103 protein-coding genes and 2 riboswitches (2 of these 105 only partly in view) are annotated in these 115,343 nt (G+C 42.0%); of the genes, 56 read left to right on the top strand and 47 right to left on the bottom strand.

The genetic code is table 11. From position 1 onward, the window contains the following. On the bottom strand, positions 1-692 hold the 5' portion of the coding sequence (locus BFG52_RS04390; RefSeq protein ID WP_067553054.1) for an MFS transporter. The gene continues 601 nt to the left of window position 1, outside the view; the window shows 692 of its 1,293 coding nt (coding positions 1-692); it begins with the start codon at positions 690-692; its stop codon lies beyond the left edge, outside the window. Positions 693-1,293: 601 nt separating this feature from the next. Continuing rightward, on the bottom strand, positions 1,294-5,130 hold the full coding sequence (gene purL / locus BFG52_RS04385) for a phosphoribosylformylglycinamidine synthase (RefSeq protein WP_067553052.1): 3,837 nt from the start codon (positions 5,128-5,130) through the stop codon (positions 1,294-1,296). A 317-nt stretch (positions 5,131-5,447) separates the two neighbouring features. Here purL and BFG52_RS04380 point away from each other — a divergent pair, with 317 nt between their 5' ends. From BFG52_RS04380 to pal, 9 genes are all read left to right on the top strand, one after another. Next, positions 5,448-6,794 carry a deoxyguanosinetriphosphate triphosphohydrolase gene (locus BFG52_RS04380; RefSeq protein WP_067553050.1) on the top strand — a complete coding sequence of 449 codons (1,347 nt, stop codon included), beginning with the start codon at positions 5,448-5,450 and terminating at the stop codon, positions 6,792-6,794. A gap of 429 nt (positions 6,795-7,223) precedes the next feature. Beyond that, positions 7,224-7,823, top strand: coding sequence for a Holliday junction branch migration protein RuvA (gene ruvA / locus BFG52_RS04375; RefSeq protein WP_067553048.1), 600 nt, complete (start codon positions 7,224-7,226; stop codon positions 7,821-7,823). Positions 7,824-7,834: 11 nt separating this feature from the next. Then, the gene (gene ruvB, locus BFG52_RS04370; RefSeq protein ID WP_067553046.1) at positions 7,835-8,848 is read left to right on the top strand and encodes a Holliday junction branch migration DNA helicase RuvB; all 1,014 of its coding nucleotides are present in this window, start codon (positions 7,835-7,837) and stop codon (positions 8,846-8,848) included. 325 nt (positions 8,849-9,173) lie between these two features. After that, on the top strand, positions 9,174-9,581 hold the full coding sequence (gene ybgC / locus BFG52_RS04365) for a tol-pal system-associated acyl-CoA thioesterase (protein ID WP_067559126.1): 408 nt from the start codon (positions 9,174-9,176) through the stop codon (positions 9,579-9,581). A gap of 25 nt (positions 9,582-9,606) precedes the next feature. Beyond that, positions 9,607-10,305, top strand: a complete 699-nt coding sequence (gene tolQ, locus BFG52_RS04360) for a protein TolQ (protein ID WP_067553044.1) — start codon at positions 9,607-9,609, stop codon at positions 10,303-10,305. Continuing rightward, positions 10,305-10,757 (top strand): protein TolR, encoded by a 453-nt coding sequence (tolR, locus tag BFG52_RS04355; RefSeq protein WP_067553042.1) that lies wholly within the window; start codon positions 10,305-10,307, stop codon positions 10,755-10,757. The genes tolQ and tolR overlap by 1 nt, the downstream gene beginning before the upstream one ends. Then, positions 10,758-12,137: a cell envelope integrity protein TolA gene (gene tolA / locus BFG52_RS04350; RefSeq protein WP_067553040.1), complete on the top strand. Its 1,380-nt coding sequence runs from the start codon at positions 10,758-10,760 to the stop codon at positions 12,135-12,137. A gap of 243 nt (positions 12,138-12,380) precedes the next feature. Continuing rightward, the gene (tolB, locus tag BFG52_RS04345; RefSeq protein ID WP_067553038.1) at positions 12,381-13,664 is read left to right on the top strand and encodes a Tol-Pal system beta propeller repeat protein TolB; all 1,284 of its coding nucleotides are present in this window, start codon (positions 12,381-12,383) and stop codon (positions 13,662-13,664) included. A gap of 26 nt (positions 13,665-13,690) precedes the next feature. Continuing rightward, the gene (gene pal / locus BFG52_RS04340) at positions 13,691-14,263 is read left to right on the top strand and encodes a peptidoglycan-associated lipoprotein Pal (RefSeq protein WP_067553036.1); all 573 of its coding nucleotides are present in this window, start codon (positions 13,691-13,693) and stop codon (positions 14,261-14,263) included. A 122-nt stretch (positions 14,264-14,385) separates the two neighbouring features. Here pal and BFG52_RS04335 read toward each other — a convergent pair whose 3' ends face one another. Next, positions 14,386-14,589 (bottom strand): NF038105 family protein, encoded by a 204-nt coding sequence (locus BFG52_RS04335; RefSeq protein ID WP_067553034.1) that lies wholly within the window; start codon positions 14,587-14,589, stop codon positions 14,386-14,388. A gap of 183 nt (positions 14,590-14,772) precedes the next feature. Between BFG52_RS04335 and BFG52_RS04330 the strand changes: the two genes are divergently transcribed. From BFG52_RS04330 to BFG52_RS04310, 5 genes are all read left to right on the top strand, one after another. After that, entirely contained in the window at positions 14,773-15,744 is a 972-nt protein-coding gene (locus tag BFG52_RS04330) for a class 1 fructose-bisphosphatase (protein WP_067553032.1), read from the top strand. Between the two features lie 71 nt (positions 15,745-15,815). Further along, a complete protein-coding gene (locus BFG52_RS04325) occupies positions 15,816-16,592 on the top strand; it encodes a TrmH family RNA methyltransferase (protein ID WP_067553030.1) in 777 nt (258 codons plus the stop codon). 160 nt (positions 16,593-16,752) lie between these two features. Further along, positions 16,753-17,376: an RNA polymerase sigma factor gene (locus tag BFG52_RS04320; RefSeq protein ID WP_067553029.1), complete on the top strand. Its 624-nt coding sequence runs from the start codon at positions 16,753-16,755 to the stop codon at positions 17,374-17,376. Beyond that, positions 17,366-17,689: a hypothetical protein gene (locus BFG52_RS04315; RefSeq protein ID WP_067553027.1), complete on the top strand. Its 324-nt coding sequence runs from the start codon at positions 17,366-17,368 to the stop codon at positions 17,687-17,689. Before BFG52_RS04320 ends, BFG52_RS04315 begins: the two co-directional genes overlap by 11 nt. Continuing rightward, complete coding sequence (locus BFG52_RS04310; protein WP_067553025.1) at positions 17,679-18,074, top strand: DUF3106 domain-containing protein; 396 nt, start codon at positions 17,679-17,681, stop codon at positions 18,072-18,074. The genes BFG52_RS04315 and BFG52_RS04310 overlap by 11 nt, the downstream gene beginning before the upstream one ends. A gap of 150 nt (positions 18,075-18,224) precedes the next feature. Here the strand turns inward: BFG52_RS04310 and rnk are convergent, their stop codons facing one another. Together rnk and glyA are read right to left on the bottom strand one after the other, a co-directional pair. Then, positions 18,225-18,629, bottom strand: a complete 405-nt coding sequence (gene rnk / locus BFG52_RS04305) for a nucleoside diphosphate kinase regulator (RefSeq protein ID WP_067553023.1) — start codon at positions 18,627-18,629, stop codon at positions 18,225-18,227. A gap of 334 nt (positions 18,630-18,963) precedes the next feature. Then, a complete protein-coding gene (gene glyA / locus BFG52_RS04300) occupies positions 18,964-20,217 on the bottom strand; it encodes a serine hydroxymethyltransferase (RefSeq protein ID WP_067553021.1) in 1,254 nt (417 codons plus the stop codon). A 264-nt stretch (positions 20,218-20,481) separates the two neighbouring features. Here glyA and BFG52_RS04295 point away from each other — a divergent pair, with 264 nt between their 5' ends. Then, a complete protein-coding gene (locus BFG52_RS04295; protein WP_067553019.1) occupies positions 20,482-21,183 on the top strand; it encodes a putative quorum-sensing-regulated virulence factor in 702 nt (233 codons plus the stop codon). 198 nt (positions 21,184-21,381) lie between these two features. Here BFG52_RS04295 and cuyB read toward each other — a convergent pair whose 3' ends face one another. The 5 genes from cuyB to BFG52_RS04270 form a co-directional block, all read right to left on the bottom strand. Then, positions 21,382-22,107 (bottom strand): cysteate racemase, encoded by a 726-nt coding sequence (gene cuyB / locus BFG52_RS04290; protein WP_067553017.1) that lies wholly within the window; start codon positions 22,105-22,107, stop codon positions 21,382-21,384. Next, positions 22,107-23,126: a D-cysteate sulfo-lyase gene (gene cuyA, locus BFG52_RS04285; protein ID WP_067553015.1), complete on the bottom strand. Its 1,020-nt coding sequence runs from the start codon at positions 23,124-23,126 to the stop codon at positions 22,107-22,109. The genes cuyB and cuyA overlap by 1 nt, the downstream gene beginning before the upstream one ends. Positions 23,127-23,249: 123 nt before the next feature. Beyond that, positions 23,250-24,041, bottom strand: coding sequence for an ABC transporter ATP-binding protein (locus BFG52_RS04280; protein ID WP_067553013.1), 792 nt, complete (start codon positions 24,039-24,041; stop codon positions 23,250-23,252). Positions 24,042-24,163: 122 nt separating this feature from the next. Continuing rightward, the gene (locus BFG52_RS04275) at positions 24,164-24,943 is read right to left on the bottom strand and encodes an ABC transporter permease (protein ID WP_067553012.1); all 780 of its coding nucleotides are present in this window, start codon (positions 24,941-24,943) and stop codon (positions 24,164-24,166) included. A gap of 9 nt (positions 24,944-24,952) precedes the next feature. Further along, entirely contained in the window at positions 24,953-26,023 is a 1,071-nt protein-coding gene (locus BFG52_RS04270) for a taurine ABC transporter substrate-binding protein (protein WP_067553010.1), read from the bottom strand. Positions 26,024-26,329: 306 nt separating this feature from the next. Then, positions 26,330-26,556, top strand: a riboswitch (FMN riboswitch). A gap of 109 nt (positions 26,557-26,665) precedes the next feature. On the opposite strand from BFG52_RS04270, the gene ribB reads away from it, so the two are divergent. Continuing rightward, on the top strand, positions 26,666-27,328 hold the full coding sequence (gene ribB / locus BFG52_RS04265; RefSeq protein ID WP_067553008.1) for a 3,4-dihydroxy-2-butanone-4-phosphate synthase: 663 nt from the start codon (positions 26,666-26,668) through the stop codon (positions 27,326-27,328). A gap of 72 nt (positions 27,329-27,400) precedes the next feature. Here the strand turns inward: ribB and BFG52_RS04260 are convergent, their stop codons facing one another. After that, positions 27,401-27,946 carry an HPP family protein gene (locus tag BFG52_RS04260; protein WP_067553006.1) on the bottom strand — a complete coding sequence of 182 codons (546 nt, stop codon included), beginning with the start codon at positions 27,944-27,946 and terminating at the stop codon, positions 27,401-27,403. A 170-nt stretch (positions 27,947-28,116) separates the two neighbouring features. Between BFG52_RS04260 and BFG52_RS04255 the strand changes: the two genes are divergently transcribed. After that, complete coding sequence (locus BFG52_RS04255; protein ID WP_067553004.1) at positions 28,117-28,671, top strand: TetR/AcrR family transcriptional regulator; 555 nt, start codon at positions 28,117-28,119, stop codon at positions 28,669-28,671. Between the two features lie 92 nt (positions 28,672-28,763). Here the strand turns inward: BFG52_RS04255 and BFG52_RS04250 are convergent, their stop codons facing one another. Beyond that, positions 28,764-29,381: a LysE family translocator gene (locus BFG52_RS04250; RefSeq protein WP_067553002.1), complete on the bottom strand. Its 618-nt coding sequence runs from the start codon at positions 29,379-29,381 to the stop codon at positions 28,764-28,766. A gap of 410 nt (positions 29,382-29,791) precedes the next feature. Beyond that, positions 29,792-30,289 carry a DUF1289 domain-containing protein gene (locus BFG52_RS04240; RefSeq protein ID WP_067559124.1) on the bottom strand — a complete coding sequence of 166 codons (498 nt, stop codon included), beginning with the start codon at positions 30,287-30,289 and terminating at the stop codon, positions 29,792-29,794. A gap of 121 nt (positions 30,290-30,410) precedes the next feature. Here BFG52_RS04240 and trhO point away from each other — a divergent pair, with 121 nt between their 5' ends. Both trhO and tmpT read left to right on the top strand, forming a co-directional pair. Then, the gene (gene trhO, locus BFG52_RS04235) at positions 30,411-31,343 is read left to right on the top strand and encodes an oxygen-dependent tRNA uridine(34) hydroxylase TrhO (RefSeq protein ID WP_067552998.1); all 933 of its coding nucleotides are present in this window, start codon (positions 30,411-30,413) and stop codon (positions 31,341-31,343) included. Positions 31,344-31,800: 457 nt separating this feature from the next. After that, positions 31,801-32,454, top strand: a complete 654-nt coding sequence (tmpT, locus tag BFG52_RS04230; protein ID WP_067552996.1) for a thiopurine S-methyltransferase — start codon at positions 31,801-31,803, stop codon at positions 32,452-32,454. 132 nt (positions 32,455-32,586) lie between these two features. Here tmpT and BFG52_RS04225 read toward each other — a convergent pair whose 3' ends face one another. Next, positions 32,587-33,114, bottom strand: coding sequence for a YecA/YgfB family protein (locus BFG52_RS04225; protein WP_067552994.1), 528 nt, complete (start codon positions 33,112-33,114; stop codon positions 32,587-32,589). Positions 33,115-33,184: 70 nt separating this feature from the next. Continuing rightward, positions 33,185-33,391, bottom strand: a complete 207-nt coding sequence (locus tag BFG52_RS04220) for a PA3496 family putative envelope integrity protein (protein ID WP_067552992.1) — start codon at positions 33,389-33,391, stop codon at positions 33,185-33,187. A gap of 351 nt (positions 33,392-33,742) precedes the next feature. On the opposite strand from BFG52_RS04220, the gene rpoD reads away from it, so the two are divergent. The 6 genes from rpoD to BFG52_RS04190 all read left to right on the top strand — a co-directional run bounded on the left by rpoD (position 33,743) and on the right by BFG52_RS04190 (position 40,545). Further along, a complete protein-coding gene (rpoD, locus tag BFG52_RS04215) occupies positions 33,743-35,638 on the top strand; it encodes an RNA polymerase sigma factor RpoD (protein ID WP_067552990.1) in 1,896 nt (631 codons plus the stop codon). Positions 35,639-35,848: 210 nt separating this feature from the next. Beyond that, a complete protein-coding gene (locus tag BFG52_RS04210; RefSeq protein WP_067552988.1) occupies positions 35,849-36,139 on the top strand; it encodes a YbeD family protein in 291 nt (96 codons plus the stop codon). 298 nt (positions 36,140-36,437) lie between these two features. Beyond that, positions 36,438-37,097 (top strand): lipoyl(octanoyl) transferase LipB, encoded by a 660-nt coding sequence (gene lipB, locus BFG52_RS04205; protein WP_067552986.1) that lies wholly within the window; start codon positions 36,438-36,440, stop codon positions 37,095-37,097. An 80-nt stretch (positions 37,098-37,177) separates the two neighbouring features. Continuing rightward, a complete protein-coding gene (locus BFG52_RS04200) occupies positions 37,178-37,708 on the top strand; it encodes a hypothetical protein (RefSeq protein WP_407639241.1) in 531 nt (176 codons plus the stop codon). 3 nt (positions 37,709-37,711) lie between these two features. Then, entirely contained in the window at positions 37,712-38,896 is a 1,185-nt protein-coding gene (locus tag BFG52_RS04195) for an iron-containing alcohol dehydrogenase (RefSeq protein WP_067552984.1), read from the top strand. Between the two features lie 248 nt (positions 38,897-39,144). Then, a complete protein-coding gene (locus tag BFG52_RS04190; protein ID WP_067552982.1) occupies positions 39,145-40,545 on the top strand; it encodes an APC family permease in 1,401 nt (466 codons plus the stop codon). Between the two features lie 71 nt (positions 40,546-40,616). Here the strand turns inward: BFG52_RS04190 and BFG52_RS04185 are convergent, their stop codons facing one another. From BFG52_RS04185 to rplU, 7 genes are all read right to left on the bottom strand, one after another. Further along, entirely contained in the window at positions 40,617-41,099 is a 483-nt protein-coding gene (locus BFG52_RS04185; RefSeq protein WP_067552980.1) for a tRNA (cytidine(34)-2'-O)-methyltransferase, read from the bottom strand. A 100-nt stretch (positions 41,100-41,199) separates the two neighbouring features. After that, positions 41,200-42,597: a siroheme synthase CysG gene (gene cysG, locus BFG52_RS04180; RefSeq protein ID WP_067552978.1), complete on the bottom strand. Its 1,398-nt coding sequence runs from the start codon at positions 42,595-42,597 to the stop codon at positions 41,200-41,202. A 97-nt stretch (positions 42,598-42,694) separates the two neighbouring features. Next, positions 42,695-43,966: a serine--tRNA ligase gene (gene serS, locus BFG52_RS04175; RefSeq protein WP_067552976.1), complete on the bottom strand. Its 1,272-nt coding sequence runs from the start codon at positions 43,964-43,966 to the stop codon at positions 42,695-42,697. Positions 43,967-44,067: 101 nt separating this feature from the next. Next, positions 44,068-44,910: an RsiV family protein gene (locus tag BFG52_RS04170; RefSeq protein WP_081408615.1), complete on the bottom strand. Its 843-nt coding sequence runs from the start codon at positions 44,908-44,910 to the stop codon at positions 44,068-44,070. A gap of 236 nt (positions 44,911-45,146) precedes the next feature. Continuing rightward, a complete protein-coding gene (gene lolA / locus BFG52_RS04165; RefSeq protein WP_067552973.1) occupies positions 45,147-45,839 on the bottom strand; it encodes an outer membrane lipoprotein chaperone LolA in 693 nt (230 codons plus the stop codon). Positions 45,840-46,130: 291 nt separating this feature from the next. Further along, positions 46,131-46,388 carry a 50S ribosomal protein L27 gene (gene rpmA / locus BFG52_RS04160; RefSeq protein WP_067552971.1) on the bottom strand — a complete coding sequence of 86 codons (258 nt, stop codon included), beginning with the start codon at positions 46,386-46,388 and terminating at the stop codon, positions 46,131-46,133. Between the two features lie 18 nt (positions 46,389-46,406). Then, positions 46,407-46,718, bottom strand: a complete 312-nt coding sequence (rplU, locus tag BFG52_RS04155) for a 50S ribosomal protein L21 (protein ID WP_067552970.1) — start codon at positions 46,716-46,718, stop codon at positions 46,407-46,409. A 426-nt stretch (positions 46,719-47,144) separates the two neighbouring features. Between rplU and sdsA the strand changes: the two genes are divergently transcribed. From sdsA to BFG52_RS04120, 7 genes are all read left to right on the top strand, one after another. Then, complete coding sequence (gene sdsA / locus BFG52_RS04150; RefSeq protein ID WP_067552968.1) at positions 47,145-48,122, top strand: All-trans-nonaprenyl-diphosphate synthase; 978 nt, start codon at positions 47,145-47,147, stop codon at positions 48,120-48,122. Between the two features lie 6 nt (positions 48,123-48,128). Continuing rightward, positions 48,129-50,177: a site-specific recombinase gene (locus BFG52_RS04145; RefSeq protein WP_067552966.1), complete on the top strand. Its 2,049-nt coding sequence runs from the start codon at positions 48,129-48,131 to the stop codon at positions 50,175-50,177. Positions 50,178-51,029: 852 nt separating this feature from the next. After that, positions 51,030-52,292, top strand: a complete 1,263-nt coding sequence (locus BFG52_RS04140; RefSeq protein WP_067552964.1) for an efflux RND transporter periplasmic adaptor subunit — start codon at positions 51,030-51,032, stop codon at positions 52,290-52,292. 12 nt (positions 52,293-52,304) lie between these two features. Then, complete coding sequence (locus tag BFG52_RS04135) at positions 52,305-55,487, top strand: efflux RND transporter permease subunit (protein ID WP_067552962.1); 3,183 nt, start codon at positions 52,305-52,307, stop codon at positions 55,485-55,487. Continuing rightward, on the top strand, positions 55,487-56,950 hold the full coding sequence (gene adeK, locus BFG52_RS04130) for a multidrug efflux RND transporter AdeIJK outer membrane channel subunit AdeK (RefSeq protein WP_067552960.1): 1,464 nt from the start codon (positions 55,487-55,489) through the stop codon (positions 56,948-56,950). Before BFG52_RS04135 ends, adeK begins: the two co-directional genes overlap by 1 nt. A gap of 210 nt (positions 56,951-57,160) precedes the next feature. Continuing rightward, the gene (locus BFG52_RS04125; RefSeq protein ID WP_067559118.1) at positions 57,161-57,517 is read left to right on the top strand and encodes a YbjQ family protein; all 357 of its coding nucleotides are present in this window, start codon (positions 57,161-57,163) and stop codon (positions 57,515-57,517) included. A gap of 9 nt (positions 57,518-57,526) precedes the next feature. Beyond that, on the top strand, positions 57,527-58,009 hold the full coding sequence (locus BFG52_RS04120) for a YbjQ family protein (RefSeq protein ID WP_067552959.1): 483 nt from the start codon (positions 57,527-57,529) through the stop codon (positions 58,007-58,009). Positions 58,010-58,106: 97 nt separating this feature from the next. Here the strand turns inward: BFG52_RS04120 and BFG52_RS04115 are convergent, their stop codons facing one another. After that, complete coding sequence (locus tag BFG52_RS04115; RefSeq protein ID WP_067552957.1) at positions 58,107-58,910, bottom strand: SDR family oxidoreductase; 804 nt, start codon at positions 58,908-58,910, stop codon at positions 58,107-58,109. Positions 58,911-58,946: 36 nt separating this feature from the next. Beyond that, a complete protein-coding gene (locus tag BFG52_RS04110) occupies positions 58,947-59,678 on the bottom strand; it encodes a hypothetical protein (protein ID WP_067552955.1) in 732 nt (243 codons plus the stop codon). Between the two features lie 275 nt (positions 59,679-59,953). Between BFG52_RS04110 and BFG52_RS04105 the strand changes: the two genes are divergently transcribed. Next, positions 59,954-62,851: a valine--tRNA ligase gene (locus BFG52_RS04105; protein ID WP_157758067.1), complete on the top strand. Its 2,898-nt coding sequence runs from the start codon at positions 59,954-59,956 to the stop codon at positions 62,849-62,851. Between the two features lie 157 nt (positions 62,852-63,008). Here BFG52_RS04105 and BFG52_RS04100 read toward each other — a convergent pair whose 3' ends face one another. Then, positions 63,009-63,857 carry an SDR family NAD(P)-dependent oxidoreductase gene (locus BFG52_RS04100; RefSeq protein WP_081408614.1) on the bottom strand — a complete coding sequence of 283 codons (849 nt, stop codon included), beginning with the start codon at positions 63,855-63,857 and terminating at the stop codon, positions 63,009-63,011. Positions 63,858-64,094: 237 nt separating this feature from the next. Here BFG52_RS04100 and BFG52_RS04095 point away from each other — a divergent pair, with 237 nt between their 5' ends. From BFG52_RS04095 to proP, 3 genes are all read left to right on the top strand, one after another. Further along, a complete protein-coding gene (locus tag BFG52_RS04095) occupies positions 64,095-64,715 on the top strand; it encodes a hypothetical protein (protein WP_067552951.1) in 621 nt (206 codons plus the stop codon). Between the two features lie 106 nt (positions 64,716-64,821). Next, a complete protein-coding gene (locus BFG52_RS04090; protein ID WP_067552949.1) occupies positions 64,822-65,031 on the top strand; it encodes a DUF6500 family protein in 210 nt (69 codons plus the stop codon). 335 nt (positions 65,032-65,366) lie between these two features. Beyond that, positions 65,367-66,878 carry a glycine betaine/L-proline transporter ProP gene (proP, locus tag BFG52_RS04085; protein ID WP_067552947.1) on the top strand — a complete coding sequence of 504 codons (1,512 nt, stop codon included), beginning with the start codon at positions 65,367-65,369 and terminating at the stop codon, positions 66,876-66,878. Positions 66,879-67,033: 155 nt separating this feature from the next. Here proP and tsf read toward each other — a convergent pair whose 3' ends face one another. After that, positions 67,034-67,909, bottom strand: a complete 876-nt coding sequence (tsf, locus tag BFG52_RS04080; protein ID WP_067552945.1) for a translation elongation factor Ts — start codon at positions 67,907-67,909, stop codon at positions 67,034-67,036. 140 nt (positions 67,910-68,049) lie between these two features. Next, on the bottom strand, positions 68,050-68,802 hold the full coding sequence (gene rpsB, locus BFG52_RS04075) for a 30S ribosomal protein S2 (protein ID WP_067552943.1): 753 nt from the start codon (positions 68,800-68,802) through the stop codon (positions 68,050-68,052). A 211-nt stretch (positions 68,803-69,013) separates the two neighbouring features. Here rpsB and map point away from each other — a divergent pair, with 211 nt between their 5' ends. Both map and BFG52_RS04065 read left to right on the top strand, forming a co-directional pair. After that, positions 69,014-69,838 (top strand): type I methionyl aminopeptidase, encoded by an 825-nt coding sequence (map, locus tag BFG52_RS04070; protein ID WP_067552941.1) that lies wholly within the window; start codon positions 69,014-69,016, stop codon positions 69,836-69,838. 378 nt (positions 69,839-70,216) lie between these two features. Then, complete coding sequence (locus BFG52_RS04065; protein WP_067552939.1) at positions 70,217-71,353, top strand: OmpW/AlkL family protein; 1,137 nt, start codon at positions 70,217-70,219, stop codon at positions 71,351-71,353. 163 nt (positions 71,354-71,516) lie between these two features. On the opposite strand, the gene sthA is transcribed toward BFG52_RS04065, so the two are convergent. Then, positions 71,517-72,932: a Si-specific NAD(P)(+) transhydrogenase gene (gene sthA / locus BFG52_RS04060; protein WP_067552937.1), complete on the bottom strand. Its 1,416-nt coding sequence runs from the start codon at positions 72,930-72,932 to the stop codon at positions 71,517-71,519. A gap of 194 nt (positions 72,933-73,126) precedes the next feature. Here sthA and lipA point away from each other — a divergent pair, with 194 nt between their 5' ends. The 8 genes from lipA to BFG52_RS04020 all read left to right on the top strand — a co-directional run bounded on the left by lipA (position 73,127) and on the right by BFG52_RS04020 (position 81,631). Next, on the top strand, positions 73,127-74,140 hold the full coding sequence (gene lipA / locus BFG52_RS04055) for a lipoyl synthase (RefSeq protein ID WP_067552935.1): 1,014 nt from the start codon (positions 73,127-73,129) through the stop codon (positions 74,138-74,140). A gap of 225 nt (positions 74,141-74,365) precedes the next feature. Further along, complete coding sequence (locus BFG52_RS04050) at positions 74,366-74,755, top strand: carboxymuconolactone decarboxylase family protein (protein ID WP_067552933.1); 390 nt, start codon at positions 74,366-74,368, stop codon at positions 74,753-74,755. Between the two features lie 177 nt (positions 74,756-74,932). Continuing rightward, the gene (locus BFG52_RS04045) at positions 74,933-75,298 is read left to right on the top strand and encodes a hypothetical protein (protein WP_099092615.1); all 366 of its coding nucleotides are present in this window, start codon (positions 74,933-74,935) and stop codon (positions 75,296-75,298) included. Positions 75,299-75,300: 2 nt separating this feature from the next. Next, complete coding sequence (locus BFG52_RS04040) at positions 75,301-76,971, top strand: PepSY-associated TM helix domain-containing protein (RefSeq protein ID WP_067552931.1); 1,671 nt, start codon at positions 75,301-75,303, stop codon at positions 76,969-76,971. After that, positions 76,968-77,309: a DUF3325 domain-containing protein gene (locus BFG52_RS04035; protein ID WP_067552929.1), complete on the top strand. Its 342-nt coding sequence runs from the start codon at positions 76,968-76,970 to the stop codon at positions 77,307-77,309. Before BFG52_RS04040 ends, BFG52_RS04035 begins: the two co-directional genes overlap by 4 nt. Positions 77,310-77,787: 478 nt before the next feature. Then, the gene (locus tag BFG52_RS04030; protein WP_067552927.1) at positions 77,788-79,131 is read left to right on the top strand and encodes an OmpP1/FadL family transporter; all 1,344 of its coding nucleotides are present in this window, start codon (positions 77,788-77,790) and stop codon (positions 79,129-79,131) included. Between the two features lie 179 nt (positions 79,132-79,310). Beyond that, complete coding sequence (locus tag BFG52_RS04025) at positions 79,311-80,051, top strand: phosphoadenylyl-sulfate reductase (RefSeq protein WP_067552925.1); 741 nt, start codon at positions 79,311-79,313, stop codon at positions 80,049-80,051. A 173-nt stretch (positions 80,052-80,224) separates the two neighbouring features. Next, positions 80,225-81,631, top strand: coding sequence for a WS/DGAT/MGAT family O-acyltransferase (locus BFG52_RS04020; protein ID WP_067552923.1), 1,407 nt, complete (start codon positions 80,225-80,227; stop codon positions 81,629-81,631). A gap of 284 nt (positions 81,632-81,915) precedes the next feature. Here the strand turns inward: BFG52_RS04020 and BFG52_RS17470 are convergent, their stop codons facing one another. The 6 genes from BFG52_RS17470 to BFG52_RS03995 form a co-directional block, all read right to left on the bottom strand. Beyond that, on the bottom strand, positions 81,916-82,092 hold the full coding sequence (locus BFG52_RS17470; protein WP_407639235.1) for a PA1571 family protein: 177 nt from the start codon (positions 82,090-82,092) through the stop codon (positions 81,916-81,918). 131 nt (positions 82,093-82,223) lie between these two features. Beyond that, positions 82,224-83,678 (bottom strand): ribonuclease G, encoded by a 1,455-nt coding sequence (gene rng / locus BFG52_RS04015; protein WP_067552921.1) that lies wholly within the window; start codon positions 83,676-83,678, stop codon positions 82,224-82,226. A gap of 58 nt (positions 83,679-83,736) precedes the next feature. Next, entirely contained in the window at positions 83,737-84,297 is a 561-nt protein-coding gene (locus BFG52_RS04010; protein WP_067552919.1) for a Maf family nucleotide pyrophosphatase, read from the bottom strand. Then, on the bottom strand, positions 84,285-84,782 hold the full coding sequence (gene mreD, locus BFG52_RS04005; protein ID WP_067552917.1) for a rod shape-determining protein MreD: 498 nt from the start codon (positions 84,780-84,782) through the stop codon (positions 84,285-84,287). The genes BFG52_RS04010 and mreD overlap by 13 nt, the downstream gene beginning before the upstream one ends. Next, positions 84,769-85,626, bottom strand: a complete 858-nt coding sequence (gene mreC / locus BFG52_RS04000) for a rod shape-determining protein MreC (RefSeq protein WP_067552915.1) — start codon at positions 85,624-85,626, stop codon at positions 84,769-84,771. Before mreC ends, mreD begins: the two co-directional genes overlap by 14 nt. A gap of 15 nt (positions 85,627-85,641) precedes the next feature. Beyond that, on the bottom strand, positions 85,642-86,682 hold the full coding sequence (locus BFG52_RS03995) for a rod shape-determining protein (protein WP_067552913.1): 1,041 nt from the start codon (positions 86,680-86,682) through the stop codon (positions 85,642-85,644). A 134-nt stretch (positions 86,683-86,816) separates the two neighbouring features. Here BFG52_RS03995 and gatC point away from each other — a divergent pair, with 134 nt between their 5' ends. The 7 genes from gatC to BFG52_RS03960 all read left to right on the top strand — a co-directional run bounded on the left by gatC (position 86,817) and on the right by BFG52_RS03960 (position 95,690). Next, entirely contained in the window at positions 86,817-87,131 is a 315-nt protein-coding gene (gene gatC / locus BFG52_RS03990) for an Asp-tRNA(Asn)/Glu-tRNA(Gln) amidotransferase subunit GatC (RefSeq protein ID WP_067552911.1), read from the top strand. A 51-nt stretch (positions 87,132-87,182) separates the two neighbouring features. After that, positions 87,183-88,661, top strand: coding sequence for an Asp-tRNA(Asn)/Glu-tRNA(Gln) amidotransferase subunit GatA (gatA, locus tag BFG52_RS03985; protein ID WP_067552909.1), 1,479 nt, complete (start codon positions 87,183-87,185; stop codon positions 88,659-88,661). Beyond that, on the top strand, positions 88,661-90,127 hold the full coding sequence (gene gatB, locus BFG52_RS03980) for an Asp-tRNA(Asn)/Glu-tRNA(Gln) amidotransferase subunit GatB (RefSeq protein WP_067552907.1): 1,467 nt from the start codon (positions 88,661-88,663) through the stop codon (positions 90,125-90,127). Before gatA ends, gatB begins: the two co-directional genes overlap by 1 nt. Before the next feature lie 179 nt (positions 90,128-90,306). After that, positions 90,307-90,373, top strand: a riboswitch (Fluoride riboswitch). 135 nt (positions 90,374-90,508) lie between these two features. Continuing rightward, positions 90,509-90,889, top strand: coding sequence for a fluoride efflux transporter CrcB (gene crcB / locus BFG52_RS03975; RefSeq protein ID WP_067552905.1), 381 nt, complete (start codon positions 90,509-90,511; stop codon positions 90,887-90,889). Positions 90,890-91,023: 134 nt separating this feature from the next. Next, a complete protein-coding gene (gene xseA, locus BFG52_RS03970) occupies positions 91,024-92,298 on the top strand; it encodes an exodeoxyribonuclease VII large subunit (protein ID WP_067552903.1) in 1,275 nt (424 codons plus the stop codon). Next, positions 92,295-92,504 carry an exodeoxyribonuclease VII small subunit gene (gene xseB / locus BFG52_RS03965; RefSeq protein WP_067552901.1) on the top strand — a complete coding sequence of 70 codons (210 nt, stop codon included), beginning with the start codon at positions 92,295-92,297 and terminating at the stop codon, positions 92,502-92,504. The genes xseA and xseB overlap by 4 nt, the downstream gene beginning before the upstream one ends. Positions 92,505-92,822: 318 nt before the next feature. Further along, positions 92,823-95,690: a TonB-dependent receptor domain-containing protein gene (locus BFG52_RS03960; protein ID WP_081408612.1), complete on the top strand. Its 2,868-nt coding sequence runs from the start codon at positions 92,823-92,825 to the stop codon at positions 95,688-95,690. Positions 95,691-95,743: 53 nt separating this feature from the next. Here the strand turns inward: BFG52_RS03960 and BFG52_RS03955 are convergent, their stop codons facing one another. Together BFG52_RS03955 and BFG52_RS03950 are read right to left on the bottom strand one after the other, a co-directional pair. Beyond that, complete coding sequence (locus BFG52_RS03955; RefSeq protein ID WP_067552899.1) at positions 95,744-97,135, bottom strand: methylenetetrahydrofolate reductase C-terminal domain-containing protein; 1,392 nt, start codon at positions 97,133-97,135, stop codon at positions 95,744-95,746. A gap of 190 nt (positions 97,136-97,325) precedes the next feature. Further along, positions 97,326-97,826, bottom strand: a complete 501-nt coding sequence (locus BFG52_RS03950; RefSeq protein WP_067552897.1) for a hypothetical protein — start codon at positions 97,824-97,826, stop codon at positions 97,326-97,328. A 445-nt stretch (positions 97,827-98,271) separates the two neighbouring features. On the opposite strand from BFG52_RS03950, the gene BFG52_RS03945 reads away from it, so the two are divergent. Together BFG52_RS03945 and BFG52_RS16760 are read left to right on the top strand one after the other, a co-directional pair. Beyond that, positions 98,272-98,820: a hypothetical protein gene (locus BFG52_RS03945; RefSeq protein WP_067552895.1), complete on the top strand. Its 549-nt coding sequence runs from the start codon at positions 98,272-98,274 to the stop codon at positions 98,818-98,820. Positions 98,821-98,869: 49 nt separating this feature from the next. Then, positions 98,870-100,002, top strand: a protein-coding gene (locus BFG52_RS16760) for an IS3 family transposase (RefSeq protein ID WP_407639234.1) whose coding sequence is annotated in 2 segments (ribosomal slippage) — positions 98,870-99,167 and positions 99,167-100,002 — 1,134 coding nt in all. Because the reading frame shifts where the segments join, the coding sequence is not laid out codon by codon here. A gap of 39 nt (positions 100,003-100,041) precedes the next feature. On the opposite strand, the gene BFG52_RS03930 is transcribed toward BFG52_RS16760, so the two are convergent. Next, positions 100,042-100,458, bottom strand: coding sequence for an integrase arm-type DNA-binding domain-containing protein (locus BFG52_RS03930; protein WP_067552893.1), 417 nt, complete (start codon positions 100,456-100,458; stop codon positions 100,042-100,044). 352 nt (positions 100,459-100,810) lie between these two features. Here BFG52_RS03930 and BFG52_RS03925 point away from each other — a divergent pair, with 352 nt between their 5' ends. After that, positions 100,811-101,797: a tyrosine-type recombinase/integrase gene (locus tag BFG52_RS03925; RefSeq protein WP_067552891.1), complete on the top strand. Its 987-nt coding sequence runs from the start codon at positions 100,811-100,813 to the stop codon at positions 101,795-101,797. A gap of 106 nt (positions 101,798-101,903) precedes the next feature. Here the strand turns inward: BFG52_RS03925 and BFG52_RS03920 are convergent, their stop codons facing one another. The 10 genes from BFG52_RS03920 to BFG52_RS03875 form a co-directional block, all read right to left on the bottom strand. Continuing rightward, positions 101,904-102,419, bottom strand: coding sequence for a hypothetical protein (locus tag BFG52_RS03920; RefSeq protein WP_067552889.1), 516 nt, complete (start codon positions 102,417-102,419; stop codon positions 101,904-101,906). Next, complete coding sequence (locus BFG52_RS03915) at positions 102,416-102,922, bottom strand: lysozyme (protein ID WP_067552887.1); 507 nt, start codon at positions 102,920-102,922, stop codon at positions 102,416-102,418. The genes BFG52_RS03920 and BFG52_RS03915 overlap by 4 nt, the downstream gene beginning before the upstream one ends. Then, positions 102,909-103,187: a phage holin family protein gene (locus tag BFG52_RS03910; protein ID WP_067552884.1), complete on the bottom strand. Its 279-nt coding sequence runs from the start codon at positions 103,185-103,187 to the stop codon at positions 102,909-102,911. The genes BFG52_RS03915 and BFG52_RS03910 overlap by 14 nt, the downstream gene beginning before the upstream one ends. Positions 103,188-103,255: 68 nt before the next feature. Beyond that, positions 103,256-106,213: an SGNH/GDSL hydrolase family protein gene (locus BFG52_RS16970; protein WP_067552882.1), complete on the bottom strand. Its 2,958-nt coding sequence runs from the start codon at positions 106,211-106,213 to the stop codon at positions 103,256-103,258. A gap of 9 nt (positions 106,214-106,222) precedes the next feature. After that, complete coding sequence (gene terL, locus BFG52_RS03900; RefSeq protein WP_067552880.1) at positions 106,223-107,872, bottom strand: phage terminase large subunit; 1,650 nt, start codon at positions 107,870-107,872, stop codon at positions 106,223-106,225. Beyond that, positions 107,872-108,207: a hypothetical protein gene (locus tag BFG52_RS03895; protein ID WP_067552878.1), complete on the bottom strand. Its 336-nt coding sequence runs from the start codon at positions 108,205-108,207 to the stop codon at positions 107,872-107,874. Before BFG52_RS03895 ends, terL begins: the two co-directional genes overlap by 1 nt. A 59-nt stretch (positions 108,208-108,266) precedes the next feature. Beyond that, positions 108,267-108,674 carry a hypothetical protein gene (locus BFG52_RS03890; RefSeq protein WP_157758066.1) on the bottom strand — a complete coding sequence of 136 codons (408 nt, stop codon included), beginning with the start codon at positions 108,672-108,674 and terminating at the stop codon, positions 108,267-108,269. Between the two features lie 23 nt (positions 108,675-108,697). After that, positions 108,698-111,208, bottom strand: coding sequence for a hypothetical protein (locus BFG52_RS03885; protein ID WP_067552874.1), 2,511 nt, complete (start codon positions 111,206-111,208; stop codon positions 108,698-108,700). A 4-nt stretch (positions 111,209-111,212) separates the two neighbouring features. Then, positions 111,213-114,137 carry a transglycosylase gene (locus BFG52_RS03880; RefSeq protein WP_067552871.1) on the bottom strand — a complete coding sequence of 975 codons (2,925 nt, stop codon included), beginning with the start codon at positions 114,135-114,137 and terminating at the stop codon, positions 111,213-111,215. After that, positions 114,137-115,343: the 3' portion of a hypothetical protein gene (locus BFG52_RS03875; RefSeq protein WP_067552869.1), read on the bottom strand. 824 nt of this gene lie beyond the right edge of the window; 1,207 of the gene's 2,031 nt are visible here — the last part of the coding sequence; its start codon lies beyond the right edge, outside the window; the stop codon is at positions 114,137-114,139. Before BFG52_RS03875 ends, BFG52_RS03880 begins: the two co-directional genes overlap by 1 nt.

Raw genomic sequence — 115,343 nt, 5'->3', positions numbered from 1 at the left:
TCGATTAATGAGCCTGACTCTTTGCGTTCGCTATCTTCCTCAGATAAAGTTTCTTCCAAACGGCTTCGTGCCAATAAAGACAGAATTGCTGCAGCACCACCAATCACAAAAGGAATACGCCAGCCACCATCATACAGCTGTTGTTCGGTGAGGAAGAATAAAATAATCACGCTGAGCAAACTTGCTAATAGTTGACCACCAGATAAGGTCACATATTGAAAAGATGCAAAAAAGCCACGCTGACCTTTTAATCCCAATTCACTCATATAGGTTGCAACGGCGCCGTATTCTCCTCCGACGGATAAACCCTGTAGTAAACGCACCAATAATAAAAGTAATGGTGCAATTAAACCTGCCTGTTGATAGGTTGGTAAAGCAGCAAATAGAAAAGAGCTAAATGCCATTAAACAGATTGAGATAATCATCGATTTTTTTCGACCATGTTTATCTGCAATCCGACCAAAAATCCAACTGCCTAATGGACGCATAAAAAAGCTTGCTGCAAATACGCCCCAGACATAAATATCTTGTGTGGTTGAATTCATATCAGAAGGTGTCATTGCCTTGGTAAAATACATGGCAAACACAGCATAAATATAAAAATCGAACCACTCGACTAAATTACCAGATGCCGCTCCTATAATCCCTCGGATACGGCTTCTGCGTTCTTCTTTACTATAAACTTGGCTCATTTATATTTCCTTAAATGGTCATGCATAGGTTGATATCGCGTGTTGTTATATGAACTGGACATTCCTGTGATGTTCTATTGTTGAACATTATTCCAGCATCTATTGTCGTTTTAAGATGCTTTGCTATTTAACTATTTTATATCCGAGCGTACTGTAGTTAATTTTTTTCATCACAGCCACAAGTAGCCCAGAACCACAACATCAAGCTTTGGCAATTTAATTGATCAATAAATTATTATCAATAAAAAATTAACAATCAATAAAAGCAAATGCTGGCAAAAGCAGCAAGTGATGATTAAATTTAGATATAATAGGATTAAAAATGCGCAAAACCGATATATTGAGCAGCGCTATTGAGCTTATGCCGATCAGAAAAATAATGATTGTTTAAAATAATTAATCTTATGCAACTTTAAATATGTTAGATATTTCAGGATTTTTAAATAACATTTCGCACACAATTTATGCAACACATACTCAGTCCAATCAACAAAAAAAGCGGTTTTATCCAGAAGATAAAACCGCTTTGTAAACGTTGCTATACAGAAAGTTCCTTGCGCTATAACAACGTTAGAAACATTAAACTATTAAACTAATGTTATTAAGCGATAAACTTACGTGCATTACGGAACATTCTGAGCCAAGCACCATCTTCTTGCCAGCTATCTGGTTTCCAAGAATGTTGAACCGCTCGGAAATTACGCTCAGGATGCGGCATCATAATGGTGACACGACCATCGAGTGAGCTTAATCCTGCAATTGCCTGAGGTGAACCATTTGGATTCAATGGATAATGCTGTGTTGCTTGCCCCTGACTGTCGACATAACGTAATGCAACTTGCTGATTGGCATTCAAGCTCGCCAAATCTGCCTCCGTAGCAACAGCACGCCCTTCACCATGCGCGATGGCAATCGGTAAAATAGAGCCTTGCATATCTTGTAGTAATACAGAAGTCGACTGTTCTAAGCGTACATTGGCAACCCTTGCTTCAAATACTTCAGAGCGGTTGCGATGAAAACGCGGCCAAGCATCAGCACCAGGAATCAACGGTGCCAACTGTGACAACATTTGACAACCATTACACACCCCTAAGCTAAAGGTTTGATCATTTTGGAAGAATTGTTCAAATTGATCACGGAGTTTGTTGTTAAACAATACCGACTTAGCCCAACCACCGCCAGCACCCAATACATCCCCATAAGAGAAACCACCACAAGCAACTAAGCCTTGGAAATCTGCTAAATCGCTACGACCTGCCAATAAGTCACTCATATGCACATCAACGGTACTAAAACCAACTTTATCGAAAGCAGCGGCCATTTCGATATGACCATTGACCCCTTGCTCACGCAAGATCGCAACTTGTGGGCGACCATTGTTAATATAAGGTGCTTCAATCGGTTCATTGAGGTCAAAAGTTGCTTCAGCAATAATGCCACGATAATTTGCATCAGCAATCAAGCTAAACTCTTGATCTGCCGTTTCGCTATTATCTCGTAAACGTTGGATTTGATGCGACACTTCCGCCCAGGCCTGTTGTAAAGCAACACGGCTTAAAGTTAAACCATTAACTTGTAGCTCATCACGCTCAGTCACTACACCAACAGCGGTGATGGCCGTGCGCAATGGCGAAGCCTCTAATTCTGCTTGTAATGCGTCCCAATCTGCACGGCTAAGCTGTACGACAGCGCCAATTTCTTCGGCAAATAGGCTTGCTAAGCTTTGTGAATTGAGTTGCACCCCTAAACGTGAAGCAAACATCATTTCAGCAACTGCCGCAAGCAGACCGCCATCACCAATATCATGATAGGCTTGGATTAGACCACGGTTATTCCAGTCTTGCACCAAGTTAAACATGGCTTTGAAATCATCAAAACTATCTACATCTGGTGCGACCTGTCCAATGGCTTGATAGACCTGTGTTAGGATTGATGCACCGATGCGGTGTTGACCTTTGGATAAATCAATACGTACCAATACGCTATCAAAATCAGCTTTTAACTGTGGCGTCAAGGTCTTACGTACATCGACAACGGGTGCAAATGCGGTAATCACCACTGACATCGGTGAGGTGACGGCTTTGTCTTCAGCTTGATCTTGCCAAGTGGTCCGCATGGACAATGAGTCTTTCCCCACAGGAATAGCAATGCCTAAAGCTGGGCACATTTCCATACCAATGGCTTTAACACCTTCAAACAAGGCTTGGTCTTCACCATTTTGCCCTGCTGCTGCCATCCAGTTTGCCGAAAGTTTAATATCGCTGATCTGTTCGATATTGGCACACATGATATTGCTAATTGACTCGGCCACAGCCAAACGCGCTGACGCGGCTGGATTGAGCAATGCAACAGGTGGACGTTCACCCATCGCCATGGCCTCACCGGTATAACCTTGTAGACTGGTCGTGGTGACTGCGGCATCGGCAACAGGAACTTGCCAAGGACCTACCATTTGATCGCGTGCAACCATGCCGGTAATACTACGGTCACCGATGGTAATTAAGAATGATTTTGACGCAACAGTAGGATGCTTAAGCACACGGAAAATTGCATCTTCTAAGTCAACCTGTGCAAGATCGAAGTCATCACCTTGACGTTGAATACTGTCATAGCGACGGCTCATGCGCGGTGTGCCGCCCAACAAGACTTGCATAGGCATATCTACGGCATTGTTTTCAAACAATGGATCTTCTACACGTAATTGGCGTGCTTCTGTTGCTTCACCCAATACTGCAAATGGGCAACGTTCACGGGCACAAATTTCTTCAAATAAAGGCAAAGAACTTGGGCGAATAGCCAAGACATAACGTTCTTGTGCTTCATTCGACCAGATTTCCATCGGTGACATACCAGGTTCTAAAGATGGAATTTTACGTAAATTGAGTACGGCGCCCAACTCATGGTCATTGACCAGCTCAGGCATGGCATTGGAAATCCCCCCTGCGCCCACATCATGAATAGAAACCACAGGGTTTTCATCTTCATAACGCCAGCAGGTATCGATGACTTCTTGGCAACGACGCTCCATTTCTGGGTTTTCACGCTGTACTGAGGCAAAGTCTAGGTTCTCCCCCATGGTGCCGCTATCGACTGAAGAAGCTGCACCGCCACCTAAACCAATTAACATGGCAGGACCGCCCAATACGATCAGTAGGTCACCCGGTTGAATGGCATCTTTTTCTACATGGTCAGGACGAATATTGCCATAACCACCCGCTATCATAATCGGCTTATGGAAACCGCGTACTTCACCCTGCACCTTTTGCTCAAAAGTACGGAAATAACCAGTTAAAGCCGGACGACCAAATTCGTTATTAAACGCAGCGCCACCCAATGGACCTTCAATCATGATTTGCAAAGGCGATGCAATACGAGACGGTTTACCATAAGGTTGTTCCCAAGGCTGTTCAAAACCGGGGATATTGAGGTTAGATGTGGTAAACCCCGTTAAACCTGCTTTGGGCTTACCGCCACGTCCCGTTGCGCCTTCATCACGAATTTCACCACCTGAACCTGTTGCTGCACCCGCAAATGGCGCAATTGCAGTGGGGTGGTTATGGGTTTCCACCTTCATCAGTATATGCGCGGCTTGGCTTTTGTATTTATAAAGGTATTGCCCTGTTGTGGCATCTTTTTTCGGATAAAAGCGTTGCGTATCGAAGCCGACAATCACTGAAGCATTGTCTTTATAAGCAGACAAGACATCTGTTGGCGATTCTTTATAGGTATTTTTAATCATTTGGAATAAAGACAGCGGTTGTACTTCACCATCAATAGTCCATTCAGAGCCAAAAATTTTGTGCCGACAGTGTTCTGAGTTGGCTTGTGCAAACATCATCAACTCAATGTCATGCGGATTACGCCCCAACTGGGTAAAGGCATCGGTTAAATAATCAATTTCTTCATCGGAGAGTGCAAAACCAAATTCTTGATTGGCTTGCACCAGTGCTGCTGCGCCTTGCGTTAGAATATCCACAGTCGCCAAAGGCTTGGCTGCAGTTTCACTAAACAATACAGCAGCATCTGCCAAGTGTGCAAAAGTACTTTCTGTCATCCGATCATGCAATAACTGTTGTAATGCAGCATCGACTGAATTTATGCCCTTTAAAGTAAACAAAACACCGCGTTCTAGGCGGTGTACGGGCAAATTACAATTGGCAAAAATATCCGTTGCCTTGGATGACCACGGAGAGATGGTTCCAACCCGTGGTGTGACGATCAGTTGGACTTCATCAGCGGCCGCTTGGCGTAATGTATAATGCTGTCCGTCATTCAGCAACTGCTTGGCATGCTGTTGCTGTTGCTCGTCGAGCTCTTGGTCAAACAAATAAACCCACTGGCTGTCAAAAGACTGAACAGAACTCATTGCTGCTAAACGATTTAAGAGTTGAGTTTTCTTAAATGAAGAATGTGCTGGTGCACCGGCCACGATAAACATGTTGATTTTGGCTCCACGGGCAGGGCTTGTGAACCGTGCCGCAATGTGACTTGAAGAGAGCGCATATTCTACTGCGAAAGCGCCTGTTCAGCTAGTCATATCCGCAGGATAAAATCGAGTTTTCGGGCTAGATCTCCTATTTCTGTGTGATCCTGCACATTTTTTTACAATCCACGCTATTTGATCGGCAAAACAGCCATGGGCTTCAAACGCTGTAACTACAGACTGTAGCAATAGCACATGGAAAATTGCTTGGCACTAGTGCTTTGCGCAGATTTTTGGCATGATGCTGAAAAATACAGAGCGAAAAATGATAAATGACTCAAATGCGTTGGTTAGAACTCCTCTCAACGGTACGAATGGGGAGTAAAAAAGGTGCCACAGAACAAGCGCGCAGCCCCTTTCACAAAGATTATGACCGTATTATTTTCTCCCAAAGCTTTCGGCAGCTTAACCGTAAAACCCAAGTCCACCCGCTGACCCAACACGATGGTATTCACACACGACTGACCCATTCTCTAGAGGTCTCCTGTATTGGTCGTTCCTTGGGCATGCTGGCAGCAGAAAAAATTAGCCAACATTTGCCGATGTGGATCTCCGCTGCCGATGTCGGGGCGATTATTCAAGCGGCTTGCTTGGCACATGATATTGGCAATCCTCCCTTTGGCCATGCCGGTGAATATGCCATTCGTGAATGGTTTGATGATGCCTCACATACTGATTTCCTCAAAGACCTCAGCCCTGAACAAGAAGCCGATGTACGCCAATTCGAAGGCAATGCGCAAGGCTTACGCTTACTGACAAAAATTGATTATCACCCTCATGCAGGCGGAATGCGCCTTACCTATGCAACCTTAGGTGCTTATTTAAAGTATCCGTGGTTATCTAAAACCATTGCCTCACAAGGAAATACGCCAGCAAGTCAACGGGCAAAGTTTGGTTGCTATCAATCAGAAAAAGACGTTCTGCGTGACATTGCAGAGCAACTTGGTTTAATTCAATTGGGTGACTATCACTATTGCCGCCACCCCCTGACCTATTTACTCGAAGCCGCCGATGACATTTGTTATGCACTGATTGATCTTGAGGACGGGATTACCCTCAATATGCTCAGTTATGCCGAAGTGGAACCAGTTTTTTTAGATTTAATTGGTGAATATGCGCAACCAGAAGAACTGCATATGCCGCATAGTACTTGGCAACAAAAAATTGCGGCTTTACGTGGACGAGTCATGAAGCGTCTGGTTGAGGAAGTCAGCACAGCCTTTGCCAAACATCATTATGAAATTATGCATGGTCAGCTACAAGGTAGCCTCTTGCAATATTGTGCCCCCGATATTGAGATAGGCATCAATCGTGCCAAAAACCTAGCCCGCGATAAAATTTTTCAACATCCACAGAAGTCAGGCTTAGAAATCGTGGCGCATCAAAGTTTACAGCATTTACTCGATGCCTTTATTCCACTGACTACACCCAATAAAAACCTAAGTTTTAAAGAAACTCGACTCTTGACCACTATCCAACGCTTTGGCGCACAGTTCAGTGATGACCATTATGATAATATTATGCAAGTGCTAGATATCATTAGTAAATTATCTGACCATCAGGCTTATCAAATGGCGCAAGAACTGCAAGGCAATAAAGTCAGTATGTTATCTATTTGAGTTGAGCCTCAAACTGAAGTCTAAATCTTAAGCTTCAAACTGAAGCTTAAGATTGGCTCTAAAACCTCAGCGCCTAGATGAGTCGATGCATCATCTAGGCTTAAGATGCAGTCATGCGCATGCTTTCGCCCGCTAAAGCGGTCATACTTTAACGGCTTAAAACGTCGCATGCTTTGCGTTTCAAAGCACAGCGCTCTAATATGCATGCTGAAATCAATATAAAATCAATATATATGCTGAAACTATGCATGCTAAAACTAGGTATGCTTGCTGAGATAACGCGATCTTTCAACGCATTTCGCCATGCTTGATGCTCACAACGATTGATATTGACGAAGCTTTATATTGATGAAGCTTTATATTGAATAAACTGCTGGTCATTCTTATCTCACCGACTAGCAATGATTTAACTTAACAGTGGAACACACCATGATCGGATGTCTTATCGGTGAAGTACTGGCTTTAGAAGCCCCAACCGTCTTATTGAATGTTAACGGGGTCGGCTATGAAGTTGATACACCGCTCTCAACTTTTTGCCAATTGCAAAAAGCGCAAACAGTGACATTGTGGACACACATGGTGGTGCGTGAAGATGCGCAACAACTTTATGGTTTCCTCGATGCACAAGAAAAAAATATCTTTAAAACCTTATTAAAAGTCAATGGTGTCGGTCCTAAAATGGCATTGGGTATTCTCTCGACACTTAGCGTTGAGTTGCTGATACACAGTATTGAAACGGAAGACCTCAATAGCTTGGTCAAAGTCCCTGGTGTCGGCAAAAAAACTGCCGAACGCCTATTAATAGAATTAAGAGATCGCTTCAAAGCCATGAGCACAACCAGTGCCAATCCCAATAATCCTGGGCAAATTCAATTTAATGCGCATTCTGCTGTTGCCGAGGCTGAAGCTGCACTACAATCTCTAGGCTATAAACCTGCTGAAGCACAAAAAGCTGTCGCAGCATTTAAAAACGACTATCAAGAAGCCGCCGACTTAATTCGTGCCGCGCTTAAATCAATGATGAAGTAAAGACATTCGCCATGACGCAAGATCGCATTATTAGTGCAACTGAACGCCCAGAAGATCAATTTGATCGAGCCATTCGTCCGACATCACTTGCCGATTACATTGGTCAGCCCATTGTGCGTGAACAAATGGAGATTTTTATCGGTGCAGCACGTGGTCGAGGCGAGGCTTTAGACCATACTTTAATTTTTGGTCCGCCCGGTTTAGGTAAAACCACGCTGGCCAATATCATTGCCCGTGAAATGGGTGGCAGCCTAAAATCGACTTCTGGCCCAGTGCTGGAGCGCGCCGGTGATCTTGCTGCACTACTCACCAATTTAGAAGAAGGTGACGTCCTCTTTATTGATGAAATCCATCGTTTATCTCCTGTCATTGAAGAAATTTTATATCCAGCCATGGAGGACTACCAACTGGATATTATGATTGGTGAAGGACCTGCAGCACGTTCTATCAAGCTTGATCTGCCGCCATTTACCTTAGTCGCTGCCACCACGCGCGCAGGCTTATTGACCTCCCCCTTGCGGGATCGTTTTGGTATCGTACAACGCTTAGAGTTTTATTCTGTCGAAGATCTCACGCATATTGTCGGTCGTTCGGCGGGCTTAATGGATGTGCCAATGACGGCTGATGGCGCCGCAGAAATCGCGCGACGGGCACGCGGTACACCACGCATCGCTAACCGATTATTGCGTCGTGTACGAGACTATGCCCAAGTCAAAGGCACAGGTGAAGTCACTCAAGATATGGCACAACGCGCTTTAGATATGTTGAATGTTGACAAATCTGGGCTAGATACGCTGGATCGCCGTTATTTAACTCTGTTGTTAGAACGTTTTGAGGGCGGACCTGCGGGCGTTGAAGCTTTGGCAGCAGCGATGGCAGAAGATGCGGGTACTTTGGAAGATGTGATTGAGCCCTATCTGATTCAGCAAGGCTATGCTATGCGGACTGCACGTGGACGTATTGCCACCAGCCAAGCCTATATACAGTTTGGTTTAACGCCGCCTGAGAGCAAACAAGTCAAGTAAATTGGACAGCACGAGCGCGCTTCTTACTGGGGCGCCCTTAGGTGCTAAAAACAATATCATTCATCAAAATAAAATATCACTCATCAAAACAAATAGTTAAAAATATAAAACCGCAGCGGTTTGGGATGGATTTTATTTTACGGAGATTATCTGAACTTGATCAGATACGCCATTTGACTCAGGCATGATTATGCTAAACTTCCTGCGCTTAGCGCCCGCACAGGCTTTTTTTTCACGTGCTATTCCTTTGAATGACGTGACCAATTTAATATTTTGTTTGCTACACAACGATTTCGTTGCAGCAGCCCCTTATGGATCAATGATTATGGCCAATAAATTCGAATTCCAAATCCGTGTTTATATTGAAGATACTGACGCCGGCGGCATCGTTTATCATGCCAACCATATCCGCTTTATGGAACGTGCGCGTACAGAATGGCTGCGTGCTTCAGGGATTTCTCATTATTGGCATCAACAAGATTACAACTTCGTTGTTCATAAAATAGCTGTTAAATATCATCGTCCTATACTCATGGATGATTTAATTACTGTAACGACAAGTGTAGTTTCGTGTAAATCTACATCTTTTGTATTGCAACAAAATATTTATCGTGGTGAAATCATGCTTGCTTCTGGTGAGGTCGAGTTGGCATGTATTAGTGCAGAAATGAGACCTTGCAGAATTCCAAACGAAATCAGTGACCTAATCCACAAAGAATTAGCTCACGCCTAAAAGAAAATCATTGGCAGCGGTAGCTATGGCAACACAACTTCAATCATCATTACATATTTCTGATCTTATTTTGCAAGCAAGCCCGATTGTTCAACTGGTGATGCTGATCTTAGTCCTCGCATCACTCTTCAGTTGGTATATCATTGCCAAACTACACCTCAGTTATAAAAAAGCCCGTCAAGGCGATGAACATTTTCAAAAAATATTTTGGTCTGGTGCAGCGTTATCTACCCTATATAACAATGCACAGCTCAACTCTAAACGTGATGGTTTAGAAGATATTTTCTACCAAGGCATGGCGGAGTATTACAAACTCGACAATGCCCATGCCACAGCAAGCGCTAAAATCAACGGTACCGAACGTCTGTTAGGGGTAGGTTTAAGTCGTGATCAAGGTCGTTTAGAGCAAGGTCTCAGCGCCTTGGCCAGCATTGGTTCTGTCGCACCATATATCGGCTTATTCGGTACAGTCTGGGGCATCATGAATGCCTTTATTGGACTTGCTCAAGTTGAGCAAGTGACTTTGGCAACCGTTGCACCAGGCATTGCCGAAGCATTGATTGCGACAGCAATTGGTTTATTCGCCGCAATTCCAGCGGTCTTAGCATTTAACCACTACACCGCCAAGGGTGAACAAATCTATGCTGGACGTGCTTTATTTGCTGAAGAAATGACAGCGTTATTACAAGCACAAACTGTGAGTCAAACACAGGATGTCAAATAATGGCCATACATCGTTCTGGGCGTTTTGCACGCATTAAAAAGCCATTAAAAAGCGACATGAATGTCGTGCCTTATATTGATGTCATGCTGGTATTGCTGGTCATTTTCATGGTCACTGCGCCGATGATCACCACTGGCATTAAAGTTGACTTACCCCAAGCCAACAGCAGCAACTTTGAGTCCAAAGAATCTCCTGCGATTGTCTCTTTAAGCCAATCGGGCGAAATTTATCTCAATTATAAAGATTACCCGACCGACAAAGCGCTCAGTCAAGATGAGCTGCAACAGTTGCTGACACAAGCACAAAAAGATGCTGCTGCGAAACAACAACAGTTGATGGTCTTGGTCAATGGGGATAAAGCACGTCCTTATGGCGATGTGGTCGCGTTGATGTCCAGCCTACAAGATGCGGGTCTCAGCCAAGTTGGACTCCTCACGGAGCCGATCAAATAAATGAAGAAAGATTTCAAGTCGCCACAGCAAAAAGAAAAAGCCATCGCCATTGGCTTTACTGTGGCGGTACATATTGTGGCGATTAGCGGCTTATTATTACTCGGTCTGAGTCGCCCTCCCGTACCGCCCAAACAGATCAAAGCGATTTTGGTCAATCCAGAAGATCTGCCTCCCCCTGAAGCCATTCCCTTAGATGAAGGCGCAGAGAATACTGCACCAGAAATGACTGAGATAACGGAAGTCGCACAAAGCCCTGAACCGCAACAGCCGAGTGCGGCAGATCTTGCCGCAATACAGCAATTGGCACAGCAAAAAGCGCAAGCTGAAGCACAAGCATTGCAACAAAAACAGCATGCTGCGGAACAAGCCAAAGCACAAGCCGAAGCACAACGTAAACAAGCTGAGGCTGAACAGGCACGACAACAAGCTTTGGCTAAAGCCAAACAAGCTAAAAATGAAGCTGAGCGTCAAAAAGCCCAAGCCGAGGCCAAACGCCAAGCGGAAGCAGCGCAAAAAGCCAAATTAGAAGCAGCAGCGGCTGAGCAAAAACGTAAAGCGGCGGCTTTAGAGCAACAACGTAAAACTGCTGAAAGGGCAAAACTTGAGGCGGCTGAGAAAGCCAAACGCGAAGCGGCTGAAAAAGCCAAACGCGAGGCGGCAGACAAAGCTAAACGCGAAGCGGCGGACAAAGCTAAACGTGATGCAGCTGAGAAAGCCAAACGTGACGCAGCGGACAAAGCCAAACGTGACGCAGCTGAGAAAGCCAAACGCGAGGCGGCGGACAAAGCTAAACGTGATGCAGCGGACAAAGCCAAACAAGATGCCGCAGACAAAGCCAAACGTGACGCGGCGGACAAAGCCAAACGTGACGCGGCGGACAAGGCCAAACGCGAGGCGGCGGACAAAGCCAAACGTGACGCCGCAGACAAAGCCAAGCGTGAGGCCGCGGACAAAGCCAAACAAGATGCGGCAGAGAAAGCTAAACGCGATGCCGCTGAGAAAGCTAAACGCGAGGCGGCGGAGAAAGCTAAACGCGATGCCGCTGAGAAAAAACGTCTGGCAGAGATTGAAAAAGAAGCCAGTGCAGCCAACAAAGCCGCAGAAGCTAAGCAAATCGCCAATACCGCCAAACGTGATTTTACCAATAAAATCTATGCAGCATGGCGTATGCCTTCTGGTGCAAGTGGTAAAAAAGCCAGTGCATCGATTACCTTATCTGACAGTGGTCAAGTCCTTAGTGTGGTGGTGAATTCATCTGATCCAGATGTAAAAGCCAGTGTTGAACAAGCTGTTCGATCGGCGGCACCCTTCCCGATGCCCAAAGACCCAACAGCACGGAGCCAATCACGGCGTTTTACCGCTAACTTTACTGCAAAATAATCTGGTATATGCAATGCCGCGTTGCGCAATCATGCTAAACGCGGCATAAAAGATAAAATTTAAGCACAATTCATGTTACAAACAACGCTTTGTCATGATTTTTGATTATGATAGATAGGCTGAAATTAAAACGATATTTCACTTTTTAATCAGAATTACATGCGGTATATAGATTAGAGCGATATCTATATGCTACAAAGCATAAATGATCGAACAATCAATATTTTGGGTGTATAGTCTCCAATGAAAATGATGTCTAAACATATACTCGCACTAGCACTCCTGGTCAGTGTTAGCCCACTCATTACCACGCAAACGCATGCGCAACTGCATTTAGAAATCGTTAAAGCTGCCGAACAAGCACCAAAAATTGCGATTCTCCCTTTTAGTAATGATCAGACAATTTACCCCATTGTCGAAAATGATCTAAATCGTTCGGGGCGTTTTAGCAGTGCTTCGCGTAATCTTCCTGCAACAGCAAGTATTAATCAATTTAATCCTGAAGCATGGCAAGCTGCTGGCGTTCCTTATGTAGTGGTCGGTGATATCAAACCGAATCCCGATGGTAGTTATGCAGTACATTACCAACTTTATGATGTCGCAAAACAAAAAGTTTTACTCAATGAGTTACTCAATGTGCCACAGACACGCGTACGTGCTGCAGCACATATGATCAGTGACACCATTTATCAAGCACTGACTGGCATTCAAGGTGACTTTAGTGGACGGATTGCTTATGTATTGCGTAACCCCAATACCCCACAACAACGTTATACCCTGCAAATTGCCGATACAGATGGTGAACAACCAAAAACTATTTTAAGTTCACGTGATCCAATCTTATCACCAGCATGGACACCAGATGCGAAGAAAATCGCGTATGTATCTTTTGAAACCAAACGCCCTGCTATTTATTTACAAGATTTAGCCACTGGACAACGTGAAGTTCTGGCTAAATTTGTAGGACTCAATGGTGCGCCAAGCTTTTCACCAGATGGCAAAAGCATGCTCTTTACTGCCTCAATGCATGGCAACCCTGAAGTCTATAAAATGGACTTGGCAACGCGTCAATTACAACGCATGACCAATAACAGTGCAATCGACACCGAAGCACGTTATGCACCAGATGGAAAATCATTTATTTTCACCTCTGACCGTGGCGGCTCAGTACAGATTTATCGTTATGCCTTTGCCGATGGCTCAGTTAAGCGTCTAACATTTAAAGGTTCATTCAATGCCCGCGGTACGCTCAGTGCCGATGGTAAATATGTCGCATTGGTACACCGCCCAACCGGAAGTAACTATAAAGTGGCTATCCAAGAAATCAACAGTGGTGTGACCAATATTCTTACCCCAACCAGTTTAGATGAATCACCAAGTTTCTCACCGAATGGGCAAATGGTTGTCTATGCAACACGTGAAGGAAATCGAGGATTATTATCCATCATGTCCACAGATGGTCGTTTCCGCATGAACTTGCCAAGTGAACAAGGTGAAGTTCGCGAACCTGCATGGGCGCCTAAATAACTACAATCAGTGTTCTGGAGATCACGATGCAAATGTTAAAATACCTTACTCTACCCTTACTTGCAGTTAGCCTGGTCATGACCGGTTGTGCAAGTCGTAAACCTGCAGCAGAAATTAGCACTGGGGTAACTGGGGGCAATCCGGGTACCACGGTCAGTACTGATGGCTTAAGCGAAGATGCAGCACTAAATGCGCAAAACCTCGCTGGTGCCTCAGCAAAAGGGGTGACTGAAGCCAATAAAGCGTTTTTGGCTAAACGAGTCGTACACTTTGGTTTCGATAGTAGTGAGTTATCAAACGAAGACTATCAAACACTACAAGCGCATGCACAGTTCTTGTTGGCAAACTTTAACTCTAAACTGGCATTGACAGGACATACCGATGAACGTGGTACTCGTGAATACAACATGGCGTTGGGTGAACGTCGTGCCAAAGCAGTACAAAGTTTCTTGATTAGTAATGGCGTTAGTCCAAATCAATTAGAAGCAGTCAGCTATGGTAAAGAAATGCCTGTCAACCCAGGTCATAATGAAGCAGCATGGAAAGAAAACCGCCGTGTAGAGCTTAACTATGAAGCAGTACCCCCGCTATTAAAATAATGCTTTGATCAAGACAACAAAAAACGCCGAATTGATTTGGCGTTTTTTGTTTGGACAGCTCAGTGTTGAGATCTTGCGATCAGCTCTTTAGAGATCACCTTTTCAGAGCATGGTCACAAGCATTAAGACTTTTGAGTTTGCTCTGAAACACCATCTTCAGACGCTGGTGCTTGTAAAGACTCAATCAAATCATGCTTGTTAAACTTTTTGTATTCAGGCTTCGCCTCATAATCTTTCCATGCTGCCTTGATATGCTCTTCATCAATATCACGCATATCAATTTCTTCATTTGCACTTGGCATTGGTTCAAATTTTTTAATTGTCATTACCGGACTCCTTGTAACCGTAATACACCACCTCTCTTTGCAAGATAGCAGCTTAATATAAGATTGCAACGTTAAAAGTAGCATTAATCGTCAGGGATTATTTCTATTTTCTGCACAACTCCACTAGAATAGCCACATATTTAAATTTTCATGATATTAAAGCTGATTTGGAGCATTTTGTTTATGTCATATCGCACCCTTTCCCAGTTTCTAGAACAACACGGGAACAGCACCCCCCAACTCAACAATGTTCTACTCGGCATTGCAGCAACCTGTCAAAAAATTGACCTTGCCTTACAGCAAGGTGCCTTGGCTGGCGTATTGGGAAGTGCTGAGCACGAAAATGTGCAAGGTGAAACGCAAAAGAAATTAGATGTTATTTCCAATGACTATCTCATTGAGGCATTACAAAATAATCCACATGTTGCAGGTTTAGCATCAGAAGAACTCGATGAATTTACCCCAGCACAGCATGGTGGTGAATATCTGGTATTGTTTGATCCACTAGATGGGTCAAGCAACATCGACATCAATATGTGTGTCGGTACAATTTTTTCGATTTTACCTAGCATCCATGCAGATGCGCAGGCAGAAGACTTTTTACAAGCAGGCCATGCCCAAGTTGCAGCGGGTTACGTGCTCTATGGTCCATCCACCATGCTGGTATTGACCCTAGGACAAGGTGTTTTTGCATTTACCTATGACCTAAAAAGCCAACAATTTTTGTTAACCAGCGAAAATATTCAAGTGGCTGCTGACACCAAAGAATTTGCCATCAATGCATCCAATCAACGTCATTGGGAAGCCCCTGTACAACGCTATATCGCTGAATTACAGGCAGGTAAAACCGGAGCACGCGGCAAAGACTTTAATATGCGTTGGGTTGCTTGTATGGTCGGTGATATCCATCGTATTTTATGTCGTAGTGGTATATTTTTATATCCTTATGACAGCAAAGACCCCAATAAAGCCGGTCGTCTACGCTTAATGTATGAAGCAAACCCGATGAGCTTACTCATTGAACAAGCCGGTGGTGCTGCCAATACAGGTCGTGTTCGTATTTTAGATATTCAACCGACAGAATTACACCAACGTGTTCCTGTGGTGATTGGTTCTAAAAATGAAGTGGACTTAGTACAAAGCTATCATCAATAATTTTTAGTTGTTTCATATCTACATGTCTACATGCATTGGTGAGCTCGACCCAATGCATGTGCTGAGGTTTTATGTCTGTCCAATTTATCGCATCCAAAGATAATCCTAAAATTAAACATTTACGTGCGCTTATTCAACAAGCAGCCTATCGTAAAAAACAGCAGCAAACCGTACTCGAAGGCACCCATCTTTGCCTTGCTTGGCTCGAACAGCATTCTCATCTGCATGCTTTATATACTACCGAGCATGCTCTAACACATGCCGATTTTGAAAAAATACAACAACACTATAACGGTCATATCTTTGTTATCAGTGAAGCACTCTATAAAGAACTCAGTACCTTGGGCACCAGTATTGCCTGTATGGCAGTCATTGACATACCACGCCATCAACATGCTTTTGATCCCCAAGCAGACACCCTGATTTTAGAAAACATACAAGATCCCGGCAATGTCGGTACCTTGTTGCGTTCAGCAGCGGCAGCTGGCATTCAGCAAATTCTAACCACTACAGGCTCTGCAGCACTCTGGTCACCTCGGGTATTACGTGCGGGAATGGGTGCTCATTTTGCTTTACAGTGCTACGAGCATATCGCGCTTGAGGTCGCTTTGGCACAATTTAAAATCCCAGTCTATGTCACCAGTTTAGAGCAAGCCCAAAGTCTATATAGCCTAGATCTAAGCCGTGCCTGTGTTTGGATTTTGGGCAATGAAGGTCAAGGCGTTTCAGATTATGCTCTCGCCCATGCACAAGCAGTGACTATTCCACAACCTGGTGGTCAAGAATCACTAAACGTTGCCATAGCTGGCTCTGTTTGCATGTTTGAAATGGTCAGACAGCGCCTGTGATTGGTTAAATTACTTTAAAACAGCATCGCAGCCGCGATAAAATCATATACACTATTAAAAATACTTGATTTACTTGTCAACCGAACCCACCATTTGAGCGTTTTATAGATAACGATTAAAAACAATTGGTGGGTACCCAATGTCGGGATTTTCCATCGCTATGGATTTAGCACCGAAACATGCACAGTCTGAAACAGACACTGCTCATTCGAGCAATGTCGAACAACGCCTGAAGTTTTTCATGCAGGATGTGACGGGTCGTGCCTTGGTGATGATGGAAAGTGCTACATCTGGACAGCAAGGCATTGCCATGGATCTGGTGCAAGAAGCTTTTATTTCGCTGCATCGCTCTTATGCAGATAAAAGTACTGAAGAATGGTATCCCCTGTTTTACACCATACTCAATAACAAACTACAAGATTGGCGGCGTAAAGAAGCACGCCGTGCTTCGCCTTTTTCTTTTTTTCGTAAAGTAAGCCTCGATGATGACGAAGAAGATGCCATCATTGATGTGGTCGATGACAGCACCCCGAACCCGCTAGCCTTTTTAGATCAGGCGGTGACTGTAGAAGAAATCCGCGAAGCGATTGCACAGCTGCCAACACGTCAACAACAAGCTTTTATGCTGCGCGCTTGGGAAGGTTTTGACACGCAAACCACAGCACAAATTATGAATTGTTCTGAAGGCAGTGTAAAAACGCATTACCACCGCGCAATACAAGGTTTAAGAAAAACCTTATCTCATTTAAATCCGTATTTGAGAGGATCATCTGATGAAGAATGATGATTTTAATAAACAAATTACGTCCAAATTGGATGAGCTCGCCAATAATCATCAACACAAAAATTTGCTGATTCAGCAAGTGATGCATCGTGTTCATGGTGAAAACAAAGCCAGCTATAGCAGCTGGAAGCTCACCGGTTTCGCTGTTGCCGCTGCCATCATGGGCATTGCCATCCTGCCGAGTGCCATTGATATGAACAGTACCGGCTATGATCAACAAGTTGCCGTTGCGCCAAAACTTTCACCACAAATGGTTGAAGATTTAGAAATGTTGGCAGTCTTTGGTGAGGAAAAACCAAACCATGGCAGCTAAAAAAATTGTTTTTGCATTGTGTTTCTGCAGTTTCCTCCAAACCAGCTTTGCTGGTTTGGAGCGCTTCTGGACGCTTTCCGACAGTACTGACAGCCAAATCAACGATAACTGGAATAAACTGTCTGAACAAGAACAGTATCTTCTGATCAAGCGTTATCAAGATTTAAAAGAAATTAAGGTCGATCAAAGCCAAGATTTACAACAAAAAATGGATTGGTTCAATCAGCTGCCTGAGCAAGAAAAACAAAATATGCGCGAAGCATGGCAAAAAATGAGCACCACTGAACGCAATACACTCAAACAAAAACTTCAGCAAGCCACCACAGCAGAACAACGTGCTGAAATTCGTGCTTATTATTTAAAGAAATATAACGTCCAAAACTAGACTAAGATGAAGGTAATTGTTTCTGTGGGTCCGATGGATCTATAGATCAAACTATTTTGATCCAACAACATATCAATTAAGGGGGCAAATCCTCCGACTTGGTATAGGCATTGCATCAAGGTGCAATGCCTATACAGTCGATGTGATTTATTATAAAAAATTACCTTCACGTTCAGGCTGATAAGTCACTTTTTCAATTTTTATTTTCATCAAATGACCATCTGGTTGTGGCCATTCAATTTGTTGTCCTTCTGCCAAACCTAAAATTGCTGCCCCGACAGGTGCCAATACGTTGACTTGACCTTTCTCACCTTTAAAGTCATGTGGATAGACCAAAGTAATTTCTGTAGGTTCTACAGCCGGTGCAATGGTAATCAATACCCGTGCATTCATAGTGACCACATTACTTGGAACATCTTGTGGCTCAACCACATCCGCACGCGCCAACTCATCTTCTAAATGTTCCATCGTTACGGAGAGTTGTGCTTGATGGTCAAGCATACTTTGTAAACGATTTAAATCCTGCGATGAAATAACAATATTTGGTTTACTCATAGATCTAGTTCCTAAAAATTATGCTTTGAGTCATAACATATGGTTGAAAAGCAATCTGTTCAGAAGCAATCCAATATATTTGAATCTAAGCAACAACTCAGTTTGTCAGCAGTAGCCTAGATATCCACCGTGCAAACGCTGGCATCTTAAAGTATTGCGACAAAGCATGCATATATGAATCATCAAAAACACGATTCCGCCAGTCCTGTAGCGCATTACAATTGATTAAAAGCTAAAACCTGCAAATCTTGCAAGTATGGATTAGCCCCCTACAGCCCTATTTCAGGTCTCATAAAAAAAGCCTCCCTTGAGGAGGCTTTCTCAAGTTCAGTGTTTATTTTGCATAAACAGGAAATTTCGCACACAGTGCAGTTACTTTTTCTTTCACCGCCTCAATGCTGGCTTGATCACCTTTGCTATCGAGAATGTCAGCAATCCAACCTGCCAATTCAATCACTTCAGCTTCAGCAAAACCACGTGTTGTCACTGCTGGTGTACCAATACGAATACCAGAAGTCACAAATGGCGAACGTGGATCATTTGGAACTGAGTTTTTGTTCACTGTAATATGTGCTGCACCTAACCAAGCATCCGCATCTTTACCAGTAATATCTTGTTTGATCAATGACAAGAGGAAAAGATGGTTTTCTGTTCCACCAGATACCACATCGTAGCCACGTTCAATCAAAACTTTAGCCATCGCCTGCGCATTTTTGACTACTTGTTGTTGGTAGGCTTTGTATTCTGGTGACATCGCTTCTTTAAAACAAATCGCTTTTGCCGCAACAGCATGTACCAATGGACCACCTTGGTTACCAGGGAATACCGCTGATTGTAGTTTTTTCTCAATCTCTTCATTGGCTTTAGCCAAGATTAGACCAGAACGTGGACCACGTAAAGTTTTATGCGTTGTTGTCGTGGTGACATCAGCAATTTGTACCGGGCTAGGATAAACACCAGCAGCGACAAGACCAGCAACATGTGCCATATCTACAAATAAATAAGCACCAACTTTGTCTGCAATGTCACGGAAACGTTGCCAATCCACAATTTGACTATATGCAGAGAAACCAGCAACAATCATACGGGGTTTGTGCTCAAGTGCTAAGCGCTCGACTTCTTCGTAATCGATTTCGCCAGTTTCTGGGTTTAGACCATACTGAACCGCATTGTAAGTTTTACCGGAAAAGCTTACTTTGGCACCATGGGTTAAGTGACCACCATGCGCCAAGCTCATGCCTAATACGGTATCACCAGGATTTAATAATGCAAGATAGACCGCAGAGTTCGCTTGTGAACCAGCATGCGGCTGTACGTTGGCATAGTCTGCGCCAAACAATGCTTTCGCACGATCAATCGCCAATTGTTCAATCACGTCGACATATTCACAACCGCCATAATAGCGTTTGCCAGGATAACCTTCTGCATATTTATTGGTGAGCTTAGACCCTTGAGCCTCCATCACTGCTGGTGAACAATAGTTTTCAGAGGCAATTAACTCGATATGTGCTTCTTGACGCACATCTTCGGCAGCAATTGCTTTCGCTAATTCTGGATCAAATTCAGAAATGGAGATATTGGCAAACATTGGCGAAATCCTATTAATTGGGCATTAGTAGCCTTGCTCAAACTGGAGCACATTGTAGCATGAACTTGATCATTTAACAGAATGAACTTGAATCCCTTTTCAATAAAATTGCGTTAAATTTGATTTAAAATCAAACAAGCATTGAATTTAAATTGTTCTATCATTTTCTCTCTTACACAAATATTTGTCGCGCTGGATTGCATCAGGTAAATTAGGCAGTTTGATACTTTATTTTTTAGCTTGATTGACGATAGGCATCATATTATGCAAGCCATTATTTTGGACACAGAAACAAATTGTTTAAACGGTTTACCCATTGAAATCGCCTATGCTCCCATCGAGATTCAGCACGGTCGCTTAAGCCTAGATCGAAGTAAAATCTTTGATCAACTTTATGCAATTGGTGATCAAAAAATTTCTTATGCAGCAATGGCGGTACACCATATTTTAGCCTCGGATCTGGTCGGACAACCGTCATATAATAGTTTCCGTCTGCCTAGCGAAACACAGTATATTATTGGTCACAATGTAGATTATGATATCCGTGCTATTGAGCGTTGTGGCGTCAATACCCAACCCTTAAAAGCCATTTGTACCTTAGCCTTAGCCCGCAAAGTTTGGCCAGATGCTGAAGCACATAATATTTCGGCTTTAATCTATCAAATTAGCCAAGGCAGTGAACAAGCCAGACATATGCTGCGCGGCGCACACCGTGCAGATGCGGATATTATTTTAACCGCCAATATCTTAATGCATATTGTGCATGAACTTGGTATTGAAGATATCGAACAGCTCTACCAAGCATCTGAACAAGCACGTATTCCAAGCACCATGAGTTTTGGTAAACACCGTGGCACGGCAATTGCAGAACTTCCAGCAGATTATATTCAATGGTTACTGAAACAAGATGAGCTTGATCCATACTTGCGTAAGGCATTAGAAGCCAGTTTGGTTAAAACCCTTTAGCATGATTATACTGTGATCACACTACGACTAAACGCTATAGGTCTAAAGTCTAATATTCGACGAGCAGACAATATTGTTTAATAAGACTTCATTTGAATACCTTTAACGAATGAGCTTACACCCACCTCGGTGGGTGTTTTTTATTGCCTTTTTATTGCCTATGCCTATCAATAATTATGTTTTTGGTTTTGAAATATTTTAACAGTTGTAATAATCATCCGACCATGCCACACACGCTTCAGCTAAAATCTGTGTTGTATCAAAACATTGTGCCAAGATTGATGACTCCACTGCCGCCAAAGCAATCGGCAATTCTGTACAGGCTAAAATAATCGAATCTGCACCACGCGCCAATAAACGCTGCCCTAAATCATGTAGTTGTTCGCCTGCTTGCTGTAACTGATTGGCTTTTACTGCATAGACTGCAGGCATGAGGATGTCTTCAATCTCAGCAGCATCATTACAGATAAAGTCGATTCCTTGCTGCTGTAATGCATGCTGATACAACCCCGTTTGCAATGCACCACAGGTCGCCAATACGGCAACTTTTTGGCTAGTACCGTGTTGTTGTTTAACCTGTTGTACGGTCAAATCGATCATATTAAAAATATCGACTGTACTCTGTTGTTGCAAGGTGGCATGCCAATAATGCACAGTATTACAAGGCATGGCGATTTTATCGGCACCAGCTTGAATTAATTGCTGAATACCATGCTGCAATGCGGCGACAGGACTAGCGCCTAGCCCCTGAATCGCCAACTGTCGGTCTGGAACCCCGGCATGGTTCCACGTCACCACAGCCAAATGATCTTGGTCTTTTTCTGCTGCACGAATATTCAATAAACGTTGTTGAAAATCTACCGTAGCCGCAGGTCCCATCCCCCCCAATACCCCGAGGATGGGATAATCAAAATAATCACGCATTAGAGTTTATACGCTGCATGTGTAGAGAAGTCATCGCGATAGGCACTTAAAGCCGCAGCCCCACCGGTATGCAAGAACACCACCTCATCATCCGCAGTAAAATAACCTTGCCGAATTAAATCGACCAGTCCTGCAAAACCTTTGCCACTATAGACCGGATCTAGCAAAATTCCTTCGGTACGTGCCAGAAGCTGCACTGCTTCAATCATCCCTGCTGTCGCGATACCATAGCCCTCTCCCACATAATCACTATTGGCTTGTACTTTTTCTGCTGGCAAAATGGCAGGATCAAGCCCCAAATGCGTTAGAGTTTGCTGTGCTAACTGATAGACATTGTGTTCTTGCTTGGTCTTCTCTGCACGCACACTGATACCCAGCACCGGTAAATTGGAATGTGTTGCCGCAATACCAGCCAATAAACCCGCCTGCGTACCACTACTTCCTGTAGCATGAACCAAGGCGCTAGGTTGTAATTGTAAGGTATTCAGCTGCGTAATCAGTTCAAATGCACAGGCAACATAGCCCAAAGCACCGATGACATTCGAGCCACCGCCAGGGATAATATAAGCCTGTTCACCTTGAGCCGCCAATTGCTCTGCTTTGGCCTGTAAAGCCGCGTTGATATCGCTACCACCGGGCACTAGCTCAATATGAGTACCTAAAATCTCATCCAATAAAATATTGCCATTTTGATAATAATCCACACTGCCATCATTGACACGCTGCTCTAAAATTACCGTACTTTTTAAGCCAAATTTATTCGCAGCAGCAATGGTTTGACGGACGTGATTGGATTGTGTCGCGCCCTGTGTAATCACATGCTGAGCACCTTGCGCCAAAGCATCGGCAATGAGAAACTCAAGTTTGCGGGTTTTATTGCCCCCCGTTGCCAAACCGGTTGCATCATCACGTTTAATATAAATTTTGGGTCCATTTAACTGACGGGTTAAATTGGGTAAAAACTCCAGAGGCGTGACCCCATGCAAAAGCTGCACCCGTGGAAAATGACTGATTAACATATTTAAAATCCTGTAGTTTAAAATTCTATATCTTTCAAAACCATACAACTAAGTTATTGGGTAGGCAGCGCTTTTATCACTGGATTGTGAGCGCTCAATGCTGCTGTGTTACATCGCGACAGCTTATTCAGCCAGTGCAATCATGCGACTAACTTCTTTACGCATAATGTCTAGAATATGTTTTTTAGCCTGATGATATGCTGCTAAGCCACTGACATTTTCAATACTGCGCGGTCTGGCTAAATCTACCGTGATATCCTCTTGGATACGCCCTGGATGACCTGACATCAGTAAAATCCGATCTGCCAATAACAAGGATTCATCGATATCATGGGTAACAAACAAAACCGTGGTTTGGTTGTCTTGCCAGAGTTTGATGAGCATTTCTTGCATCAAAATACGCGTCTGCGCATCTAATGCCGCAAAAGGCTCATCCATCAACAGAATTTTCGGCTTCATAATCCAAGCCCGTGCCAAGGCAACCCGCTGTTTCATGCCACCAGAAATTTGCCAAATACGATGCTGTGCAAATTTTTTTAATCCGGTTTTTTCCAAATAGTAATCTGTTTGCGCTGCGATATATGCTGCACTATGATCACCTTGCAACAAGGGAAATTGAATATTTTCTCTGACATTGAGCCATGGAAATAACTGTGGTTGTTGGAATACCACGGCACGGTCGATGCCTGGTTGCTGAATCACTTGCCCATCGACCACAACCTGCCCGCTGCTGGCTTGCTCAAAGCCCGCGAGTAAATTCATAATGGTCGACTTACCACAACCCGATGGTCCCAATAAACAAACAAATTGACCTTCTGCAATCTCTAAATCAATCTGATCCAGTACAGTATTGTGCTCACCGTGTTGTACAAACTGCTTGGTTAACTGTTGAAGCTGGATAAAGTTCTGTTTCATTCGGATTGTCCTCTTGAGCTTGCACTGCCATGTTTTGGTCACCATGCCCTTTCATCACGCCTGCTGTGACGCCTTGCTATCGTGCCTTCTGCCATTGTTTTCTGTCATGGTTTTACGTCATGTCATAACTTGCCAGTCCAAGGCACCCATTTCTGCTGCGCTTTCACCAAAAGCCAGTCCAACAAGAAACCAATGATTCCCAATAAAACAATGCCAACAATCACCACATCTGTCCGTAAATATCCGCCAGCATTCATGATCATCCAGCCCAAGCCCGAGGTCGCAGCAACCATTTCTGCGGCAATCAATGCCGTCCACCCTATCCCGATCGACAACCGAATGGTGGTCATAATTTCAGGTAAGGCTGAAGGTAAAATCACTTTAAATAAAATTTTACTTTTGCTGAGCCCCATCGACTCAGCCGCCTGAATCAAGCCTTGAGAAATATTTTGACTCGCTGCCGTTGCCCCCACAATGATGCTCATAATGGTGGCAATGAAGATCAAGAAAAATTTTGATTGTTCACCAATGCCTAACCATACGATCACCAAAGGTACCAAGGCAATTTTGGGTATCGGTCGTAGAAACTGTACAAAGGGATCTAAAATTGCATTCAGAATTGGGGAACGTCCCATCATTAACCCTAATGGCACACCAACAACAATAGCCACGGCGAAAGCCACCAAGGCACGCCCTGTACTGACTAACACATTGATATACAATGGAACATCTCGATAACCGCTGTGCAGTAAATCGATTACCGTTTCGATCAGTTGTAAGGGTGAGGGTAAAAATATTGGCGCAATCCAATTTAGATGACTACTTAATTGCCAAAATAAGATAAAGACGACCAGTGCCAATGCACTGATTGCCTTATATTGGCACTGACTCAATTGACGCATTAAACTGCCTTACTGTGCTGCCGCTTCACGAAGATATTGGGTATTGATATAGGGTGCATAACTTGCTTTCACATCGGATTGTTTTAACTCCCCGATATTGACCAGAAATTTTGCAATATCATCACTGGCTTTCGCCAAACCAGAACCAGTATCGTTGGCTTTGCTGCCTAAATACTTTTCAGTGGCTTGCTCTTTTAAAGGTATATATTGAATACCCGCCAATGTGGTCTCAACCTGCTCATAGGGTAAATTGAGGTATTTAGAGATTTTCTCAGCTGCTTGTTTCGGGTCTTTCTGATATTCATCGACTTGTTCTTGATAGGTCTTCAAGAACTGCACCACCAATGCTGGATATTTTTCTGCAAACTCCTTACGCACCGCAAAGTTGTTATAGACCAAAATACCCTGTTCATTGAGCTGTGTGGTTTGGAAAATAGAATGCCCACCTTGTTTTTCAAGCTGTTGGGTAAAAGGCCCCCAAACATAAGCAGCATCGATATCACCACGCGTCCAAGCAGAAACAATTTCGGCAGGTTTGAGTGGTAATAATTTCACTTGCGATTTATCCACTTTTTCCAAAGCCAACAATTGCTCTAAGGCATATTGCGCTGTGGAGTTGGCAGGAAAGGCTACTTTTTTACCCAGCAAATCATGCACATTCTGAATATTTGACTTTACCGTTAAACGCTCGGCACTACCGACCAGCCCCTCTAAACCAATAACTTCAATCGGTAAACCTCGGCTAATGGCCGCAATCGCAGGATTCGAACCAAAGCGTGCAATATCAATTTCATTGGCTGCAAAATAGTTCAGTACATCAGCACCGGAAGCGAATTCGACCCATTTTATTTTGGTACCCAAAGCTTTTTCAAAATCACCATCTGCTTTGCCTAGAACCCAGACACGAGGCCCCCCGCCCCATGCCAAACGAACTTCTTTAGGTTTGTCGGCAGATACCGTTGTATTTTCTTGTTGTGATTGTTGCTGAGTCGAATCGCTACACCCCGCTGTGCCAAGCACACTGACCAAACCGATTGATAAAAACAAACTACTCAAACCGAACTTTATGTTGACACGCATACCGATACCCTTTTGCTATATGGCTGATATTATTAAAAGTTCATTATTAAAAAAAATAATAAAAATTGATTTTTATATATAAAAAAAGAAATAATTTATCTGCTAAGTGAATGACTTTATCTTTTTAAAATATAAATAAAAAATACTGTTAGCTCGCAGCAAAGTCTGCCCAAGACAATTTCAGCATAGCTTAATGTCATCACTACTTCGTCATGCCAAAGGTCTATTGTTGCCATAGCACTGAATTGACTAATGAAATCACTTAAAACGTAAACACAGCAATTTTTTTGCGCTATACTCATGCCACATCGCTTCAGGGCGGGGTGTAATTCCCCACCGGTGGTCATTCAATGTTCATCTGCATCATGCACTTTCATGCTGCACAAACAATGATCAGCCCACGAGCGACCTAAGCACTGTTCAAATGATGCGTATATGTGGTACATGCACTAATGATTTGCACAGACACGAAGGTTGCAGATTTGGTGAAACTCCAAAGCCGACGGTTAAAGTCCGGATGAAAGAAGACGACGTTAAATGCCTGTATTACACATGTTTTGTGTAAAGGCAGGTATGATTACGAGCCGATTTCACATTGTCCTGAAATGTTCCTCTTATTATCTGATTAGGCGAGCGTTTCAAATGTCTACTGTACTACACACTCCTACCAATCTTTTCTCTGATCTCGCTCCTGCTGAGCAACGGATCCAACAAGCACTGATTGATCTTCGTCAAGGTAAACCGATTATCGTCATGGACGATTTCGACCGTGAAAATGAAGCAGATCTCATCATTGCCGCTGAAACACTAGACGTTCCCACCATGGCACGCATGATCCGTGATGGTTCAGGTATTGTCTGTCTATGTCTCACTGAACAAGTGGCTGACCAACTCGCCCTGTACCCCATGGTACAAGACAATAGCAGCCAATTTAAAACCGCTTTTACCATTACCATTGAAGCTGCCAAAGGTGTCACAACTGGGGTTTCTGCCCAAGATCGCTATACCACCATTCATGCAGCAATTGCCGATGGTGCTGTTGCCAGCGATCTCAACCGTCCGGGTCATGTATTTCCACTACGTGCACGTGATGGTGGCGTGTTAAGCCGTCGTGGTCATACGGAAGCCAGTGTTGACCTTTCCCGTATGGCGGGCTTAAAACCAGCTGGTGTGCTGTGCGAACTCACCAATCCAGATGGCACCATGTCTGCCGGTCAAGAGGTATTAGATTATGCCGTTCAGCATCAATTGACCTTGATTAATATCGAAGAAATTGTGCAATACCGTATAACACATCAGCTATAAGCCATTCGCTATAGTAGCAAAAAGCTCCCGTCGGGAGCTTTTTGGCATTTAAGACGATACACTTTAAATCTGTTAATGATTTGGAGATGGCGGATTTGGAGATGGCGGATTCGGCCATGCCGCATCGCTGCCCACATTATTGACCACATAAGCAATCAGCAACAAAGTCAGCGCACCGGTCAAAACGGGAAATAATAAAAAATCCCAACCATAGTCGACTTGTGATGCTGTCATTAAAATCAATAAAGGATTGGCACCTGCAGGCGGATGCACACAATGCAACAGTTGCATAGCCACGATAGAAAGCCCCACAGCCAAGGCAATACACCAAGCATCACTGCCGAAAAGCTTGAGCAGGCATAAGCCAATAAAGGTTGTGAGCAAATGCCCGAGCAACACATTGCGTGGTTGCGCCAAAGGCGATTGTGAAACCGCAAACAGTAATACACAACTGGCACCAAATGGCGCCATGATCCAAATATGTTGTGACCATTTACCCAGCAATAACAAAATCAAAATACTACAACTCCCCCCCAGTAAGGCTCGCAATAAAGCAGCGCGGCTTAAGGGCTTCGCTCCAACGGGCTTGGCAGCAATGGCTTGAAATAATGTACGCATAACAAACTCCACGACAAGGTCTAATTGCTGCCACTCAATATCAGTCTTAAATAAAACAATAATGCCAACACCACATTACGGCTCATGCCTGCAACTGGACAGATCTGTACAGATTTAACTGTGCTAAGATAGTACAGATCTGTACAGATGACAAGTATGTGAATTCAATCATGCAAAAATCTACTGAAAAAATCTTAAGCACAGCCGAGCAGTTGTTTAATCAGCACAGCTTTTCATCGGTTGGTGTCGATCTCATACGCGATCAATCGGGCTGCTCTAAAACAACGCTGTACAAACATTTTAAAAATAAACATTACTTGATTCAGACCGTGCTTAAACAACGTCATCAACGTTGGCAAGCGGCTATATTAGCCAGCATCGCAGGACAACATGGCTTGGCCGCACTAAAAGCGCTCTATGACTGGCATATCTCTTGGTTTCAACAAGCAGATTTTAAAGGTTGTTTATTTGTGCGTGCAGTCGCCGAATCTATGCCCCAAGATCGAGAAATTACTGCGATTGCGCAAGCGCATAAGCAATGGATACAACAACAAATTATATTATATTGCCAGCAGTTAGGCGCCGATCTAAACGTCGCGCAATGCTATTATCTGTTATTAGAAGGCATGATTAATGAGGCGCTGATGAATGGAATTTCGCCCCAGGTCGCCACACAGCAATGGCAAATGTTGGAATATCTGTTACAAGCGAAATCGACATCCTAAGCAAGCCCATATCATATAAAGTGAAAAATCTGAGCAAAGCTCAAATCATCTCCCTCTAACATCAGGCTGGCGCTGTGATATCAAAATTGAGATTAAAATAAAGCACTGGCAACGCCATAACCCGCCACCAAGAACAGCACGAGACCACAGCAAATTAAAATATGATGGTAATAACGAGAATTCGCCAAACGCTGAAAGACGAAGTAAATCACGCTTAAAATACTAAAGTCTAAAACAATCCAAGTCACCGTAATCAGACTTAAACTACTATTGATGTCTGGGAGGACACGTATAAATTGCGGAAAAAAAGAGGCAAAAAAGATAATGTCTTTGGGATTGGAAATTGCCACCAAAAAGCCTTGTTTGAAGCCACCAATGTTTTGTGCACGGATACTTTGCGGTGCAATGGCATTATAGCGGTGCTCCAAGCCCTCAATCAAAATTTGTATACCAATAAAGGCAATATAAGCACTTCCCAACAACTGGATAATACTCAGCCATTGTGCATTGATATTCAACAGCCCTTTAATTACCAAAATAGATAGAAAAATCAAAAGCAAAGAAGCTAAATTGGTTCCAACAATGGTACGAAATGCTTTGGGGTATCCACCACGCATACCCGCGCTGGCAACCAACATTATCACAGGTCCTGGGGTAAGCAAAAAAATCATTACCGCAGCAATGAACAGCAAATACGCTATCCAATCCATGTATTTACTCCATTCAAGCGATGTTTCTTTATCTGATCCATGTCTATGTTGCCTCGATCCATTGCTTCATCAATCTACTGTGTCTTTATCCATTCAATATGGCTGAGCATGCTAGCATTTATACATCGCAGAATATGTGTACAGCTTGTCACAATATACAGTTTTATGCCAACAAATTGATAGTCTCTCCTGCTATCAGCTCGGCATTAAAATACAGTAAAAATGCCATGTTGTTCATGATTATTTTTAAAAAGTATTGCATCAATCCTGCTGAGCATGCGCAGGTCCAACAGTGTGCTTTAAAAACTAAAAACATGCACATGCCATTGCGGCTTAAAACATAAATTTTCAAGCTAAATCTTAAACTTAGACTCAAATTTCAAAAACCGTAGCGAGTGCTCTAGCACAGTTTAAACTATATCATCACAAGTCTGTTGCGACGGTGTTAAATGCTGACGCATAGCATCTGCACGTAGCCAAGCAAAATCATAACTGGCATTCGCCAAGGCAATGACCCGACGCTCAAACTCATCCCACAAGGCTTTGACTTGTTTACGATCCAAGCCCAAACCGCTATCAACCGTTGCTTCACGGCGTTTTTCACAATATTTTAATGCCAAATAAAACTTGCGACCGACACTAGCAGTCTCCAAACAGCGGATTCGCTTATTTTCTAAAAAGACTTCAACCAAGGGCAACTGCGCCAAAGGCAACATAGGGACTAAAATTTGATCCAGCTGGGCATCTAAGCGTTTCCAAACAGCATAACGTTGTGCTGCATCATAGCCATTCCATTGAATGACTTCGTGGTTAAAACGTCGACAACCACGACACACAGCGTCTCCAAATACTGTGGAGCAACGCCCTGCACAAGGGGTTAATGTGGCAATACGCCGCGAATGAGTCAATTTATTCACCTCTAAAACCCATATTTTAATTATGGAATTCTCGCTTATTTTGAAAATTCACGTTAAAATATGCGCCATAAATTTTTTACCGTTCTTATCTTAAACTATTTTGGAGTTTTCCATGAACGCTACTGTAGAACAGCTTGCACCTGTAGAACAGCAAGCGACCGAGCTTTGGGTTGTTGCAGCACTCTATCAATTTAAAGAAGTCACAGATCCTGCTGATCTTCAACAACGCCTTTTAGATCTCGTTCAAACCATCAAGCTTTGTGGAACGCTTATTGTTGCAGGTGAGGGTATTAACGGTACAGTGGCTGGCGATCGCCATGCCATCGATACGGTTCATCAATTTCTTCTCGATGAAGGCTTTAATGACATGGAATATAAAGAATCTCAAAGCCATGATAAGCCTTTTCGTAAGATGAAAATCAAACTTAAAAAAGAAATTGTTACCCTAGGTGTTGAGGTTAAACCACGCGATCTCGTAGGTCATTACCTCGACCCTAAACAGTGGAACGAATTGATCCAACAAGATGATGTGATCCTCATCGACACCCGTAATGATTATGAATATAAAGCGGGAACTTTTAAAGGTGCGATTGATCCAAAAACTGAAACTTTCCGCGAATTCCCTGAATACGTTCAGAAAAATCTTGCGAATAACAAAGACAAGAAAATCGCGATGTTCTGTACTGGCGGTATCCGTTGTGAAAAATCTACCTCTTTACTCTTACAAGAAGGCTTTAAAGAAGTTTATCACCTCAAAGGTGGGGTACTGAAGTATCTCGAAGAAACACCTGCCGAAGAAAGCCTATGGGAAGGTGAATGCTTTGTCTTTGATGGTCGTACCGCCGTCACCCATGGTGTAGAAGAAGGTGTTAACGTTAAATGTCATGCGTGTGGCTGGCCACTCACACCTGCTGAAGTTGCGCAACCCAGTTATGAACATGGCGTGTCCTGTGTTTATTGCATCGATAAAACCACAGAAAAACAAAAACAAGGCTTCCGTATGCGTCAATCGCAAATTGCAGCAGCTAAGAAAAAACGTCTGTAATGTAAAAATTCTCTGATCATGTAGACAGGCATGATCAGAGCTCGCCACTCACAGCACAGCACAATGCCCGACCAATGTTCGGGCATTGTGAATCACCTTAACACCAACAATGCCGATCAAACACACAACAGCACCAGTCCAGCTCAATACGCAGTACAGTATATCGCTCAACTGTATCGATCAAAGCGATTTACCACTGTATTCACTGTATTCACTGTATTCACTGTATTCACTGTATTCACTGTATTCACTGTATTCACTGTATTCACTGTATTCAGCAAATGTACCGATCGACTGTATCCAGTCAATTGCTCTCTAATCTACTGACAGGTTGGCTAAATCCTTGGCTGCTCGCAATCTTGTCAAGCACACTAAAAATCGTCATGATGCAGATGCAGCAACATCACTCTGCTGTACCCCGTACCCCCTTTCCTGCTTTGAAAACGAGACCTTGACTATGCAAGCAGATTTTTGGTTACAACGTTGGCAAAACAATAATATTGGCTTTCATTTAACGCAACCTAATCCACTATTATGTGAACATCTCCCACAGCTTAAACTCAGTCGCAATGCCCGTATTGTTATGCCACTGTGTGGAAAAAGTGTTGATATCGACTACTTACTACAACAAGGCTATCGCGTTGCAGCCATTGAATTATGTGAAATAGCAATAGCTGCACTCCAACAACGTCTGGGGTTAAACTTTACATATCGGGAACAAAACGGTATAGGACATTATCATCATCCACAAATTGATCTCTATGTGGGTGATATTTTTCAACTCACAGCCGCACAGCTGGGTGCTGTCGACGCGGTTTATGATCGTGCGGCAATCATTGCATTGCCCTTTGAGATGCGCCAAAACTATAGTCAACATCTTTTACAGCTAAGCCAAGTCGCACCACAACTGCTGATTAGTCTTGAATATCCACAGCAAGATTTTGCAGGACCACCGTTTTCAGTCACAGCCAGTGAGTTGGCACAACACTATGCACAGCACTACACGCTCAACGTAATCAAAGATCAAAGTACTGAACGCTTATTTGGCAGCCATCCTGGTCGTGAAAAAGCTTGGTTACTTCAACCCTTAGCGCAGCCTAAAAAGCTTTAGTACAGCCTAGAATAGACAAACACCCTCTATAAGGTGCTGATTTTATAAATTAAAAATCTATTTATACAAACAAAAACCCCCATCACCAGATGAGGGTTTATTTAAACAAACAATAGTCACTGTAATTGATGCTTAGTGTTCTGGCGTATGATACATCAAGTACAGTTCATTTAAGTTATCTGGAATTTCTTCAGCAAGTTCATCCATTAATTGACCATTACGTCTAAAAGATTCCATTTGAGGATCTTCTTCATCGATACCGCTAAAGACCATAATCGGTAAGGTTAAATCAACCAACTGTTCCTCATATTCGGGGCTAAACCAAGCTTCTTCATTCAGGAACATTGCATCAACAAAACCAACACACCAATCACCGAGGCTGGATTCGACAGATGCCTCTTCAATTTCAAAAGGCATGCTAATGCCATCTTCATTGGCTAGACTCTGGCGAATATCTTCAAGCCAAAGTTTAATCTGCTGAATGATGGTCTGATCTACTTTGCTTTGGTTGCCCTCAAACAGTTCGTCTAACCAACGATCAAATTTTGGTCCCACTGCAATGGCACTTAAAAAGCCGTGAGTTGCGGCAAAATCTAGACCATATTCATTGTGGTCGCCGTCTAGGTATTCGCTTAAAAGGTCTAAATCTAAGGCACTCATGCTTATTCCAATGTGTTTAATCTACATAACCAGCAGCATAACATTTTAGCTGCGTATACCCAATGTGATTTTAATCTTCGTCAAAATCGTCATCATCTTCATCAAAATCATATTCAAAGTCTTTGAGTTCACGGTCTAAACGACGTTGCGCCAACAAATCATCGATTAAACGGCGTTTCTCTAAGGACTCTTTGGCACTAATTTTACTAGATACTTCATCGAAACCAGCGTCGTCATCGCCGAAATTATCATCTAGTTCAAAGTCTGTGGAAGACACTCGCACTACCTCGTTATAAATTAAAATTAATTCGCTCTAGGCGCTATTTATCTGTGTTCATTTTAGTTGTCAAGCTTTATTTTCTTTTTTCACCAATTGACTGATTCTAGGCTTTTGTTTTCACTCAAAAGTATGGCATTATCACTACCGAGTCAATTTTCTATAAAATCATTCAAGAAAAATACAGCTAGACTTGAAATCTTCGTATCAAACCCAATATTGAAAACAATTGTTTAAACAAAAAATATTTGATTGAAAGCCATGTCTTAAATCAAATCTGATATTTTTTTAAGGATTGTGCTAATATGCACGGTTTTTCACCGCCACAGATTCAATAAAGAGTAAGCAAAGATGAGCGATATGCATTCCCCTACTTCTCAGGTAGCGGCTCTGATTAGCCGAGGCAAAGAACAAGGTTACTTAACCTACGCTGAGGTTAACGATCATCTTCCAGACTCCATCACTGAAAGCGAACAGATTGAAGACATTATTCAAATGCTTCAAGACGTTGGTATTCCTGTTCATGAACGCGCGCCAGAATCTGACGATGCAATGTTTGAGGACAATGCTGAAACAGCTGATGAAGTCGCCGAAGAAGAAGCTGCTGCGGTATTGGCCTCTGTTGAAAACGAACCAGGTCGTACCACAGACCCAGTTCGCATGTATATGCGTGAAATGGGTACTGTTGAACTGCTCACGCGTGAAGGCGAAATTAGCATCGCTAAGCGGATCGAGGAAGGTATTCGTGATGTACTCAATGCAATCGCTTACTGGCCGAATGCTGTTGAGGTGGTTCTGAATGAATATAATGATTATGTCAATGGCGAACGCCGTTTGGCCGATATTTTATCTGGTTATTTAGACCCAGAAAACAACGATGTCATTCCAGAAGTGATTGACGATGAAGCAGAGTTAGAAAACAAAGCAGCCAGTAGCAAGGCAGCCAGCAAGAAAGACGTCAAATTAGACGATGACGAAGAAGAGGAAGAAGAGGAAGCCGAAACTGATGATGATTCAGAAGCGGATTCTGGTCCCGATCCTGAAGTCGCTAAAATGCGTTTTGATGAACTAACTGCTGCATGGCAAAATACCAAAACAGCAATTGCCGCACATGGTCGTAATAGCCCTGAAGCGCAAACAGCAATGGAAGGTTTAGCGACCATCTTTATGATGTTCAAATTTACTCCCCGTTTATTTGACCTGATTGCAGAGATGATTCGTGGTACCCATGAGCAAATCCGTCGTTCTGAACGTGAAGTCATGCGTTATGCGGTACGTCGTGGTCGTATGGACCGTACACAATTCCGAACCACCTTCCCTGGTCAAGAATCTAACCCAGCATGGCTGGATGAACAAATTGCCAAAACACCTGCTGAAACGCAAAGTTACCTGCAAAAGGTTCGTCCAGATATTTTGGCTTTCCAACAAAATATTGCTGACATTGAAAAAGAACTTAATCTAAGCGTTAAAGATATCAAAGACATTTCCAAACGGATGGCCATTGGTGAAGCCAAAGCTCGCCGTGCCAAGAAAGAAATGATCGAAGCCAACTTACGTTTGGTGATTTCTATTGCGAAAAAATATACCAACCGTGGTCTACAATTCTTGGATCTAATCCAAGAAGGCAACATTGGCTTGATGAAAGCGGTTGATAAATTTGAATACCGCCGCGGATATAAGTTCTCAACCTATGCAACGTGGTGGATTCGTCAAGCGATTACACGTTCGATTGCCGACCAAGCGCGTACCATTCGTATTCCAGTACACATGATTGAAACTATTAACAAAATCAACCGTGTGTCACGTCAGCTTTTACAGGAAATGGGTCGTGAACCAACTCCTGAAGAGTTAGGTGAGCGTTTGGAAATGGATGAGATCAAAGTCCGTAAAGTGCTAAAAATCGCCAAAGAGCCTATTTCCATGGAAACACCGATTGGTGATGATGAAGATTCGCACTTGGGTGATTTCATTGAGGACAGCAACATTACCTCACCCGTTGATGCTGCAACCTCAGAAGGTCTCAAAGAAGCAACACGTGAAGTTCTAGAAAACTTGACTGAACGTGAAGCCAAAGTATTGAAAATGCGTTTTGGTATTGATATGCCAACAGACCATACCTTGGAAGAAGTCGGTAAGCAGTTTGATGTGACACGTGAACGTATTCGTCAGATTGAAGCCAAAGCCTTGCGTAAACTACGTCACCCTTCTCGCTCTGAGCATCTACGCTCATTCCTTGAAAATGACTAAGTAACCACAGCGCTTGCTCCACTTCAAAACGCCTGCCCTATGCAGGCGTTTTTAACACTTACCTACACAAGCTACAGATAGTGTCACAATGAATCGGTTAAACTGTTTTTGAATAAATCAGTTTAACCGATTCATTACACGGATAAGACCAGCAAATTTTGTCAAGCTTCTATAAAATTAAGCTTCTATAAAACAACTTTGAGGTAATTTATGACTGAAGATCGCACCCCCTCTCGTGAACTCCGTGAAGATCTCTGGGTCTTCCCGATGGACTACCCAATCAAACTGATTGGTGATGCAGGTGATGATTTGCGCCTCGCTGTACTTGAGATTTTAACCAAACATTTTCCTGAATTTGATGAAAACAGCTTGAAAGTGCAACCATCACGTACAGGAAAATACCACTCCCTTACCGCACAGCTCCGTTTTGATGAACTGGAACAGGTCCATGCACTCTATGCTGATCTGGCCAAATGCCCACATATCAAAACTGCACTTTAATTACTGCAATTACAGCCTCAACATCTCTCTCTGGGCAACAGTTGTTTTATGCTCTGTTTTCATTTATTTACGACTGTTGCAGCAGACATGATTTCGATCACACGAGGCTGCTAATCCTTGCATCTATATTCGATCTTGGCAAGACCTTTAACCCACCCTTCCCGCTTACAGTAACCCCATGCTGGTCTTGGCTTTATTTTCCCAAGATTTACCCAAGCGACAACTTTAAGCAATGCTTTGCATTATAATGCTGACAGAGCAAATGCTTTGATACTGCACCATAGGGGACTCAATCAATATGCAACCGTGTACTGGCCAAGCGCAACTTCATATCCGCCGTTACCAACACCCGACTGACTATGCTGAACGCTTCACTGAAATGAAGCAGTACACCGAGCAACGCGATGCCGATAGCCCTGATCAAATTTGGTTATTACAACACCACGATGTACTCACCCAAGGTCAAGCCGGTAAGCCTGAACATATTATTGTGCCATCCGACATTCCTGTTGTACAAAGTGACCGTGGTGGTCAAGTGACTTGGCATGGACCAGGACAACTGGTGATCTACTTTATGCTCGATTTAAACCGATTGGGCTGGAATGTGCGAGGCTTGGTCAGCTTTGCTGAACAACTGATGATTGATCTTGCCGCCAAATACCATATTCAAGCCTATGCCAAAAAAGATGCACCTGGGGTTTATGTCAATGAAGCCAAAATTGGCTCTTTGGGTTTTAAGATTCGCCGTGGGCGCAGCTATCACGGTCTGGCCCTAAACATTGACTGTGATTTACGTGGTTTTCATACCATCAACCCTTGTGGTTATCAAGGTTTGGAAATGGTGCGCTTTTGTGATCTATGCAGTGATTACCCACATTTTGAGCAACTTTGTGATGATGCGATTGCTTATTTCCAGCAGCATCCACAATTTACTGAATGCCGAGTCACAAATGTATAAAAGACTTTATTTTTAATGCAAAACAAATTAGAGTAAAAACTCTAGAATAATCAATAACGATTGTAAGGAATATGCATGTGATGTCTACTCCAGTGGTTAAACCCTCACTTGAATTGGCTTATGTCAAACTCATGATGGATGTAATAGGCAGAGGGCTTGCAATGGCGAGCCAAGTCGATGCTGAAATTCAAAAAGAATTGGCAGGCTTTGCTGTCGGTTTTCGCTTCGCGATGAAAGTGTTCCCCAACGGTCCAGCCTTTGTCGCAGAAGTGACTGAAAATCACCAGCTTAAACTGCTCAAAAATTTTGAGCAAAAGCCAGATTTAAGTATAGTCTTCAAACATTTACATCATGCTTTTTTGGTGTTTTCTTTTCAAGAAGGTACGGCACAAGCCTTCGCCAATGACCGTATGGTCGCAGATGGCGATGTCAGTAGTGCCATTCGTTTAGTACGCTGCCTAAATCGTATGGAAGCGCTCATTTTACCCAAAGTGATTGCACAACTTGCTGTCAAAGAATATCCACAACAACTTTCGCTTAAACAAAAACTCGCCCAGGCCAGTCAGATTTATTTAAAAGTTGCTCAGTCTTATTTCAAAGGAAGTGTTTAAATCATGACCAAGTCATATTATGAATTTTTCTGCCCAGTTAAGATTATTGCAGGTCATGCTGCCTTAGAACATATTCCATTTGAATTGGCAACCTTAGGTGCAAAACGCGCCATGCTGATTACCGATAAAGGCGTGCGCAGCAATCAATTACTTGCCCCCATTGAAGCCGCTTTTGCTGCCTCTGACATCGAAATTGCCTATATTTTTGATGATGTGCCGCCAGATTCTAGCTTAGAAACCGTACGTGCTGCAGCAGATCATTATCGGGAACACCAATGTGATGCCATCATCGCTGTTGGCGGTGGGTCAGTCATCGACACCTCCAAAGCCACCAATATTTTGGTGAGCGAAGGCGGCGATGATTTACTGCGTTATTCTGGATCACACAACTTACCCAAGCCTTTGAAGCCCTTATTTGTCATTCCGACCACGTCGGGCACTGGTTCAGAAGTCACCATGGTTGCAGTGGTATCAGACAATCAGAAAAATGTAAAATTACCTTTTGCCTCATACTATCTGATGCCCAATGCGGCAATCTTAGATCCGCGCATGACTCAGACCTTGCCACCGCATCTCACCGCCATGACTGCGATGGATGCGCTGACCCATAGTATTGAATCTTATACCGGATTAGCTGCCAATCCGATGAGTGATGCTTATGCGACAGCGGCAATCGAAAAAATTGCCAACAACTTATTTAAAGTGCTGGACAATCCCAAAGATAGCGATGGGCGCTTAGCACTGGCACAGGCATCAACCATGGCAGGCATCGCCTTTTCAAATTCTATGGTTGCTTTAGTACACTCTCTTGGGCATGCGCTTGGTGCTGTTGCACACTTACCACATGGTTTGTGCATGAACTTATTTTTACCTTATGTGTTGGAATATAACAAAGCAGTACGCCAAGAACGTTTAGCCAATTTGTTGCTCCCACTGGCTGGACCTGATATCTATGCGCAAACCCCAGCAGATGCCCGTGCCGATAAATTTATTGAAATGATCTTGGCGATTCGCGATCAGCTATACCATCTGACCAAGCTGCCAAGAACACTCAGTGAAACGGGTAAAGTCAATCAAACCCAGCTCGATGAAATCGCCGAAAAAGCATTAAATGATGGTTCTATTATTTATAATCCCAAAGAAACACGACTGGAGGATCTAAAATTAATCTTAGAAAAGGCTTGGTAAATTAAATTAGATCATTCATTATAAGACCTATCGAAAGCCTGATGCCAATAACGCATCGGGCTTTTATATTGCGCTATAGATCTGCATTGCAGCCAAGGAATTCACATAATTTCTGCTAAAAAATTTAAAATTGGCTAGTAATGACCCGCAAATTAGAGTAGATTGGCGCACTTTTGTTTTATACCGTAGGGGGGATCGTTCGTCTCAAACGATCCTACATAAATATGACTGATCCTTGATCAAAGAATATGAGGATTCCGCCGTTGAACATGAATTCTGGGACTCAATCGGCAGCTAAACTGCAAAAAAATCTTGTGCTCTGGCATATTATTATTATTGGTTTAGCCTATATTCAACCTATGACTGTGTTTGATACTTTTGGTTTAGTATCACAATATAGTAATCAACACGTTCCAACATCTTATATTTTCGCACTCGCCGCAATCCTTTTAACGTCAATCAGTTATGGTCACATGATTCGACGCTATCCATCTGCGGGTTCGGCTTATACTTATGCTCAAAAATCGATACACCCCAATGTCGGATTTATGGTGGGCTGGTCATCGTGGTTAGATTATTTACTTTCACCACTGGTCAATATCATCCTCGCCGATATTTATTTAAGAGCGTTATATCCAGAAGTTAATAACTGGATCTGGATCGTTGGTCTGACCTTAATTATGACCATCGTGAATTTATTTGGTGCTCGTTTTGTCGCCCGTTTAAACAGTATTATCGTCTTTACCCAAGTTGCAGTGATTATCTACTTTAGCTATAAAGTCTATTTATTCCTCAGCCAAGGATTAAATGCCGATGGCACCATTAACGCAGCGCAATATCAGCTCTGGAGTCTAGCGCCATTCTGGAATGAGATGACCTCTGTCGGGGCACTGATTACTGGTGCAACGATTTTATGTTTCTCTTTTACCGGTTTTGATGCCTTATCATCACTCGCAGAAGAAACCAAAGATAGCCAGAAAGTCTTGCCGCGTGCGATTTTCTTAACCGCACTGATTGCTGGGGTTATCTTTATTATTAGCACCTATTTCATGCAGATTTACTTCTCTGGTGATCCAGCGACTTACTTTAGTAAAATTGATGAAACACAGCCTGATATCATGAAAGCCATTGGTGGTATTGCATTCCAGACCATCATTCTATACTTCGCGATTGTGACGGTCATGGCATCTGGAATCTCAGCCCATGCTGGGGTGTCACGCTTGATGTATGTGATGGGGCGTGACGGCGTGATTAACCGTAAAATTTTTGGTCATATTAGCCCAAAACTATTTACCCCAACCTATAACATCCTGATCGTTGGTGCTGTTGCATTAACAGCAGGTTTGCTCGACTTTGAGCATATTGCTAACCTGATTAGCTTTGGTGCATTGACAGCGTTTAGCTTTGTCAATTTCTCAGTGATTTCGCGTTATGCACTACGTGATGGTCGTAATAAGAGCCCGATGGACATCATTAACTATATCGTGATTCCTTTGCTTGGTTTTGCCAGCGTGTTCTTGATGTGGCTTGAAATCGATGAGACTGCCTTAAAGATTGGTCTCATCTGGGCAACCTTGGGGGTGGGTTATCTGGCCTATAAAACACGAGGTTTCCGTTACCCTGCTCCACAGCATAATGAACATGAATAAACCCATGCTCATAGGGCAATAAAAAAACAGGCGCTTTGAGCGCCTGTTTTTTTATGCTGCACCCTTGCAGCTTAAATCAAGGCTTTAAAATCTTGTTGTCGCCAAGCTTCATATAAAATCACTGCGGTGGCATTAGAAAGATTCAAACTACGAGAGTGTTCAGCCATGGGTAAACAAATCCAATGTGCTGCAGGAAAACGTAAACGTACTGCTTCGGGCAAACCACGCGTCTCAGGTCCCATCAATAAAGCAACAGGGCGATTTAACTGACTTTGATGTGGTGGCGTCGCTGTCCCCTTAGTGGTTAAAGGATAAATTGCATTATTATCTACCCCTTGCTCTGCCAAGTACGCCAGACAGTCATCAAGCTGTTCCCAGATTTGCATTCGCGCCCATTCATGATAGTCCAGACCTGCACGTTTCAGTTTTTTGTCCTCTAACTCAAAGCCCAAGGGCTTGATGAGATGTAATTGTGCCCCCGTATTGGCACAAAGCCGAATGATATTACCCGTATTACTTGGAATTTCAGGCTCGTATAAAACAATATGGATCACAATTTTTCTCAACTTACAGACAGATGAAGCCTAAAACACCTTGCCATCACACGCGCACCGTACTGAAGCGGTCGTGATTTGCAATTAAGCTTAGGCTATTTTAGCAACCACGTGGTTGCCATTGCAGTTTTTCATGTAGACGTACCACTTCACCAATAATGGTTAAGGTTGGTGCTTGTATTTGATGTTCAGCAACTTTTTCTACAATGTTATGCAGATTACCAATCACTACTTTTTGCTCTGGCGTGGTGCCTTTAGAGATCAAAGCCACAGGCATATCTGCACGTTGCCCATGTGCGATCAACTGCTGGCAAATTTTTTCTAAACCCACCAAGCCCATATACAGCACCAAGGTTTGATGCTCATAGACCAGCTCATGCCAAGGTAGTTCGGGCGATCCAGCTTTTAAATGTCCAGTCAGAAAACGTACACTTTGGGCATAATCGCGATGCGTTAAAGGAATACCCGCATAGGCAGCACAACCAGATGCCGCAGTGATACCCGGTACAACCTGAAAGCGTACCCCCGCAGCAAAGAGTTCTTCAATTTCTTCGCCACCACGCCCAAAGATAAAGGGGTCCCCGCCTTTGAGGCGACAGACTCTTTTTCCAGCCTGAGCATAGTGAACCAGTAGATCGTTAATACTTTCTTGTGGTAGCGTATGATTGGCGCGCGCCTTGCCCACATAAATTTTTTCTGCATCACGGCGACACAAATCTAAAATCGGGTCCGACACCAAGCGATCATAAATCACCACATCGGCTTGCTGCATAAGGCGTAGAGCTTTGATGGTCAAAAGTTCGGGATCACCGGGACCCGCCCCAACCAAATAAACTTCACCTTGTGGCTGTTGCCAAGCAGCCAAAGCCTGTTGCATGGTCTGTTCAGCAGCCTGTAGATTGTCATGTAGCAGCAACTCTGGCAGTACGCCAGCATAGAGCTCTTCCCAAAAAATACGACGTTGCTCCGGCGCTGCAATGGCTTGTTTCACCCGCGCACGCCATTGACCTGAAAACTGTGCTAATTTCCCCATCGCGTGAGGAATAATTGTTTCGATTTTGGTGCGAATTTGCCGAGATAATACCGGCGAGCTGCCATTACTGGCAATAGAAATCACCAAGGGGGAACGGTCGACAATGGCTGGAACCATAAAACGACAATGTGGCGGATCATCCACGCTATTGACCAATATCTTGTGTTGCTCGCACACGTGAAACACCTGTTGGTTTACATGTGCTTGATTGGTCGCCGCAATCACCAAACGATAGTCTTTTAGCACCGCATCTGTATGCTGATATGTCGCAAAATCAGTTGCCCAATATCGACCTGCTGTTGCATGAACAATCGCCTCTAAGTCAGCTTCTATGCTTGGCGCAACAACATCAATGATGGCACCCGCACGTTGTAACAGCTGGGCTTTACGATAAGCAATACGACCACCGCCGACCAACAAACAGCGTTGTTGTTGCAGTTTTAAAGAAATGGGAAAGATATCCACGCTGTGTTTCGACCTAATCAGACATGCTAGAAAACAGTATAAAAGCTAAAACCGCTATGCTTTAAGTGCTTAAAGCATAGCGCTGCAAAATGACAAATTAGTCAATAAAGCTTGCACCACCCAAATATGGGCGCAGTACTTCAGGGACTTCGATTGATCCATCCGCACGTTGGTAATTTTCCATCACCGCCAATAAGGTACGTCCTACCGCTAAACCTGAGCCATTCAGCGTATGTACAAATTCCGTTTTCTTTTGATCCACGCGATAACGCGCCTTCATACGACGTGCTTGGAAGTCGCCCATATTTGAGCAAGAAGAAATCTCACGATAGGTATTTTGACTTGGCACCCACACTTCTAAGTCATAGGTCTTAATGGCAGAGAAGCCCATATCGCCACCACACAACACGATCTTACGATAAGGCAGCCCAAGTGCTTGTAAAATCGCTTCAGCATGCCCTACCAACTCTTCTAACGCTTGCATAGAGTGTTCTGGTTTAACGATCTGTACCATTTCAACTTTTTCAAATTGATGCTGACGAATCAAACCACGTGTATCACGACCATAGGAACCGGCTTCACTTCTAAAACACGGCGTATGTGCCGTATATTTGAGTGGTAAACGATCGGCATCAATGATTTCATCACGTACAAAGTTAGTCACGGGGACTTCTGCTGTTGGAATGAGATAGTATTCTTTCTCACCCTGCAACTTAAAGAGATCTTCTTCAAATTTAGGCAGTTGACCTGTGCCACGCAAAGAGTCCGCATTGACCAAATACGGCACATAGGCTTCGGTATAACCATGCTTTAAGCTATGCGTATCTAACATAAACTGCGTTAAAGCACGTTGTAAACGTGCCAAAGGTCCTTTGAGTACGCTAAACCGTGAACCGGTCAATTTACTCGCAGTATCAAACTCTAAGCCACCCATCCACTCACCGAGATCGGTATGGTCTTTGATTGCAAAATCGAACTGTCTTGGTGTTCCCCATGTCAACACTTCGACATTATCATTTTCATCTTTACCCGCAGGTACAGACTCGTCTGGTAGATTGGGAATACTTAAAGATAAGGCTTCAATTTCTGCTTGTAATTGATTTAATTCTGCTTCAATGGCTTTAATTTCATCACCAATCGCCCCCATGCGCGCCATCAGTTCAGATGCATCACCACCAGATTTTTTAATTTGACCAACTTGTTTAGCGCCCGCATTACGCTCTGCCTGTAAAGCTTCAGTTTTAAACTGAATATCTTTACGGCGTGCTTCTAAAGCTGCCCATTGTTCGACATCAAGTTGAACACCACGTTTTGCCAAGGCTAAATTGACAGCCTCAATATTATTTCTGAGTAACTTTGGATCAATCATAATCAAGCTATTTCGATATTAAAACTCGCTATAGTGTAAGCGCTTCACCATAAAAAATACAGTGATCTGCATTGCGCCTACACCAGCACATCGTCTAGAGACTATTTTTCAACCACAGCTGTCGATGCGCTCACTGCACTGGCTGCTGTTGGCGATTCTGCTGCAGCACTGATCAATTGCTCATCACTTAAATATGTCGGTAATGTCGGTAAATACTGCTTCTTCATCAAAGCTTGTGCTTGACTATAGGGCAAGGTTAATTCACTCATCCCTTCAGCATAAGATGCCAACTCATATAATGGATAAACAAAAACGATGCCATTGGCGCCATAGTAAAAATTATCACTGAGTTCAAGTTTTTCCGGACTAATCTGATGCGCTTGCAACCAGATGCTATTGGCATCGTACAATTGTTTTAACAATTGCTGGCTACGCCCTGGCAGAATAATGTCATCCAAACTTAAGCGCTGCTGACTGCTTAAATCAAAATTTACATACTCTTGATGAGACATTCCATGTGCCGCACCTGCGCCATAGAGATAGGTTTGAATCACAAAGGTTGCCAATTTTTGATTTTGCCCAACATAACGCACCCACATCCGACTTTGGCTTAACGCAGCCGATGCTTTCTGCTGTCCTGTTTTTACTGTATTGGCTTCAGTAAAGGCATCGGGCAAATCTTTATGAAAACGTTGTTTAAAGTAGTCATTCAGCCACGGCAGATTGGTTTTTACCGTTTGTAAATCATAGAGGGTACACCCATCTTCATCGCAAAATTGTGCTTTGGCATCTGCTATTTTTTCATTTTGACTTTGAATCAACTGTACATCTTGCGACTGGGTAGCCTGTTGTTGATTCACTTGCGTTTCGGGTTTTTCCTGACATGCCCCCAGCATCAGCGTTGCCACACAAAGACTAAGAACCCAAGGAGCGGACCGTTTCATTCGTTGTATCATCTCTTTTACCTGAGTGCTTTCAATTGATCTTGTTCACTATACAAAGCTCAATACCCAATTAAAACATCAATATGTATCTGATAACCCTATAGAACGCGCTAAAATTAAACATCCAACCCTGACAACGCTCAAGAAGTGGTTTTGCCCTGTCTATCCGCTGACACCGTTTTGCTCAATAATAAAAAAGCAACCCGTAGGTTGCTGCAATAAGTTAAGCAATTGTGCTATTGATCAATTACATCTGTGCCTTTAGGCGGCGTAAAGTCAAATACACTGCTGGCAATACTGGGGTTCAGTTTGACTTGGCTAAAACGAATATAAGTCGTTTGACCTAAGGAGTCTTGTAAAATCATTAAACTGGGTGATTTATTGGCAAAGCTAATGGTCAAGCTCTGGAAAGCACCTTCTTTATTACGTGGCAGTAACGTGTAATACAATTTCGATTGATCTGGCTGTGTCACACGATAAGCTTGCATAATCTGACTGGTATTGCCAGACAATAGCAATGCTGGGGTATTGGAGACCTGCTCATCCAAACTCTGACGGACTGCTTGTTGTAAGTCTGGATCATAAATCCATACTGTTTTACCAGAGGTCACAATGGTTTGTTTCGATGGGCTATGGGTTTGCCAATAGAACTTTCCGGGGCGTTCAACTTTCATCTCTCCCTTAAAAGTTTGATTCATATGTTGTGCCGATAAACCTTTGTTGCCTTGTACTACTTTGGGATTGGTAATCTTGGTTGTTTGTTCAAACTGAGCCGTTAAACTTTTAATGCCACTCAATTGTTGCACCAAACTTTGCGTGGCTTGTTGCTCCGATGCCGCTGTGGCAGCAAAGGCTGTCGTTGCAACCACAGGTGCCAACACAGCACCACTCATCATCAGCACAGCGAACATAGTTTGAAGTTTTTTCATGATGGATCACCTTAAATATTAAAAAATATCGCCCTAACCTCTGCGACACATCCGTAAGCTTAAAAGTAATATAACGGCTAATCATTGAGAAAATAAGCAGATTTGTCTTGTTATAGCTAAATTATGTTGTCATTGCTCCATTATCATGGCACATCTTGCATTTTTTTGCTCACGAAACACACAACTTAAGCGCCCCACACTGTAAAGCCTTCATCCATGCGGCTTTGCAACGCAAATAGCCATAAAAAAAACCCACACAAAATTGGTGGGTTTTTCTGAGACAGTCTAAACTTATGCAGTTTCTACAGTCACATAGCGACGGCCAAACTGACCCTTCACTTCAAATTTCACAACGCCATCAGCCGTTGCAAATAAAGTATGGTCACGGCCCATACCTACGTTTGCACCAGCATGGAATTCTGTACCGCGTTGACGAACAATGATGTTACCTGCAGTAACAGCTTGACCGCCATAGATTTTAACGCCTAGCATTTTTGGGTTTGAATCACGACCGTTACGTGTCGAACCACCGGCTTTCTTGTGAGCCATGTCTCTTACTCCTCGTGATTAACCTGAAATACCAGTAATTTTCAACTCGGTAAACCATTGACGGTGACCTTGTTGTTTACGGTAGTGCTTACGACGACGCATTTTGATAATGCGGATTTTGTCGTGACGACCATGGCTAACCACTTCTGCAGTTACTTTCGCGCCAGCTACAACTGGAGCACCGATTTGAACGTTGTCACCGTTTACAAGCATCAATACATCATCAAATGTAATGGTTGAACCGGTTTCAGCTTTCAATAATTCAACTTTAAGGGTTTCACCCTCTACTACACGGTGCTGTTTACCACCGCTTTGGATTACTGCGTACATAATGTACTCCAACTTGCCCGTGTCGTCGTGCCAGTAAAGGAAGATACTGATCTTAAAACGTACGCCACTGGGGTTATACAAGGGCAAGGATTTTAAGGGATAATTGCTCAAAGGACAAGCTTTTTCCATCAAATCCCTTGTAATAACACCCGTACATTTCACAGTTATAATTTTTTTCGTATATTTTACAGCGAACTGATCAAATAAACAGCATTGCGAAATAGATATTTTTATTTAAGGCGCTACTATATAGCCCGATTATGCGGTGATTATGCCAATACGCAGTTGCCTATTTGCATCGACTTGTTTATTTTTCTATCATTTTATATTTACTTTTCGCGTATATCCATCACTACTTTCATATTGCAAAGAACGGTTGATCTAGCCTGAGCTGACCGACTGATTCAATAAGAGGATGCTCTACACATGGCCATCGATTTTCAGCAAGATATTCTTGCGCCTGTTGCTACAGACTTTACGGAGATGGACAAACTCATCAATGAGGGGATCAATTCTAAAGTTGCCTTGGTGATGGCCGTGAGCAAACATGTGGTCGAGGCAGGCGGTAAACGCATGCGTCCCATCATGTGTTTATTGGCTGCACGTGCTTGCGGTTTAGCAGACATGCAACAAGCGCAAAAATTAGCAGCCATTATTGAGATGCTACATACAGCAACTTTGGTTCATGATGATGTGGTTGATGAGTCTGGCTTACGCCGTGGCAAGCCTACTGCCAATGCCACCTGGAATAACCAGACCGCGGTTTTGGTCGGTGACTTTCTCATATCACGTGCCTTTGATCTATTGGTTGATCTCAATAGCATGACGTTATTGAAAGACTTTTCTACCGGTACCTGTGAAATTGCGGAAGGTGAAGTCCTGCAACTGCAAGCGCAGCATCAACCCGATACCAGTGAAGCCACTTATCTAGATATTATTCATGGCAAAACCTCACGGTTATTTGAGTTAGCCACTGAAGGTGCTGCAATTTTGGCAGGTCAGGAACAATATCGCCTGCCACTTCGTCAGTTTGCAGGACACTTTGGTAATGCATTTCAAATTATTGATGATATTTTAGATTACACCTCGAATGCCGAAACATTAGGTAAAAATATTGGTGATGATTTAATGGAAGGCAAACCCACTTTACCTTTAATCTCAGCATTACAACTTACGCAAGGTAGTCAGCATGACATCATTCGCCGTAGCATTGCCACTGGTGGTGTGAGTGAACTCAATCAGGTGATTGACATTGTGCAAAACTCAGGTGCTCTTGACTATTGTCGTCAACGCGCACATGAAGAAACCCACCTAGCTTTAAATGCCTTAGAACAACTACCTTTTAGTCAGTATCGAGAATCATTAAAACAACTTGCGCAAATGGCGCTACACCGTATTCAATAAAGGCTTATGCATATTTACTTACAAGATATTTTTGTCCAAATGCAAGCGCAGCTTGATCACCAAGCTGCGCCCGATGCCAGTATTTTGATTGATCTGGTGCAACGGATACGCCCCAAAGATACCCAAAACACTTCAGAAATTAACGAAACTTTTCAAGACTTTATTCAATCTCTCATCAGCACACCCAACGCAATATACACCTTACAACACTATATTCTTCGACTACTGAATAGCTATAAGCAAAGTGGTTTATATGCAGATAGCGGTATTTTATCTCTCGATGGTTTTTGGAATCAGCTCAGTCAACGTATAGGCGCTCACTTTCTACCACCATTACGGAATAACACCGAACTTTCCGATCTCATTAGCCAAGTATTTCATTTACGCAGTGACCGTTATTGGTTGGAAAATATTCAAGATCAAAACTGGATACAACTCTTTCAATTATTTGGTCACTTACCGCACAACTTGGCAGATATTGAACGCATTGAAGCGGAAATGATTAAAGCCATTACCGTATTGTCTTATCGGATTAGCGGTATTGGCTTATATCCTGAGTTTATCAATGCGCAACCCGAACTTAGCGAATATGAATCGCCTTTCTTGGTACAAAACCGTGAAATCGTAGAATTTATTGAACAATACAAACAACAACACTCGATTGCAGACCAAGATACTGTCGTTCCTATTCCCGATGCCTCTCAAGCACTGGTTATGATCGAGCAGTGTCGTGATGTGCTACTCAAAATACGCCGTGCCACCAAACGTATTGGGGTCAGCATTAGTCTGACTTATTTGCTCTCTGTGCTTGAGCAATGTTTAGATCGCATTGAGTTATTGCTCAATATCTTGGTCGCAACCGATGAGCTACGCTATACCAGCATGGGTGAGCTATTGACCGACTTGGTCGCCGCACATCAAAGCGAAAATAGTGTACGTTCTTTGCTGGTTACCAATAGTGAATTAATCGCCTTACAAGTCACAGAAAATGCAAGTAAAACTGGCGAGCATTATGTCAGTAGTGACAAAAAAGGCTTTTTAGGCATGTATAAAGCTGCCGCCGGTGCTGGTGGCATTATTGCCACCATGGCAACCTTAAAAATATTAGCTGCGCGCTTAACACTCGCCCCCTTAATGCAAGCCTTTATTTTTAGCATGAACTATTCATTCGGTTTTATGCTAATCCATGTACTGCATTTTACTGTGGCCACCAAGCAGCCCGCCATGACGGCCGCCGCATTGGCAGCCACGGTCCAACAGCGTAAAGGCTCTAAAACCGCACAGATTGCCGAACTAGCAAGTCTAATTATCAATATTATCCGCACCCAGTTTGTCGCTATTTTAGGCAATATATCTATTGCGATTCCAACCGCCGCACTGATTACATGGTTATGGCAATACGCAATGGGTGAAGCCTTGCTCAACCATCATAAGGCAGACAGCCTACTCGACAGCCTGAATCCCTTTACCTCTTTGGCTGTACCGCACGCTGCCATTGCCGGTGTCTGTTTATTTCTGTCAGGATTAATCGCAGGTTATTTTGATAACTTAGCCATTTACCGCAAGATTGGCCCACGTCTCAGAGCGCATCCCAAGCTGCAAGGTATAATGAAAACTGAACGTTTAGAAAAGTTCTCACATTATATTGAGCGCAATTTAGGTGCACTCGCGGGTAATTTCTTGTTTGGTATCATGCTTGGCAGTATGGGTACTATTGGGTTTATCTTCGGTTTGCCGCTGGATATTCGCCATATTGCCTTTGCCTCAGCCAACTTAATACAAGGGCTGTTATGCACCAGCTCAGCTGATATCGGTCTGATCTTTGTTTCTATTCTTGGTGTGATTTTAATCGGGATAACCAACTTATTTGTCAGCTTTTCTTTGACCATTGTGGTGGCTTTAAGAGCACGTCGTGTGCGTTTTGAACAATGGAAGCCTCTGGCCAAATTGGTCATGACCCATTTCTTCACACGCCCTTTAGATTTTTTCTGGCCGCCTAAAGCCCCTATAGATTTACAAGAGGTCGAGCAAAACCACAGTAAAACACATCAATAACGCAGATGCAGCGCTCTTATAAACTGCTGCTCAGATCATGACAATATTGTCAATTTTTTCTAGAATTTTTTGAGAAAAAATTGCATATCTTTCTCAAAAAACATGCAATTCTTAGACTTGAAAAAAAGTGTACTGCCAAGTACACTTTAGCGCTGATAGGAGTAAACAGCTTAAGGAATCGGCTATATATATTTCAATTCAACGCATTCTTATCAGAATGCAGAGAATTAAATGATAGGCTTTGATAACTTATGCCTTATATACTCCACACGAAGTTTTATCCGTCGGAATGCAGCAAATACTAGCGCGACTGGAGGCAAACGCTGCCAATCAAGCATGATTTTTTTGAAGAAAAGCAGACTTCATAATTTCTTCATCATCAGCGCATGATTTTTATCTAGTATGTATAGATTCGTTTCAAACCGATGAAGTAAGCGTCATTGGGACATTTGCTAATAATTTTTAAAATAATGATTTATTTTTTTAATTTTTTTAGCAATATTAGGGAGTGTTCTGTTTTTGGACAGATTTTATGCTTAAGTTCGCCATCTGGCGCTATAGGCTAAAATAGCAATACCCCTTTTGACGATGAACACAATCGAGATGCTACAAGCTGAAATCCTGTAGTGGTATCGATGCGCCTGAGACAATCTCCCATTGAGCCCTACAATAGCATAACAATTTTGTAGTTAATTAAGGCTTTTATATCAGTAGCTTACATAAACACACTTGGTCCTGCAAAGATAAGGGATGGTGTATAGGGTGTATATGGATTGTTATGCTGTGGATTGCATAGCCACAATTTATATTGCTTAAAAATTACTTTAGATTAAATCTAAATGAGGTGGAATAATGATGTCGGCAAAGCTTTGGGCCCCTGCCCTCACCGCTTGTGCTCTAGCAACAAGTATTGCGCTTGTAGGATGTAGTAAAGATCCCAAAGATGCACAACAAGCAGCCGCTGCCCAGAAAATGCCGCCGACAGAAGTTGGTGTTTTGGTGGCTCAACCACAAAGTGTTGAACAAGTGGTCGAGTTATCCGGCAGAACTGCGGCATATCAAGTTTCAGAAGTACGTCCACAAACCAGTGGTGTCGTGCTTAAACGGTTGTTTAATGAAGGGAGCTTTGTCCGTGCTGGTCAACCCCTCTATGAAATAGACTCAAGTATTAATCGTGCCAATTTAGACAATGCACGTGCAACGCTAACGCGTCAGCAAGCCAACCTGAATGCCATGCGTGTCAAGGCCAATCGCTATAGTCAATTGGTTGGTATGAATGCTGTTTCTAAACAAGAATATGATGATCTTATCTCGCAAGTAAAACTTGCTGAGGCAGATGTTGCAGCGTCACAAGCGGTATTAAAAAATGCTCAAATTGATTTGGGCTATTCGACCGTTCGTGCGCCGATTTCAGGTATCACAGGAATCTCAACCGTTACAGCGGGTGCCTTGGTCACTGCAAATCAAGCTGAGGCCTTGGTAAAAATTCAACAACTAGACCCAATCTATGTTCTGATTAATCAATCTAGTGCGGAATTACTAAGACTAAAAAAACAAATTAGTCAAGGAAATCTCACGGCGAACTTAAATACCAAAGTGCGTTTAAGACTTGAAGATGGCAGCATCTATCCAATTGAAGGCAATATGCAATTCTCGGATGCCAGCGTCAATCAAGAAACTGGCTCTGTAACGATTCGTGCCTTATTTGACAATCCAAATCAATTGTTACTCCCTGGCATGTATGCAACTGCAGAAATTGTTCGAGCAGTTATTCCAAATGCTTATCTAGTGCCACAAGCTGCATTGACCCGTACACCAACAGGTCAAGCCACAGTCATGCTAGTCAATGCCAAAGGACAGGTTGAACCACGTCCCGTCACAACAGCAGGCTCAAAAGGCACAGAGTGGATTATTACCGATGGCTTAAAAACCGGTGACAAAATCATTGTTGATGGTATAGCCAAAGTAAAACCTGAGCAGAAGGTCAATGCCAAACCATACCAAGCCAAACCGGCCCCACAAGCTGGTAAAGCTGCTGGTGCACCACCAGCAAGTGCTGCACAACCTGCGCAACCGGCAAAACCAGTTGAGCAAAAAGCAGCTTCTCAAGCTTAAGGGGAAGTTTTAATGGCTCGTTTTTTTATACACCGCCCCATCTTTGCATGGGTCATTGCCTTGGTCATTATGTTGGCAGGGATCATTACCCTGACACAAATGCCCGTTTCACAGTACCCCACCATTGCACCTCCCAAAATTTCCATTTCTGCTGTTTATCCTGGTGCTTCTGCTGATACAGTCGAAAATACCGTGACACAGGTCATTGAACAGCAAATGAATGGTCTGGATGGATTGCGTTACATTAGTTCGCAAAGCTCATCCAACGGGATGGTGCAAATTGATGTCAACTTTAAACAAGGCGTCAATGCAGATACAGCCCAAGTGCAGGTGCAAAACAAATTGCAAACTGCGATGGCATCTTTACCTCAAGACGTACAACGTCAAGGGGTAACCGTCAAGAAATCTGGCGCAAGTTTCTTACAAGTTGTAGCCTTTTCCTCTCCGCAAGGGAATCTTACGCGTGGCGACATCGCTGACTATGTCAATGCCAACATTAAAGATCCACTCAGTCGTGTGGAAGGTGTGGGTGAAATTCAAGTGTTTGGTGGTCAATACGCGATGCGTATTTGGTTAGATCCAGCCAAACTCAATACATTTAACTTAACACCTGCAGATGTTAGTGCAGCAATTCAAGCACAAAATGCGCAAATTGCAGTAGGTCAATTAGGCGGCGCACCATCGGTGCAAGGTCAAGTCATCAATGCCACGGTCAATGCACAAAGCTTGTTGCAAACGCCACAAGAGTTTGAAAATATCTTCCTGAAAAATGCCAGTGATGGTGCACAAGTCCGTATCAAAGACGTCGCACGGGTAGAACTGGGTTCAGAAGATTACCAATTTGACTCGAAGTACAACAACAAGACAGCGACGGGTATTGCAATTCGTCTTTCTACCGGTGCCAATGCTTTGGATACCGCACAAAATGTAGAAAATGCTTTGGCGAAAATGCGCCCAAGTTATCCTGCTGGTTTAGAAGACAAAATTGCTTTTGATAGTACCCCCTTCGTAAAACTATCCATCAATAACGTGGTACACACTTTACTGGAAGCTATTCTATTGGTTTTCTTGGTCATGTTCTTGTTCTTACAGAACTGGCGCGCCACGATTATTCCAACCTTAGCTGTACCCGTTGTGGTATTGGGAACCTTTGCGGTTATTAATGTCTTTGGTTTTACCATCAACACACTCACCATGTTTGCCATGGTATTGGCAATTGGTCTATTGGTCGATGACGCCATTGTGGTGGTAGAAAACGTCGAACGGATCATGGTCGATGAACACAAAGATCCTGTGACAGCAACCGAACAATCCATGGAGCAGATCTCAGGTGCACTGGTCGGGATTACCAGCGTACTGGCTGCAGTATTTATTCCAATGGCATTTATGAGTGGTACCACCGGGGTAATCTATCGACAATTCTCGATTACTTTGGTAACCGCAATGGTCCTGTCATTGATTATTGCGCTCACCTTTACCCCTGCGCTGTGCGCCACGATTTTAAAACAACACGATCCCAACAGACCGCTCAGTGACAATATCTTTGCACGCTTCTTCCGCTGGTTTAACAACATGTTTGACCGTACTTCGCAACGTTATCAAAACGGCGTAAACCATATGACCCACAATAAAGTGGCGTCAGGTATTGGTTATGTTGTGGTAACGGCGATGTTGATTGGTGTGCTCAAAATCATGCCGACGTCATTCTTACCCGAAGAAGACCAAGGGGTGTTATTTACACTGGTGCAATTGCCGCCTAATGCAACACTAGAGCGGACCGAACAAACCTTAGCCAACATTACCGACTACTTCCACGGTAAAGAAGGCAAATACGTTGAATCCGTATTTACTGTCGCAGGCTTCTCTTTTGCCGGTATGGGACAAAACCAAGGGGTGGCATTTATTCAGTTGAAAGACTGGAAAGAACGTACCACACCTGAGTCCAAAATCAGTGAGATTGTCAAACGTGCGATGGCACTTAACGTGATTGATCGCAACTCCACACTGATTTACCCATTACAACTGCCAGCGATGCCAGAACTGGGTGTAAGTTCAGGTTTTGACTTGCAATTAAAAGATCTTGATGGTCAAGGTCATGAAAAACTCTTGGCTGCACGTAATGCCGTGCTCGGTATGGCTGCTCAAGATAAACGTCTGGTGGGTGTACGTCCAAATGGTATGGAAGATACGCCACAGTATAAAATCAAAATTGACCAAGCTTCGGCAGGTGCGATGGGTGTTAACTTAAGTGACATTAACAGCACCATGGGAATCGCTTGGGGCGGCTCTTATGTTAATGACTTTGTCGACCGTGGTCGTGTTAAAAAAGTATATTTACAAGGTGAAGCCAATACTCGCATGATGCCTGAAGATCTAGACAAGTGGTATGTGCGTAACAAACAAAATGCCATGGTGCCCTTCTCTGCTTTTGCAACAGGTGAATGGGGTTATGGTTCGCCTCGTCTAGAGCGTTATAACGGTGTTTCATCAATGAACATCCAAGGAAGTCCAGCACCGGGTAAAAGTTCTGGTGATGCCTTGCGTGCCATGGAAGAAATCATTGGCAAACTGCCAGAAATGGGGCTAGACAATTTTAGCTTTGAATGGACCGGTTTATCACTAGACGAAAAAGAAGCAGGTCAACAAAACTTGGTGATCTATGCCATGTCTATGCTGATCGTATTCTTATGTTTGGCTGCATTATATGAAAGCTGGTCGATTCCAGTATCAGTAATGCTGGTGGTACCATTGGGCTTGGTGGGTGCAGTCTTACTTACCCAAGGCGTTATGATGTTAACCAAAAATCCAAACCTTTCAGACAACATCTACTTCCAAGTTGCCATGATTGCGGTGATTGGTCTTTCTGCCAAGAATGCCATCTTGATTATTGAGTTCGCCAAAGAACTACAAGAAAAAGGTGAAGAACTGTTCGAAGCCACCATGCATGCTGCAAAATTACGTTTACGTCCGATTATCATGACCACCCTAGCCTTTGGTTTAGGGGTCTTGCCAATGGCCATATCTTCAGGTGCGGGTGCGGGTAGCCAAAACTCTGTTGGTATTGGTGTAATCGGTGGTGTACTTACGTCGACTTTCCTTGGTATTTTCTTTATCCCTGTGTTCTTTGTTTGGATTCGTAGTATCTTTAAGTACAAACCTAAGCAAAAACCAACTCAACAGGAGCTCTCATCGTGATGCCAGCTTTATGGACGCTTACTGGTCGTAGTATCGCGGTATCTGCACTCGCACTTGCTTTGGCGGCATGCCAAAGCATGCGTGGCCCAGAACCCGTCGTTCAGGCAAATATTCCTACGGGTTATTTAGCCAATGCGAATGGCCCTTCAATTGCTGAACAAGGGTATAAAGAGTTCTTTAGTGATGCTCGACTTGTACAAGTAATCGACTTAGCGCTTAACAATAACCGCGATTTACGTACCGCTGCACTGAATATTCAAAAAGCCCAGCAACAATTACGAATTGCAGAAAATAATCAATTACCAACGATTGGCGCAAGTGGCAGCATTTTACGTCAAGATACGACAAGTGCCCCCAAACCCTTTACCACGTATGACGTTAGTCTGGGTGTTACAGCCTATGAGCTGGATTTCTGGGGTCGTGTACGCAGCTTAAAAGATAGTGCCTTAGATGATTATCTCGCCACAGCGTCTGCACGTGATTCAACGCAAATCTCCTTGATTGGACAAGTTTCTCAAGCGTGGCTGAACTATGCTTTTGCCAATGCACAATTAAAATTGGCACAGCAAACCTTAGTTGCGCAAGAGAATTCCTATAAGCTCAACAAAAAACGTTTTGATGTGGGAATTGACAGTGAATTGCCAGTACGTCAAGCGCAAATTTCTGTTGAAACAGCACGTAATGACGTCGCCAACTTTAAAACACAAGTTGAACAAGCTAAAAACTTACTCAACTTATTGGTTGGTCAAAGCATTCCTGAAAACTTGCTCCCACAACAAGCCGTGATACAGATCACTAATAATCAAGCCTTTAGCACAGGTATTCCAAGTGATTTGCTTTATAACCGTCCTGATATCCGCACAGCAGAATATCAACTGTCTGCAGCGGGTGCCAATATCGGTGCTGCACGGGCGCGTTTATTCCCAACCATCAGCCTAACAGGCAGAGCGGGTAGCGCATCGACTGACCTCAGTGACTTGTTTAAATCGGGTTCATTTGTTTGGTCTTTGGGGCCAAGTCTTGATCTACCAATTTTCGATTGGGGCACACGTAAAGCCAATATCAAGATTTCAGAAACTGATCAAGAAATCGCTTTATCAAACTATGAAAAATCGATTCAATCTGCTTTCCGTGAAGTCAATGATGCACTGGCAACACGTATGCATATCGGTGAACGTTTAACCGCTCAAAAACGTTTGGTACAAGCGACCAATACCAGTTACAAACTTTCAGATGCACGTTTTAAATCGGGTATTGATAGTTTCTTAACCGTATTAGATGCACAGCGTTCTTCATATACCGCTGAACAAAACTTGTTGTTACTCCAACAAGCTGATCTCAACAACCAAATTGAGCTCTATAAAACCCTCGGTGGTGGTCTAAAAACCAATAGCAGCGATCCAGTACAATATCCTGCATCGAGTTCCCAGCAGAAATATCATAAAGAAGACGTCGTCAAATAGTATTTTCTATGCGATGACTGCGTAGCAAAGCCCACCTCGGTGGGCTTTGCTATATCTAAATCTAAGATTTGTTATATTGGGGCTTTGTTATCTCTACGCTTTGATATATGTGGGCTTTCTAAGCCTATAAATAGCAAAAAACAACTGAGCAATAGAAAAAATTAATTTATACTCAATATCATTTTTTAAACACAATAAGCTAAACACATGATACAACTCAGCAACTTAGAAAGCATACCTGGGCATCAAAGCATTCGCCAAATTGATGTCGTCTATGGCAGTACCGTACGTAGTAAACATGTTGGTCGCGATCTCATGGCCAGTCTAAAAAATATTGTCGGCGGTGAGCTCAAAGGCTATACCGAACTCCTCGAAGAATCGCGTCAAGAAGCCATGCAACGTATGATTGACAAAGCACAGGCTTTAGGGGCAAATGCAATTGTCGCCATTCGTTTCTCGACCTCCAATATTGCTAAAGGGGCTTCCGAATTGTTCGTATATGGTACAGCCGTCATCGTCGAAGCAACGACAAATACTCTACCCGACCCATTCTCCAATCAGCACTGAGCATAGATCATGAATGCCTTCATTTTTAAAATTGTACTGTTTGTTGTGCTATTCAGCATCGGCTGGTTGGTAGGTCGCCGTGTTGAACAGCAACATTTACAACAGCTTGAGCAGCAAGAAGCGCAACTTGCAGCAATAAGTCTATGTAATGAAAGAAAGATCACTTCCTCTGGGCAAGGACAGTTGATCATGAGCAATGTGGTGATCTCACATGATTATTTTAAATATGTTTTAGCTGTGATTCGTAATCTACTCGGTGGACGTATTCAAAGTTATGAATCCGTCGTGGAGCGAGCGCGACGTGAAGCAATTGTACGTTTAAAACGTCAGGCATCGCGGTTAGGTGCAGATCAAATCGCAGGCTTAAGGCTCAGTACAGCGCAGCTGAAACGGCGCGGTGGTATGATAGAGGTTTTTGCCTACGGTACCGCACTGATCCCACCGGTAGTGGTCAATAACACTGAGCCATATCACAACACTGACCCGTCCTAGTCTAAAGCCGGCAACGTTCCAGCATCACATCAGCATGAATGCAGGCGCGCTATATATTAAAAGTTTATATATTAAAAGTTATGGTGTTAAAAAGATTTTACTTCACTTTAACTTTACGAATCATTTTATAAAGCAGCGGTGGTGATAAACGCGATAGCCACACGCCTAATTTTTCTTTTATACCCGCGACCACTATATATTCACGACCTTTCATCAGGGCGGATAACATTTCTTTGGCAAAATCATCTGCATTCAGACCGCTTTCAATCGCATCATCCTGATGATTTTGTGCCAAACCCTCACCATTTAGGGCATTAAAAGATACGTTGGTCTGCACAAAACCTGGAAATACCACCGATACCTGAATGCCCAATGGCTGCACTTCTGCACGCAAACTATTGGCCCACATATGAATCGCTGCTTTCGCCGCGGAATAACTGGCGCGATATTGTGTTCCCACCAAGCCCGCCACACTGGATATAAAAACAATATGTCCTGACTGCTGCGCGATCAGCATGGGCAATACGGTTTTGGTTAAATGAATATGGGAAAAATAATCAACTTCCATGATTTTGCGCTCAGTTTGCATACTGGTTTCTGAAATCAAAGCACGTTGACTCAAGCCAGCGTTATTGATCAACCAATCAATCCGCCCTTTTGACGCTTGTACTTGGGTAAATGCTTGCTGTAATTGTTGTTCATTCTGCATATCAAAAGGAATAACAAGATGCCGATCTGGATTGGGCAAGCTTTGCCGCACCTGCTCTAACACATCTTGTCGACGGGCAGATAAAATTAATTCAGCGCCCGCGGCAGCACACAGACGCGCACATGCCAAACCAATCCCTGACGAAGCGCCAGTAATCCAAACTACTTTGTCTTGTAAATGATATACCGCCATGGTGCGCTCCAATGCATTTAAAAAAGAGGCTGTTCATCAATACGATTGTATTGTTGATGCATCGAGAAACTGTAAAAAGTGTTGAAATACCACAGCTGCCCGATGTGGATCAAGTTCTGTTGCTAAATGAGACAAGCGTTTATATCCCATTTGGCAACACATCTGGATCACAGCATTTAAACTTTTATCTAAAATAAAATTTAAATGCAATTGTTCCTTAGGCTTATACAACAGAGCATCTACCCCGACATCAACAATTTCAATCAATTGCTGGATTGCTGCGACGATTGCTGGAGCATCATTGGCTTGCACTGCCTGAAGCTGAAGCAGGTAGTTTTGCCGCTGTGCGAAAGAAATTGCATAATGCAGATAATGTTGCACACCACGCTGCTCAATACAATGTGTTTGTAAATAATCAACCAAGGGCAATAAGCGCTGATTGCGAAATAAAGCCACGGCATAAGGCATATATTTTTCAATATGCTGTTTAATCTCAGTGATGACCTGCGCTGAAGCATGCAAAGAGTGCAGCAATTGCTCAGCTTCAAGCGCTCCCTGCCCTTCGGTCACGTGTTGTTGGCATTGTGTTATTTGCGCCGTCAATAACGCTAAAAACACGGCATCGAATACCTCGCATGCTAGTGTAGCCAACACCTGCCCCAAAGCTTTTGCTTGGGCTGGTTTTTCTCCTGCGCGTAATGCCCGATCAATCTGTTGTAATTGCACTACACTTTCAGGGCTGATAGGCAAATATACCTGAGACTGCATCGCTTAAACCCTCTATTCAATCTATTAATCCAGATAAGATGATGCGCATGCTTTCCCACCGTCACACAGTAAAGCCAGAATGACAGACATGCTGTAGGACAAACAAAGACGTTACAGATCTACATCGCTGTAAGAGGATTACAAGATAGCATCCCCTCATAATAGAACCTCAGCAAAAACAAGCATAAGTTTAGCGCAGACCCAATCGGCTGTAGTTCCCAACCAGATAAAAATTTTTGCTACAATAACTGCAATTTTCTTTGATGTTTATTGTCTTGACTATGACCAATACAGCGCAAAATATTGCAACCACTTACGATCCAACCGAGATCGAAAAAAAATGGTACCAAACTTGGGAACAAAAAGGTTTCTTTAAACCCTCTGGCCAAGGCGATGCTTTCTGTATCATGATCCCACCGCCAAACGTCACGGGTAGTTTGCATATGGGTCATGGTTTTAACAATGCCGTCATGGATGCCCTAACCCGTTACAACCGTATGATGGGTAAAAATACGCTTTGGCAACCGGGTACAGACCATGCCGGTATTGCTACGCAAATGGTGGTTGAGCGTCAACTTGCCGCACAGGATATTAGCCGCCATGACTTAGGGCGCGAGAAATTCATTGAAAAAATTTGGCAATGGAAAGAGCAATCAGGAAATACCATTACCAGCCAAATTCGTCGTTTAGGTTCATCGGTAGATTGGTCACGTGAACGTTTTACCATGGATGAAGGTCTGTCCAATGCTGTCAAAGAAGTATTTGTTCGTTTACATGAAGATGGTTTGATTTATCGTGGTAAACGTTTGGTCAACTGGGACCCTAAGCTACATACCGCACTGTCTGATCTGGAAGTTGAGTCTATCGAAGAAAATAGCTCACTCTGGCACTTTAAATATTTCTTTGAAGATCAAACGATCCGTACCCTAGATGGTGCCAATTATTTGGTTGTTGCAACCACACGCCCAGAAACCTTATTGGGTGATGCTGCGGTCGCGGTACATCCCAAAGATGAACGTTATGCACACTTAATTGGTAAAAAAATTGTATTACCGATTAGCGGGCGTTTGATTCCTATTGTCGCTGACGAATACGTTGAACAAGACTTCGGTACTGGCTGTGTAAAAATCACCCCTGCACATGACTTCAATGACTATGAATTGGGCAAACGTCACCAACTCCCCTTGATCAACATCTTCAATAAAAATGCAGAAGTATTGGCAAACTTTGAGTTTATGAGCAAAGCTGGTGAGCCGATTTCTGAATATATTGCAGCACCTGCCGCATATGCTGGTCTAGAACGTTTTGCAGCACGTAAACAACTGGTTGCGCAAGCTGAAGCGGAAGGCTGGTTAGACAAAATCGATCCTTATACCCTCAAAGCACCACGTGGTGATCGTTCTGGCGTAATTGTTGAACCGCTGCTAACGGATCAATGGTATGTCAAAATTGCACCTTTGGCGCAGCCTGCCATTAGTGCAGTACAAGATGGTCGCATTAAGTTTGTGCCTGAACAATACAGCAATATGTACATGGCATGGATGAACAACATTCAAGACTGGTGTATTTCACGTCAATTGTGGTGGGGTCATCGCATCCCTGCTTGGTATGACGATGCAGGGAATATTTATGTGGCACGCAATGAAGCCGAAGTGCGTGACAAATATCAAATTGCAGCTGATATTGCATTGCAGCAAGATGAAGATGTATTAGATACCTGGTTCTCCTCTGCGCTCTGGACCTTCTCAACCCTCGGTTGGACTGGCGATCCAGCGCAAGATGCACACAATGACTTTCTCAATACCTTCCACCCAACCAGCGTATTGGTCACAGGTTTTGATATTATTTTCTTCTGGGTGGCACGCATGATCATGATGACCATGCACTTCATGAAAAACCCAGATGGCACACCACAAATTCCGTTTAAAACCGTTTATGTACACGGTTTGGTACGCGATGGTGAAGGTCAAAAAATGTCTAAATCCAAAGGTAACGTATTAGACCCATTGGATTTGATCGATGGAATCGACTTAGAAAGTCTAGTGAAAAAACGTACCTTTGGTTTGATGAATCCAAAGCAAGCCAGCAAAATCGAAAAATCAACCCGTAAAGAATTCCCAGAAGGCATCAATGCTTATGGTACAGATGCCTTACGTTTTACTTTCTGTGCACTCGCCAATACTGGTCGCGATATCAAATTCGATCTCAAACGCGTTGAAGGCTATCGTAACTTCTGTAATAAAATCTGGAATGCGACACGTTTTGTACTGATGAATATTGAGGGGCAAACGGTTGCGACACACGCTCAGTCAGAACTTTGGGAGCTGCCAGAGCAATGGATTGTCAGCCGTCTGCAAAAAACCGCTCAAACTGTACAACAAGCATTTGAGACCTATCGTCTCGATTTAGCTGCACAAGCTATTTATGACTTTATTTGGAATGAATACTGTGACTGGTACGTCGAACTGACCAAACCTGTACTCAATGACGAAAGTGTTGATCCTGCGCGTAAAGCAGAAGTCCGCCGTGTGTTGTTGGCAGTACTTGAAGCGTCTTTACGCATGGCACATCCACTGATGCCATATCTAACCGAAGAAATCTGGCAAACCCTTGCACCAATGCTCGGTGTTGCTGGTGAAACCATCATGACTGCGCCTTATCCAGTAGCGGATGAACAGCTCATCAATACTCAAGCTGAAGCAGATATGCATTGGTTACAAGGACTAATTGGTGCGGTACGTAATATTCGCGGTGAAATGGGCTTAGGTAATGCGCGTCTTCTACCAGTATTACTGAAAAACATCACCGCAGCAGAGCATGCTCAAATTTCACGTATTGAGCCCTTGTTTAAAGCTTTGGCCAAAGTTGAAAGTATTGCATTCCTTGCGGCTGACCAAGAACCACCTTTGTCATCTTCTAGTGTGGTTGCCCATGCTGTGGTCTATGTTCCAATGAAAGGGCTCATTGACCCGCAAGCTGAATTGGCACGTCTACAAAAAGATTTAGACAAAGTACAAAAACAGCATGATCAAATCGCCAATAAACTCGCCAATGAAGGCTTTGTTAGCAAAGCGCCTGCCGCAGTGGTCGAGGGTGAAAAAGCCAAACTGGCTGAATTCTCAGATCAGTTGACGCAGATCAAACGCAATATGGAACAAATTGCCGCTTTATAAGATCTATCCAGATCAGCAATAAAACTATATAAATCATCCCCTCCACGGAGGGGATGATGGTTTATGCGTTTAGGTCGTGATTTGGATGCTATTTTAGCTACAGGCTGTTTATTTGGTTTTATCGCCTGCAAAACTGCTGCTGCATTGACTGAATATTTTATTTTCCTAAATCATCCAATGCGGTTCCCTGCACAGGATTACGTCGCCAATAATAAGGCTGCAGAAATCTGAGTAGCAAACGCCACGGTGACATCCATACAATACGAACATTATTTTGCTTATTGCGACTAACACGTTGTGCCAAGTAAGCGCAAACTATTTCGGGCGAATCAATCACAAACATAAATAACCATTTCATTTTACGCCAATGTCGCGCATCACCATGTTGCCAAGATGAAATCAATAAGTCCGTAGCAACCATGCCGGGGCTTAAGGTACCGATTTTAATCTGACTATGCTTGGCTTCTCTATATAATGCATGGCTAAAATACCCTACCGCACGCTTCGTTGTAGCATAAGCGGTCATGCCAGCACTCCATTCACCACGGCTGCCCCAACCCTCCATATTAAAAATTTGTCCAAAACCCTGCACGGACATTCCTTTTAAGGCAATTTGTGCACCAAACATTGCACCAAGCACGTTAGTTTGTACCACTTGCTGTAACTCTACCGCTGAAATTTCTTGAAAAGCTTTAGCTGCTGTACAACTGCCAGCATTATTAATCCAAACATCAATATATTTAAACTGCTGCTGTGCATATCGCCACAAATTTTGTAGATCATCATAGTTGGTTACATCACAGCATTGCCCAACAATATGTGCTGCACCATATTCATTCGCCAATTGCTTTAAGCTTTTTTGCAGCTGAGCCTGATCCCGACCTGCAATCACCACATGCCAGCCCAAATCTAAAAATGCTTTTGCTAGACCAAAACCGATGCCACGTGTTGCGCCTGTAATCACCACACAAGATGATTTTGTATTTTCTATGCTACTCAATATAATCCCCAGCAGTCATAACCATCAATCACGGCTATAAAATATACCCCTCACAGAATAGCCAATATATTGCAATCAATATATTGAAATACTTTTTTGCAGAGTATATTTTAACGCATCTCATATTTTTAACGCATATAATGCAACGATGTTGATTTGCATGCCTGAATAGATATACCGTACTATCCAAGCAATGTGAATTCGCCAATATCAATAGATATATTTAATATACTGGAGTTTATTTTGAAAACTATTCTCTTGAGTCTTCTAAGCTGTTCAGTATTAGCAGCTTGCCATCAACCGAATACCCCGCCTGAACTCAATGAGCAAACTACTGCCTCAGAAAATATATCTATTAGCACGGTAGCAGCATCCTCCACATCAATACCCACAAAAATAGCAGAGAAAAAACCAGTCGATCCACTCAGCATGACCAATACCGTTCCTTTGCCTACAGGTTATCAAGTCGATAATTTATATTTAAAACAACCGCTACGGGTAGACCTTAATGGCGACGGCAAGTTAGATTCCTTTCAAGTCCTGCATAATCCCAACAAAGCTGGCTTAAAATATTTATTTGAATTTCGTATTAACGATAGCGATCAAGTTTATTATTATGAAAGTGATAATCCAGAGGATGACCTAGATTTATTTGGTAGCTTTGATATTGCCAAAGCAGGTCAGGTCTATGTTGATCAATTAAAAATTGAATCTGACGATCTGGTCGATGTAAAAAATGCGCCCGAAGAAGCAAAAATTTATTTGCAACATGATGGTGTTTTAGCAAACTGGAATGAAGAAACCTGTGCAACATCGTTATTTTATTTCAAAGACAATAAAATTCATCGTGCCGCACTATGTTAAAACAATCTCCGATTCAGATAGAATTACTCTACATCACTTTATTTATCCTCTTAGAGCTCTTATCTATACTCCTTACATATATCCTCTCCCACATAGGCAACAATGCATGCGTGAATCTTTAAAACAAAAAATAATCCAAGTATGCGATCAAAAAATTGATAAAAAAGGAGATCAAGTAGGGATCTCTTTTTATGCATTCTTTGCCAATAAAAATGATCATCCAGAATTGCTCATGGAGGCAGCGCACTGGTGGATTATGGAAAATAAATTAGATCATTTTGAGAAAGCAACCAAGGTCAAGGCATTACTGCTTTAATCCTTAAATTATGTTTTATATTTAAATGACTTTTATTTTAATTTAGCCTTTTAAAATTCAAAAGATAGCATTCAGAACACTGAATATCGGCTACTTCAGCAGCCTTTATGCATCATATTACTGTAAGATTTTGTTATAAAATAAAACACTTAGACTACATTAAGCCTTTCAAAGTAAACATAAGTAGCTGCTACATTACGATAAATTAAAAGAATGATTATTTTGTATCCCCCTCCTTTACGCAGATCACCACTGTTTAACACTTAAATTTTTCATTGTCATGTCGATACGAATTTATTTTATCGACACATTTTTGATTTAAATTAGGTTAATTTATGCGAATCTTGCGAAGAAAAAGAAAACCCTTAGAGATTGATGATATTAATATCATTGATGAACAAAAAAGTATTCAAGCCATTAAAGCTGCCGCACTAGGCAATGCGATTGAGTGGTTTGATTTTGGTGTTTATGGCTATGTTGCCTATGTATTGGGTAAAGTCTTTTTTCCCAATGCCTCGCCCAGCGTACAAATGATTGCCGCCTTAGCCACCTTCTCCGTTCCTTTTATTTTTAGACCATTGGGCGGAATTGTTTTTGGTCGTATGGGTGATAAATATGGTCGGCAAAAAGTTTTGGCAACCACCATTATTTTAATGACTTTAAGTACCTTTGCGATTGGTCTTATTCCATCCTTTGACACAATTGGGATCTGGGCTCCCATATTATTATTGATTGTTAAAATCATTCAAGGCTTCTCTGTCGGAGGTGAATATGCTGGTGCTGCAATCTTTGTGGCAGAATATTCACCAGACCGTAAACGTGGTTTTATGGGCAGCTGGTTAGATTTTGGCTCAATTGCAGGTTTTGTTTTGGGTGCAGCAACTGTATCGGCAATTAGCAATATATTGGGAGAAACACAATTTGCCGAATGGGGCTGGCGTATTCCATTTTTCATTGCACTGCCTTTAGGACTTGTGGGTTTATATTTGCGTCATGCTTTAGAAGAAACTCCAACCTACCAACAATATAATGCGCAGCAAAATAACGCACAAAAAAATTCTACTCCTCAGCAGCAATCTGAAAAACCCAATACCTTTGGCACTATTTTATCAAAATACAAACGTAGTTTATTGGTCTGCATTGGAATCGTGGTAACCACGAATGTTACCTATTATATGTTACTGACCTATTTACCAAGCTATTTCACCCATAATCTAGGCTATGCAGAAAATCACGGTGTGCTGATTATTATTGCAGTCATGCTGGGAATGCTCTTTATGCAACCAACGATTGGCTGGCTCAGTGACCGTTTAGGTCGACGACCTTTTATTTTTATGGGAAGTGCATCATTATTGGTATTGTCTTATCCCGCCTTTTTACTGCTTAAAACCGATGTAATCCCCTATATTTTCTTAGGACTATGCATTTTAGCGCTTAGCCTCAATATGCTAATCGGTGTAATGGCATCCATTTTACCAGCACTATTTCCAACCAATATCCGTTATAGTGCACTGGGGATTGCTTTTAATATCTCTGTGGTTGTTGCAGGTTTAACGCCAACCGTTACTGCAACATTGGTTGAAAGCACACAAAACCTTATGATGCCAGCATATTATTTAATGATTGTCGGGCTACTAGGCTTGGTTACGGCTTATTATCTAAAAGAAACAGCCAATAAACCGCTGGCAGGCAGTGTTCCCATGGCAACGAGTCCAGAGGAAGCAGAGGAATTACTAGAAGCATTGCATGACAATATTGAGCAAAAAATTGAAGACTTAGATCAGCAAATTTTGCAGCTACAAGAAAAACGTCAGAAACTCGCAGACCAACATCCTAAGATAGACTGAGATCATCTATCATGATGTAGCGATAGACATATGTACTGTGCAAACTTACTACTGTGCAAACTTAAATATAAAAAGCCCCTAATTTTTCAATCAGGGGCTTTTTGATCAAACGAAAGATTAAGTTTAAATCGATCGATTAATCAAGGTATCAGAAATTATTGTGCAGCAGCTTGTGCAGCAGCAACTTCTTCAGCAAAGCTCATTTCAGCTTTTTTCTCAATACCTTCACCAACTTCAAAACGAACGAATTGATTAACAGCAGTCGCTGTTGCTTTTAATACGTCAGCAACTTTTTTATCATTATCAATTACATACATTTGACGCTCAAGAACCACTTCATTGAGATATTTCTCAACAGAACCCGTAACCATTTTTTCAACGATGTTTGCAGGTTTACCAGATTCTTGTGCTTTCGCTTCAGCAATTTCTTTTTCTTTTGCAATCAAGTCAGCAGGAACTTGCTCTGCAGTAACGGCAACAGGATTGAACGCAGCGATGTGCATTGCAATACCTTTACCTGTTTCAGCTTCACCCGCATAAGCAACCACCACACCAATTTTTAGACCGTGACGGTATACTGCCAAATTGTCGCCTTCAATGATTTTAGCGCGACGAACTTGGATGTTTTCACCAATTTTTTGAACAAGCGCAATACGAGCTTCTTCAACAGTTTCGCCATCAGCCAATTTTAATTCTGCAATTTTAGCAGGATCAACTTCATTTGCAGCTAACGCAGCATTAGCAACATTTTTAGAGAAGTTTGCAAAGTTTTCGTCTTTTGCAACGAAGTCAGTTTGGCAGTTTACTTCTAAAAGAATGGCTTTATTGCCTTCTTGAACGATTGTGATTGCACCATCAGCAGCGATGTTACCCGCTTTTTTAGCAGCCTTCGCTTGACCAGACTTACGTAAGTTATCAATCGCTAATTCGATATCACCATTTGCTTCAGTTAATGCTTTTTTGCATTCCATCATCGCAAGACCAGTACGGTCACGTAATTCTTTTACCATGCTTGCAGTAATTGCAGTCATGTTATTCTCCTAAATACGGTAGAAATTCAATCTGTACAACAAAAACGGCCCGATGTCTTACCAGGGCCGTCTTGCTTGATTGACGTTTAAATTTGCCATCTAGAGATGTCGCTAAAATGACAAATCGTCATCAAAATACATTAAGCCTCAGGCGCTTCTTTCGCTGCGTCTTCGCCTTTTGCTTGCGCATTGGCTTGAGTTTGAGCATATTCTTTACCAGCAAGAATCGCATCAGCCATTGCAGAAGCATATAGAGTTACTGCACGAATCGCATCGTCGTTACCCGGAATAACATAGTCTACGTCATCTGGGTTAGAGTTTGTATCAACGATACCAATCACAGGAATACCTAAGTTTTTCGCTTCTTTGATCGCGATTGCTTCGTGATCAACATCGATCACGAATAATGCGTCAGGTAAACCACCCATGTTTTTCACGCCGCCTAAAGAGCGCTCAAGTTTTTCCATTTCACGGGTACGTTCTAAAGCTTCACGTTTAGTCAACTTAGCAAAAGTGCCATCAGTAGACTGAGTTTGAAGATCTTTTAAACGATTGATTGATTGACGAAGTGTTTTCCAGTTCGTCAACATACCACCTAACCAACGGTGATCAACATAAGGTTGACCTGCGCGTTGCGCTTGCTCGCGGATGATGTTAGATGCAGCACGTTTCGTACCAACGAATAATACTTTGTTCTTTTTGCTTGCTAAATTGTTAACAAAATTTAACGCATCATTTAGAGCAGGAACGGTGTGTTCTAAGTTGATGATATGAATTTTGTTGCGAGCACCAAAAATGTATTGACGCATTTTTGGGTTCCAGAAGCGAGTTTGGTGACCAAAGTGCGCGCCAGCTTGAAGAAGGTCACGCATACTAACGTTGTAATCTGCCATGTTTGTATACCTTAATATTTGGGTTAGGCCTCCATATGTCCGCATTCTCCACCTATTGCTAGGCACCCAGAGTAATGTGTCGACATATGTGCGGATTTTCCAATTTCAACAAATTGAAACTTACATACATTTAAGTATGAAAAGCATTTGATAAATTGGGCGGCTATTTATACCATAGTCACATACAAATTTCCAAAAGTTTTTAAAGATCATGAATAGTACTTATCAAGCACCACGTCGATTAATCAAAACAGCCGATGAAATCGAGAAAATGCGTGTTGCTGGTCGTCTTGCGGCTGAAATTTTAGATTTAATCAAAGCACATATTAAAGCTGGCGTAAGCACACTAGAGCTTGATCAAATTTGCTACAACCACATTGTCAATGTACAACAAGCCATCCCTGCGTGTTTGGGCTATGGTGCTGCGCCTGGTCGCCCTGCTTTTCAACACAGTATTTGTACTTCTGTCAACCATGTGGTCTGCCACGGCATTCCGTCAGAAAGCAAACTGTTAAAAAATGGCGACATTCTAAATATCGATGTCACCGTTATCAAAGATGGCTACCACGGCGATACCAACATGATGTATATCGTGGGTGAGGGCTCAGTCTTGGCAAATCGTATTTGTAAAGTTGCACAAGAAGCGATGTATCGCGGTATGGAAGTGGTCAAACCCGGCAATACCATTGGTGATATTGGGCATGCAATTCAAAAATATGTAGAATCTGAGCGTTTTAGTGTTGTCCGAGAGTATTGCGGGCACGGTATCGGTACCGTATTCCATGACGATCCTCAAGTGCTGCATTATGGCCAACCGAAAACAGGTATGGTCCTAGAAGAAGGCATGACCTTTACCATTGAACCCATGGTCAATGCGGGCGTTTGGCAAACACGTTTGCTTGGTGATAAGTGGACAGTTGTCACCAAAGACCATAAATTATCTGCACAATACGAGCATACGATTTTAGTAACAGCCAATGGCTTAGAAGTCTTAACCGCTCGCCCTGAAGAAGACTTAAGCCGTTTTACTGCTTAAGCCTTTAAGCCATACAAGCAATACTCGAGCGGGCATGATCAGCCCGCTGAGTTTTTTCTGCCAGCTTAAAACCGTATTTTCATCAATCTTTCAACTATTTTTCAGAGCAATATGCCATCTCTTGGCATGAATCTCCCAGCAGCACGCCCCCAATATTGCATTTATGCAGACCATCTAGCCCGCCAATTCTTTGCAATTTAGTCACGCTTATTAAAAATAATATTAAAAAACTGTATTGGAATCACACAGAGCGTACAAATCACGCTCTAAACAAACAAGAATTACACCTATTCAAGCATAATCAATCATTTAAAAAAAATTTAAGCCTGAATAATAAGAGTTCAAATAATCAAAATAACTCGGCATGGAGCCTTTTATATGAACAATAAAACAATAATTTTAGGTCTAGCAGTTGTCACCTCTCCCATCAACAGTTATGCCGAAAGTGATGATTTTAAAATATCTCAAGCGCATACGTTTAAGCGCTTTTCAATTTCAGCGGGTTGGTTACATGCAGCCCCCTTGGGTCAAGCCAATCCCTTTCATATAGCCACAGGTGCTTTAAACGGTGATTATCGTGTCGGAACAATCAAACTCGATACCGTTAATGATGCGGTTGCTGCAACCAGTGCCGGTGAGGCAGCACAAAAACGGCTCAATACCGTTGCCAGTGCAGGAGAATTCATTGGCATCATCCAAGATGGCACGCTCACTCCCGAGATGAGTGGACGCGTCAATGTACAAGGCATAGAACAATGGCAGAATGCCAATACTGGCTTAGAAGCCAATGCCGTGGATACACTGGGTATCATGGCAAATTACTATTTTACCGATCATTGGTCCTTAGAACTCAAAGCAGGTATTCCGCCCAAAGTTGATATCAGTGGTAAAGGACAAATTTTTGCTCCCTTCACAGGGGTTGCCACACCAGAAGGCAATCTCCCATCTGGGATTATAAATAATATTGCCAATCAGCTCATTGATGGCATTGGCCCTATTCCACTCGACAAGCCTATTGCGATTACCGACTTAGCACAAGGAGATCAAGCTGCTTCTGTTCGTGCGTGGCTACCAGCAGCAGAAATACATTATCAATTTGGTCGTTCTGGGATCAATAAATTTCGCCCCTATGTCGGCATCGGTGTAATGTACGCTTATTTCGATAAAGTACAACTCAACCCAGCAATTGAATCTGATCTCATCAGTGCTGGGCATAAAGTACAAAATATTTTAGATAATCAAGCAGGTGCAGCCTTAGAGGGCAGTCTTTCCAGCGCCGACCCCGAAGTCAAAGTAAAAACCAGCGATGCTTTTGCACCGATTGTCACGCTAGGTGCAAGTTATGATTTCAATCCGCGCTGGTTTGCAGTCGCGTCGCTGAGTTATGCAAAGCTAAATAATGAAGCTGATATTCGAGTAACTGATCGTCAAAGTGGCAAAACCTTGATTCAAAGTAAAACCAAAATCGATATTGACCCGATCATAACTTATCTTGGATTAGGCTATCGCTTTTAAGTGTCGACAACGTCAATCACGGCAAGCCTGAAATTTAAATTTGCTTCAGTTTTCAATAAGCATCGCAACAAGCTAAAAGCTAAAAGCTAAAAGCTAAACAACAAAAACAATAAAAAATAAAATAGGCAACCACAACGGGTTGCCTATAGAAAAAAATCAACCGTTAAAATAAACGATTCATACCATTTAATGTTGCCACACGATAAGCTTCTGCCATAGTCGGGTAGTTAAAGGTTGTTTCCACAAAATATTTAATCGTGTTGTTCGGACTTTGCATTACCGCTTGACCAATATGAATAATTTCAGCTGCATTATTACCAAAGCAATGAATTCCCAAGATTTCTAAAGTATCACGGTGGAATAAAATCTTCAGCTCACCCACGGTATCGCCTGTAATTTGTGCACGAGCCAAATGTCTAAATGAAGATTGTCCCACTTCGTAAGGAATCTTCTCTTCAGTCAATTGTTGTTCCGTTTTCCCAATTGAGGAAATTTCAGGAATGGTGTAAATCCCTGTTGGAATATCCACCACAGGTTTTACATCCTGTTCACCACTCATGTTGGCGCCTGCACATCGCCCTTGGTCATAAGCCGCTGAGGCGAGTGAAGGCCAACCAATCACATCACCTGCTGCGTAGATGTTCTCTACTTCAGTTTGGTATTGATCATTTACAGCCAACTGACCACGACTATTCGGTGTGATACCGACATTTTCGAGTCCTAAGCCATCGGTATTGCCAGAACGTCCATTACACCAAAGGATTGCATCTGCTTTAATCTTTTTACCGCTTTGCAGATAGAGCACCACATGGTCATCCGATGTTTCTAAATGATCAATTTGCTCATTATGACGAATCAAAACGCCCTGCTCGCGTAGGTGGTAAGACAACGCATCAGAAATTTCATCATCTAAATAACTGAGTAATTTATGTTGCGTATTGATGAGATCAACCTTTAGACCTAAACCAATAAAAATGGATGCATACTCACAACCAATCACCCCAGCGCCATAAATAATGATTTTATGGATGGTGTAGTCTAGATCTAAAATTTTATCTGAATCAAATACGCGTGGATGATTAAAATCTAAACCTTGTGGGCGATATGGGCGGCTACCTGTCGCAACAACCAATTGTTTAAAAATTAAAGTTTCTTTAATGCCATCTTCACTAAACACCAAAACGGTGTTCTTGTCTTGAACATAGGCACGACCATGAAAAACTTCAATATCGTTACGATCATAGAACCGACTGTGGGTATCAACCTGTTGTTGAATAACCTTGTGGGCATGGCGTAATACTTGCTTTACCGTGACCTGCTTCCAATTACGATCTTTTTGAAATAGTGGATCACGCTGAAAACGAATAATGCTAGATACTGTTTGTCGTAATGCTTTACTCGGAATCGTTCCAACATGGCTACAATTACCGCCGAGTTGATCACGAATTTCAACTATCGCGACGCGCATCCCTGATTTTGCCAGCTTCATTGCCGCGCCTTCTCCTGCCGGTCCTGAACCGAGCACCACGGCATCAAACTTCAGGAAATTCCCAGCAACGATTTCTTTTTTACGTGGCATTCAAAGCTCCTTATTCTAAATCATCATTACAACTGCGCACTATTATGACCTAATCTGCTCTTTTTTTCTTTATTTCAACTGCATATATTATGTGATGACTACATTTTGTAAATGAATAGTCTTTTTAACCCATGATTTTACATTTTGGTTATAATAGACAGGTGTATCCCTCGTCAAAAAGTGGAAATTTAGTTATGTCAGCAAACCGTAAACCTGAACAGGGTGTCAAACTGAGAGGCGCAGAAAAAGTTGCGCGCATACCTGTCAAAGTTATTCCTACGGTTGAAACGCCACGAAAACCCGATTGGATTCGCGTCAAAATGGCTGCACCAGATGAGGTTCAGCGCATTAAGACCACTTTACGTGCACAAAAGTTACATACTGTTTGTGAAGAGGCTGCTTGCCCGAATTTACCAGAGTGCTTTGGTGGCGGGACGGCAACCTTTATGATTATGGGTGATATCTGTACACGCCGCTGTCCTTTTTGCGATGTCGCACATGGTCGTCCCAATGCTTTAGATCCCGATGAGCCGCAGCATATGGCTGAAACCATTGCCAATCTGGGTCTAAAATATGCAGTAATCACTTCAGTGGACCGCGATGACCTAATCGATGGTGGCGCACAACATTTTGTAGATTGTATTCAGCATGCTCGCCAGCTTAGCCCCAATACATTGTTAGAAATTTTAGTGCCCGACTTCCGTGGGCGTATGGATATAGCCCTACGCATTATGACCGAGTGCCCACCGGATGTATTTAACCACAATATCGAGACTGTGCCGCGTTTGTATAAAGCCATGCGTCCAGGTTCTGATTATCAGCACTCTTTAAATTTATTGAAAATGTTTAAAGAATACTGCCCAGACATCCCAACCAAATGTGGTCTCATGGTTGGCATTGGTGAAACTGAGCAAGAAGTGCTTGATCTACTTGATGATCTAAAAGCACATGATGTTGACTATGTCACCATTGGTCAGTATTTACAGCCATCGAAGCAACATGCGCCGATTGACCGTTTTGTAACTCCAGAAGAGTTCGAACGTTATACAGAACATGGTCAAAAGCTTGGTTTCAGAAATATTTGGGCTGCACCGATGGTACGCTCAAGTTATTTTGCTGATCGTCAATATTATGGTGAACCAGTTCCAGGTGTACGCCGTAAGGTTAATCCTGCAAAGAAAATTGCAGTACAGGTGATCGAAGCCTAAAAACTGCGCTACAGAACTGCTCTGTAAGTCAGAAATAGCTCATAATCAACCTATTATGGGCTATTTTTATATTAGATCGAATGCTTTTTATATTGATCAAGTTATTTTTCAATCGGATAAAATTTCAACCCTAGGGTTTTCCTATCAGTATTGCACCCTGATTAAGCTAAGGTTAGAGTAATTTACTTACCCTTTAAAATTAAGCAGTCACGGGAAATAAAGACTATGTCACAACAAGATCAGCAACAAGGTTTAGCCGTACGTCGTCAAGTCATGGGGGATGCTTTTGTACAACGTGCACAACAAAATACCGTACCCTTTACCGAGCCTCTCCAAGATTGGATTAATGAACACGCTTGGGGATCGACATGGCAACGCCAAGAAGTCTTACCCTTAAAATATCGCTCGTTGATTACTATTGCTTTTTTAACTGCACTCAAAAGCCCAACAGAGTTAAAGGGTCATGTTCGTGGCGCACTCAATAACGGTGCTTCTATTGAAGAAATTCAAGAAGTCTTGCTCCATAGCCTTCCCTATTGTGGCGCACCTGCCGCACAAGAAGCATTCCGTGCAGCACTAGAGGTCATCGAAGACCATCAAGATAAATCACTCTAAGTTATTATTTTTAATATAAATTTATTGCAAACATGAGAAATATCATCGACATTTCTCATGACTAAATCTACAACTGAGTCAACTTATATCTTCTTTAAATGAGGAATTTATCTTTTTTAATTGAAATAAAAATAATAATTGTTATCATTTGGTAATTTTATCAATTGCTCGTTGATCATGCAAAGTAATACGCCAGACTCCATGAATGATGCGATGACAACCGCGAAAGTCGTCACAACGCCGAAAAAACGTCCCGCCAAGAAAAACCAAGAACTCACTCTGTCTTATCGATTGATGGTGCTATACCGCTTTGTACTTGCCATTGTTGGTGGTTATTTCCTTGCCATGATGGCTGCACGTGCGATTGCCAAATTCTTTACTTCAAATCCATTTACCGCAGCTATGAGTGCCACACTTTGGGCATTTGCCATTTATGCAGCGGTATTCATTTGGGTTTTTATGGTTAACAAAACCCTCAAAGCAACCCTTGGAGTATTGATTCCAGCATTATTACTCACCATTTATGTCAAGGTAGGACTATAAACATGCGTCCAGATTATAAAGTTGAAGGTCCTCGCCAAAGCATGTCATGGTTGCATACTTGGAGCAGCTTATTATTAGGTTGGTTACTGTATGCAGTCTTTGTCACGGGAACATTAAGTTTTTTCCAAAATGAAATGACGGTATGGATGAAACCCGAATTTCATCAATCCGTTGCTCCAGCATCTTCACAACAACAAACCGCTGTAGCACTCAACTATTTACAACATCATGCAGCGGATGCCGCTAGCTGGTCCATTCAACTTCCAAACAGTAGACAAACCACAACAGATTTAAGTATCCGTAAAGCTGGAGAAGAAAATAATGGGCGCCGTGGTGGTGAACGCGTCATTCTCGACAGCCAAACAGGTGAAGTATTAAAAGCACGTGAAACACGCGGAGGCGGTTTCTTCTATCGCTTCCACTTTGAACTGTATGGCATGCCTGTCATCTGGGGGCGGTGGATTGTCGGTTTTGCAACCCTACTGATGTTGGTTGCAATTATTAGTGGCGTCATTACCCACAAAAAAATCTTTCAAGATTTTTTCACTTTTCGACCAGGTAAAGGGCAACGCTCGTGGCTGGATGCTCATAATGCAACCGCAGTATTGGCTTTACCCTTTCACCTCATGATTACCTTTAGTGGTTTATTACTGCTGATGTTTATTTTCATGCCTTGGGGTATCAAACAAGCCTACCCAGAAACAATGGGCTTCTTTCAAGAAATGCGTGGTGGCAATAACAATCGTACGGCACAAACCCGTGAAGAACGTCCGGATCGTAAAGCCAAACGAGCAACACCAGAAGCTGTGGCAATGGCTGACTTTATGCCAATGATTCAACAAGTAAAAGCACAATGGGGCGATAACCCCATTCGAAGCATACAAGTCAATGCCCCCAACACTGCCAAAGCAAGCGTAGAATTTCGCGCCCAACATGCCAATAGTGTGGTGATGCGTAATAGCACCCCTACCCTACAGTTTAACGCCGTAACTGGGCAACTTCTTGCAGAGCAAACTACGGCTCAATCTGTGCCTGTTTCACTGGGTATTTATAATGTATTCACTGCCTTACATGAAGCACGTGGGGTAGATATTGTTTTACGTTGGATTTTATTTTTATCGGGTGTGCTGGGCAGCTTCATGATTGCGACCGGACTTGTTTTATGGTGTATCAAACGCGCCCCTCAACAATTCAAACAAGGCTATATCAGTAAATCCTATCGCTTTGTTGAAATCGCCAATATCGGTACCATCATCGGGCTACCCTTGGCAGTGACTGCATATTTCTATGCCAACCGTCTATTACCCATCGCAATTGAGATGCGCACACAATGGGAAATCCGTTGTTTCCTGATGACATGGTTAATAAGCTTTATCTATGCAAGTTTCCGTAATCATCGTCAAGCATGGTTAGAACTGTTACTCATTACAGCAATAGCTTATGCATTTGTACCTGTATTGAATATTTTGACTGGCGGTGCTCCCTTATGGCGTAGCATGGCACAAGGTCAATGGATGATTGCCAGCTTTGATTTGATGTGTTTATGCTTTGCAGTACTGTTTTTCTGGGCGTTTAAGCAATTAAAAAAACATAAGTCTATGTTTGACCCTAAAAATAAAGCCAAGGCAAAGACACCCGTGAAAAGTAAAGCCCACACAGGAGAAACGGCATGATCAACATTGTTTTATTGTGGTCTGCCATGACATTGGGGCTGTTCAGTATTTGTAGCAGTATGAGCAAGCACCAAAAACAAGTGTTTGAAAAAACCTTATCTGTACAACAATCTAAAATACTGTTTTATTTAGGTTGGGGAATTTTAATTATTTCCTTTATTTATAGCTTATTCCGCTATTCTCCCAGCCTAGGCATGAGTTATTGGGTTGGTGCAATCAGCTTTGCAGCCCTCTTGGTCGGCTTTACACTCAGCTATTTAGAAAAGCACTTTAAGAGAGTTGTCGCCACGGTTATTGCTAGTTTTATTTTGGCCTGTCTCTTAGCGATAAGCCGCTAAGCCAAATCACAGCAGCGTAAATCTGCAATACAATCCACTTGAGCCATCAATATCCTTGCAACCTTTTCAACCATCAACAGGATAAACCCAGAGAAAATGGCGTTTATCCTGTTGAGTTTTTTTACAAGTATAACGATGAATTAATCGCGAGTATCGATCGGATCATAACTGTAAATACATCCTATATATTGACGATATTTCTTACTTAAAACTTCATGAGATTTTTTAGTTATTCAACTCAAGTTGCCGCATCATGCAGCTAAAAGTGTATTAAACTAGTATTTTTTGAACTAATGAGTTCATAATTGATCAAATTTTATCGCTGTAGAGTATTTACTCTTATTTCTTATATGTTATTTTGTAATTAGAAGTAAATTTAATATTTATTTATGTCGAATTAGTTGTGTACACACTAATCTGAAGCTCTGATTATCGTGGCTTCAAATGATTCATTTTAGCGTTTTAGGGAAAAATTAAAATGAAATTAAAAATGTTAACTATAGCAATGCTTTCTACAGCATTACCATCCGTAGGCGCCTTCGCTGCCGCAATGGACCGTTCAGGTCAGTCTATGGCTGGATTCTTACAACCAGGAAATTATTTTGAAGCGGGTATCTCTATTTTAGATCCATCTGTTTCAGGTAAGGAAACCAGTGCAAACGGTGGTCGAAATATCTCCAATATGGCAGATGATTACTACTTCCCTGCTGCGACATTGAAATTACAACTTACGGATCAATTTTCTTTCGGTCTATTATACGATCAACCCTTCGGCGCTAAAGCGGCTTATAGTGGTGAAAACTCTTTTGTTGCCTCACCAACTGATCCAATATTGGGTAAACTTCCTGTCAATAACGCACAAATTGGTGCGTTATCAAAACGAGATAGCGTGACAGGCAATACCAATGTAGAAGTTGATACACAAAATATTTCCTTAGTGTTTGGTTATCAACCAACCGATAACTGGAATATTTATGGTGGTGGTGTCTACCAAACGGTAAAAGGGAATGTCAGCCTACGTGGTAAAGCCTATAGTATTTATAATGGCTATGATGCCAACATCAAAGAAACCGGTGGTGCAGGTTGGTTAGCGGGTGTGGCATATCAAATTCCAGATATCGCATTAAAAGCATCGATTACTTATCGCTCAGAAATTGATCACAAAGTAAATATCAGAGAATCTATTGCAATGCTGGATAATCTATCTAGCATTAACCCTGCAGTGATTGGTGGACTCCTTCCACCTGAAGCACAGGCTTATTTACCAATCGTTGCGGGTGCAATGGCAGCCAACCAAGCTGAAGGTAAAACCACAATTACTACCCCACAATCTGTAAACCTTGATTTCCAAACTGGGATCATGGCAAATACCGTCGCCTTCGCCAATGTCCGTTGGGTCAACTGGAAAGACTTCTCTTTACAGCCATATAAATTTGGTAAAGTGTCAGAGATTGTAGGTAAAGCAGTGGAGCGACCAAATGGCTTTAACCTAGTTGAATACGCTGATGATCAGTGGTCGGTTACTGCTGGTGTAGGACGTAAATTCTCTGAACAGTGGGCGGGTAACTTCTCTGTGGGTTGGGACTCTGGTGCAGGCAACCCAGTAACGACACTCGGTCCAACAGAAGGTTTCTGGAACGTAGGTTTAGGCGCACAGTTTAGCCCAACACCGGCAACCTTTATTGCTGCGGGTGTGAAATATTTCTGGCTTGGCGATGCCAAAGCTCAAACCGGTGCACAAGCGGGTGGTTCTGACTACGTTGCTGAGTTCTCGGACAGCCATGCTATTGCGTATGGTTTAAAAATGGGTTACCGCTTCTAATTTTTCCCAGTTGACTCAAAAATAAGCGCCTTAAGGCGCTTATTTTTTATAACAGCCCTATAAATCATAATTTCTCATAAGTATTTAGTTTATAGTGCTAAGAAATACTGTGCTTTTCGATTAAAATCCTTAGCACCTTAATATCTTGAAACGCTTCAAGCACATAGCCAGGAGCAATGATGACCGCTATCCCAACGATTGATCTGATTGATGCACTCGCAACAGAATATAACGACAAGTCTCCGCGAGAAATTATGCAATTAGCCCTACAGCAACAAGGTGAAGTGGCAATTTCATTTTCAGGTGCTGAAGATGTTGTCCTCATTGATATCGCTGCGCAACTCGGTGTACCCTTTCGTGTCTTTAGTCTTGATACTGGTCGACTACACCCTGAAACATATCAATTTTTAGAGAAAGTCCGTCAACACTACAACATCAACATCGAAATTTGCTTCCCAAATGCTCAAGCCGTACAAGATTTAGTACAAGAAAAAGGTTTATTTAGTTTTTTTAACGACGGACATCAGCAATGTTGTGGCATACGCAAAGTACAACCACTTCGTCAGAAATTAGCAACACTCGATGGTTGGATTACAGGGCAGCGTAAAGATCAAAGCCCAGGGACCCGACAGAATATTCCAGTTATTGAATTAGACCTTGCTATGTCTGGTGAGAATAAAAACTTAATTAAATACAACCCACTAGCAAATTGGACCAGTCGTGAAGTTTGGGATTATATTCGTTTAATGGAAATTCCATACAATGCGCTACATGAGAAAGGCTTTATTTCTATAGGTTGTGAGCCATGTACTCGTCCGGTACTCCCCAATCAACATGAACGTGAAGGACGCTGGTGGTGGGAAGAAGCAACACATAAAGAATGTGGACTACATGCAGGCAATTTACAATCTTCTAAATAATTGCTTGCATTAAGTTTTATTTTTTTATTTACTTTAGATACGCTAGATTTTAGCTGAATGGCAATTAAAGTCCCTATACTTAACAGTATAATTTTAAATTGTAGGATAATACTAAGAAAGTCGGCATTCATACACGATTTGCCGTTTATTATGCAGTGAGGCAACACAAGACTATGCGCCCATTACACCCGATTGATTTTATTTTTCTCTCACTCGAGAAAAGACAACAACCGATGCATGTTGGTGGATTATTTTTATTTAAAATACCGGATCATGCGCCAGCAACGTTTATCCAAGATCTGGTGATGGATATTCGTAATTCACAATCTATCCCCGTTCCCCCCTTCAATAACCGTCTCAACGGCTTATTTTGGGATGAGGATAGTGAATTTGATATAGACCATCACTTCAGACATATCGCTTTACCACAGCCGGGTCGTATTCGGGAATTGCTGACCTACATTTCTCAAGAACACAGCAGTTTAATTGACCGTGCTAAACCACTCTGGACCTGTCATATTATTGAAGGTATTGAAGATAATCGTTTTGCAATGTACTTCAAAATTCACCATGCAATGGTGGATGGTGTCGCAGCAATGCGGCTTATTGAAAAATCCCTATCTAATGACCCTAAAGATAAACGTATAGTGCCACCATGGTGTGTCGCCAGTCATCGCAGCAAACGCTTACAACTGAGCAAAATCAGCCGAATGAAAGGCGTTTTAAGTAGTATCAAAGAACATGCTGCAGCTGTTCCAAAAGCAACACAAGAGCTCTATCAAACAATTTTTAAAGACAGTAAAAATCCAGATCATGTTTCAACCTTTCAAGCACCGAGCAGTATCTTAAATCAACGTGTCAGCGCATCACGCCGTTTTGCAGCGCAGTCCTTTGATTTAGACCGCTTTAAAAAAATCTCTAAAGCGCTCGGTGTTACCATCAATGATGTGATCCTAGCCGTCTGTTCTGGTGCACTGCGTCAATATTTAATCAGTCATGATGCCTTGCCAGAAAAACCATTGGTTGCCATGGTTCCCGCATCAATACGTAATGATGATTCTGATTTGAGTAATCGAATTACTATGATATTGGCAAATCTTGGAACCAATCAAAATCATCCACTCGCACGCTTAGAAATGATTAAACGTAGCGTACAAAGTGCAAAACAACGTTTTAATCGGATGAGCAGTGAAGAGATTTTAAACTATAGTGCCTGTGTTTATGGTCCATCTGGTTTAAATGTTTTGTTAGGTGCATTTCCTAAACATCAAGCTTTTAATATTGTCATCTCGAATGTTCCAGGGCCTAAAGAACCCTTATACTGGAATGGAGCACAACTCGATGCATTATATCCTTCTTCTATTGTATTAGATGGGCAAGCATTGAATATCACCATGACAAGCTATTTAAATAAGCTTGAAGTAGGTTTAATTGGTTGTCGTAAAACCTTACCCAAAATGCAGAGTTTGTTAATTCATCTTGAAGAAGAAATCACTCAGTTTGAACAGCTCATTACTGAAAAACAGAAACTTCTTTTAGAATCACCAGATTCAACTATTGAGTTTAAAAAACGCGCTTAGCCCCACATAACATATCCTATACCAACAAGCCACTGAGCTAAACCCTCAGTGGCTTGTTATCTTTTGCACATCAGCTATATATGAGCAAAGCTATGAGCTATGTGGTTTTTAAGCAATAGGTCAAAAATAGGCGTCGTTTTTTTGATCAAGAAAAATTTAGACATTTTAAAATAAGAAAATTCTTTTTTATTATATAAGCATATCAATAGAACAAAGCAAAATATTATATGGACATTCAAGCAAGACTATATAAAAAGAGAAACCCAAGGGGTATTTGATACCCCTTAGCTTTTAATATTACGACATTGTTTAAGAAGTTGCTGGCAGATAGAAACAACCATCGCTTTGGTTATATGTGTTTCCTGACCATTATCATCCAACATAACACATGTATTATTTTTACGCGGTGATTGCGTAAAGTGTTGGATACTACGTGTAGTAATTTTATCGCTTAATTGCATTTTGACCTCACTTGCTAAGACAGAAAATAGGAGAGTGTCTATGGCTACTTATTTTGGTCTAGTATTCTAAAATTAAGCTTAAATGTAAAATTTTAGATGTAACAAGGATTAAGCGATATATCGTTACAATTTCAACTTAAAATGACATCATATTGCTCTTGCGTATAGAGATTTTCCACCTGAAATTTTATAACGCGATGAATAAAATGTTCTAAATCAGCGACTGCTGGTGCTTCGGCTGTTAGCAAGCGATCGATGACTGCCGGATGGGCAATAACAGTAAAGCTACTCTGGGATTGAAAAGCTCGGGCATAGCGTAGAATCTCTCGAAAAATTTCGTAACACACTGTCTCTGCGGTCTTCACATAGCCTCGCCCTTGGCAAGTAGGACAGGACTCACAAAGCAAATGCTCCAGTGATTCTCGGGTTCTTTTTCGCGTCATTTCAACCAGACCCAATTCAGAAACTTGGGTAATTTTGGTTTTGGCATGATCGCGTTCCAACATTTTTTCAAATTGCCCCATGACTTCTTCACGATGTACCGCTTCTTGCATATCAATGAAGTCAATAATAATAATGCCGCCTAAATTACGTAATCGTAACTGGCGCGCAATCACTTGGGTTGCTTCCATGTTGGTCTTAAATACCGTATCTTCCAGTGTTCGCCCTCCCACATAAGATCCAGTATTGACATCGAATGTTGTCATCGCCTCAGTTTGGTCAATCATCAGATAACCACCTGATTTAAGAGCCACACGCGTTTGCAAGGCTTTTTGAATATCTTCTTCAACATTGTACAGATCAAAGATCGGACGTTCGCCAGGATAATGCAATAATCGATCTTGCATCGTCGGCACAAATTCATCGACAAAATCTTTTAATTTCCCGTGAATTTCCCGTGAATCTACATAAATTTTTGTTGTATTCTCATTAGCCAAATCACGAATAACCCGCTGCGGCAAAGGTAATTCTTCAAATATCAGAGATGGAACCAATACACTACTTTGTTTACGCTGAATATATTCCCAAAGCTTATTGAGATATGCCATATCTTGCGCCAATGCTGCATCTTCGACGCCTTCAGCTGCCGTACGGACAATGACACTACCTGGAAGCTGATGCTCTGCTTGAATAGACTCGATAATATTGCGCAGTCTTTCACGCTCTTCTTCTTGTTCAATACGTTGAGAGACGCCAATATAACTTCCAAATGGCATTAACACCAGATAGCGAGAAGGAATGGATAAATCTGTCGTCAAGCGAGCACCTTTGGTGCCTAACATATCCTTCATCACTTGAACTGTGAGTATTTGTCCTGGTTGTAAAAGTTCAAATACATTGGGCGTGGGTTGATTACGTGGCCAAACCATATCATTAATATGCAGAAAAGCTGTACGTGACAGACCAATATCAACAAAAGCGGCTTGCATACCCGGTAAAACACGCACCACCTTACCTTTGTAAATATTACCAACCAATCCGCGTTTGACTGTACGCTCAACGAATAACTCATTGGCAGTACCATTTTCAATTAAGGCAACACGACATTCCATGGGTGTGACGTTAATCAGCAGCTCTTCAGACATAATCCCACTCAAATCAAAAAACAAAATTCTGTATAAATGCCGGCTTAAAAACTTGTTTCTAAGTATCTAGCGCTTTTAATAACTGCATCGTCTCGTGTAATGGCAATCCTACTACATTACTATAACTGCCTGTTATAGCAACAATATACTGTGCGGCAATCCCTTGAATCGCATAAGCACCTGCTTTATCTTGTGCTTCACCTGTCGCCCAGTAATATTCCATATCTTGCACGCTCAAGCGTTGAAACTCAACCTGTGTCTGTACCACTTGGCTCAGCACTTTTTGTTGTTTTCTCACACAAATAGCTGTGAGAACTTGATGTTGCCGACCCGATAATGCCGACCAAATTTGGAATGCATGTTGCTTATTTTGTGGCTTAGTTATAATTTGACCATCTAAAGCAATGCAGGTATCTGCCGCAATAATCGTATCGGCAGGGAAATTTTGGCTGACAGTTTGCGCTTTTAGCTGCGCTAGACGTAACACATATTGTGAGGCGTTTTCGTGTGGCAACACAGACTCATCAATTTCTGGGCTATAGCAGCTAAATACCAAGCCCAGCTGTTGTAACAGCTGCTGCCGTCTGGGCGAGCTTGAAGCTAAAATTAAATTCGCCATCTTTTTAGGCAATAATACACCAGCGGCCAAAGTAAAATACTACTCAACAACGGCTGCCAATGACGCGTAATAGAAAAGTTCATGCCGGCCATAGCTTGCATCAGTAGTGTCAATAATAAATGCGCAGCAATGGCAATCATGACGATTACCCATAGATTATTAAAGGTGAGGACGCGTTTTTCACGAATGAGATAACGGATAATAAATGCAATCATCACATAGCTTAAAGCATTCATTCCCAAGGGTGCATCTAGCAAGAGATCTGCATAAATACCAATCGTAAATGAAAACCACACCCCACACCATGTCGGCTGACACAAAATCCAGAATAACATCACCACAAACATAAACAGCGGTCGCCATCCTGCGATAGCATAAGATAAAGGATAGACCACCAATACTGAGGCAATAATAATACTGACAATAATAACGAAGAGTGGATCGCGTTGTGGTTTATGTCCTGATAATTTTTTAGCGATCAGCATGAGGTTGCTCCATCGCAAGAGAATCTGAAAACAGCACAACCACATGATGACCACCGGCTAGCTGAGCTGCTGGTGCGACATCAATTTGTGCAAATTCACCTGAGGTGTGTTGCATCACTTTTGAAACCGTCCCCACCAAATAACCTGCGGGAAAATGTTGCCCTAAACCAGAACTAAATACACGATCACCGACTTTTATTTTTGCACTTGTCGGGACATATTCCATTTTTAAGCGCCCTAAATCACCGGTACCCGATACAATGGCGCGCATGCCCGAGTTCTCCAAGCGGACTGACAAAGAGTGTTCTTTATCTGACAGTAGCATGACGCGGCTACTATGTGGATAAACACTAATCACCTGCCCCATAATCCCTTGATCATCTAATACAGTTTGCCCGACTTTAATCTGGCTGGTTGCACCACGGTTAATGACAATAATATGACGTAGAGGATTGGCATCGGTACCGATCACTTCCGCTATTTCCATACGTCCATCAATAATTAAAGGTGTATCGAGCAAACCTCTTAAACGGGTATTTTCTGCTGAAAGCTCGGATAATTTCTGTAGACGTACCTGAGCTTGTAACAGCTCAGCACGCATAGCCGTATTTTCCCGACGTAACTGCACTTCAGACTTAGTTTGTTGATTAAGCCATTCTTTTGACAATACAGGATAGCTTGCAAGCGCATAAATAGGATTATATGCGGCATACAAAACATCTCTTGCCGGCTGTATCAAATGCGGCATGCGCCAGTTAAAGAATAACATCACCAAGCATACAAAGACCGCAATGATAAAGGAGCGAAAAGATGGCGGTTGAGTTGAAAACAGATTTGGTTGCACCGCCGAATCCTTAAATTAGCCGACAAAAAGCATATCATGATTAGGATTATCGAAGAACTCTAAGACTTTCCCACCCCCACGTGTTACACAGGTTAGTGGATCTTCAGCCACAACAACGGGCAAGCCTGTTTCTTTTGACAGTAGTTTATCGAGATTACGCAATAATGCACCGCCACCAGTCAAAACAATACCACGTTCTGCAATATCTGAAGATAATTCAGGTGGTGTTTGTTCTAATGCAGATTTGACAGCGCTGACGATGCTTTGCAATGGATCAGTGATGGCTTGAGTGACTTCTTCTGAGGTGACGGTAATGGCGCGAGGCACCCCCTCAGCAAGATTACGTCCACGTACTTCAATCTCAAGTACGGTGTCATCAGAGATTGCCATGCCGACTTCTTTTTTAATAATTTCAGCAGTGGTTTCACCGATAACACAACCATGTGCTTTACGGACATAGTTAATGATTTGCTCATCAAATACATCCCCACCGATGCGTAATGAATCTGCATAAACACAACCTTGTAGGGAAATAATCGCAATTTCTGTGGTACCACCGCCCACATCAACCACCATAGAGCCACATGCTTGCTCTACAGGCATCCCCGCACCAATCGCAGCAGCCATTGGTTCTTCAATAAGACGGACATCACGCGCACCCGCATTAAAAACTGCCTCGCGAATGGCACGACGCTCAACCAAAGTAGATTTGCATGGTACGCATACCACGACCCGTGGTGCAGGTGGAAAAAGACGTTTTTCGTGTACTTTTCCAATAAATTGGTTCAACATAGTTTCAGTTACTTCAAAATCAGCAATCACCCCATCCTTCATTGGACGAATTGCTGAGATATTGGCAGGTGTCCGACCAAGCATTTGCTTAGCGTCCAAGCCTACGGCAGCAACAATTTTTTGCGAACCACTGTGACGAATCGCCACAACTGTTGGTTCATTCAAGATGATACCCCGTCCTGGAGCATAAATAAGAGTATTTGCTGTACCTAGATCGATGGCAAGATCTGGTGAAAACAAGCCAATTAGTCGTTTTAGAATCACGGGTCTTTCCCAGTTAAACTTTTATGTAGTCGCAAGATGGCAACTTTAACTAAATGTGATGATTTGAACAAGTCAATCGCTTATTATAACCTATGATATTTTGATTTTTTTTGATACTAACTAGGCGAGACCTTATGTCAACATCAGATGCACAGCATTCTGCGCAGCTTAATGCAGAAACTGTTTCAAATATTGCTGGACTGGCACGCTTATCACTGAATGATTTGCAATCTGCCGAATATGCTCAAAGCTTAAACAAAATCTTAGAGATGATGGAAAGCTTGAAAGCAATTGATACCGAACAGGTTGAACCTTTAAAAAGCCCGTTTGACCATGCTCAACCGCAACGCGCCGATATCGTAACCGAAACCAATCATCGTGACGAATATCAAGCAATTGCACCCGCTGTTCAAGATGGTTTATATCTCGTTCCTCGCGTAATTGAATGATATTTAATCAGTTAATTTTTATTTTGAATTTAATCGTAAAGAATTGTACATATGACTGATTTACATCGCCTCTCTATTCGTGAAATGTCAGAAGGATTGCAAAAAGCACAATTTTCTTCACGCGAATTGACGCAACATTATTTAGACCGTATTGCTAAAATAGATCCACAAGTCAAAGCCTATATTAGCGTTTGCTCAGAACTTGCATTAGCCGAAGCAGATGCAGCAGATACCCTACGCAAAAATGACCAAGCTGGTCAATTAACTGGTATTCCGCTGGCACATAAAGATATTTTCTGCACCAAGGGCATCAAAACCTCTGCTGGCTCGAAAATGCTCGACAACTTTATCTCCCCTTACGATGCAACTGTGGTTGAAAAAACCAAAGCTGCCGGTCTTGTGACACTGGGTAAAGTCAATATGGATGAGTTCGCTATGGGCTCAACCTCAGAAAGTTCTTATTATGGCGCAACGCGTAACCCTTGGAACTTAGAACATGTTCCTGGTGGTTCTTCAGGTGGCTCTGCTGCCGTGATTGCAGCAGATCTGGCACCTTTGGCCACAGGTACAGATACCGGTGGGTCTATCCGTCAACCAGCATCATTCTGTGGTTTAACTGGATTAAAACCAACTTATGGTCGTGTTTCACGTTTTGGAATCGTGGCCTTTGCATCATCACTCGACCAAGCTGGTCCAATGGCGCGCTCAGCAGAAGACTGCGCATATTTGATGAACGTGATGGCAGGTCATGATGACAAAGATTCAACCTCTATGGAGGTGCCTGTTGATGACTACGTCGCGCAGCTAAACTCTACTCAGCTAAAAGGCTTGCGTATTGGTATTCCAAAACAATATTTTAGTGTTGATGGTCTTGCAGCCGACGTAAAAGCGCGTACAGAACAAGCCTTACAACAATTAAAAGATTTGGGTGCAGAACTCATCGAAATCGACCTTAGCATGATTGACAGCTACGTACCGACTTATTATCTGATTGCGCCCGCTGAAGCATCTTCCAACTTGTCACGTTATGATGGTGTTCGTTATGGCTATCGTTGTGACAATCCTGTGGATTTAAAAGATTTATATGAACGTTCACGTTCAGAAGCTTTTGGTGCCGAAGTACAACGCCGTATCTTAATTGGGACCTATGCCCTGTCTGCAGGTTACTATGATGCTTATTATGTCAAAGCGCAGAAAGTTCGTCGTTTGATCCAACAAGATTTCCTCAAAGCATTTGAAAATGTTGATGTGATTGCTGCACCTGCGGCACCAACAACAGCCTATAAACTCGGTGCATCGTTAGACCCAGTAGCAATGTATTTGGGTGACATTTATACCATTGCAGTGAACCTTGCTGGTCTACCAGCGATTAATGCCCCTGTTGGTTTTGATGCACAACAGCTCCCTGTTGGCTTACAACTGATTGGCAATTATTGGCAAGAAGCCCAATTACTTTCTGTTGTACATCAATATCAACAAAGCACCGACTGGCATACACAACGCCCTGCTATTGCCGAGGAGAATGCATAATGGCTGAACAACAATCCAAATTAATTGATGGTTGGGAAGTAGTCATTGGTTTAGAGATTCATACGCAACTACTCACGCAATCTAAAATCTTTTCAGGTTCTTCGACTGAATTCGGTCAAGACCCCAATACGCAAGCGAGTCTTGTCGATTTAGCCATGCCGGGTGTACTGCCTGTACTCAACCAAGCCGTTGTGGATTTAGCGATTCGTTTTGGTCTAGGTGTAGATGCCTATATTGATCAAGCTTCTGTATTCGCCCGTAAAAACTATTTCTATCCAGACTCACCTAAAGGCTATCAAATCAGTCAAATGGACCGACCAATTGTCGGAATTGGGCACATTGATATTCAATTAGAAGATGGTCGTAGCAAACGTATCGGTATCACCCGTGCGCACTTAGAAGAAGATGCGGGTAAATCGCTACACGAAGACTTTGTAGGCATGACCGGTATCGATTTAAACCGTGCTGGCACCCCGCTTTTAGAAATTGTTTCTGAACCAGATATGCGTTCAGTTGAAGAAGCGGTTGCTTATGTCAAAGCGATCCATGGTTTAGTCCGTTGGTTAGGCATTTCAGACGGGAATATGGCGGAAGGTTCTTTCCGTTGTGACTGTAACGTCTCGCTACGCCGCCCAGGGCAGCCTTTTGGTACCCGTTGCGAGCTCAAAAATATTAACTCTTTCCGTTTCATTGAAAAAGCCATTCAAGTTGAAATTGAAAGACAAATGGATATTTTGGAAAGCGGCGGCAAAATCGACCAAGAAACACGTTTGTTTGATGCCAACAAAATGGAAACGCGCTCCATGCGTTCCAAAGAAGAAGCCAACGATTATCGCTATTTCCCAGACCCTGATCTGCTACCCGTGATTATTTCTGATGCGCAAATTGCAGCAATCCGAGCACAATTGCCAGAACTGCCAACGGCAAGACGACAACGTTTTATGAGCGATTATCATGTGACTGAATATGATGCGCATGTACTCACATTATCTCGTGAAATTGCTGACTTTTTTGAAACAGTAGTTGCCGCAGCAGGCGGTGCCGCACATGCCAAAATTGCTGCAAACTGGGTAATGGGTGAATTCTCTGCTGCACTCAATAAAGCTGGTCTAGACATTCAAGACAGCCCTATTTCAGCACAACAACTGGGTGGCTTGGTCGCGCGTATAATCGACAATACCATTAGTGGTAAGATCGCAAAACAAGTTTTTGGCTTTATGTGGGAAGCTGAAGGGCAATCAGCGGATGATATTATTCAAGACAAAGGCTTAAAACAAGAAACCGATAGCGCTGCGATTGAAGCCATCATTAAAGACGTACTTGCTGCCAATGAAAAAATGGTTGAAGAATATAAAGCAGGTAAAGAAAAAGCCTTTAATGGTTTGGTTGGACAAGTCATGAAAGCTTCACGTGGTAAAGCGAACCCAGCGCAAGTCAATCAATTGTTAAAACAATTATTGGCATAATCATTTATAGCTATAGTCATTACCATAATAGTGACTGAATAGCGTTATTCTCAAGCCGCAGCACGCAGTATGAATATACTGCGTGCTGCAACAGTACCCTTAGACAGCACCCTAAAAATTAATGCAAGAGCATCTTAAAATAATCATTGCTATTTTGAAATTTCGTTTTAATATATTTTACATTCTAAGGAGATGGTATTCCTCCGATTACAAACCGCCTTTTTGGCTAATGATGCCTACGTTACTCTCATTGCAGAGTACGTAGTTGCGTGCTCTGTATTATTTATTCCATATATTTGATATAGGAGTCATTGCATGCAATTCACACAAACTTTCTGCGCTGATCACCTTCATCGTCAATTGGTCATGGAGCAATAAATCATGTTCTATGCATTAAGTTCTATTGCAATTGGTTCAGTATTCGGCGCTTGGTTACGTTGGTTTATCAGTTTACGCTATAACAGTACTTTTGAATCTATTCCCTTTGGCACGGTATTGGTCAATCTGATTGGTGCATTTATTATTGGCTTTGCTGTTTCATTTTTTGCCAATAGCCAATTAAGTCCAAATGCAAAACTATGTTTGGTTACTGGCTTCTGCGGTAGCTTAACGACTTTCTCAACCTTTTCTATTGAAGTCGTTGCTCTACTGCAAAATGCCAAATTTGATTATGCGATTGGTCTTATTTTTATTCACGTCTTAGGCTCATTACTCTTTACCATCATTGGCATTTATAGCTACCAATTGCTTCATCATGCTTAGGCTATTTTAATATAAGCACTTAGTATAGTATAAAAAATTTAAGCCAAAAGAACCTCATAAGCTGTAAACTTTTGCGAAAGTTTGCAGTTTTGCTTTGCCTATCGTACTATTAAAAAAAACAACATGTGATGATTATGTCAGAACAACAACTTACGCTCAGCCAATATTTGAGTCTAGTTAAAGAAGTCGTCCACCTGACATTTCAAGAAGGGATTTGGGTTAAAGCTGAAATTAGAAACCTCAATATAAAATCAGGGCATTATTATTTAGAATTAGCAGAAAAAGATCTGCAAACAGATCAGGTGATTGCCAACTGCCGTGCCACCATATGGAAATCTAAACGCGATATGATTTTAAAGTTTCAACGTGAAACACAGATCGAACTCGCCAAAGATTTAAATGTTTTAATTTTAGTTAAAGCACGTTTTGAGCCCCAATATGGCTTTAGTTTAAATATTGAAGAAATTGATAGTGCTTTTAGTTTAGGTGATCTGGCACAGCGCTACCAACAAATCGTGGCGCAACTCAAACAAGACCATTTACTTGACCGTAACAAACAATTGGCGATGCCTTTTAATATTGAAAATGTCTTGGTCATTGCCCCAGAAAATGCCGCTGGTTTAGGTGATTTTAAAAAAGATGCACAAAAATTAGAACAACTGGGTTTATGTCGTTTTGTCTATCAAAGTGCAACATTTCAAGGTCAACATGCCGCACAGAGTATTATGCAAAACTTGGCGGCAGCATTAAAACAGTGGGCTGAAGATTTTCATCAGGCACCCGATCTTATTGTGATTATTCGTGGTGGTGGCGCCGTCAATGACTTAGCTTATTTAAATGATTATGCACTTGCTACACTGCTTTGCAAACGAACAGTACCCATTTGGGTCGGTATCGGGCATGAAAAAGATCGAACCATTTTAGATGAAATAGCACACCGTAGTTTTGATACCCCAAGTAAAGTCATTGTAGCCATACGCGATTATATTATTGAGCGCTGTCAGTACTGTGCTTATTTTATGCAGCAAGTTAAAACTTTATCGCAACAGCGATTGGCATTTTATCAGCAACAGAGCCTACAATATATTAAACTGACACAAAGCATCGCACAGCAACAACTTAAGCAACAACGACAACACATTTTGAGTTTAAAAAATAATAGCTATTATTTTGCCAAGCAACACGTCAAAACTGCCCGTCGTGAAATAGATGGATTATTACGTGAAAGTTTATTGCAAAATCCTAAAGATGTTTTACGCAAAGGCTATGCTATTGTACGCTATCAACAACGTCCTCTCGCCCGTGTTCAACCTATACTTCAATTAGACTTAAAGCATGCACAAGACATCACTGTTGAATTATATGACGGTGAAATTCAAGCAAAAATTCAAAAGGTAATGCCAATATGACAGATGAACTAAGCTTTAAAGAAGCCTATACCATTCTTAAAAGAAATGCTGAATTATTGGAAACTCAAGAACAACCCGATATAGACCAACTCATCACTGTGGTTGAAGAGTCGATGCGTGCTTATAAATCTTGTAAACATCGCATAGATGCCGTACAGATTGCGCTAGAACAAAGTTTTCAAGATGATGACGATGCCGAGAAATAAAACAACAATATTTTCATAAATATATATGCTGCTGTTCAGCAACTATACGCTGAATAGCAGCAGCCTGTCTCTATTCAACATACACTCTTTGAGTAACTTACAACCTCTCCTGCTTTGACCTAACTTATCAGCATGAAAAAAAATATGTCTCAAAAATAATAAAAAAATCTTTTTAATTACAACAGATTAAAATTAAGTTTACAGTATTGTTAAAAAATACAAATATGTAAATAATAAGGAGAATGATTATCATTTTATTTATTAGTATTGTATCTTATGTGACTTTCAGGCGTTTAAATACCAAATCATGGATTTATTATGAACAATCATAAGTTTAAATTTCCGTCCCCTTCAGTAGACACCTCTACGCATCAAAGTGCGCTCACTAAATCTGCACTCTCTACGTCTATTCTGTTCATTATGCTAAGTTCTGCAGCATTTGCAGAAGATGCACCGCAACTCCCAACCATACAACTTGAGGCAGACAAAGCATTAGTCGCGTATAAGTCTGGTAACATGGATATTCCACGTAGTGAAGATGATGCACAGCCTTATACCGTCATTGATCGAACCAAAATTGAGAATGCTGGTGTAACCACCGTTTCAGAATTATTGACCAAAGTGCTCTCCATGTCTGCGCCATCGGGTTCAGGTTATTTTACCGGTTCATCTAGTCAAATTAATTTACGTGGTTTAGGGACCAACCAAACGCTTATTCTTATTAATGGGCGACGTTCTGCTGGTGTCGGCAGTCGTGGTTCATCGGAAGCCACCAATCAGCCCAACCTAGATAATATTCCAATGGCGGCGATTGAAAGAATTGAAATACTCCCAACTTCTGCAGCAGCCATCTATGGTAGTGGTGCTGTCGGCGGCGTAATCAACGTAATTTTACGTCGTGATTATGTTGGCAGTGAAATTGATGTTCGATATGGTAATACAGTAAAAGATCAACAAGCGGTTAAATCAGCCAATATTGTGACAGGCTTTGCGCTAGAAGGTGGGCGCACCAACGTCATGCTTTCTGCCTCCAAAAGAGATCAAGATGCACTGTCAAATAGCAATACCAAATGGCAAGCCATGGGGCGTGATTTAATTTCTAAAAATAACTCCTCTGCGCTTGGTAATCCTCCTGCAGGAAGCTTAGTCAATATTAAATCGGTAGATGGTTCAGCTTTAACCCCAGGACTTGGTGCAACTGCACATATTCCCAAAGGCTGGGATGGTAATTTAGCAAATCTTCAACAAGGTTATAATACCGATATTAGTGATCAAATGAGTGCTGTAAGCAGCAGTATTCCACTAATAGATAAAACCAATAATGAATCATTTGGGCTATCAATTAATCGTGATTTTAGCGATCGCTTAAATCTTTTCTTAGAAGCAAATTATGCGAAAGAAGAAGGTAAAGCTCTTACTTCACCACACGGTTATGGCACAGCAACAATTTATGGGCATATCCGTGAAAAAAATGCTGATGGGAAATGGGTAAATACCAATCAACTCAACCCCAATAACCCCTTTGGTAAAGATGTCTTAGTAAATTATCCAGTACGTTGGCAAGATATTAATAACCAACTCAGCACATTTAAAACCACCAATAAGCGCGTTGCTACAGGCTTTACCTTTGATGTTACGCCAGAATGGTTAATCTCAGGAGATTATTCTTGGAGTGAGACCGATATACGTATTCAATACCCAAGACGTGGGAGCAAGAACCCAAATGCTGTTGCATGGGAAAATGACTTAAATGCAGGCTTAATTGACCTCATTAAAGATAGCACCAGTAATAGCACTGATGTGATTAATCGTTATTGGAATTACCCGATTACCCATACCAAACAAACTTTGCATGACTTTAGTTTACGTGGTACAGGACCTGTTGCCACATGGTATGCAGGAAAAATTAATCTTGCTACAGGGGTTGAACATCGTCGTAGTGAAGGAAATGGTTTTGGTGATTATTCGCATGTTGACAACCCCAATGTACTGGGTACAGAAACTAAATCAAATACGACCAGTTTATATGGTGAATTGAATATCCCATTTATTTCACCAGAAATGGGATGGCGTTTTGCGCATTTGTTTGATGTACAACTGGCAACACGTTATGAACGCTTCGATGTACAGTCAAGTATTCCGCAGTATGCAGGAACAATTAATCCTGAAACAGGTTATAACGATATTTATAAAGGCATGCAAAATACAGGTAAATCTACCTTTGATGCCACTACACCAACCATTGGTTTCCGCTTTGCTCCCAATGAACAGATTATGCTGCGTGCCTCATATAGTGAAGGCTTTATTACCCCAACTACCTCACAGCTAGCTATTCCATCACAAGGTGCAGCAACCAGCACAACCTTGACAGATCCCAAAACAGGGAAAAATATTACCGAATATACAGCAATCACTGGCGGTGACCCGAATATCACCCCAGAAAAGTCCAAAAGTTATAATGCTGGTATTATTGTGACTCCCGATGTAATTCCTAATTTACGTGTTTCTGTTGACTATTTTAAAATCAAGAAAACCAATAATATTGCATCTATCGATGCGCAGTATGTATTAGATCATCAAGATCAATTCCCTGGTCGCGTTAGCATCGACAAAGATGGTAAATATACGATCAATACCACCAACTTTAATGCCTTGGGTTTAACTACGAGTGGGGTTGATACCAATATTAACTATTGGTTTGATAGCTTCCTTGGGCAAACCACATTAAATCTTGGTTATACTTATACAGATGAATATCGCCAACAGCAGAATCTAAAAACACCTGAAAAAGATTTTGTTGGCACAGTCGGTGCAGGTGTTAGTAGTGCCCCGTTAAAACACCGTGCCAATGCATCAGTATTCTTACAAGCTACCGATGTTTGGGGATTTGGTTGGTCTAGTCAATTCTATGATGCATATAAATTGATGAATGCCAATGCGATCCTCAATCAAACTGGCGAAAAAAATACTGAACTTAAGATTGGTCGTCAGATTTATCATGATGTCTTTGCCCGTGCTAAATTTAAAATACCACAGGTTAAAGCAATGGATTCGGCTGAGATAACTTTCGGTATTCACAATCTATTCAATGACTATACGCTAGACATGTCGAACAGCGATTATTTAAGTGAGTATTCTGACCCATTAGGTCGTCAATATTATCTCAACTTTAAATTTAGATTCTAAGTTGATCACTATTTAATCTATCATTCAGTGATCAATATTTACATAGCAATCATTTAATATTCTATGCGGTACCAGTTTTTCCAAGAACTGCTACCGCGTATTTTTTTCGGTACAGTAGCAATTATTTTTTCGCTCAATATATCTTCTGCCAGAATAGCTTTAGCCAAACGCGCTTTACGCGAATGTATGCATTCACGATCACCAAACTCACAACGATCTAAATAAGTTCCCCCACAAGGTCCATTGGCCAATCCTTTTGGGCAAGTTTCAGGGCAAATATATAAAGTCTCTTCTAAACGACATTGCCCACAGCTTTCACACCCTACAGCATGATGCTTGGTCATATGTTCAACTTTTAATAAAATTTTATTCGCCAATGTACGATCCCAAAATTTACGCTTAAAAATGAAATATCCTATGCCTTGGCTAAATTTAGTTTGAAATAATACTCTATGAATTAGTTTGAATTTTTGATATTGAATAATCTCAGTAGACGATGCTGGGCGCGCATAACAAGGAACCTTGGGCTGCAATAAGCGATCATTCGGTATCTGCCATAATGCATACCACAATGCCAAACATTCAGATAAAGGCATAGAGCGATAACAGTCTAAATAATGTGCCAATATCTGCTGTTCTTTTGCTGTATGACAAGCCGATAAATGCACACCCGCCAAACCCCAAGCTTTGCAAATCAATATCTGTAAAGCACAACGCATATAGACGCGTTCAGAATAACCTAAGGCTTTTTCTTGTGCTAAAAAATCCAATATATAAGAGCTAATCACAATACCCGCAACTTTTTCACGATGCATAAAATGAGCCCGTGCTGCCGTTAATGGCATAATGCAGGTCAATAAAGCGTGTTTGGGGTAATTCTGCTGCATAAATATTTGTAACTTTTTTAATGCACTTAAATCAAATCCTAATTGAGTAATAAAAAAATCCGCACCAGCTTTTATTTTCTTATGCAATTTATAATACTGTGCATCTTGCTCTGCCTGAGTGTACTTAAAAGGGTTTACTGCGGCCCCAATATAAAATCCACCATATTGTTTCGCTGCCATTATGGCATTCACAGATTCTAAATAACGGGTTCGTGGATAACCCTCATGACCTGAATGATGCTGTTTTAGCTTATCACCCGTCAAAAATAAAATATTCTGCTGTCCTGCTTGCTCAGCTTCTTGCAGAAATTGCTGTAAATCAACAATATCACGGTCCTTACCTGAATAATGCAGTACTTTCTCAACCTCGGCGGGATAATTGGTACTACAACTTAAAGGCGCAGGATCATCATCATGTTGTACACGATCGGCCAAAGTCATTACTGCAGGAAAGCCAGCGAAATGCCTACTCACTGCAAATTGCTTTTTTTGTGAACATAAATGCTCAATCAATACACAGAATTGTTGCTGAGCAAAACAAGTAGCCAATAACGACATATATGATCATAGACCCAATCGTCTATTAGGTAGATGGATTTGATTAAAGACGTAGATAAAATAAAAGCACGCACCATGTAAATAACAACCACACGGCGCGTGCAAATCATACAGAACTTCGCATTATTATTCCATAGAAATGACTCTTTTGAAAAATACCGCTAAAAGTCAGCAACGATGCTATAGGACATTAGTACTTAAACTTAAACTCGACTCTATATGCTGAGTATGGTCCCAAAATATTAATAACGTTCATTGCCTCAGTTTTAAGCTGTTCAACTGTCAAATCGATTTCTGCAAGAAACTCTGGATGTTGGTCATTCCAATGATCACTATTTTTTAAAGCGATAATCCTATCGACAACACTAAATAAATGTTGGTAGCTTATCGCTAAATTTTTCATGTCCACACTGTCATCTAAGTATAAGATACTCAATGAGATTGTTTCTGCTAATCCTTTAAAACGATTAAAATTGGATTCGTACTCTAATATATTATACTCACTCGCTCGGATGAAATAAGCAATCTTTATAAGTTCTAGTAAGTCTTTAATCGCATGTTTAGACTCATCAGCAACAACTTCGCGTCCTTTTTGATTATTCCATTGATTTGAAATATACAAAGCTGTAGCCGAAGCAATAAATGCAGCAAAGAGTGTTGCTATAGCACCCCAATCAATATTTAAGCCCATAAATAGTCAATATAAAGTTAAAAAATTGATGGGATTTTATATTAATTCTTAAAAGCATCTTGTAATAACAAAATTTGTTTATGTAATCTTATCGCAACAATATGTGCAGTTTTAATGTAAAGAGATGCGCAAAGAATCAAATAAAATTAAAAATCTATCTCTAGAAAATCAAAAATAACTAAGAGCTTTATCTAAAGATTCATTAAATATTTTGTAAAAAATCATCCACTTTAACAGAATACTTCGGTAATAATACTTCGGTAATATAGTCGATAGAAAGCTATGTTTTTTGTTTTTTACATTGATAACCAATAAGTTACAAACATTAAGGCTTTTTCTCTACTCTTTTTGTGTCGAACTCACATTATTTAATTGTTAAATTCAATTTTCGACAATCACTAGTGAATTACCTTAAACTTATTATTTTCATACAAGGGTAAGGTATATGCCTTCATATAAAGATTTAGAAGATCAAATAATCAAGCTTTTTAACAATACAGATTCTTTACTTTGGAACGGAATTATTTACGACCAAATTAAAGCATGTAAACCGTCTTTACGGGGTGGTGGTGAATGTAAAACTGATATTTTTGTTTCATTTAAAAACTCAAAAGATCTTAATTTACAAGAAAATTTAAAGATTTCAGTAAAAAAATCAAATGCTGAATTTTATGGAAATAAGCTAACAGCAGATGCGGCATTAACTCTTCTTGGTCCCAATTGGCAAACAATATTAATTCGTTCTATCAATCCCATAATCTCAAGATTTCAATCGCAAACTATTATTTACACTAAGCCTAAAAATAATCCTACAGATGCATATTTTACATTAGGTTGGAAATTAGAAATTACTGATAAACCTAGAACTTTATCTGCTCCATTAATAATTTCAAATAAGGAAATTATTGATAATGTTTATAGAGGTACTAATCAAACTGATGGAAAAAAAAATGCCAGAAGTGGCCCAGGAAATTTGAACAACACGTATAAGTGATAAACTGCTCCCTAAACGATGTGGGAAACATCTAAAAATGGAGCATTTCATGGCGCGTAGACCAAGAAGAAATCATTCAGATGACTTTAAAGCAAAGGTAGCACTTGCTGCAATCAAAGGCGAAAAAACACTTGCTGAGCTAAGTGCTGACTTTGATATTCATCAGAACCAAATTATAGACTGGAAGAATCAACTCATCGCTGCGTCAGCACAAGCCTTTGCAAACCCTAAAAAGGACACAGAGCCGCAAGTCGATTTAAAAAAGCTACATGCTAAAATTGGTGAACAAGCTTTGGAAATTGATTTTTTAGAAAGTGTGTTGAAGAAACTGGGCCGCTTCAACCATAAAAGTTAATAGACGATTCACAGCAGCTTTCAGTGACTAGGCAAGCCAAGTTACTGAAGGTCTCTCGTGGTAGCTATTACTACCGCCCTAAACCAACAAGCGATTTAGATTTAAAGCTGATGCGTCGTATTGATGAGTTACATCTCATGTACCCCTTTGCAGGGAGCCGAATGATGCGTGATCTATTGCGAGGAGAAGGTCATCATATTGGCCGACGTCATACTCGGACACTGATGAAAAAAATGGGGATACGTGTGCTGTATCGCAAGCCTAATTTGAGTAAGCCAAATAAGGCTCATCGAAAGTACCCTTATTTACTTAGGGGGCTTGAAATTACGCATAGCAATCAGGTCTGGGCAACCGACATCACCTATATCCCAATGGCGAAAGGATTTGTGTACTTATGCGCGATTTTAGACTGGCACAGTCGTAAAGTGTTGGCACATCGAGTATCGATTAGCATGGAGTCAGATTTTTGTATTGAGGCTTTAAATGAAGCTATTCAAAAATATGGTGCTCCAGAAATATTTAATACGGATCAAGGGAGTCAATTCACCAGTGATGCATTTATCAGTGTTCTTACAACACATGAGATTAAAATCAGTATGGATGGCAAAGGCCATTGGATAGATAATGTCATGGTTGAACGCTTATGGCGAAGTGTTAAATATGAGGAGGTTTATCTCAAGGCGTACAGCAATGTTGCTGATGCAAGATGCCAATTAAAGCTGTACATTGATTTTTATAATCACAAACGACCTCATTCGAGTCTAGACAAATTAACACCGAATGAGTTTTACTATGACCAGTTACCTAAACAAAAACAGGTAGCTTAACTAAAGCAGAATATCACTTATAAAAAGACTTTTAGTTGTTCAAAACATCGGAGCCACCGCTGCCGGTGCTAACTTTTGTTTGCTCTTATAAAGCTCAGCAACAACTTTAAAAGTATTTTCCTGCTTGATGCGTTCTTTTTCTTCTATACCTAGCTTTTCTTGCTGCGGGTCTTTGCCTTGGGCAACCAATGCACGGAATTGATCTTTATATTCGCGAGCCTTGGCTAAACTAATTTCGGGATAAATGCCGATAGACATTGTATTTCTTTTTTTAGAGATTGGTCGCGTATAGTCAAAACGCCACATTACAGTACCGTTTTTGCGGATTAGAAGATTCAAACCATCCCTATCACTAAGACGAATATCTTTATCTAAGCCATTGGGATTGCTAGATTTTATCTCTCGAAGAAATGCTTTGATTTTGCTATCTGTAAGCGAAATTACTTTTTTTGGCATTTTTTGCGTTACACCATGGAGTACAAAATTATTTGTAACGCAACCTGTAATGCATCATTGCGTTACAACTTTAATCAACTTTATGCTAGTTGGTGTCGCTATGTCTATTGTTATCAGTGACTTTATGCAACTTTTTTACAGCTTTAATCATAGAATTTGGTGCGCTCAGCGGGCAATGTTGCTAGTTTCATGTTTTCTAATGTTTTATCATTTTTTCTAATTTTACTATGCTGTGCAATGCTTTAAGAGATTCCGCTTGCACAGTTAATTTAATGTTATATCATTTTTGCTAATTATTTGATTGCATGGCGCTACGCCAAATTTACGCCACAAGATTAGCAAAGGTTTTTACATGGCTTCGTATAGACAGCGCGGTACCTCATGGCGTGCTGAAGTTAGTATAAAGGGATTTCGTGATAGCGCAACTTTTGATACAAAAGCGCAAGCTAGGGCTTGGGCATCGAAAAGAGAGACTGAATTACGAGAACAGGCTGAAGGTAAGTTGCCAGACTACACTTTTACAGAAGCGATCGATCGCTACATGCTTGAAGTTAGCCCCAAAAAGAAAACTTGTGAAAATGAACTTAAGCGATTAAACGCTTTTAAGAACAAGTTTCCGAAGCTGGTGGCAAAACCGATTGCCATGGTCACAACAGATGATCTTGTGCGTTGGCGTGATGCGCGACTAAAAGAAGTAAAGCCAGCAACAGTTCGTAGGGATGGAAATATCTTATCCGGATTATTTACGGTTGCACGCCGAGAGTGGAAGTGGATCAGAGAGTCACCTATGGCTGATCTAAAGATGCCATCACCACCAGCGCATCGAGATAGGCGCATTACAGAAGATGAAATTTATAGATTATGTACGGCAGCAAGTTGGGATAATGAAAAACCAACAAACAGCACACAGCAGATCATCATTGCTTTTCTTTTGGCTATTGAGACTGCAATGCGTGCAGGTGAAATACAAAATCTCACTTGGAATAGAGTTTTTTTAGCAGAAAGGTATGTAACCCTAACTGAGACAAAAAATGGTACCAAACGAAATGTGCCTCTCTCTAGACGTGCTGTAGAGCTCCTAGAGTTCATGGCTGATATTGATAAAGAGAATGTATTTAACATTAATCACGGAAGCTTTGATACGTTGTGGAGAAAGCTACGCGATCGATGTGAAATAGAGGATCTACACTTCCATGATTCACGACACGAAGCATGCACAAGATTAGCGCGCAAATTGGAAGTGCTAGACTTGGCTCGGATGATTGGCCATAAAGATTTGCGTAGCTTGATGATTTACTACAATGCAACAGCATCAGAGATTGCGAATAGACTTGATTGATCTACAAAATTTTAAAATGTCTATTTGCGCATCTAACCCAAAACACCAAGCGTTCCCAAACAGCGCATCTAACCCATGACACAAGATTCGCAAACTAACAACCCTCTTAATTAGAGGGCCAAGCTTCTATCAATTTTTCTTTATCAATTCGCTCTGCATCAGCTGCTTTTGCCATTGCTCGATATTCACTGACGCACTGCTCGAATATGTCTGAGCTGACTTCGATGTACTCAACAATGGTTTCTCTGGGGGCGTTGGACAAATTCCGCTTGGCTTCGGCGAGTTGCTTTGACAAGCTACTAGCTGCAGCATCAGCGCGACTAGCATCATTGTTTGCAGTTTTGATTTTTTCAATAGCATTTTGTTCTGCCTTTAATAAATTATCCTGGTATGTTTTTTCTTTGGTCATAGCTTCGGATCGTGCTTTGGCAATGGCTTGCTCATAAGGTTTAACTGCTTTGGCCACAGCGTCAGTTTTCGATTGCTCAGCCTTGGCTAAGTCTGTTTTTAGTGAATTAATTTGAATGCGCTGAATCAGCGATCCGATAAATAGCACCAGCAGTACTGCAAGCAATACAGCAATCACATACTTATAAAATTTAGCTAAAAATACATCTATCATTGTGCCTCCAAGCATTTGTTGTAACGCGCTTGCTGGCGAGTCCAAACGCCATAGCAGTTATTGGATCGGATACTGCAATCTTTTTTCGCAACATAGCGCCATTTCAGTAAAGACTTACAAGCTTGCACGTACTGCTCTGCTTTTAGATTTCGGAGCATTGAAGATTGTTGCCACGCGCCAGTACCAAACTGATAAGTGAAATCCATATAAAGATCGTATTCATCTTGAGATAACTTCACTCCCTGCAGCGTTTTGTTAAATCGCTGAGCATCTTTATTCATGTGGAATTGGAGATATTCAGCAGCTTGTTTTTTGGTAATAGGTGGGTCAGTGATTTTGACGCGCTGGCCGTTCGGGTAAATCGTTGTTCCGGTGCCAATTGTTGCGACCTTGCCACTATCGTAATAAGGCTTTAATACCGTACCTTCGTAGCTCGTTGTGAATGCGACGCCAATCGCGCTAATGACCGTCAGAGCAGTTACAGTGTATTTAGTCTTTGACATTGCACTGCCCTCGAAGCTCTTTTAGTTTGAGTCGATGTATTTCATCAGCGCGCTTATTTTCACGCCATTTGTAATAAACGTTGATAAAGAAGCTCAGCACACTAATCAGCAAGCCACCTACGCCGATGATTAAACCGATTGCCGTCACAGGATCAAGCCCTGTTACTTTTCCCAGTAGTGATGCTCCAGCGCCACCAACTGTTGCTTTGGCTGCAGCGGAAGTCGCTACACTTGACGCTTCAATAATTGATTGTGAATCAGACACTTTATTTGTCCCATTAAAAAAACCTTACGACTATTAGAACGTAAGGTTTAGTGGGATTTGTTGGGTGGTTATAGATCTAAAATATTATTTTTAATATTCTCAAACATCACTCGATAGCCCAAATCATTAGGGTGCAATCCATCCGCCAGAAAGGTATCACCGGTTAACTTAAATGGTAATGTCTTGGCATATTGGTCAACAAACAAAACAGATTGTTCAACTGATAGTTTCTTAAGTTGAACAGATGTGTCCGCTTGTGTATACGTCTTGTCAGACTCATTTGCAGTCACAGCATTTGCTGCCATAACAATTACATTTTTATTTCGTTTCTTAAGGTCTACAACAATCTGTTTGACGAAGTTGTATGTTTTGACTTCGTTGTTCGGCGGTCTTGTTGTATCACCCTTATCGTTTGTTCCAAGCATAACAAAAACAAACTCATCAGAATCTTGAATACTTCCTTTATACAAAGCAGTGCCTGGGATCCACTCCCATGATCCAGTTCCACTAATGCCATCATTGCTTACTTTGACTTTTTTCACAGAGCAGACAGCCTCGAGTCGTAAAACCCCACCATCAACACTGCGATTCATGACCACAACATCATAAATGCCGTGTTCAAGCTCAACATAGTCAGTATATTTCTGAGATCCATTTGCTGCAGAATAATCAAACGATGCAACTAGCTTATTGTTAGCATACACATCAATAAAATTATCCGTAGTTTTTTGTTGTGCCGTGTACATCAATCGAAACTTGCTGCCAACAAATTTAAATTTTAGTCGACCATTGCTATTGCTTGTCGAACTCAATCGCAAGGTTTTATTAAAAAAGCTTATTGAATCAGTGTTAAAAATTGGAGCAATAGCCTTGTCAGAACTACGTTCAATATACTGAAAGTATGCTTGATCAGTCACATCAACAATGAACTCTTTTTCATAATATCCTGAGCCCGGGGCGTCTTGAATCACGAATCCGTTATTCGCATATGTTTGCCCCAAATAATCTCTCAACAAATTAGCCCATGATTTACAGGTTAAATTATTGCGTTGGTCATTCAATGAATGATTTCTATCGCCGGCTGGCGCACTATTTTCTGCGCCAACACCCCATGTAATTGAGTCACCAATAAGCCGAATATAGACACTGTGTAATGGATTATTTAAAGCATAATTTAGGTTAGATTTGACAAGATTTACAGTTGAGGATTTTTCAATATTCTTGACTGACTCTTGAAGCTCAATGACAGTTTTAGAAGTTGATTTATGTGCATTATAGTAGTGCTCTAAAACAGTCGCACTGCTGACGCGGTCAAAATACGGATAGTGTGTATCAGATAAGCTGATTGGCTGTCTAAATCCTTTTACATCATCGGTGTAACTAAACCAGTATCCACTCACATAAAGTGGATTTATAACTTCAGCACTTGCTCGCAAACCAATTATGAAGTTAGACATATATGAATCTGGATAAGTTGATTGGCTTAATGAAATATTATTGTAATTTCGGTAATAGAGCCTAGTCTTATCGCTCAACTGCGTGAAGCTAAATGTCGATGATGCTATCGTTAAAAAATTAGCTACACCACCACCATTCGCATTCAGTTTTTGACAATAAATGATCGGTCCACCAGTGCCAAAATCAAATTTACCCAACGGGTCATGTACCAAGAATGCAAAAGAACAGCGCAATGGACCACGCAGCTTTCTTTCAAACAAGTTGACTTGCGCGAATGCACCACGATTATTGAGAGAAGCATCTATTTTTTGTGCAAATTCAACACCAAGACTTTTCAAAACATCATCACTTACGGTGACAACTGGTGAGAAATCAGCATTGCTTTGATTGTTAAATTGATAAATAAAGTCATAAGGCAAATTAGGGTTTAATTTACTATTAATGACTTCATTTGAAAGTTTTGTAATCGCATTCGTATCAGTCTTATATTTGACTGCATATTGAGAAGCAAAGCGACCCTGATACGCCATGCCAATCAACACAATATTACCATCGGCCTTTCTTACACTTGTGCCGGATACTATTTCATTTGTACTATATCGATAATAAATGTAGTAAATAATACTGTTTGATGCAGGCGAATATTCAAAAATAGATGGATGATTTTTCAGTTCATCACCATATTTATTTGCAGAAAAGGAGGGGAATGTAATAATTCCATTACTATCTACAGAAATAGATGTTGTGAATGATAGGAATGGATTGTTTATAACCTCTGAAGTCATGCGACTCGAAATGGCAACTGGATCATAACTGGACTTTGTTAATCCCACCCCATCCCAAACATAACGCCCATTTCGCTCATTCACCGGATCGTTAGTGACTTCAATCATTGAATCTTTTGGTAATGAAGTTTTTGCAGCATCAGCAAGCGCATAAGTCTTAAAAGAGGCAACGTAACCCTGCTGTACTGCAGCAATATTTTTACGGTTCTGCTCCAACTGATCTGCAATATCTTCTAAATGCGTCTGCACACTTTTATGATCTAGTGCAAATACAACGCCAGCAGTTACACCTCCAAAAATATTCGGGTTCGATCCGGCAATATATGTATCGATATAGCCCTTTAAACCATCAAATACTTGTTTGTCACGAGCTCTAGCTAATTCGTCATAGTTAAAGTCGTGTGTTCGTCGCCATTCGATTTCCTCTTTAATACGCGCTAAAGTAATCGCATCGATAATGTTCTGCTCTTGCAGAAAGTGCCAAATCTTATCGAAGTCATAATTAAAAACTTCAGGCCGCATGCTATTGTCATACGATTTAAAGTTTGTGGTTCGATCTGGCACCGTATCACGCGCAAGAGTGATTTCAGCACCTTGACTTGGCGGCACATTAAAAACTACGGCTTTATGCTGAGTCACAACATAAGAGCCGACCGGTGGTATTTCTTTGTTGACAGTTACTACTAGATATCGATCATCATGAAGATCGAATGTAATTGGAAAATTTACCGTTTGGCCGTTCGCTGTGTATGTAACTATCGGTACTTGATTCTGCACTGACATACTTAACCCCTATTGAAAATCTAAAGGGGCTTCTATGATTCCCCCTGTCGTTCTCCAATCTTCACGCGCACGTGGCTCAGATGTTCTGTGTAATTTCCCGACCCTTTCAGGTGATTCAACGATGGCACCGGCTAGCGAATCGAGATGATCATCTTCTTGTTCTGTGATAGCGGGATTGAATTGCTGCATTTGCTTGTACTGTCTTGATGTGTTCTCACCTTCTACACTGTCTAATACTGATACGTGCGCCCACATAAGACCAGATACTAAAGGCCCTTCTATGGCTTCTAATATTCGTACGTTCTTGCTTTTGACTGAGTGCTTAGCTTCTACGCCACAACGCAATTGCCGCTTTTTAAGTGCTGCTTTTAATGATGCCGGAGCAAACTCACCGATTCCGTTCGATTCAATAACGATTTTAGGAATGTAATATTCTTCGATAAGATCACATAGCTGCCAGACTTGGCCGCCGATCGGGCTGCCGTCTTTATCGGTTTTAATAACTTCGCCAGTCAACTCAATGGATCGATGCCAGTACTTATTGCCTAGGTCATCGTGCAATACTAATGCAACGGATGATGAATCGCTATTTTTCTTACCGCTTGCCGGGTCCCAGCGTGCTGTCATGCCAACAATCTGCCTGTTACCAAGCATCATGTAGTACTGGCCATTTGCGCGTTTTAAGACTGGCTCAACAGAATAAGGAATCAACTTGTCTGGATCGAGGCGTACGTCTCCGACTGGTTTTGCGTGTAATTGGTATTGAGAATCCCATTCATTGAGCGTTCGACACTTACGGCGACGCTTTTGCATTTCTTTTGCAGTAAAACGCTTTGACCATAGCGCTTCACCGTAAACGTCAATTAAATTGTGATTTTGAAATAAAGCAATTTTATAAGACCTACCAGTTTTTTGTATTTGATAGTCTTCACCCTCAGCCAGTAGTTTGGAACTACGACCGATACCACTAAAAACATATACTGGCTTAAAACCAATTAGGCACTCATTGACACTTTCAAATCGTTTTTCATCCTCAAACATTTTAAAAATTAAACATTTTGCATCGGGATTTTGTTTAATTTCGCTATAAAGTGAATCATGCGTATGTGGCGTTCCAACGTAAAGCTCTTGGCCGCCAGGTATGAGAATGTGCGTTTGCTCTCCAAGGCGATAGCGCAGCTTTGCACGTGCCTCTGGAGTACCAATATTGCTTGGCACCTCGACATCATCATTCTGGATCTCATTAGCACGCGCACCAGTTACGTTGGATAAGATACCTCGCGCATGAATTGAGCCATGACGCACATCAGTTGAACCACTGCACCACCATTTCTGAGTTTCTCCGCGAGCCTTTTTAAAGCCATAAATTTGGCACAATGGATGACGCTCAAGCACTTGCTCGGTACCGCGACTAACTTTATATGCGTCTGGATCGGTTGCACCCTGATGCAAAATCAAATGTTCTGGATTGCTGTATAGCTTCCATGCATTATAGATATCCAGGATCGTAGACTTACCATGGCCTCGCGGCATCATGAGCAAGCCTAAACTGCCGTAATCTTCCAAGAAGTCACAGACATCTAAATGAAAATCGGGAACATCCCAATTCTGCACCTCGGCATAGATGAGAAAGAACGCAGCAAAACCTACTTTGATCATTAGCTTGGTCGCTGCTTCCGTTCTTCAAGCTTTTTAGCCACACTTTCTAGCAGTGCTGCCGCTTGTGCTTCAGGTGTAACCTTGCGCCCATCAACATCGCCAGTTGATAGTTCATCATCAATTAGAATGCGTTTAAGCTTCTCCATACACGTCAAAGCCTCCTTTGCTCCCTTGTATAGCCATACAAGATCACCGCGCCCATTCTTGTCAAAAATGTCTTGGCCATAAGCTTCTGTGATTAGATCCACTGAACTACTTGCAGCCATTTCTAGACATAGCTTTAGCTTCTCTTTTGTATCAGGCTTTAAATGCCCAACTTGCTTTTTCTCTGCCATAAAAAAATCCCCCTGTAATCTATATATACAAGGGGATTGGGTTGGGTTTGTTGGGTAAGTTAGTTGCTGCTCTGCATTCTATCCTCAATAACAAACCTTATAGCATCCCGATATGCTTGCTCTTTGAGTTCAACTGCAGCTTCCTTGGATAACTTTATATCTAAATCAATCATACTACCCTTACCTACAGCGCTAACTTGATTGAAAAACGCCAGCTCCACGCTAGCCAAATTAGAATCACATTTACCAATTGCTGCTTGTGCAACATCATTTGGTGTTGATGTGGATTTCGCATATTGCATGCTAGCATCTTTAACACATTTCAGATAAGCATCTCTCTTAGCAATAGATATAGATCTAAGTTGCCCAATATTATTGGGTGTAGTATTAGAGGTTTCATCTTTACCACCAGTAACACAACCTACCAGAATTAAAACGATCATTCCTAAACATGCTGTTTTAATCAATGCTATATCCTCATATTATAAAATTAATTGCCAACTGCTTTTGCAAAATCGGGCGCTTGAATATCACTTAAATCATCACCCCACCACCGCGTACGGCCTTGCTGCCGCTCTGCTTTACGCTGCAGTTTTTCGCGGTATCCTGGTGCAATAACATCTTGGATATTATCAAAGATCATGCGATTAGTTACTGCTTTCGTGTACCACAAGTTTTGTGCCGGTATTTTATTTTTCACTGCTTTGAATATTTCATTGCCCGAATTCGTTTCAGTACCATTTGCTAACTTTGTTGCATTACCAATACTGACTTTAAGCAGAGTATTTAAGTCGCTACCCAGTGGACCAATCATAAAGTCCGCTGCATCACGTCCACTGGTGTCGGTACCAGCGACAAGAATGTCCCCCAGAATCGGCAACCCACCGCCGGCAACAAATGCGCGCTTATAAAAATCACCTTCCGTCATATCTGCCGGATCATTACCATTCGCAAGCTCTTTAAGTTGTACTACTAATCCGCCAAGCAAGGTCGTCATACCCAACAAGGAACCTGCATACCAAGCCTTCGCTGCAAACGAATCTTGTGCCATTGCACGTGCACCATGACGCATCAGGAATGACATAGGAAACGATTTAAACTGCAGCATTGAGCGTGTAATCTCGCCCATAGCAGAACCACGCTTACCGACGTTCATCATTGAGCGTTCACGAAGTCCGGCTTCTAAAACTGCCATGCCCTGCTCATCCATGATGTGAGCCTGCAATCTTGTAGCCATTTCATCTTTAATTTTGGCCGGATCACCAAACTGAGTTAATTGGGAATCTGGTATTTCATAAATGGATCGAGCCGATAGAAGTTGATTGCCGCTTGCGTCCTCCACAGGCTTGGCTAACCGCCATACTTGCCAATCTTGTTCTGTGATGCTTGCTGACTTTAAAAGCTTACGATCAGATTCGTGTAAATCATTCCATGCCTTATCACGTGTTAGTCTGCCGTACTTATCCATCATCATTTTTGAAAATGCGATCTTGTTTGCAGCAGTCAAAGCATTTAGTCCAGACGCACGCATGACAGTTGTTGCAATGGCATTACTTGCTGTCGCCAGCTTTGCTGCTTTGCCGTGAACCGAAGTCAAGCCATCATCAGACCAGCGAGCTATAGATCCAAGCATTTCTTGCGTGGCCAGACCCAAACTATGCGCAAGCTCTCGATCTTCCTTATTCTTGGGGTTTAAGTTTTTAACCAACTCACCAAACACTTTACGATATGCGATACCGTGCACCGCCGCAGTTTTGGCCGTCATCGCTTGGTCTGTCACTGACGATAGCGTTGTGCCACCTAGCATCGATGCAACGTTCATAGATCGATAAGCAAGCCCAACATTTGCAAGCACTTCGCTTTCTGCACGATTAGCCCCCATGAACTCATCAAACATGGCCTGAGCACGATTTAATGTCTTATCAGTTTTCTTGGTCTCAATGCCTTGTTCTGCTTCTAGCTTTCGTGCTGAGTCCATCAAAATACGCATTGCATTTTTTGGATTACTTCCCAAGTTTTCTACAAGCGCAATATCTTTCGATAAGCCAGTGATATGCGCCTCGATTACATCGACAAACGGCATACCGCCAAATTCCGCTTGATAGTCCATCCAAGCATCAGCATCTTTAAAGTGCAGCACTCGACCCTCGCTATGTTTATTGGTGACTTTTGATGTGCCGCCGCCAGTATTTTGTCGACCTACTTCTAACTTATTTGCACCGTTTGTCACAATAGTTTGATAGGCATATTCGAGCAAATCTTTGATCTGCTGATCACTATAGAGCGAGCCATCTTCATTGACGTATTTCTCACGATTGATGCGCTCAAATGCAAAATCCACCCACTTATCACGCCCAGCTTCTAATAGCTTTTCCGATGAATGTGTTTGCGGCATACCAAAATCATCTAGTTTACCAACATCACCACCAGAACGATTGAATCGAACACGCATATCCTCAAAGACCACTGACATTTTTTCAGCAATCTTTTTCGCTGTAGCATCACCAGTATCTTGCTTAAATAATTCCCTAACCACCTTATTAACCATGTCTTTGTCTGTATATAGACCCATAGCGCCTTTAATATTGGTATACAGATCAACTAGAGCACCACGGTAAATTGATGCTATTGCATGCGCTTTTGAGTCAATAGACTGAATCCCAGACATATCACCATAGTTCGCCACCATGCGATCGACACGTTCACGTACTGGTAGCTTATGATTTTGATCTTTCAGTATCTCGAGGTTTCGATTTTGCGTCAGAATATCGTTAGCAAGGATCATATTCTTGCGTTTTACTTCTGCTAAAGCATTCATTCCAACGATTTTGGATGCTTCTAGTAAACGTTCATTCTCCGTCATCTGTTGCCATTTGGCTCGATCACCACGCGCTAGACTTTTCTTAGCTTCAATTATTTTAGCCTCAATATCTTGTGCCTCATTTACGCGAAGCTTGCGGCCAATTGCTTGTTCTACTGCATCAATACATTGCTGTTTCATTTACTTATGCTCCAAATTTTAGTGTGCAATTCGCTGCCGCTTCGGCCGCTATACCTTGTTCTTGAGCCTCTTTGGCTTCTGCTTCAAGCTCATCTAATCGTTGACGTAAAGTCATTGTGATTTCTTCGACATCGCCATTGGGGCTAACGCGACTTACAGAGATTTCTTGATCAGGGTTTTGCATAATTATTTCTAATGCCGCCTGCTCCTCTGGCGTTTCACCGAACAATGAGCCTTGGCGCGGATCGCCCATCGCTTCAATTTCATCAATCTTGGCTTGGATGTCATCACCAATAGCTTTCGCGCTACGCTTGTTTTGATCAAAGCTGCTGAGAAATTCTTTCGCACCAGGACTCAATCCATCATCGATGAGCTGACCTTGATCTAAATAATCACGAACAGTTTGACCATTCGCTTTTATGTCACTGAGTTTCTGCGCTGCTTGCGCTAGATCAGCTGCAATTGTGTTTTGGTGTCTACCGCCCTGCTTTACTAAAGCATTGAGCTGTGACAACTGAGGGGCTGCTCTAAGCATTGCGTTCAGAACATTTTTACTTTCATCGTCTAAATTTTCAGAAAGTCGCTTAACTAGATTTGAATCTTCATATGCATGTTGCGCAATAGCAGATTCGATACGGCGTTTGCCATCTTGAGATAAGCGACCGTCAGCAGTCATCACAGCTGCTTGTTCAGACTTTGGTAAATTACTTATAAAGCTGCGCACATAGTCCATTGAGCCGTCAATATTGATTGAGCCGTCATTGTTGATCTTAAGTAGCGACGAATCGGGTAAGCGATCTACGTCACTTCTCGCACGCTCTGAACTACTAAACTGTGCTACGTCTGACTCGTTGGCCAGCTTAGCAAACTGCACGCGATCTGTATCTGTTAAGCGATTCCGCACAAGTACAGGATTTTTAATACCAGATATATCCCAACCCTTTTCTCTAGCATATTGCTCAATGTAGCTTCGATACTCATCAGCCTTACCAGTTTCATATGCACGACGTAAAGCAAGCGTACGGCCATTACCAGATTCAACGACATTGTCAGGACCAAGAATCGGCGCACCATCCGAAAGCTTATATGACTCGCCTAGCAACTCAGGTTTGAGATCATTTGCCATGGCCTCGATTTGCTCACGTGAAGCTGCACGGGTACGATCGCGCGGCTGTAGTTCAGCTGGATAATTAGGATTTACACCGAAAGCAGCATCATTTGATGCAATTAGATCATCAAGTGATTTCACATCGTACGACATATCGTAGCTGCTGCCATCCATGCCATATGATGTTGATATGCCAGATCCATCGCCTCCATATTTTTTAGCTACATCATTCCAACGTTTTTGATATTTGGCTTTGACTTGGCCAACCGTCATATTTTGAAAGCCGTGGCTATTTGTGATTTCGGATGCAGTCTGTCTAGCACTTTTCTTTTTAGTATCACGACTCCAACGTGTGGCCACATCAATGAATTTTTCATTGTCACCAGCTTTTAAAAAGACAGGTCCACCACCTTCGCCAAAAAAGTGCATGAAGTAGACTTCTAGCCCCGACGGATCACGACCAAATTTGTTTTTAAAAATCTTTGCATTGTGCTGGTAGTAGTTTAAGCCGACATTGATTTGACTGTTCCCATCAGCACGATCGCCGCCGCCCATGGCTTTATGTGTACCATCTAGTGCCTGAAATAAACCTTTTGCCGATGACAGAATCTTGCCACTTTTTGTCTTCGGTTGAATGTTCGGATCAAAAGTTCCACCAGTTTCAAGATGTGAAATAATCACGGCATCAGCTGGATTAATGCCGCGTTTCTCGGCTTCGATAGCGATTCTTTTTGCCCAAGGCTTATTTGTATAGCTTGCGATCTTTGCTGCAGTCATTTTAGGCTTTGTCGCTTCGCCTTTTACTTCATGTGGCACGCTAACCGGCTTACCTGTTTTAATTTGCTCCCTTGCTGTATCGAGATTTTCATAATGCTTATTCATCTCGATGGGGTCTTTTGGTTTTACCGGTGCTGCAGCTTGATCCGCTTGCAACTCATTCACAACTAAAGCAGATTGAACCTGTGTATCACGCTGTTCTATTTGATCTACACTTAAACTTTCTCGCTCTTGATTAATTTCTTTATCAAGTCGAGCCGTTTGACCAGCCGCATAGCGCGCACCACCAAACATGAAGCTATTTAAAAGAACCTCAGTCGCTAATGATTCCGCTGTAATTTCATACTTCTTAGCTTGCTTGTCGTAGTCATTTGCTTTAAGTATTTCACCGCTTGCAGCTTGACCACCCACAGACAAACCTGTTGCACCACCCACAGACAAAGCCGCATCTTTAGCAATACCACCTGTACCTTTTAACCCCCAAGCGATCGGTAAGGCTGCAGATACGCCAGCAATACCAGCATCAACTGCAGCAACGCCTAATGCTGTGTCAGAATCAACACCTTTCCGTACCAAATCTTTATAGCTGTGATTTCCCTCTGATAGTCCAGTTACAGCTATAGCACCACCCATACCGCCAGCAGCAGAGCCCATAATTGCCCGTGTTGCAAAATCAGATATGCCATAGACTATCGAGCCACCAGTACCCGTATTCTCCTTATCCTCTAAAGCTTCCAAGCCCTCGAATAGCAAATTATTACGCTTAGCTTCCTGATTCTTTTTAAATTCTGCATATGGCTCAAGATATCCTTTCTCAAGCGTTATATCTCGATATGTATATACAAGGTGATCACCAAGTGCATCGAACGGCGTAGCTATCACATCAGCAACTTTTGCAAATCCCGACGCAGCACCCGTAAACGGCGCTTTAGCTATACCACTAAAAAATCCTGTTTCCTTAGTTTCTTTAGGGATTGTTTTTTGTGCTAAGGCATCAATAGACTTTTGTTCTTCACTTGTATAATCAGATAGCCAATTACTCATTATTTGGTTACTCCATCAGGCATATTGATGTAATAAAGCGGAGTACCACGTGCATCAAGTAAGCTATATCGAATTACACCACCGGGACCACGGTTAGACTCGCGATGGATTCTTAAATCTCGCACGCCACCGCTAGATATATTGTATTTTTTGACAATAGCGTCATAACGAGTTTCCATAATTGCTTCAAAGCGATCGTCATCCATCCCCCAAGGTTTTGAGACTTTCCACTTAGAGTTGCCAAATTTCATGTTTTGTTCATATACGCCGCCAGTTGATAATTCAGCAGCTTGCTTAATGCTCTTTTTGTCTAAGTCATCCTTATCTTTATGTTGATAATTCTTTTGCTGAGTAAGTGCTGCATAAATTGATTTAAAAGCATCAAACGTCATGTTTGCCGTTTCACCTGTTGCTGAATTTCCTACATATTTGCCAAACTCTTGCTGCAGTAACTCATCTTTAGGCATGATTAATTGTTTGTTCTTTAACGCCTGAGCACCAATAACGATAAGTGATGATACATCTCTACCATCATTTGATTTGAAGCCATTTTTTTTCGCAACACCAGCCATTACATATGATTGATTTCCTGCACCCAATTGCTTTAATGCTGCCCCCCAAATTTGGTCACCACCCTTTGAGTTCTTAGAGCTTTCGATCATTTGCCCAATAAAATTGAGCTTTCCATTTATATCTAGTGAATCAAAGCTTTGTATAGCTTGCGGTAAATCTTCTGTAGAAATCGGACTAATTTTTACATTGGCATCCTTATCTTTTAATGCGACTTGATAGCTACCAATTGTCGCAATGGTTTTAGCGGCATTTGCCGGGTCTACTTTAAGCGTTGCAGGGTTGAAGTCAGGAACATTTACACCAGCTTTTTTTAGCGCCTGCGTGGGATTTTCTTTCACCTCTTTTAAGTTTTCCGCATAGATGGATTCGTATGCCGAAAGTATTTTGTTTTCAGCGACTGGATCGTCTGACTTGCCGCGCTTAGCCTTGAAATTGTTAATCTCAGAAAGTTGTGCACTAGAGCTTTGTTTTGAAAAGCGTTGAAAGTCTTTTGATTGCTTTAGATAAAAATTAAAGTCGGCTTCGTACTGTGTGCCTTTTACAGCTGCAGCCGTGTTATTAATTAATTCATCACCAAGTTCAATACCGGTTAATACTGCAGTCTCAAAATTATTTAATACCTTGCCGGCCTCA

Origin of the sequence: Acinetobacter larvae, assembly GCF_001704115.1 — a bacterium.
GTDB classification, from domain to species: Bacteria; Pseudomonadota; Gammaproteobacteria; order Pseudomonadales; family Moraxellaceae; genus Acinetobacter; species Acinetobacter larvae.
This window is presented reverse-complemented; position numbering and strand designations above follow the sequence as displayed.

Coding starts and splice junctions, on each gene's coding strand:
- purL (WP_067553052.1), bottom strand. CDS start 5,130: ATGTTTATCGTGGCCGGTGCACCAGCACATTCTTCATTTAAGAAAACT.
- BFG52_RS04380 (WP_067553050.1), top strand. CDS start 5,448: ATGACTCAAATGCGTTGGTTAGAACTCCTCTCAACGGTACGAATGGGG.
- ruvA (WP_067553048.1), top strand. CDS start 7,224: ATGATCGGATGTCTTATCGGTGAAGTACTGGCTTTAGAAGCCCCAACC.
- ruvB (WP_067553046.1), top strand. CDS start 7,835: ATGACGCAAGATCGCATTATTAGTGCAACTGAACGCCCAGAAGATCAA.
- ybgC (WP_067559126.1), top strand. CDS start 9,174: ATGGCCAATAAATTCGAATTCCAAATCCGTGTTTATATTGAAGATACT.
- tolQ (WP_067553044.1), top strand. CDS start 9,607: ATGGCAACACAACTTCAATCATCATTACATATTTCTGATCTTATTTTG.
- tolR (WP_067553042.1), top strand. CDS start 10,305: ATGGCCATACATCGTTCTGGGCGTTTTGCACGCATTAAAAAGCCATTA.
- tolA (WP_067553040.1), top strand. CDS start 10,758: ATGAAGAAAGATTTCAAGTCGCCACAGCAAAAAGAAAAAGCCATCGCC.
- tolB (WP_067553038.1), top strand. CDS start 12,381: ATGAAAATGATGTCTAAACATATACTCGCACTAGCACTCCTGGTCAGT.
- pal (WP_067553036.1), top strand. CDS start 13,691: ATGCAAATGTTAAAATACCTTACTCTACCCTTACTTGCAGTTAGCCTG.
- BFG52_RS04335 (WP_067553034.1), bottom strand. CDS start 14,589: ATGACAATTAAAAAATTTGAACCAATGCCAAGTGCAAATGAAGAAATT.
- BFG52_RS04330 (WP_067553032.1), top strand. CDS start 14,773: ATGTCATATCGCACCCTTTCCCAGTTTCTAGAACAACACGGGAACAGC.
- BFG52_RS04325 (WP_067553030.1), top strand. CDS start 15,816: ATGTCTGTCCAATTTATCGCATCCAAAGATAATCCTAAAATTAAACAT.
- BFG52_RS04320 (WP_067553029.1), top strand. CDS start 16,753: ATGGATTTAGCACCGAAACATGCACAGTCTGAAACAGACACTGCTCAT.
- BFG52_RS04315 (WP_067553027.1), top strand. CDS start 17,366: ATGAAGAATGATGATTTTAATAAACAAATTACGTCCAAATTGGATGAG.
- BFG52_RS04310 (WP_067553025.1), top strand. CDS start 17,679: ATGGCAGCTAAAAAAATTGTTTTTGCATTGTGTTTCTGCAGTTTCCTC.
- rnk (WP_067553023.1), bottom strand. CDS start 18,629: ATGAGTAAACCAAATATTGTTATTTCATCGCAGGATTTAAATCGTTTA.
- glyA (WP_067553021.1), bottom strand. CDS start 20,217: ATGTTTGCCAATATCTCCATTTCTGAATTTGATCCAGAATTAGCGAAA.
- BFG52_RS04295 (WP_067553019.1), top strand. CDS start 20,482: ATGCAAGCCATTATTTTGGACACAGAAACAAATTGTTTAAACGGTTTA.
- cuyB (WP_067553017.1), bottom strand. CDS start 22,107: ATGCGTGATTATTTTGATTATCCCATCCTCGGGGTATTGGGGGGGATG.
- cuyA (WP_067553015.1), bottom strand. CDS start 23,126: ATGTTAATCAGTCATTTTCCACGGGTGCAGCTTTTGCATGGGGTCACG.
- BFG52_RS04280 (WP_067553013.1), bottom strand. CDS start 24,041: ATGAAACAGAACTTTATCCAGCTTCAACAGTTAACCAAGCAGTTTGTA.
- BFG52_RS04275 (WP_067553012.1), bottom strand. CDS start 24,943: ATGCGTCAATTGAGTCAGTGCCAATATAAGGCAATCAGTGCATTGGCA.
- BFG52_RS04270 (WP_067553010.1), bottom strand. CDS start 26,023: ATGCGTGTCAACATAAAGTTCGGTTTGAGTAGTTTGTTTTTATCAATC.
- ribB (WP_067553008.1), top strand. CDS start 26,666: ATGTCTACTGTACTACACACTCCTACCAATCTTTTCTCTGATCTCGCT.
- BFG52_RS04260 (WP_067553006.1), bottom strand. CDS start 27,946: ATGCGTACATTATTTCAAGCCATTGCTGCCAAGCCCGTTGGAGCGAAG.
- BFG52_RS04255 (WP_067553004.1), top strand. CDS start 28,117: ATGCAAAAATCTACTGAAAAAATCTTAAGCACAGCCGAGCAGTTGTTT.
- BFG52_RS04250 (WP_067553002.1), bottom strand. CDS start 29,381: ATGGATTGGATAGCGTATTTGCTGTTCATTGCTGCGGTAATGATTTTT.
- trhO (WP_067552998.1), top strand. CDS start 30,411: ATGAACGCTACTGTAGAACAGCTTGCACCTGTAGAACAGCAAGCGACC.
- tmpT (WP_067552996.1), top strand. CDS start 31,801: ATGCAAGCAGATTTTTGGTTACAACGTTGGCAAAACAATAATATTGGC.
- BFG52_RS04225 (WP_067552994.1), bottom strand. CDS start 33,114: ATGAGTGCCTTAGATTTAGACCTTTTAAGCGAATACCTAGACGGCGAC.
- rpoD (WP_067552990.1), top strand. CDS start 33,743: ATGAGCGATATGCATTCCCCTACTTCTCAGGTAGCGGCTCTGATTAGC.
- BFG52_RS04210 (WP_067552988.1), top strand. CDS start 35,849: ATGACTGAAGATCGCACCCCCTCTCGTGAACTCCGTGAAGATCTCTGG.
- lipB (WP_067552986.1), top strand. CDS start 36,438: ATGCAACCGTGTACTGGCCAAGCGCAACTTCATATCCGCCGTTACCAA.
- BFG52_RS04200 (WP_407639241.1), top strand. CDS start 37,178: ATGTCTACTCCAGTGGTTAAACCCTCACTTGAATTGGCTTATGTCAAA.
- BFG52_RS04195 (WP_067552984.1), top strand. CDS start 37,712: ATGACCAAGTCATATTATGAATTTTTCTGCCCAGTTAAGATTATTGCA.
- BFG52_RS04190 (WP_067552982.1), top strand. CDS start 39,145: ATGAGGATTCCGCCGTTGAACATGAATTCTGGGACTCAATCGGCAGCT.
- serS (WP_067552976.1), bottom strand. CDS start 43,966: ATGATTGATCCAAAGTTACTCAGAAATAATATTGAGGCTGTCAATTTA.
- BFG52_RS04170 (WP_081408615.1), bottom strand. CDS start 44,910: ATGAAACGGTCCGCTCCTTGGGTTCTTAGTCTTTGTGTGGCAACGCTG.
- lolA (WP_067552973.1), bottom strand. CDS start 45,839: ATGAAAAAACTTCAAACTATGTTCGCTGTGCTGATGATGAGTGGTGCT.
- rpmA (WP_067552971.1), bottom strand. CDS start 46,388: ATGGCTCACAAGAAAGCCGGTGGTTCGACACGTAACGGTCGTGATTCA.
- rplU (WP_067552970.1), bottom strand. CDS start 46,718: ATGTACGCAGTAATCCAAAGCGGTGGTAAACAGCACCGTGTAGTAGAG.
- sdsA (WP_067552968.1), top strand. CDS start 47,145: ATGGCCATCGATTTTCAGCAAGATATTCTTGCGCCTGTTGCTACAGAC.
- BFG52_RS04145 (WP_067552966.1), top strand. CDS start 48,129: ATGCATATTTACTTACAAGATATTTTTGTCCAAATGCAAGCGCAGCTT.
- BFG52_RS04140 (WP_067552964.1), top strand. CDS start 51,030: ATGATGTCGGCAAAGCTTTGGGCCCCTGCCCTCACCGCTTGTGCTCTA.
- BFG52_RS04135 (WP_067552962.1), top strand. CDS start 52,305: ATGGCTCGTTTTTTTATACACCGCCCCATCTTTGCATGGGTCATTGCC.
- adeK (WP_067552960.1), top strand. CDS start 55,487: ATGCCAGCTTTATGGACGCTTACTGGTCGTAGTATCGCGGTATCTGCA.
- BFG52_RS04120 (WP_067552959.1), top strand. CDS start 57,527: ATGAATGCCTTCATTTTTAAAATTGTACTGTTTGTTGTGCTATTCAGC.
- BFG52_RS04115 (WP_067552957.1), bottom strand. CDS start 58,910: ATGGCGGTATATCATTTACAAGACAAAGTAGTTTGGATTACTGGCGCT.
- BFG52_RS04110 (WP_067552955.1), bottom strand. CDS start 59,678: ATGCAGTCTCAGGTATATTTGCCTATCAGCCCTGAAAGTGTAGTGCAA.
- BFG52_RS04090 (WP_067552949.1), top strand. CDS start 64,822: ATGCGTGAATCTTTAAAACAAAAAATAATCCAAGTATGCGATCAAAAA.
- proP (WP_067552947.1), top strand. CDS start 65,367: ATGCGAATCTTGCGAAGAAAAAGAAAACCCTTAGAGATTGATGATATT.
- tsf (WP_067552945.1), bottom strand. CDS start 67,909: ATGACTGCAATTACTGCAAGCATGGTAAAAGAATTACGTGACCGTACT.
- rpsB (WP_067552943.1), bottom strand. CDS start 68,802: ATGGCAGATTACAACGTTAGTATGCGTGACCTTCTTCAAGCTGGCGCG.
- map (WP_067552941.1), top strand. CDS start 69,014: ATGAATAGTACTTATCAAGCACCACGTCGATTAATCAAAACAGCCGAT.
- BFG52_RS04065 (WP_067552939.1), top strand. CDS start 70,217: ATGAACAATAAAACAATAATTTTAGGTCTAGCAGTTGTCACCTCTCCC.
- sthA (WP_067552937.1), bottom strand. CDS start 72,932: ATGCCACGTAAAAAAGAAATCGTTGCTGGGAATTTCCTGAAGTTTGAT.
- lipA (WP_067552935.1), top strand. CDS start 73,127: ATGTCAGCAAACCGTAAACCTGAACAGGGTGTCAAACTGAGAGGCGCA.
- BFG52_RS04050 (WP_067552933.1), top strand. CDS start 74,366: ATGTCACAACAAGATCAGCAACAAGGTTTAGCCGTACGTCGTCAAGTC.
- BFG52_RS04045 (WP_099092615.1), top strand. CDS start 74,933: ATGCAAAGTAATACGCCAGACTCCATGAATGATGCGATGACAACCGCG.
- BFG52_RS04040 (WP_067552931.1), top strand. CDS start 75,301: ATGCGTCCAGATTATAAAGTTGAAGGTCCTCGCCAAAGCATGTCATGG.
- BFG52_RS04035 (WP_067552929.1), top strand. CDS start 76,968: ATGATCAACATTGTTTTATTGTGGTCTGCCATGACATTGGGGCTGTTC.
- BFG52_RS04030 (WP_067552927.1), top strand. CDS start 77,788: ATGAAATTAAAAATGTTAACTATAGCAATGCTTTCTACAGCATTACCA.
- BFG52_RS04025 (WP_067552925.1), top strand. CDS start 79,311: ATGACCGCTATCCCAACGATTGATCTGATTGATGCACTCGCAACAGAA.
- BFG52_RS04020 (WP_067552923.1), top strand. CDS start 80,225: ATGCGCCCATTACACCCGATTGATTTTATTTTTCTCTCACTCGAGAAA.
- BFG52_RS17470 (WP_407639235.1), bottom strand. CDS start 82,092: ATGCAATTAAGCGATAAAATTACTACACGTAGTATCCAACACTTTACG.
- rng (WP_067552921.1), bottom strand. CDS start 83,678: ATGTCTGAAGAGCTGCTGATTAACGTCACACCCATGGAATGTCGTGTT.
- BFG52_RS04010 (WP_067552919.1), bottom strand. CDS start 84,297: ATGGCGAATTTAATTTTAGCTTCAAGCTCGCCCAGACGGCAGCAGCTG.
- mreD (WP_067552917.1), bottom strand. CDS start 84,782: ATGCTGATCGCTAAAAAATTATCAGGACATAAACCACAACGCGATCCA.
- gatC (WP_067552911.1), top strand. CDS start 86,817: ATGTCAACATCAGATGCACAGCATTCTGCGCAGCTTAATGCAGAAACT.
- gatA (WP_067552909.1), top strand. CDS start 87,183: ATGACTGATTTACATCGCCTCTCTATTCGTGAAATGTCAGAAGGATTG.
- gatB (WP_067552907.1), top strand. CDS start 88,661: ATGGCTGAACAACAATCCAAATTAATTGATGGTTGGGAAGTAGTCATT.
- crcB (WP_067552905.1), top strand. CDS start 90,509: ATGTTCTATGCATTAAGTTCTATTGCAATTGGTTCAGTATTCGGCGCT.
- xseA (WP_067552903.1), top strand. CDS start 91,024: ATGTCAGAACAACAACTTACGCTCAGCCAATATTTGAGTCTAGTTAAA.
- xseB (WP_067552901.1), top strand. CDS start 92,295: ATGACAGATGAACTAAGCTTTAAAGAAGCCTATACCATTCTTAAAAGA.
- BFG52_RS03960 (WP_081408612.1), top strand. CDS start 92,823: ATGAACAATCATAAGTTTAAATTTCCGTCCCCTTCAGTAGACACCTCT.
- BFG52_RS03955 (WP_067552899.1), bottom strand. CDS start 97,135: ATGTCGTTATTGGCTACTTGTTTTGCTCAGCAACAATTCTGTGTATTG.
- BFG52_RS03950 (WP_067552897.1), bottom strand. CDS start 97,826: ATGGGCTTAAATATTGATTGGGGTGCTATAGCAACACTCTTTGCTGCA.
- BFG52_RS03945 (WP_067552895.1), top strand. CDS start 98,272: ATGCCTTCATATAAAGATTTAGAAGATCAAATAATCAAGCTTTTTAAC.
- BFG52_RS03930 (WP_067552893.1), bottom strand. CDS start 100,458: ATGCCAAAAAAAGTAATTTCGCTTACAGATAGCAAAATCAAAGCATTT.
- BFG52_RS03925 (WP_067552891.1), top strand. CDS start 100,811: ATGGCTTCGTATAGACAGCGCGGTACCTCATGGCGTGCTGAAGTTAGT.
- BFG52_RS03920 (WP_067552889.1), bottom strand. CDS start 102,419: ATGATAGATGTATTTTTAGCTAAATTTTATAAGTATGTGATTGCTGTA.
- BFG52_RS03915 (WP_067552887.1), bottom strand. CDS start 102,922: ATGTCAAAGACTAAATACACTGTAACTGCTCTGACGGTCATTAGCGCG.
- BFG52_RS16970 (WP_067552882.1), bottom strand. CDS start 106,213: ATGTCAGTGCAGAATCAAGTACCGATAGTTACATACACAGCGAACGGC.
- terL (WP_067552880.1), bottom strand. CDS start 107,872: ATGATCAAAGTAGGTTTTGCTGCGTTCTTTCTCATCTATGCCGAGGTG.
- BFG52_RS03895 (WP_067552878.1), bottom strand. CDS start 108,207: ATGGCAGAGAAAAAGCAAGTTGGGCATTTAAAGCCTGATACAAAAGAG.
- BFG52_RS03885 (WP_067552874.1), bottom strand. CDS start 111,208: ATGAAACAGCAATGTATTGATGCAGTAGAACAAGCAATTGGCCGCAAG.
- BFG52_RS03880 (WP_067552871.1), bottom strand. CDS start 114,137: ATGAGTAATTGGCTATCTGATTATACAAGTGAAGAACAAAAGTCTATT.